Source organism: Saccharospirillum alexandrii (genome assembly GCF_004000275.1).
In the GTDB taxonomy this organism is placed as follows: Bacteria; Pseudomonadota; Gammaproteobacteria; order Pseudomonadales; family Natronospirillaceae; genus Saccharospirillum; species Saccharospirillum alexandrii.
The window spans coordinates 229,524-340,768 of record NZ_RCIP01000004.1 but is presented as its reverse complement, the minus strand read 5'-3'; the positions used below and the strand labels follow the sequence as shown (position 1 = coordinate 340,768).

General features: G+C 53.2%; 126 protein-coding genes, 1 other RNA gene and 1 pseudogene (1 of these 128 only partly in view). 50 read left to right on the top strand and 78 right to left on the bottom strand.

The annotated features are described in order from the left end of the window. The first annotated feature begins 81 nt into the window (after window positions 1-81). Window positions 82-2,508 carry a GH116 family glycosyl hydrolase gene (locus EP166_RS17480; protein ID WP_127559451.1) on the top strand — a complete coding sequence of 809 codons (2,427 nt, stop codon included), beginning with the start codon at window positions 82-84 and terminating at the stop codon, window positions 2,506-2,508. Window positions 2,509-2,520: 12 nt separating this feature from the next. Here EP166_RS17480 and EP166_RS17475 read toward each other — a convergent pair whose 3' ends face one another. The 5 genes from EP166_RS17475 to EP166_RS17455 form a co-directional block, all read right to left on the bottom strand. After that, window positions 2,521-3,465, bottom strand: coding sequence for a PA2778 family cysteine peptidase (locus tag EP166_RS17475; RefSeq protein WP_164744001.1), 945 nt, complete (start codon window positions 3,463-3,465; stop codon window positions 2,521-2,523). A 9-nt stretch (window positions 3,466-3,474) separates the two neighbouring features. Continuing rightward, the gene (locus tag EP166_RS17470; protein WP_127559446.1) at window positions 3,475-3,828 is read right to left on the bottom strand and encodes a PA2779 family protein; all 354 of its coding nucleotides are present in this window, start codon (window positions 3,826-3,828) and stop codon (window positions 3,475-3,477) included. A 136-nt stretch (window positions 3,829-3,964) separates the two neighbouring features. After that, window positions 3,965-4,378, bottom strand: a complete 414-nt coding sequence (locus tag EP166_RS17465) for a GFA family protein (RefSeq protein ID WP_127559444.1) — start codon at window positions 4,376-4,378, stop codon at window positions 3,965-3,967. A 348-nt stretch (window positions 4,379-4,726) separates the two neighbouring features. Continuing rightward, the gene (locus EP166_RS17460) at window positions 4,727-5,155 is read right to left on the bottom strand and encodes a hypothetical protein (RefSeq protein WP_127559442.1); all 429 of its coding nucleotides are present in this window, start codon (window positions 5,153-5,155) and stop codon (window positions 4,727-4,729) included. A 113-nt stretch (window positions 5,156-5,268) separates the two neighbouring features. Continuing rightward, window positions 5,269-5,682 (bottom strand): Rrf2 family transcriptional regulator, encoded by a 414-nt coding sequence (locus tag EP166_RS17455; RefSeq protein ID WP_127559441.1) that lies wholly within the window; start codon window positions 5,680-5,682, stop codon window positions 5,269-5,271. Window positions 5,683-5,799: 117 nt separating this feature from the next. Here EP166_RS17455 and EP166_RS17450 point away from each other — a divergent pair, with 117 nt between their 5' ends. Further along, complete coding sequence (locus EP166_RS17450; RefSeq protein ID WP_127559439.1) at window positions 5,800-6,699, top strand: NAD(P)/FAD-dependent oxidoreductase; 900 nt, start codon at window positions 5,800-5,802, stop codon at window positions 6,697-6,699. Between the two features lie 126 nt (window positions 6,700-6,825). Beyond that, window positions 6,826-7,419, top strand: coding sequence for a LysE family translocator (locus EP166_RS17445; protein ID WP_127559437.1), 594 nt, complete (start codon window positions 6,826-6,828; stop codon window positions 7,417-7,419). Here the strand turns inward: EP166_RS17445 and EP166_RS17440 are convergent. Both EP166_RS17440 and EP166_RS17435 read right to left on the bottom strand, forming a co-directional pair. Next, the gene (locus EP166_RS17440; protein ID WP_127559435.1) at window positions 7,381-8,238 is read right to left on the bottom strand and encodes an AraC family transcriptional regulator; all 858 of its coding nucleotides are present in this window, start codon (window positions 8,236-8,238) and stop codon (window positions 7,381-7,383) included. The genes EP166_RS17445 and EP166_RS17440 overlap by 39 nt on opposite strands. Window positions 8,239-8,341: 103 nt before the next feature. Continuing rightward, window positions 8,342-8,755 carry a DUF6958 family protein gene (locus EP166_RS17435; RefSeq protein WP_220432619.1) on the bottom strand — a complete coding sequence of 138 codons (414 nt, stop codon included), beginning with the start codon at window positions 8,753-8,755 and terminating at the stop codon, window positions 8,342-8,344. A gap of 90 nt (window positions 8,756-8,845) precedes the next feature. Between EP166_RS17435 and fos the strand changes: the two genes are divergently transcribed. Together fos and EP166_RS17425 are read left to right on the top strand one after the other, a co-directional pair. After that, entirely contained in the window at window positions 8,846-9,271 is a 426-nt protein-coding gene (gene fos / locus EP166_RS17430; RefSeq protein WP_127559433.1) for a fosfomycin resistance glutathione transferase, read from the top strand. Next, window positions 9,272-11,860 (top strand): PEP/pyruvate-binding domain-containing protein, encoded by a 2,589-nt coding sequence (locus EP166_RS17425; RefSeq protein WP_127559431.1) that lies wholly within the window; start codon window positions 9,272-9,274, stop codon window positions 11,858-11,860. A 4-nt stretch (window positions 11,861-11,864) separates the two neighbouring features. On the opposite strand, the gene gdhA is transcribed toward EP166_RS17425, so the two are convergent. Further along, on the bottom strand, window positions 11,865-13,214 hold the full coding sequence (gene gdhA / locus EP166_RS17420; protein ID WP_127559429.1) for an NADP-specific glutamate dehydrogenase: 1,350 nt from the start codon (window positions 13,212-13,214) through the stop codon (window positions 11,865-11,867). 313 nt (window positions 13,215-13,527) lie between these two features. Here gdhA and EP166_RS17415 point away from each other — a divergent pair, with 313 nt between their 5' ends. Beyond that, on the top strand, window positions 13,528-15,039 hold the full coding sequence (locus tag EP166_RS17415) for an ATP-binding cassette domain-containing protein (RefSeq protein ID WP_164744000.1): 1,512 nt from the start codon (window positions 13,528-13,530) through the stop codon (window positions 15,037-15,039). A gap of 86 nt (window positions 15,040-15,125) precedes the next feature. Here the strand turns inward: EP166_RS17415 and EP166_RS17410 are convergent, their stop codons facing one another. Further along, window positions 15,126-16,499 carry an MATE family efflux transporter gene (locus tag EP166_RS17410; protein ID WP_127559426.1) on the bottom strand — a complete coding sequence of 458 codons (1,374 nt, stop codon included), beginning with the start codon at window positions 16,497-16,499 and terminating at the stop codon, window positions 15,126-15,128. A gap of 285 nt (window positions 16,500-16,784) precedes the next feature. Here EP166_RS17410 and EP166_RS17405 point away from each other — a divergent pair, with 285 nt between their 5' ends. Further along, on the top strand, window positions 16,785-17,537 hold the full coding sequence (locus EP166_RS17405) for a YdcF family protein (protein ID WP_127559424.1): 753 nt from the start codon (window positions 16,785-16,787) through the stop codon (window positions 17,535-17,537). Between the two features lie 6 nt (window positions 17,538-17,543). Here the strand turns inward: EP166_RS17405 and EP166_RS17400 are convergent, their stop codons facing one another. Together EP166_RS17400 and EP166_RS17395 are read right to left on the bottom strand one after the other, a co-directional pair. Further along, entirely contained in the window at window positions 17,544-18,035 is a 492-nt protein-coding gene (locus EP166_RS17400) for a Crp/Fnr family transcriptional regulator (protein ID WP_127559422.1), read from the bottom strand. Window positions 18,036-18,117: 82 nt separating this feature from the next. After that, complete coding sequence (locus EP166_RS17395) at window positions 18,118-18,567, bottom strand: EVE domain-containing protein (RefSeq protein WP_127559420.1); 450 nt, start codon at window positions 18,565-18,567, stop codon at window positions 18,118-18,120. 213 nt (window positions 18,568-18,780) lie between these two features. Here EP166_RS17395 and EP166_RS21185 point away from each other — a divergent pair, with 213 nt between their 5' ends. Further along, window positions 18,781-18,942 carry a hypothetical protein gene (locus EP166_RS21185; protein WP_164743999.1) on the top strand — a complete coding sequence of 54 codons (162 nt, stop codon included), beginning with the start codon at window positions 18,781-18,783 and terminating at the stop codon, window positions 18,940-18,942. A 37-nt stretch (window positions 18,943-18,979) separates the two neighbouring features. Here the strand turns inward: EP166_RS21185 and EP166_RS17390 are convergent, their stop codons facing one another. The 4 genes from EP166_RS17390 to EP166_RS17375 all read right to left on the bottom strand — a co-directional run bounded on the left by EP166_RS17390 (window position 18,980) and on the right by EP166_RS17375 (window position 20,456). Further along, window positions 18,980-19,582 carry a 5-formyltetrahydrofolate cyclo-ligase gene (locus EP166_RS17390; protein WP_127559418.1) on the bottom strand — a complete coding sequence of 201 codons (603 nt, stop codon included), beginning with the start codon at window positions 19,580-19,582 and terminating at the stop codon, window positions 18,980-18,982. A gap of 22 nt (window positions 19,583-19,604) precedes the next feature. Beyond that, a non-coding RNA gene (gene ssrS / locus EP166_RS17385) (6S RNA) lies at window positions 19,605-19,783 on the bottom strand. A gap of 149 nt (window positions 19,784-19,932) precedes the next feature. Then, complete coding sequence (locus tag EP166_RS17380; RefSeq protein WP_127559416.1) at window positions 19,933-20,250, bottom strand: cell division protein ZapA; 318 nt, start codon at window positions 20,248-20,250, stop codon at window positions 19,933-19,935. Then, window positions 20,247-20,456: a TIGR02449 family protein gene (locus EP166_RS17375; protein ID WP_127559414.1), complete on the bottom strand. Its 210-nt coding sequence runs from the start codon at window positions 20,454-20,456 to the stop codon at window positions 20,247-20,249. The genes EP166_RS17380 and EP166_RS17375 overlap by 4 nt, the downstream gene beginning before the upstream one ends. A 194-nt stretch (window positions 20,457-20,650) precedes the next feature. Here EP166_RS17375 and EP166_RS17370 point away from each other — a divergent pair, with 194 nt between their 5' ends. After that, window positions 20,651-21,259: a UPF0149 family protein gene (locus tag EP166_RS17370; RefSeq protein WP_127559412.1), complete on the top strand. Its 609-nt coding sequence runs from the start codon at window positions 20,651-20,653 to the stop codon at window positions 21,257-21,259. 65 nt (window positions 21,260-21,324) lie between these two features. Continuing rightward, entirely contained in the window at window positions 21,325-22,659 is a 1,335-nt protein-coding gene (pepP, locus tag EP166_RS17365) for a Xaa-Pro aminopeptidase (protein WP_127559410.1), read from the top strand. Between the two features lie 81 nt (window positions 22,660-22,740). On the opposite strand, the gene EP166_RS17360 is transcribed toward pepP, so the two are convergent. The 3 genes from EP166_RS17360 to EP166_RS17350 all read right to left on the bottom strand — a co-directional run bounded on the left by EP166_RS17360 (window position 22,741) and on the right by EP166_RS17350 (window position 25,484). Further along, entirely contained in the window at window positions 22,741-23,622 is an 882-nt protein-coding gene (locus tag EP166_RS17360; protein WP_127559408.1) for a hypothetical protein, read from the bottom strand. A 322-nt stretch (window positions 23,623-23,944) separates the two neighbouring features. Beyond that, entirely contained in the window at window positions 23,945-24,709 is a 765-nt protein-coding gene (locus EP166_RS17355) for an AAA family ATPase (protein WP_127559406.1), read from the bottom strand. Window positions 24,710-24,842: 133 nt separating this feature from the next. After that, on the bottom strand, window positions 24,843-25,484 hold the full coding sequence (locus EP166_RS17350) for a DsbA family oxidoreductase (protein WP_127559404.1): 642 nt from the start codon (window positions 25,482-25,484) through the stop codon (window positions 24,843-24,845). A 278-nt stretch (window positions 25,485-25,762) separates the two neighbouring features. Between EP166_RS17350 and lpdA the strand changes: the two genes are divergently transcribed. Both lpdA and EP166_RS17340 read left to right on the top strand, forming a co-directional pair. Beyond that, the gene (lpdA, locus tag EP166_RS17345; protein ID WP_127559402.1) at window positions 25,763-27,190 is read left to right on the top strand and encodes a dihydrolipoyl dehydrogenase; all 1,428 of its coding nucleotides are present in this window, start codon (window positions 25,763-25,765) and stop codon (window positions 27,188-27,190) included. Window positions 27,191-27,233: 43 nt separating this feature from the next. Continuing rightward, window positions 27,234-27,842, top strand: a complete 609-nt coding sequence (locus EP166_RS17340) for a TetR/AcrR family transcriptional regulator (RefSeq protein ID WP_127559400.1) — start codon at window positions 27,234-27,236, stop codon at window positions 27,840-27,842. Between the two features lie 26 nt (window positions 27,843-27,868). On the opposite strand, the gene EP166_RS17335 is transcribed toward EP166_RS17340, so the two are convergent. Beyond that, window positions 27,869-29,293, bottom strand: coding sequence for an aminotransferase-like domain-containing protein (locus tag EP166_RS17335; protein ID WP_127559398.1), 1,425 nt, complete (start codon window positions 29,291-29,293; stop codon window positions 27,869-27,871). 301 nt (window positions 29,294-29,594) lie between these two features. Between EP166_RS17335 and EP166_RS21795 the strand changes: the two genes are divergently transcribed. Then, window positions 29,595-29,753, top strand: a complete 159-nt coding sequence (locus tag EP166_RS21795; protein WP_127559570.1) for a DUF1127 domain-containing protein — start codon at window positions 29,595-29,597, stop codon at window positions 29,751-29,753. Between the two features lie 109 nt (window positions 29,754-29,862). On the opposite strand, the gene srmL is transcribed toward EP166_RS21795, so the two are convergent. Further along, the gene (gene srmL / locus EP166_RS17325; RefSeq protein ID WP_127559396.1) at window positions 29,863-30,987 is read right to left on the bottom strand and encodes a PheS-related mystery ligase SrmL; all 1,125 of its coding nucleotides are present in this window, start codon (window positions 30,985-30,987) and stop codon (window positions 29,863-29,865) included. Window positions 30,988-31,462: 475 nt separating this feature from the next. Between srmL and EP166_RS17320 the strand changes: the two genes are divergently transcribed. Further along, window positions 31,463-33,478: a choice-of-anchor Q domain-containing protein gene (locus EP166_RS17320; protein ID WP_127559394.1), complete on the top strand. Its 2,016-nt coding sequence runs from the start codon at window positions 31,463-31,465 to the stop codon at window positions 33,476-33,478. A gap of 85 nt (window positions 33,479-33,563) precedes the next feature. Here the strand turns inward: EP166_RS17320 and EP166_RS17315 are convergent, their stop codons facing one another. Then, window positions 33,564-35,150 carry a bifunctional AfsR/SARP family transcriptional regulator/alpha/beta hydrolase gene (locus tag EP166_RS17315; protein WP_127559392.1) on the bottom strand — a complete coding sequence of 529 codons (1,587 nt, stop codon included), beginning with the start codon at window positions 35,148-35,150 and terminating at the stop codon, window positions 33,564-33,566. A gap of 553 nt (window positions 35,151-35,703) precedes the next feature. Here EP166_RS17315 and EP166_RS17310 point away from each other — a divergent pair. Beyond that, the gene (locus EP166_RS17310) at window positions 35,704-37,551 is read left to right on the top strand and encodes an integrin (protein ID WP_164743998.1); all 1,848 of its coding nucleotides are present in this window, start codon (window positions 35,704-35,706) and stop codon (window positions 37,549-37,551) included. Window positions 37,552-37,628: 77 nt separating this feature from the next. Here the strand turns inward: EP166_RS17310 and EP166_RS17305 are convergent, their stop codons facing one another. From EP166_RS17305 to EP166_RS17295, 3 genes are all read right to left on the bottom strand, one after another. Then, window positions 37,629-37,805 (bottom strand): acetyltransferase, encoded by a 177-nt coding sequence (locus EP166_RS17305; protein ID WP_127559389.1) that lies wholly within the window; start codon window positions 37,803-37,805, stop codon window positions 37,629-37,631. 180 nt (window positions 37,806-37,985) lie between these two features. Next, on the bottom strand, window positions 37,986-39,284 hold the full coding sequence (locus EP166_RS21665; RefSeq protein WP_127559387.1) for a methyl-accepting chemotaxis protein: 1,299 nt from the start codon (window positions 39,282-39,284) through the stop codon (window positions 37,986-37,988). Window positions 39,285-39,522: 238 nt separating this feature from the next. After that, a complete protein-coding gene (locus EP166_RS17295; protein WP_127559385.1) occupies window positions 39,523-39,804 on the bottom strand; it encodes a peptidylprolyl isomerase in 282 nt (93 codons plus the stop codon). 230 nt (window positions 39,805-40,034) lie between these two features. On the opposite strand from EP166_RS17295, the gene EP166_RS17290 reads away from it, so the two are divergent. The 3 genes from EP166_RS17290 (at window position 40,035) to EP166_RS17280 (ending at window position 41,641) form a co-directional block, all read left to right on the top strand. Then, window positions 40,035-40,286: a VF530 family protein gene (locus EP166_RS17290; RefSeq protein ID WP_127559383.1), complete on the top strand. Its 252-nt coding sequence runs from the start codon at window positions 40,035-40,037 to the stop codon at window positions 40,284-40,286. Between the two features lie 123 nt (window positions 40,287-40,409). After that, window positions 40,410-41,312 carry a hypothetical protein gene (locus tag EP166_RS17285; RefSeq protein WP_127559381.1) on the top strand — a complete coding sequence of 301 codons (903 nt, stop codon included), beginning with the start codon at window positions 40,410-40,412 and terminating at the stop codon, window positions 41,310-41,312. A 95-nt stretch (window positions 41,313-41,407) separates the two neighbouring features. Next, window positions 41,408-41,641: a hypothetical protein gene (locus EP166_RS17280; RefSeq protein ID WP_127559379.1), complete on the top strand. Its 234-nt coding sequence runs from the start codon at window positions 41,408-41,410 to the stop codon at window positions 41,639-41,641. An 8-nt stretch (window positions 41,642-41,649) separates the two neighbouring features. Here the strand turns inward: EP166_RS17280 and EP166_RS17275 are convergent, their stop codons facing one another. Further along, the gene (locus EP166_RS17275; RefSeq protein WP_127559377.1) at window positions 41,650-42,567 is read right to left on the bottom strand and encodes an NAD-dependent epimerase/dehydratase family protein; all 918 of its coding nucleotides are present in this window, start codon (window positions 42,565-42,567) and stop codon (window positions 41,650-41,652) included. 93 nt (window positions 42,568-42,660) lie between these two features. Between EP166_RS17275 and EP166_RS17270 the strand changes: the two genes are divergently transcribed. Next, window positions 42,661-43,566, top strand: a complete 906-nt coding sequence (locus EP166_RS17270; RefSeq protein ID WP_127559375.1) for a LysR family transcriptional regulator — start codon at window positions 42,661-42,663, stop codon at window positions 43,564-43,566. Here EP166_RS17270 and EP166_RS17265 read toward each other — a convergent pair. After that, window positions 43,561-44,265: a GntR family transcriptional regulator gene (locus EP166_RS17265; protein WP_127559373.1), complete on the bottom strand. Its 705-nt coding sequence runs from the start codon at window positions 44,263-44,265 to the stop codon at window positions 43,561-43,563. The two genes, EP166_RS17270 and EP166_RS17265, sit on opposite strands and share 6 nt — an antisense overlap. Before the next feature lie 253 nt (window positions 44,266-44,518). Here EP166_RS17265 and EP166_RS17260 point away from each other — a divergent pair, with 253 nt between their 5' ends. The 5 genes from EP166_RS17260 to EP166_RS17240 are packed head-to-tail and all read left to right on the top strand — an operon-like array spanning window position 44,519 to window position 49,381. After that, complete coding sequence (locus EP166_RS17260) at window positions 44,519-45,553, top strand: ABC transporter ATP-binding protein (RefSeq protein ID WP_127559371.1); 1,035 nt, start codon at window positions 44,519-44,521, stop codon at window positions 45,551-45,553. Window positions 45,554-45,563: 10 nt separating this feature from the next. Then, window positions 45,564-46,886 carry an ABC transporter substrate-binding protein gene (locus EP166_RS17255; RefSeq protein ID WP_246026337.1) on the top strand — a complete coding sequence of 441 codons (1,323 nt, stop codon included), beginning with the start codon at window positions 45,564-45,566 and terminating at the stop codon, window positions 46,884-46,886. Between the two features lie 55 nt (window positions 46,887-46,941). Continuing rightward, window positions 46,942-47,805, top strand: coding sequence for an ABC transporter permease (locus EP166_RS17250; RefSeq protein WP_246026336.1), 864 nt, complete (start codon window positions 46,942-46,944; stop codon window positions 47,803-47,805). Window positions 47,806-47,807: 2 nt separating this feature from the next. Next, complete coding sequence (locus EP166_RS17245) at window positions 47,808-48,629, top strand: ABC transporter permease (protein WP_127559367.1); 822 nt, start codon at window positions 47,808-47,810, stop codon at window positions 48,627-48,629. Then, window positions 48,626-49,381 (top strand): aspartate/glutamate racemase family protein, encoded by a 756-nt coding sequence (locus EP166_RS17240; protein ID WP_246026335.1) that lies wholly within the window; start codon window positions 48,626-48,628, stop codon window positions 49,379-49,381. The genes EP166_RS17245 and EP166_RS17240 overlap by 4 nt, the downstream gene beginning before the upstream one ends. Window positions 49,382-49,405: 24 nt before the next feature. Here the strand turns inward: EP166_RS17240 and EP166_RS17235 are convergent, their stop codons facing one another. Continuing rightward, window positions 49,406-50,167: an FkbM family methyltransferase gene (locus tag EP166_RS17235; protein ID WP_164743997.1), complete on the bottom strand. Its 762-nt coding sequence runs from the start codon at window positions 50,165-50,167 to the stop codon at window positions 49,406-49,408. A gap of 135 nt (window positions 50,168-50,302) precedes the next feature. Between EP166_RS17235 and EP166_RS17230 the strand changes: the two genes are divergently transcribed. After that, window positions 50,303-51,610, top strand: a complete 1,308-nt coding sequence (locus EP166_RS17230; protein ID WP_127559363.1) for a hypothetical protein — start codon at window positions 50,303-50,305, stop codon at window positions 51,608-51,610. On the opposite strand, the gene EP166_RS17225 is transcribed toward EP166_RS17230, so the two are convergent. Next, the gene (locus EP166_RS17225; RefSeq protein ID WP_127559361.1) at window positions 51,569-52,567 is read right to left on the bottom strand and encodes a helix-turn-helix transcriptional regulator; all 999 of its coding nucleotides are present in this window, start codon (window positions 52,565-52,567) and stop codon (window positions 51,569-51,571) included. The two genes, EP166_RS17230 and EP166_RS17225, sit on opposite strands and share 42 nt — an antisense overlap. Window positions 52,568-52,702: 135 nt before the next feature. Here EP166_RS17225 and EP166_RS17220 point away from each other — a divergent pair, with 135 nt between their 5' ends. Then, on the top strand, window positions 52,703-53,350 hold the full coding sequence (locus EP166_RS17220; RefSeq protein ID WP_127559359.1) for a glutathione S-transferase family protein: 648 nt from the start codon (window positions 52,703-52,705) through the stop codon (window positions 53,348-53,350). Between the two features lie 30 nt (window positions 53,351-53,380). Here the strand turns inward: EP166_RS17220 and EP166_RS17215 are convergent, their stop codons facing one another. Together EP166_RS17215 and EP166_RS17210 are read right to left on the bottom strand one after the other, a co-directional pair. Further along, window positions 53,381-53,788, bottom strand: coding sequence for a DUF1801 domain-containing protein (locus tag EP166_RS17215; protein ID WP_127559357.1), 408 nt, complete (start codon window positions 53,786-53,788; stop codon window positions 53,381-53,383). 14 nt (window positions 53,789-53,802) lie between these two features. Then, window positions 53,803-54,768 carry a zinc-binding metallopeptidase family protein gene (locus tag EP166_RS17210; RefSeq protein ID WP_127559355.1) on the bottom strand — a complete coding sequence of 322 codons (966 nt, stop codon included), beginning with the start codon at window positions 54,766-54,768 and terminating at the stop codon, window positions 53,803-53,805. Window positions 54,769-54,933: 165 nt separating this feature from the next. On the opposite strand from EP166_RS17210, the gene EP166_RS17205 reads away from it, so the two are divergent. The 8 genes from EP166_RS17205 to EP166_RS17170 all read left to right on the top strand — a co-directional run bounded on the left by EP166_RS17205 (window position 54,934) and on the right by EP166_RS17170 (window position 65,177). Continuing rightward, entirely contained in the window at window positions 54,934-55,476 is a 543-nt protein-coding gene (locus EP166_RS17205) for a 3D domain-containing protein (protein WP_127559353.1), read from the top strand. A 15-nt stretch (window positions 55,477-55,491) separates the two neighbouring features. Beyond that, window positions 55,492-58,125, top strand: a complete 2,634-nt coding sequence (locus EP166_RS17200; protein WP_127559351.1) for a polysaccharide deacetylase family protein — start codon at window positions 55,492-55,494, stop codon at window positions 58,123-58,125. Between the two features lie 375 nt (window positions 58,126-58,500). Continuing rightward, entirely contained in the window at window positions 58,501-59,583 is a 1,083-nt protein-coding gene (locus EP166_RS17195) for a coiled-coil domain-containing protein (protein WP_127559349.1), read from the top strand. Between the two features lie 21 nt (window positions 59,584-59,604). Beyond that, a complete protein-coding gene (locus tag EP166_RS17190) occupies window positions 59,605-60,714 on the top strand; it encodes a hypothetical protein (RefSeq protein ID WP_127559347.1) in 1,110 nt (369 codons plus the stop codon). 9 nt (window positions 60,715-60,723) lie between these two features. Beyond that, the gene (locus tag EP166_RS17185) at window positions 60,724-62,661 is read left to right on the top strand and encodes an AAA family ATPase (protein WP_127559345.1); all 1,938 of its coding nucleotides are present in this window, start codon (window positions 60,724-60,726) and stop codon (window positions 62,659-62,661) included. Continuing rightward, a complete protein-coding gene (locus tag EP166_RS17180) occupies window positions 62,662-63,939 on the top strand; it encodes a DUF6638 family protein (protein WP_127559342.1) in 1,278 nt (425 codons plus the stop codon). A 4-nt stretch (window positions 63,940-63,943) separates the two neighbouring features. After that, window positions 63,944-64,594, top strand: a complete 651-nt coding sequence (locus EP166_RS17175; protein ID WP_164743996.1) for a DUF1523 family protein — start codon at window positions 63,944-63,946, stop codon at window positions 64,592-64,594. Further along, complete coding sequence (locus tag EP166_RS17170) at window positions 64,587-65,177, top strand: GNAT family N-acetyltransferase (protein WP_127559338.1); 591 nt, start codon at window positions 64,587-64,589, stop codon at window positions 65,175-65,177. The genes EP166_RS17175 and EP166_RS17170 overlap by 8 nt, the downstream gene beginning before the upstream one ends. Before the next feature lie 42 nt (window positions 65,178-65,219). Here EP166_RS17170 and EP166_RS17165 read toward each other — a convergent pair whose 3' ends face one another. Further along, window positions 65,220-65,510, bottom strand: a complete 291-nt coding sequence (locus EP166_RS17165) for a YkgJ family cysteine cluster protein (RefSeq protein WP_127559336.1) — start codon at window positions 65,508-65,510, stop codon at window positions 65,220-65,222. A gap of 197 nt (window positions 65,511-65,707) precedes the next feature. Here EP166_RS17165 and EP166_RS17160 point away from each other — a divergent pair, with 197 nt between their 5' ends. Next, complete coding sequence (locus EP166_RS17160; protein ID WP_127559334.1) at window positions 65,708-66,541, top strand: substrate-binding periplasmic protein; 834 nt, start codon at window positions 65,708-65,710, stop codon at window positions 66,539-66,541. Window positions 66,542-66,588: 47 nt separating this feature from the next. Here EP166_RS17160 and EP166_RS17155 read toward each other — a convergent pair whose 3' ends face one another. Continuing rightward, a complete protein-coding gene (locus tag EP166_RS17155) occupies window positions 66,589-67,116 on the bottom strand; it encodes a type II secretion system protein (protein WP_127559332.1) in 528 nt (175 codons plus the stop codon). Window positions 67,117-67,654: 538 nt separating this feature from the next. On the opposite strand from EP166_RS17155, the gene EP166_RS21180 reads away from it, so the two are divergent. After that, a complete protein-coding gene (locus EP166_RS21180) occupies window positions 67,655-67,792 on the top strand; it encodes a hypothetical protein (RefSeq protein ID WP_164743995.1) in 138 nt (45 codons plus the stop codon). 77 nt (window positions 67,793-67,869) lie between these two features. Here EP166_RS21180 and EP166_RS17150 read toward each other — a convergent pair whose 3' ends face one another. The 3 genes from EP166_RS17150 to EP166_RS17140 form a co-directional block, all read right to left on the bottom strand. Further along, the gene (locus EP166_RS17150; protein ID WP_127559330.1) at window positions 67,870-68,619 is read right to left on the bottom strand and encodes a fructosamine kinase family protein; all 750 of its coding nucleotides are present in this window, start codon (window positions 68,617-68,619) and stop codon (window positions 67,870-67,872) included. Between the two features lie 94 nt (window positions 68,620-68,713). Then, a complete protein-coding gene (locus tag EP166_RS17145) occupies window positions 68,714-69,028 on the bottom strand; it encodes a hypothetical protein (protein WP_127559328.1) in 315 nt (104 codons plus the stop codon). Window positions 69,029-69,030: 2 nt separating this feature from the next. Then, a complete protein-coding gene (locus EP166_RS17140; protein ID WP_220432618.1) occupies window positions 69,031-69,405 on the bottom strand; it encodes a PH domain-containing protein in 375 nt (124 codons plus the stop codon). Between the two features lie 481 nt (window positions 69,406-69,886). Between EP166_RS17140 and EP166_RS17135 the strand changes: the two genes are divergently transcribed. The 6 genes from EP166_RS17135 (at window position 69,887) to EP166_RS17110 (ending at window position 75,145) form a co-directional block, all read left to right on the top strand. Continuing rightward, window positions 69,887-70,261: a hypothetical protein gene (locus EP166_RS17135; RefSeq protein ID WP_127559326.1), complete on the top strand. Its 375-nt coding sequence runs from the start codon at window positions 69,887-69,889 to the stop codon at window positions 70,259-70,261. An 11-nt stretch (window positions 70,262-70,272) separates the two neighbouring features. Continuing rightward, window positions 70,273-70,983 (top strand): DUF3592 domain-containing protein, encoded by a 711-nt coding sequence (locus EP166_RS17130; RefSeq protein WP_127559324.1) that lies wholly within the window; start codon window positions 70,273-70,275, stop codon window positions 70,981-70,983. Between the two features lie 52 nt (window positions 70,984-71,035). Further along, the gene (locus tag EP166_RS17125) at window positions 71,036-72,637 is read left to right on the top strand and encodes a WG repeat-containing protein (protein WP_127559322.1); all 1,602 of its coding nucleotides are present in this window, start codon (window positions 71,036-71,038) and stop codon (window positions 72,635-72,637) included. A gap of 296 nt (window positions 72,638-72,933) precedes the next feature. Next, window positions 72,934-73,365, top strand: coding sequence for a hypothetical protein (locus tag EP166_RS17120; RefSeq protein ID WP_127559320.1), 432 nt, complete (start codon window positions 72,934-72,936; stop codon window positions 73,363-73,365). 202 nt (window positions 73,366-73,567) lie between these two features. Then, window positions 73,568-74,143, top strand: a complete 576-nt coding sequence (locus EP166_RS17115) for a TetR/AcrR family transcriptional regulator (RefSeq protein WP_127559318.1) — start codon at window positions 73,568-73,570, stop codon at window positions 74,141-74,143. 21 nt (window positions 74,144-74,164) lie between these two features. After that, window positions 74,165-75,145: an NAD-dependent epimerase/dehydratase family protein gene (locus EP166_RS17110; protein ID WP_220432617.1), complete on the top strand. Its 981-nt coding sequence runs from the start codon at window positions 74,165-74,167 to the stop codon at window positions 75,143-75,145. Between the two features lie 252 nt (window positions 75,146-75,397). Here the strand turns inward: EP166_RS17110 and EP166_RS17105 are convergent, their stop codons facing one another. Further along, window positions 75,398-75,772, bottom strand: a complete 375-nt coding sequence (locus tag EP166_RS17105; protein WP_246026333.1) for a VOC family protein — start codon at window positions 75,770-75,772, stop codon at window positions 75,398-75,400. 269 nt (window positions 75,773-76,041) lie between these two features. On the opposite strand from EP166_RS17105, the gene EP166_RS17100 reads away from it, so the two are divergent. The 4 genes from EP166_RS17100 to EP166_RS21175 all read left to right on the top strand — a co-directional run bounded on the left by EP166_RS17100 (window position 76,042) and on the right by EP166_RS21175 (window position 78,376). Further along, the gene (locus EP166_RS17100) at window positions 76,042-76,905 is read left to right on the top strand and encodes a GIY-YIG nuclease family protein (protein ID WP_127559314.1); all 864 of its coding nucleotides are present in this window, start codon (window positions 76,042-76,044) and stop codon (window positions 76,903-76,905) included. Between the two features lie 338 nt (window positions 76,906-77,243). Then, on the top strand, window positions 77,244-77,543 hold the full coding sequence (locus EP166_RS17095; protein ID WP_127559312.1) for a hypothetical protein: 300 nt from the start codon (window positions 77,244-77,246) through the stop codon (window positions 77,541-77,543). Window positions 77,544-77,647: 104 nt separating this feature from the next. After that, a complete protein-coding gene (locus tag EP166_RS17090) occupies window positions 77,648-78,211 on the top strand; it encodes a CBS domain-containing protein (protein ID WP_127559310.1) in 564 nt (187 codons plus the stop codon). Between the two features lie 27 nt (window positions 78,212-78,238). Then, entirely contained in the window at window positions 78,239-78,376 is a 138-nt protein-coding gene (locus EP166_RS21175) for a hypothetical protein (protein WP_164743994.1), read from the top strand. Between the two features lie 65 nt (window positions 78,377-78,441). Here the strand turns inward: EP166_RS21175 and EP166_RS17085 are convergent, their stop codons facing one another. The 3 genes from EP166_RS17085 to EP166_RS17075 all read right to left on the bottom strand — a co-directional run bounded on the left by EP166_RS17085 (window position 78,442) and on the right by EP166_RS17075 (window position 80,828). After that, window positions 78,442-78,945, bottom strand: a complete 504-nt coding sequence (locus EP166_RS17085; RefSeq protein WP_127559308.1) for a hypothetical protein — start codon at window positions 78,943-78,945, stop codon at window positions 78,442-78,444. A 151-nt stretch (window positions 78,946-79,096) separates the two neighbouring features. Further along, a complete protein-coding gene (locus tag EP166_RS17080) occupies window positions 79,097-79,669 on the bottom strand; it encodes a class I SAM-dependent methyltransferase (protein WP_127559306.1) in 573 nt (190 codons plus the stop codon). 112 nt (window positions 79,670-79,781) lie between these two features. After that, complete coding sequence (locus tag EP166_RS17075) at window positions 79,782-80,828, bottom strand: mechanosensitive ion channel family protein (protein WP_127559304.1); 1,047 nt, start codon at window positions 80,826-80,828, stop codon at window positions 79,782-79,784. Between the two features lie 786 nt (window positions 80,829-81,614). Here EP166_RS17075 and ppk2 point away from each other — a divergent pair. Continuing rightward, the gene (gene ppk2 / locus EP166_RS17070; protein ID WP_127559302.1) at window positions 81,615-82,745 is read left to right on the top strand and encodes a polyphosphate kinase 2; all 1,131 of its coding nucleotides are present in this window, start codon (window positions 81,615-81,617) and stop codon (window positions 82,743-82,745) included. Window positions 82,746-83,679: 934 nt separating this feature from the next. Here ppk2 and EP166_RS17065 read toward each other — a convergent pair. The 34 genes from EP166_RS17065 to EP166_RS16900 all read right to left on the bottom strand — a co-directional run bounded on the left by EP166_RS17065 (window position 83,680) and on the right by EP166_RS16900 (window position 105,465). Continuing rightward, complete coding sequence (locus EP166_RS17065) at window positions 83,680-83,982, bottom strand: type II toxin-antitoxin system RelE/ParE family toxin (RefSeq protein ID WP_127559300.1); 303 nt, start codon at window positions 83,980-83,982, stop codon at window positions 83,680-83,682. Beyond that, window positions 83,970-84,227 (bottom strand): type II toxin-antitoxin system Phd/YefM family antitoxin, encoded by a 258-nt coding sequence (locus EP166_RS17060; protein WP_127559298.1) that lies wholly within the window; start codon window positions 84,225-84,227, stop codon window positions 83,970-83,972. The genes EP166_RS17065 and EP166_RS17060 overlap by 13 nt, the downstream gene beginning before the upstream one ends. A gap of 282 nt (window positions 84,228-84,509) precedes the next feature. Continuing rightward, window positions 84,510-84,875, bottom strand: a complete 366-nt coding sequence (locus EP166_RS21340) for a transposase (protein ID WP_220432616.1) — start codon at window positions 84,873-84,875, stop codon at window positions 84,510-84,512. A gap of 136 nt (window positions 84,876-85,011) precedes the next feature. Then, window positions 85,012-85,617 carry a hypothetical protein gene (locus EP166_RS17050; protein WP_127559296.1) on the bottom strand — a complete coding sequence of 202 codons (606 nt, stop codon included), beginning with the start codon at window positions 85,615-85,617 and terminating at the stop codon, window positions 85,012-85,014. A gap of 79 nt (window positions 85,618-85,696) precedes the next feature. Then, on the bottom strand, window positions 85,697-86,800 hold the full coding sequence (locus EP166_RS17045; RefSeq protein ID WP_127559295.1) for a serine hydrolase domain-containing protein: 1,104 nt from the start codon (window positions 86,798-86,800) through the stop codon (window positions 85,697-85,699). A gap of 185 nt (window positions 86,801-86,985) precedes the next feature. Continuing rightward, window positions 86,986-87,294 carry a hypothetical protein gene (locus EP166_RS17040; protein WP_127559293.1) on the bottom strand — a complete coding sequence of 103 codons (309 nt, stop codon included), beginning with the start codon at window positions 87,292-87,294 and terminating at the stop codon, window positions 86,986-86,988. Window positions 87,295-87,540: 246 nt separating this feature from the next. Then, window positions 87,541-87,984 carry a protein tyrosine phosphatase family protein gene (locus EP166_RS17035; RefSeq protein WP_127559291.1) on the bottom strand — a complete coding sequence of 148 codons (444 nt, stop codon included), beginning with the start codon at window positions 87,982-87,984 and terminating at the stop codon, window positions 87,541-87,543. A gap of 118 nt (window positions 87,985-88,102) precedes the next feature. Continuing rightward, on the bottom strand, window positions 88,103-88,396 hold the full coding sequence (locus EP166_RS21790) for a YciI family protein (protein WP_127559289.1): 294 nt from the start codon (window positions 88,394-88,396) through the stop codon (window positions 88,103-88,105). Window positions 88,397-88,488: 92 nt separating this feature from the next. Then, on the bottom strand, window positions 88,489-89,001 hold the full coding sequence (locus EP166_RS17025) for an ankyrin repeat domain-containing protein (protein WP_127559287.1): 513 nt from the start codon (window positions 88,999-89,001) through the stop codon (window positions 88,489-88,491). A 90-nt stretch (window positions 89,002-89,091) separates the two neighbouring features. Further along, a complete protein-coding gene (locus EP166_RS17020) occupies window positions 89,092-89,838 on the bottom strand; it encodes a hypothetical protein (protein WP_127559285.1) in 747 nt (248 codons plus the stop codon). 110 nt (window positions 89,839-89,948) lie between these two features. Continuing rightward, window positions 89,949-90,557 (bottom strand): rhomboid family intramembrane serine protease, encoded by a 609-nt coding sequence (locus EP166_RS17015; RefSeq protein ID WP_127559283.1) that lies wholly within the window; start codon window positions 90,555-90,557, stop codon window positions 89,949-89,951. Window positions 90,558-90,636: 79 nt separating this feature from the next. Next, window positions 90,637-91,158 carry a hypothetical protein gene (locus EP166_RS17010; RefSeq protein ID WP_127559281.1) on the bottom strand — a complete coding sequence of 174 codons (522 nt, stop codon included), beginning with the start codon at window positions 91,156-91,158 and terminating at the stop codon, window positions 90,637-90,639. Further along, on the bottom strand, window positions 91,158-92,192 hold the full coding sequence (locus EP166_RS17005) for a hypothetical protein (RefSeq protein ID WP_127559279.1): 1,035 nt from the start codon (window positions 92,190-92,192) through the stop codon (window positions 91,158-91,160). Before EP166_RS17005 ends, EP166_RS17010 begins: the two co-directional genes overlap by 1 nt. A gap of 120 nt (window positions 92,193-92,312) precedes the next feature. Next, on the bottom strand, window positions 92,313-92,552 hold the full coding sequence (locus tag EP166_RS17000) for a hypothetical protein (protein ID WP_127559277.1): 240 nt from the start codon (window positions 92,550-92,552) through the stop codon (window positions 92,313-92,315). 678 nt (window positions 92,553-93,230) lie between these two features. Next, window positions 93,231-93,650, bottom strand: coding sequence for a hypothetical protein (locus EP166_RS16995; RefSeq protein ID WP_127559275.1), 420 nt, complete (start codon window positions 93,648-93,650; stop codon window positions 93,231-93,233). 81 nt (window positions 93,651-93,731) lie between these two features. Further along, on the bottom strand, window positions 93,732-94,121 hold the full coding sequence (locus tag EP166_RS16990) for a YceK/YidQ family lipoprotein (RefSeq protein ID WP_127559273.1): 390 nt from the start codon (window positions 94,119-94,121) through the stop codon (window positions 93,732-93,734). A gap of 71 nt (window positions 94,122-94,192) precedes the next feature. Beyond that, window positions 94,193-94,900, bottom strand: a complete 708-nt coding sequence (locus EP166_RS16985) for a hypothetical protein (protein ID WP_127559271.1) — start codon at window positions 94,898-94,900, stop codon at window positions 94,193-94,195. A gap of 458 nt (window positions 94,901-95,358) precedes the next feature. After that, window positions 95,359-95,679, bottom strand: coding sequence for a hypothetical protein (locus EP166_RS16980; protein ID WP_127559269.1), 321 nt, complete (start codon window positions 95,677-95,679; stop codon window positions 95,359-95,361). Between the two features lie 115 nt (window positions 95,680-95,794). Further along, a complete protein-coding gene (locus EP166_RS16975) occupies window positions 95,795-96,580 on the bottom strand; it encodes a PhzF family phenazine biosynthesis protein (protein ID WP_127559267.1) in 786 nt (261 codons plus the stop codon). Window positions 96,581-97,031: 451 nt separating this feature from the next. After that, window positions 97,032-97,388, bottom strand: coding sequence for a hypothetical protein (locus tag EP166_RS16970; protein ID WP_127559265.1), 357 nt, complete (start codon window positions 97,386-97,388; stop codon window positions 97,032-97,034). Window positions 97,389-97,982: 594 nt separating this feature from the next. After that, a complete protein-coding gene (locus EP166_RS16965) occupies window positions 97,983-98,252 on the bottom strand; it encodes a hypothetical protein (protein WP_127559263.1) in 270 nt (89 codons plus the stop codon). A 100-nt stretch (window positions 98,253-98,352) separates the two neighbouring features. Further along, window positions 98,353-98,619, bottom strand: a complete 267-nt coding sequence (locus EP166_RS21335; protein ID WP_220432615.1) for a hypothetical protein — start codon at window positions 98,617-98,619, stop codon at window positions 98,353-98,355. Between the two features lie 95 nt (window positions 98,620-98,714). Further along, on the bottom strand, window positions 98,715-99,089 hold the full coding sequence (locus EP166_RS16960) for a trypco2 family protein (RefSeq protein WP_127559261.1): 375 nt from the start codon (window positions 99,087-99,089) through the stop codon (window positions 98,715-98,717). Between the two features lie 94 nt (window positions 99,090-99,183). After that, entirely contained in the window at window positions 99,184-99,615 is a 432-nt protein-coding gene (locus EP166_RS16950) for a GNAT family N-acetyltransferase (RefSeq protein ID WP_127559259.1), read from the bottom strand. A gap of 203 nt (window positions 99,616-99,818) precedes the next feature. After that, window positions 99,819-100,085 (bottom strand): GNAT family N-acetyltransferase, encoded by a 267-nt coding sequence (locus tag EP166_RS16945; RefSeq protein ID WP_220432614.1) that lies wholly within the window; start codon window positions 100,083-100,085, stop codon window positions 99,819-99,821. A gap of 76 nt (window positions 100,086-100,161) precedes the next feature. Continuing rightward, the gene (locus EP166_RS16940) at window positions 100,162-100,386 is read right to left on the bottom strand and encodes a hypothetical protein (RefSeq protein ID WP_127559257.1); all 225 of its coding nucleotides are present in this window, start codon (window positions 100,384-100,386) and stop codon (window positions 100,162-100,164) included. Window positions 100,387-100,511: 125 nt separating this feature from the next. Continuing rightward, entirely contained in the window at window positions 100,512-101,144 is a 633-nt protein-coding gene (locus EP166_RS16935) for a suppressor of fused domain protein (protein WP_127559255.1), read from the bottom strand. Between the two features lie 102 nt (window positions 101,145-101,246). Next, on the bottom strand, window positions 101,247-101,753 hold the full coding sequence (locus EP166_RS16930) for a hypothetical protein (RefSeq protein ID WP_127559253.1): 507 nt from the start codon (window positions 101,751-101,753) through the stop codon (window positions 101,247-101,249). 74 nt (window positions 101,754-101,827) lie between these two features. Continuing rightward, on the bottom strand, window positions 101,828-102,121 hold the full coding sequence (locus EP166_RS21785) for a YciI family protein (RefSeq protein WP_127559251.1): 294 nt from the start codon (window positions 102,119-102,121) through the stop codon (window positions 101,828-101,830). A 70-nt stretch (window positions 102,122-102,191) separates the two neighbouring features. Continuing rightward, entirely contained in the window at window positions 102,192-102,662 is a 471-nt protein-coding gene (locus EP166_RS16920) for a hypothetical protein (protein WP_127559249.1), read from the bottom strand. 88 nt (window positions 102,663-102,750) lie between these two features. After that, window positions 102,751-103,158: a hypothetical protein gene (locus tag EP166_RS16915; RefSeq protein ID WP_127559247.1), complete on the bottom strand. Its 408-nt coding sequence runs from the start codon at window positions 103,156-103,158 to the stop codon at window positions 102,751-102,753. Window positions 103,159-103,279: 121 nt separating this feature from the next. After that, window positions 103,280-103,681 (bottom strand): hypothetical protein, encoded by a 402-nt coding sequence (locus EP166_RS16910; protein WP_127559245.1) that lies wholly within the window; start codon window positions 103,679-103,681, stop codon window positions 103,280-103,282. Window positions 103,682-103,775: 94 nt separating this feature from the next. Beyond that, a complete protein-coding gene (locus tag EP166_RS16905) occupies window positions 103,776-104,171 on the bottom strand; it encodes a WapI family immunity protein (RefSeq protein WP_127559243.1) in 396 nt (131 codons plus the stop codon). A gap of 568 nt (window positions 104,172-104,739) precedes the next feature. Beyond that, the gene (locus EP166_RS16900; protein ID WP_127559241.1) at window positions 104,740-105,465 is read right to left on the bottom strand and encodes a hypothetical protein; all 726 of its coding nucleotides are present in this window, start codon (window positions 105,463-105,465) and stop codon (window positions 104,740-104,742) included. Window positions 105,466-105,735: 270 nt separating this feature from the next. Here EP166_RS16900 and EP166_RS21705 point away from each other — a divergent pair. Then, a pseudogene (locus EP166_RS21705) lies at window positions 105,736-106,083 on the top strand (site-specific integrase); the annotation flags it as partial. A gap of 110 nt (window positions 106,084-106,193) precedes the next feature. Further along, the gene (locus EP166_RS21655; protein WP_127559239.1) at window positions 106,194-106,298 is read left to right on the top strand and encodes a hypothetical protein; all 105 of its coding nucleotides are present in this window, start codon (window positions 106,194-106,196) and stop codon (window positions 106,296-106,298) included. A gap of 241 nt (window positions 106,299-106,539) precedes the next feature. Here EP166_RS21655 and EP166_RS16890 read toward each other — a convergent pair whose 3' ends face one another. Next, window positions 106,540-107,499 (bottom strand): carbohydrate kinase family protein, encoded by a 960-nt coding sequence (locus EP166_RS16890; RefSeq protein ID WP_127559238.1) that lies wholly within the window; start codon window positions 107,497-107,499, stop codon window positions 106,540-106,542. Window positions 107,500-107,796: 297 nt separating this feature from the next. Between EP166_RS16890 and trhA the strand changes: the two genes are divergently transcribed. Then, window positions 107,797-108,447 (top strand): PAQR family membrane homeostasis protein TrhA, encoded by a 651-nt coding sequence (trhA, locus tag EP166_RS16885; protein ID WP_246026331.1) that lies wholly within the window; start codon window positions 107,797-107,799, stop codon window positions 108,445-108,447. A gap of 43 nt (window positions 108,448-108,490) precedes the next feature. On the opposite strand, the gene EP166_RS16880 is transcribed toward trhA, so the two are convergent. The 4 genes from EP166_RS16880 to EP166_RS16865 form a co-directional block, all read right to left on the bottom strand. Next, a complete protein-coding gene (locus EP166_RS16880) occupies window positions 108,491-108,685 on the bottom strand; it encodes a (2Fe-2S)-binding protein (RefSeq protein ID WP_127559236.1) in 195 nt (64 codons plus the stop codon). A gap of 223 nt (window positions 108,686-108,908) precedes the next feature. Beyond that, entirely contained in the window at window positions 108,909-110,435 is a 1,527-nt protein-coding gene (locus tag EP166_RS16875; protein WP_127559234.1) for a tripartite tricarboxylate transporter permease, read from the bottom strand. Next, window positions 110,435-110,881: a tripartite tricarboxylate transporter TctB family protein gene (locus EP166_RS16870; RefSeq protein WP_127559232.1), complete on the bottom strand. Its 447-nt coding sequence runs from the start codon at window positions 110,879-110,881 to the stop codon at window positions 110,435-110,437. Before EP166_RS16870 ends, EP166_RS16875 begins: the two co-directional genes overlap by 1 nt. After that, a protein-coding gene (locus EP166_RS16865) for a Bug family tripartite tricarboxylate transporter substrate binding protein (protein ID WP_127559230.1) crosses the window boundary here: on the bottom strand, window positions 110,878-111,245 show its 3' portion. It continues 610 nt past the right edge of the window; 368 of the gene's 978 nt are visible here — the last part of the coding sequence; its start codon lies beyond the right edge, outside the window; it ends in the stop codon at window positions 110,878-110,880. The genes EP166_RS16870 and EP166_RS16865 overlap by 4 nt, the downstream gene beginning before the upstream one ends.

Genomic DNA, 111,245 nt, shown 5'->3' with positions numbered 1-111,245 from the left:
TTCTTTTAAGTCGTCACCCTTCATATTCATTCACTATTGATATACTTTAGGTGCTATCTACCGTTGATAACGAGCCTAACCGTGTCTAAACCCACCCAAAACGATAACCAGCTCGGTGAAACTCTAACCTCACTGGCCAGCAGAACCAGTGATTTCGGATTTTGTATCCAGCCAGGTCAGGTTTTTACTCAACCGGTAAAAGCCAAACCGAGGAGCCATGACGATGGCATTCTGAATGGTCCCCTGATGGGCGGGCTTGGCAACCCCATGTTCAGTCGCAGTCTCAACGGGCATTTTGACCGATGGCAACTGGAGCCAGGCGCTCATTTGCATGAGGCGCTGGATCCGGCGTTCCTGGCTGTGCGCTGGATTGAAAACGGGCGTTCGCATCTGCGCAAGCTGCGAGTTGGCCCGGGTGAGCAGGAACTGGACGAAACCCAGCGCCGGTATCAGGCGTTATTCCCAATGAGCTTTGAGCACTGGCACTCTGAGCACTTGCCCGCCGACATTCGGGTAACAGTGATGTCACCCCAGTTACCGGATGACAGCAGTGGCAGCGCCTTGCCCGTAACACTGATGCGCGTTGACCTGACACACTGGAAAACGGAAGTCGAGTCTATTTCGGTGGCGTTATTCTGGCCCAATCTGATGGGCTGGTCGGTCATGCCGTTAACCACTGCACAGCGCAGTGGCCAGCACTGGCCCAATCAGACCCATGCCGGACAAATCAACGAGCTGGTGCACCATGACCCGCAGCGCTGTCACGTTGTCCATCGACGCCAGGCCATCGACTCGACCATGGCCAGTGGCGAAGTGGGGTTGAGTGCGCAGTCCGATACCGGACGACTCAGCGTTCACCTGACGGTTAAAGCCAACCAGAACGAAACCGGAACGCCCTACGCCGAGCAGCCCTACACACTGGCATGGCTTGAACATCAGTGGTTGGAAGCGGGGTATTTTAATGACGACACCACTCAATGGACGGCCCACTGGCACGAACCCCTGCTCAGTGCCCTGTCCGCTGAGTTCACGGCACCCGGAAGTGTGACGTTCGCCCTATCCTTCGATTGGCCCGAAGTCCGGTTTGGCCAGGGCCGTCGCTGGTGGCGCGCCTACACGGATGCATTTGGACGTGACGGCCATCAGAGCGCAGCCATTGCCGAGGAGGCGTTTACGCACTTGCCTGCCTGGCTTCGCTCAATTGACGATTGGCAACGCGAGACGCTGGCTGACATTCAGTCAACCAAAAACGAATGGACCAACCGGACAGCCGGCGCCATCCTGAACGAAAACTGGTCGATTGCTGCCGGTGCAGCCGCCTGGGTTCATGAGCCGGTCAGGCCTCTCACGGCCGGGCAACAACCGTTTCGCAATCACAGCCATTTTGGTTGGCTGGAAGGCTTCGATTCAGGCTATTTTTATTACAACACGCTCGACCTCTATGTCTACGCCTTCCCTGCACTGAGTAAACTGTGGCCAGACCTTGCTCAATCCATCTTCGATGACTACCTGGACACCGCCACATTGCAACAGAACCAACATCGCCCAATCTACCGCACCGGCGCAATCGCACCCATGCTGGTTGCCGGCAAACTACCGCATGATCTGGGTTCGCCAGCTGAAGACCCCTGGGTTGCACTCAATGGCTATGTGATGCGCGATGACCCCAATGTCTGGAAAGACCACAACCCATCCTTTATCGTCAGTTACTATCTGCATCGCCAACTAGTGGGTAAAACCATTGAGCCTACCGACCTCCAAACGCTCGATGGACTCGCCGACTTCATCAAAAAACAGCTCGACCCTGATATCGCACTACCCGTGCATCAGGAATTTGGCGACAGCACCTGGGACAATCTCGATATGCGAGGCCTTTCGGCCTACACCAGTTCCTGGGTCATCGCCGCCTGGGCGACAATGGCCAGGCTCTGGGAAAGCCAGGGAGCGCCGGACAAAGCGGCCACCTATTCCGCCTTACTGGGCAAAGCCCAGGCCGGGTTCGAACAACTCTGGGCAGGCCGTTTCTATCGCACCAACAGTGAAGGAAAATACAGTAACGCAACCCAATGTGATGCGCTGATCGGTGTGTTCTATGCCCGACTCGCCGGGCTGGGTGACCTGTTACCGGTCGCCAATATCCGGCGACATCTGGAAACCGTTTGGGAAAACAACGTTGAGGCATTCCACCATGGCAGATTCGGCCCTCTGCTGGTCGCTGAGCCCGGACAACATCGCTATGGCGGGGATGGAGGCGAGGAACTGCAAGTCAATGAGGTGCTGGTCGGCTCTGCCTGGGTATTTGTTGCCATGCTGGCGGAGTATGGTCTCAAAGAAAAAGCCCGGTTTCTGGCCGACCAGATGGCGAATTTCCAATACGGTCAATCCGGTTTGCAATTCAGAACGCCGGCCGCCTGGGACGGTGACGGACAATTTCGTGCACCGCTGAACATGAGGCCGCTGTCGATTGCCTGGTTAGCCTGCGCTGGACGCAGACCTTACAGCGAATAACCTAACAAACGCTTACTTCTGGTTCTCCAGCCAGGCATGTAAGGCACTTCGGTAGCGGTCGCCCTGTTCATCGGCCAGACGGTTGGCGGTGCGGGCGGGCTCATAGGCCGCGTCAAAATCCTGCTGACGCATCAGCGCCCAGGCCAGATTGTGGTGCGCAGCCGCGCTATCGACATTAAGCGTGAGCGCTTGCTGGTAAGCGTGCTGAGCGTCTTCAAACTTCTGCTGACGATAACGAACATTGCCCAGGCCCATCCAGGCGATCAATTGATCTGGCCAACGCTCGCTAGCCGCCTGGTATGCCAGTGCGGCCGCCTCAAACTGCCCGGCCTGCTCCAGCCCGGCGGTGGCTTCCAGATAAGGGGTCGGTTCTGCATTGCGCGGAAACTTACCCGGCCGGTGCATGGTCATCGCCCAGTAGTCGCCACCACGCCATTCCAGTTCGAAGCGTTTGAAATCGCGCTCCAACCCAGCTGTAGTACCGGAATGCAAAACCATGGTTTCTTCGTTAAGGTCATAGCCAATGACAACGGCATAATGCCAGACCGGATAAAAACCAAATCCGAGGTTCTGAAACACGAGGACGGGGTGCCCTGCGTCCAGTTGCTCAAGCAACGTAGAAAAGCGGGTATCGTGCACATAGGGGAGTAACCCCTGACGACGGGTCGCCGCCTGCATTTCGGCCTTCAAACTGCCCTGACGGGATTCAATAAAAACCTGATCCACCAGCTCACTGGGCTGTACCGATTTACCCTGATGGCTCATCAACATCGCCAGGCTGGCCGGTCCGCATTGGTAAGCTTCCTGAGGGAAGAAGGGGATTTCGTGCAGAAGCACCTGATCGGTCAGGCCGGTAACAGCAGGCTCGGCTGATAACTGCTCATACTGCAGCGTGCCGGTGGCGCACCCGGTTAAAAAGCTGGCCGCTATTACCAGCGACCAGCCTGCTTGCCGCAATGACACGTCTTAGCGCAGTAGAATAATCAGTATGATAATCAGCAGGATCAGCGTGACAGACCCGCCAGCAGGTTCATCATCAATGTGTTGGGACAGTTGCAGCAATTCAGCCTCGGTCAGTGCGGCAACACGCTCCGAAGCCTGTTCGGGCGAAATGCCGTAGTCAATCAGCTTCTGCTGCACATCCCCACGGGCGATGAGGGACTGCAGTTCATCACGGGTAACGGTGCCGCTTTGTTCCTGCAACAGGGCTTCAGTACCCACAATGTCGGCCACGGCCAACTGTGACCCCAAACTGCCCACCACCAGCGTAGTGATCACAGAAACAACGGTAACCAGGCGAGATGCTCTTCTGAACGTCATGAAGACCCCTTAATATTGATGTGTATACGTGACTCTAGCAGGTTGTAACCTGGCCTTCCTGATTTTTTCACCGATTTGCGGCCCCGGTCACTCGTCGACTTGCTCCTGTTTCTCGGCGGAGTTGGTCAGAGGCTCCCTACGCATAACGCTCAAAAGCTTCATCCCGGGTCAGGTTTTCGGTCTGCTCAGCAAACGAGTAGCACTCGGGCTTCTGATCAATAAAAAGCTGTCGTTTGAAGGCCCAGTTGGCCTCAGCCGAAAACAACCCCAGCGGAATGGCGTAATCACCCTGTCCTTTCAGGCGGTAAAACAAATGCGTACCGCACTCACGACAGAACCCCCGCTCAGCCCACTGAGATGACGCATAAACGGCCACAGATTCCTCACCCTCAATGATCACGGAGCCGCCGCAATCCACCGATAAGAAGGGTCCGCCGCCCCAGTTCTGACATTGGGTACAGTGACAAGCCACCAGGTGCAGTTTATCGGGCGTTGCATTGATTCGAACCTTGCCGCAAAGGCAGGCACCCGCCTGTTTGTTGGCTGACATGATTGCTCTCCCACTTTCATCGTTACGGTTTGGCACTGTATTACGTCTCGGCTCATTTCCACACCGCGCTCCTCGGTTGAAAACACATTTCAACCGCAGCCCTTTTCCAGTCCCTTGGTGACTCACCTCAGCCTTAATTCGACTACAGGCACCTCCAATCTTTGACTTTACTATACTCCATTGGCTATTTCCGTAAATAAGCATGCGCTTGAATCGGATGGCAACAACTGCAGCAAGACTATGACGCGCACCTCGCAGAACAGGTCACTTGAAGCCACAGACTATGACAGGCGCGGCAAACAATAACTGCCATAGGAATCAGCCATTAACCGTATTAGCCACGACACGTTAGATTCGCCATAGCAGCAACGTGGTCACGATAAACCCGAACACTAAAATAAGTCGGTGAAACGTTTTCAGAACCGTTTTTGGCTTTACTTTCCCCTCTGCAACACCAGAATGCCCGCCACTCCATACAAAGATAAACTCTTCACCAAATTTTTTACGAAGCTCGGCGAGGCATTTCTGGCGTTCATTGATTGACTCGGAGAACCCGTTAATGAGCCAAATACCGATGACCATGACGACCAGAGTCAAGATGTTTAACAGCACAGTCTCCAAGACTGAAATGTTTTTAATCAGTGTTTTTGAGGACACAATAGTGGCATAGATCACCGCTCCATAATTTGTGATCGCCCATTGCTGTGATTTGAACTCTGCTATCCTCGTGCCCGTAAATTCGTAGAGCATGATCAGCTCCTGATTATCCTCATTCATAGCACCCCCTCATACTATCTCGATCTGCGATACACCAACACATTCCTATCAGGCCTACTCATGTACACTGCTGGTTGCTTATCACACGGAGCGATAATGGTATCCCGCCACCATTACTGCCTGAACTGCGCCCCCAGAATATCCAGGGTTATCTCGCCAAAACGCTGGAGCATCAGCATTTCAGCCTCATTCATAACATCCTTCAATGCGACATTTACCGCATGCTCTATTGGGCACTGAGTGTGTTCGTCGGTTAGGCCAATGGTGAATATCGAATTGTCGCCCAGCGCTCTGTGAATATCCAACAAGGTGAGTTCACTGAGGGGCTTCGCTAACGACCAGCCACCACTGTGCCCCTTAACGGACTGCACATAACCCTGGTCGCGCAACAACGCCATGGTGCGGCGTACCACCACCGGGTTAGTACTGAGCATCTCGGCCAGCACATCTGAAGTAACGGGGGAATCAAAGGCATCCAGATGCACCAGCACGTGCAATACCCGGGATAATCGGCTGTCTTTTCTCATAATACACCTATTCAACGAACCACTATCCTATCATGGAACTTTTTATGTTACATGTATTGCGCTTGCGCATTCCATGATGTAACAATATGAGTTACATGATGTAGATGAGGAATCGCTATGAACGTTGATGTGGTCATAATCGGGGGAAGTTTCGCGGGTTTGGCTGCCGCCATGCAACTGGTGCGCGCACGCAAAACGGTGCTTGTGATTGACGCCAACTCACCGCGCAACCGCTATGCGGACGCCTCCCACGGTATCTTTTGCCTCGATGGCAAAACACCCGCCGAGATTCGCGCTACGGCGATGGCCCAGTTACGCGCTTATCCAACCTTTGAATTAATGGAAGACAGCGCGAACGCAGTAGAAGCAACCGGCGATGGCTTCAAGGCAACGACTGAGGGTGGCCACAGCCTAGCGGCGAAGCGCGTAATTCTCGCCATGGGCATCACCGATAAACTGCCCGACATCCCCGGGGTTCAGGAACGCTGGGGCAAAACCGTGATTCATTGCCCCTACTGCCACGGCTACGAACTCAGCGATCGTGCCCTCGGCGTACTGGCCACCAGCGAGATGTCATTTCACCAGGCCGCCATGATTCCCGACTGGGGCGCAACCACGCTCTTTACTCAGGGTCAGTTCAAGCCAGAAGGCGAAACGCTTAAGCACCTGCTGACACGCGGCGTTACCCTCGAACACTCACCGGTTGTCGAGGTTCTGGGCGACGGTGTGGAAGTGGAAGGAGTGCGGTTGGCGAATGGCCGTACAGCCCTCATTCAAGGCTTGTATGTAGGCCCGAGAATTACTCTGACCTCGCCGTTGATCGAACGACTGAAACTGGAGATAGAGGAAACACCCCTGGGGCCTATCGTTAAAGTGGATGGGATGAAAGAAAGTTCAGTTAAAGGCATTTACGTAGCGGGCGATCTATCCAACCCCATGCAAAACGGCACCTTCGCCATCGCATCGGGCACCATGGCAGGCGTGGCGGTTCACCGGTCGCTGATATTTGACGCCTAACAGAATCAACATCAGTTCTTTACTGAGTCCGGGGATTACTGCCAATGAATACTCACCTCAATTTTGTGCAATACCCTGACCCACCGCCATAGCAGACTGCAGCCATTGCCAACCAGGAGAACAGCAATGAGCCTTTCCACGATTCTGCCAATGTCAGCGTTTGCGCTGGCCGCCTCAATTTCACCGGGGCCGGTAAATCTAGTGTGTCTCACCAGCGGCACCCGCTACCCGCTCAGACGGGGGCTGGTGTTCGTCACCGGTGCCAGTCTGGGGTTTATTGCCCTGTTTATCGCCGTCGGGCTGGGGCTCTATTCTATGCTGGCGGTCGTTCCGGGGTTGCAGGAAGCGCTGCGCTGGGCCGGTATCGCTTTTCTGCTCTATTTGAGTATTCGGCTGTTTCGGGACGATGGTCGGTTGCCGGAAGGGGGTAATAGTGAAGCGCCCGGCTTTATGACAGGCGCGCTGATGCAGTGGCTGAACCCCAAGGCCTGGCTGGCTTCGGCTTCGGGTATCGGGGCTTACACCAGCGGGGATAATCTGCAGCAGATCATTCTGTTCGCCCTGCTATATCTTCCGATCTGCTGGTTGTCGCTGGGGAGCTGGGTTTACGCTGGGGCGTTTCTGCGCCGTTACGTTCATCGCCCGGGAGTGCTGATCGCGATCAACCGAACTCTGGCGGTATTACTCGCTGCCAGCTGCGTCTACCTGCTGGTTGAGTGATGACTGGCGATACTGTTTCGGGGTGGCGGCTACAAGACGTTTGAAGGTGCGCTGGAAGTGCGGCTGATCGTTAAAACCGGCATTCAGCGCTGCCTCGGCGATGGGTGTTCCATCTTTCAGTTCGCGTTGGCCCAGTTGGATCCGACGATTGATCAGATACGCATGGGGCGTTAGCCCAAAATGCTGTTTGAAGGCACGAATGAGATGGCCAGGGCTGTAGCCTGATCGGTCACACAGGTCATCGAGCGAAATCTCTTCCACCGCGTGACCGTCCAGATAGGTGGCCAATTCCCGCAGGATGACAGGTGTTTTTGATAGGGGTCGGGCTGACTGGCCGGCAAGCTCGTGCATCAGTGCAGAGAGGTACTCGACCACTTCCGTCTGTTTATCCAGCAGGGTTCGCTCCGGGTCCAGCAAGCAATTGGCCATGCGGCAATAGCCTTCATACCAGACGGCGTCCACGATAACCGGGGTGCGAATGTCTTGCCAACATGGCATTTCGAGCAACCCTGCTGCGTATCGCAAATGTGTAAGCCAGTCGGCATCGACATACAGCATCAGGTAGGCCCAGGGCCGATCTTCGATGGGATTGCAGGCGTGCACCCACTCCGGGTTCATCAGCACCAGATTCCCGGCATGGATGTGGTAACGATCATCGCGGTAGTGAAACGTGCTCTCACCCGCGGTGATGGCACCCAGAGACCAGTGGGTATGACTGTGCGGCGCGTAACACACCTTGCGGCCATCATCGACTTTGCGCAATTCCACGTGGGGCATGCGCGAATCTCGCCAGAACAGAGGTTGGTTTGGATGTGTCATGGCCTGATTTACTCTGAGTTAATGGCCGAGAATGTAGTCGGCTTGCTTCACGACAATAGCAACTCTGTTCCAGAACGGGCAAGCAGACCCTCGGATAAACGACCTAAGACTCGTCATTTAAATGCAGCCTGAGCGGTTTCGTATGCTCCCGAACGATAATGGCCTTGGCTTCAAGGTCCAGCTGCACGCCCTTCAGCCACCAACCCGCTTTGTCGCCACCCGGGAACAGGTCTTCGGGTAGCAGCGGCAACAGTTGTTCCTTGAGCTCGGCAACGGTCAACCCAGGTTCAGTGTTTGGCATCACCGCCAGCAGCGCTGTCTTCATCGCCTCATATTTGCGTTTATCCACCCGCACAACGTGACCGGGGCTGTTGATGTTTTCCATTGCTACCTTTTCGGGACCGCTGACCATCTGATGCTCTCCGTCGTGTGAGTTACTAACAGGCACGCAGAACCATAGCTTACTTTTGTCGCTGCCCTGAATAGTCGAACAACCGCTCTTGAATTCGACACCCATGACAGATATTTATAAAGCAGCCTCTGAAACACCTTCGATTCATTTTTCAGTTACCCTGAGCCTTCTTCCTTTTAGCCACAGGAGCCCTGCATGATCACCGGCATTAACCACGTAACTCTGGCCGTCAGCGACCTTGAACGGTCATTCGATTTTTACGTAACGGTCGTGGGGTTAAAACCGGTCGCGAAGTGGACCAGAGGCGCTTACCTTGAAGCGGGTAACGACTGGATCTGCCTGTCGCTCGACACCCAAACCCAGCCCGGCCCACGCCCTGACTATACGCACCTGGCCTTCTCAGTTGACCCCAAGGCGTTTGAAACGCGTGCTGACGCCATTTGCCAGCACAAAGCCACGGTCTGGAAAGACAACAAAAGCGAAGGCGAGTCGCTCTATTTTCTGGACCCGGACGGGCACAAGCTGGAGATACACAGTGGCGATCTGGCCAGTCGCCTGGCGGCATTGAACGCGCATCCGTACGATGGGCTGGAGCTGTTTGCTCCGGAAGAAGGCGATTGAATGACGAACCACCCCAGGGTTTCCACCGGCCTACACCCGCTCGACCGTCTGCTCGATGACCTGCGCATTGGCGACAACGTCGTCTGGCGAGTCAGCGACCTCGATGACTACCGGCGCTTGACCACACTTTTTGCCAAAGCCGCGGTCACACAACACCGTGACCTCATCTACGTGCGTTTTGGGCAACAGGCGCCACTGCTTGAAGCCGGGCCTGGTGTCCGGGTGGTGTCGGTCGAGGCGAAAGGCGGCTTCGAGTCGTTCACCCAGCGTGTCTGGCAGTTGATTACCGATTACGGCCCCGGCGCCTTTTACGTGTTCGACAGTCTCTCGGAACTGCTCGATGCCTGGGCCACCGACACCATGGTCGGCCATTTTTTTCAAGTGGTGTGCCCCTACCTTTATGAACTGGACACCGTCGCCTATTTCGCCCTGAATTCCCGGCGCCACTCGCGTGCCACGGTGGCGCGCATTCGCCAGACAACCCAGGTACTGGTCGATATCCATCATCACGAGTCATCCCGCCAACTTCAGCCGGTAAAAGTCTGGAAACGTCACCGCCCGACCCTGTTTCTGCCACACCTCTGGCACCAAGACGATCGCTTCGAACCGGTGCGAGACAGCGCCACGGCCACCGCCTTGCAAGCAGCCATCGCTCAACAAAACACTGCCGACAGCCACCGCCTTACACTCGATTACTGGGACACACTCTTTGTTCAGGCCGAGCAACGCCTGGCCGAAGCGGGCGAAGACGACGCCCTCAAAGAGCGGATTCTGACCGTGCTGATCGCGCGCCAGCCACGCATGCTGTCGCTGGCGCGAGCCTACCTGTCTCTGGCCGATCTGGTCGGCCTTCGTCAGCGGTTGATCGGCAGCGGTTATATTGGCGGCAAGGCCGTGGGCATGGTGCTCGCCCGGGCGATTCTGGCTCGCGATGAGCCCGAGTTAACCGCAAACAGCCTCGACCCACACGATTCCTGGCACCTGGGCGCCGATGCGTTTTACTCGTTTCTGGTGCACAACGACTGCTGGCGGCACATCATGCAGAAGCGAACCGCCACGGGTGTCTACCGTGACGCACCGGCCTTGCGTAACGCCATACTAAAGGGCACTTTCCCGACGGAAATTCGCCAGGGGCTGGAACGCCTGCTCGACTACTATGGTCAATACCCGATCATGGTTCGCTCCAGCAGCGTGCTGGAAGACGGTTTTGGCAACGCCTTTGCTGGCAAATACGAGAGCGTGTTTCTGGTTAACCAGGGCAGCCCGGACGAACGGCTGGCGGCGCTCGAACAGGCAATTCTCACCGTCTATGCGTCAGCTTTCAATCATGACGCCCTGCACTACCGGGAACAACGGGGGCTGCTCGGCCAGGAAGAATCCATGGCCTTGTTGATTCAACGCGTCAATGGCTGCTACCACGCATCCTATTACCTGCCCGATGCTGCCGGAGTCGCGGTATCCCGTAACGCCTACGTCTGGGATGAAAGTATGGACCCGGGCGCCGGCATGGTTCGCCTGGTGATGGGGTTGGGCACCCGGGCGGTGGATCGCATCAGCGGTGATCACGCCGCCATGATCGCCCTGGATCAACCGAGCAAGCAGCCTTACCGGAACCAGGAAGAACGCTACCGGCATTCACAACATCAGGTGGATGTACTGGATATCACCGGCACTGGACTGACCACCGTGCCATTGCAACGCCTTGCGGCGGAGGCGACCGACCTGCCGTTTGATCACCTGGCTGAAGTCGACCGGGATGCCAGCCAACGCGCCCGGGAACTGAACCTGACCAGCCCGATCTGGCGACTGACGTTTCAGGCCTTGCTGAACCAGACAGCCTTCGTTACCCAACTGCAACGCTGTCTGCAGCGGCTGGAACAGGCTTATGGCCAACCGGTGGATACCGAATTCACGCTGAGGCTCGACGATCAGGGTACGCCCCATATCAACCTGGTGCAGTGCCGCCCACTCGGGACTCTGGGGGCAGAGCGCGCGGTAGAGTTCCCCCAGTCAGTTCCGGATGAACGGGTGCTATTTCAGACCCAAGGGCAGGTTATGGGCGGCACCATGGACTGGACCTTCAACCGCGTTCTCTGGGTAGACGCAGAAGCCTACGCACCGCTCTCTCAATCGCAAAAGCAGTCGGTTGCCCGACTGATCGGAGACTGGAACCGGCACCTTGAACCCGACGACCGGGTGCTGCTGATCGGCCCCGGCCGCTGGGGGGCCAGCAGCCCGGAACTGGGCGTGCCCGTGCGGTTCTCGGATATCCACCGGGTGACGGTTCTGGTCGAGGTGGCCGACCTTGGGCGTGGACTGGTGCCCGAGCTGTCTTATGGCTCGCACTTCTTTATGGATCTGGTGGAAAACCAGACGGGCTACGTCGCGCTTTTCCCGCACGGGTCAGACCAGCGGGTTCAACTGGATCTGCTAACAGAACTCCCCGGCCTGGCCCACCCGGAAGACAGCGAGGCGGGCCGGGATGAAGCCGTCGCGCGCTGCGTTAAGGTCATAGACGCAGGCGCATCGCCGCTGCGCCTGGTGTCGGATGTCGTCACTCAACGCTGCCTGTGCTGGTGGCCGACATGACGGGTTAAACCAGACCCATCGCATCCATGGCACGGGCGACTTTCAGGAAGCCGGCGATGTTGGCGCCGGCCACGTAGTTACCGGGCGAGCCAAACTCATCGGCGGTCTCATAGGCCGACTTGTGAATATCGACCATGATCTGGTGCAAGCGGGACTCCGTGTGCTCGAAGGTCCAGCAGTCGCGGCTCGCGTTCTGCTGCATTTCCAGCGCGCTGGTGGCAACCCCACCCGCATTGGCCGCCTTGCCGGGTCCAAAGGCAATGCCTGCCTCTGCAAAGATGCGCGCCGCTTCCGGTGTGGTAGGCATATTCGCGCCTTCGGCGACGACCACCACGCCGTTTTCGACCAGTGTCTTGGCATCTTTCCCGTTCAACTCATTCTGGGTCGCACAGGGCAAGGCAACGTCGCACGCAACGCTCCAGATATCCCCGTTCTCACTGTATTTGGCGCTGGTGCGGGTTTCGGTATAGGCACTCAGACGGCGACGCTCCACTTCCTTCAACTGCTTAACCAGATCGAGGTCAATGCCTTCTTCGTCGACGACAACGCCACTGGAATCGGAACAAGCAATCACTTTGGCACCCAGCTGCGTGGCTTTTTCGATGGCGTAAATGGCCACGTTGCCCGAACCGGAGACCACGACAGTCTTGCCATCCAGACTGTCTTTTTTGGCCTTCAGCATTTCATCGACGAAGTAAACCAGGCCATACCCGGTCGCTTCATTGCGCGCCAGAATGCCGCCCCAATCGAGCCCTTTTCCGGTCAGCACGCCGGATTCATAGCGGTTGGTAATGCGTTTGTACTGGCCGAACAGGTAGCCGATTTCGCGTTTGCCAACGCCGATATCACCGGCGGGCACATCGGTATTTTCACCCAGATGGCGGTACAACTCGGTCATCAGACTCTGGCAAAAGCGCATGACTTCATCGTCCGACTTGCCTTTAGGGTCAAAATCGCTGCCGCCTTTACCACCGCCGATGGGCATATTGGACAGTGCATTCTTAAAGATCTGCTCGAACCCCAGAAACTTGATGATGCCGAGGTACACCGAGGGGTGAAACCGCATGCCGCCCTTGTAAGGCCCCAGCGCCGAGTTGAACTCCACCCGAAACGCCCGGTTAATGTGAAATTCGCCGTTATCGTCCTGCCAGGGCACTCGAAAAATGATCTGCCGTTCCGGCTCACAGATGCGCTGAATGACCTTACGGTCGACAAACTCCGGGTACTTGCTCATCACCGGCCCCAGCGTTTCCAGAACCTCCTGAACCGCTTGATGAAACTCTTCTTCGCCCGGGTTGCGGTGCAGTACATCCCGGTAGATCAAATCCAGTTTTTCGTCCAAACGAGCAGACATCAAGACTCTCCAGCTAGGTGTTGGTTTCTGTTCGGCACCCTGAGTGCCGTTGAGAATAGGGTGAATCGACAGGGCATTGCACCACAGGGGTGATTCAAAGCGCAATTGACCCGGGCGGCAAAGCAGCCCGAACGCAGTATCCCGCACAATGCTTTCTCTCCACCTCCATCACGTACGTCGCTTGAGCGTGAACGGAGCACCCGTACGTCGCCATTGAATCACAATCTGCAACACCCTCTTGGCAAAGATGACCTTGATCACAGCACTGGCTGCGCCTAGCGTAATCCCCCTTCACAATAATGCGGGTATCGGCATGCAGTTTGAACACCTCACCGTCACGGCGGCCAAAGGGCCTGCCTTGCACCTGACCGACTGGAGGCTGGAACCCGGCGAGCGCTGGGTAGTGCTGGGTGGCAATGGCAGCGGCAAGAGTACGCTGGCGCGATTGCTGTGTGATGACCTGCAGCCAGCGGCAGGAACGTTAATAGATCGGCCGAAGCGAGTGCATTGGCTATCGCTGGAAAACCAGCAGGCGTTGTACGAACGAGAGCTTTACCGGGATGAGAACGACCTGACCGATCACATTGATCCCGGTACCCCGGTGCGTGCTCTGATGGAGGAAATCGCCCCCTGGTCGGCCCGACACGATGAACTGGTGAACAGCCTGGGCATGAGCGGTTTGCTGGATCGCGGTTACCGCTTGCTCAGTTCCGGTGAAGGTCGCAAAGTCATGCTGGCCCGGGCTGTGCTGGAGCAGCCGGATTTACTGCTGCTCGATGAACCCTATGAAGGGCTCGACCCGAAGGCGAGACACGATCTTGAACGGGCACTCGGACTGCTCGCCGAACAGGGCCAGTGGTTGATGCTGCTGATCAACCAGCGCCAGGACATTCCCGCTTGGGCCAGCCATCTGGCCTTGCTGGATCGCGGTAGGCTGGTGCTGAACGGTGTTGCCGATGAGGTTCAGGCCCACCCGGACTGGCAGGCCGCCCTCGCCTTCACCCGCGCCGATGTGCTTACCCTGCCACCGCGTCAGTCAGACTTTCAACTGCCCGACTGGCCCGCCGATCAGCCGCTGGTCGATTTACAGAACGGCAAGGTGGAATACGCCACCGGCGTTCAGTTCGAGGGCCTGAACTGGCAACTGATGCCGGGCGAGCACACCCAGATCATCGGTCCCAATGGCTGTGGCAAGTCGACGCTGCTGAGCCTGGTCAGTGGCGACCACCCGCAGTGTTACGCCAACCACCTGACCGTTTTCGGCTATCGCCGTGGCCGCGGTGAAACCATCTGGGACATCAAAAAACACCTGGGGCTGGTATCCGGCGCCTTGCACCGGGATTACCGCGTTGCGGGCAATGTGATTACGGCCGTGGTCTCCGGCCTGACCGATTCGATCGGGGTCTACACCAACACCGGTGCCGAAGAAGCCCACCTGGCCCACCAGTGGCTTGAACTGCTGGGGCTGGATCACCGCGCTGGCGATGCCTTTCGCAGCCTCTCGACCGGCGAGCAACGCCTCGTGCTGATCGCCCGGGCATTGATCAAACAGCCACCTTTACTGATTCTCGACGAGCCGACCCAGGGCCTGGACGACGTTAATCGCTTTCGGGTGCTGGCCGCCATGGAGCGCATCCTGGATACTGGCCCGACCACATTGCTGTTTGTCAGCCACCGCGAGGATGAACACCCGGCGCTGATCAAAACCCGGCTCATTTTCGAGCCCAATGAGCCCCTCACGCCGAGCGTGAGCGATGCGCCCAAAGACCCATCAGCAAGAACGAACTCCGGCTGGACAATCAACAGAGTAACAACATTAGGGTAATGACCAGACCCGTAGGATCTTTCTCAAAAAATCGCGCCCGCACAGAATCAAGCGCTGCGGGCGCAAACATCCGCGCTCATAAAAGGTTAAGTGGCACGGGTGATATCTGATTGGCCAGTGCGCTCAAACAACGTCGTATTCGGAAAGTACCGCCATAAGAAGAATAACGCCAAACCGAAGGTCAGCCATTCGGCCAAGGGGATGGCAACGATAAACGGCTGTTCTGGCAGCAGCACGAAGAAGCTGACCAATAGCACTGCTGGCAAAATCAGGCCTCTGCTCATGGCAATCAGTGCTGACGCCACCGGCAAATGCAGTGCGGTGAGATAAGAGGTGACGATCATCGTCAAACCGTTCACCAGAAACACCGGCCAAATCCAGCTCACTAATTCGACAGCCAGTGCGATGACGCTGGATTCATCTTCCTGCAAAAACACCGTCACCAGTTGTTCGGTAAAACCGACCAGCAAACCGACAAAAATCAAGGCAATCAGCATGGCATTCGCCGCACTTACTAACAGAAAGCGTCGAATTCGCTCCAGTGAGCGGGCTCCGAAGTTCTGGCTTACGAATACGCCACCGGCATCGCCAATGGAAAACACCATCATCATGCCGATCACCAGCAGATAGTTCAGGACGGTGAACGCCGCGACGCCTTCGATACCGTAGCGCAATACGAACAGCCAGTTGAGCACCAGCGCAATGATGGAGCCCGATACTTCGTTCACAAACTCCGACAAACCGTTGAAAGCAGACTGAAACAGCTCTTGCCAGCCTTTTTGTTGCCATTTGAAGTACAGGTGTCGTTTGCGAAACAGGAAATAACTGCACAACACCAATAAGGGTATGGTTTGCGAAATACCGGTAGCCCAGGCCGCGCCAGCAATACCCTGGTTCAAGTAGGCAATGAACAGATAGTCCAAACCGATGTTGATGGCAGAGCCGATGGCGAGCGCAACGGCAGCCAGAGCCGGGTAGCCGTCGAGGCGGACAAAAAAGTAAAGGGTGACGGTTAACAGTTGCGCCCAAACAAAGCCCATGGTGATGCGAAAATAGGTTTGCATCAGTGGCAGAACTTCGTCGGTGGCGCCCAAGCCACGCAGCAACGTCGTTTCAAACACCAGCGCTAACGCGGTCACTGTCGCTGCCAGAGCGACGACGGCCATCAGCGTTTTGGAAAAAATACCGCTGGCCGCGGCATAGTCGCCTTCGCCGATGTACTTGCCGGCACGCACAGCGCCGCCCATGGCGAGCATGAAGACGAGGCCGAACAGAATGCCGAAGAAGGGTATGATGAGATTAACCGCGGCCAATGCGGTGGCGCCAACGTAGTTGCCGATAAAAAGACCGTCAACAATATTGGCAGTCGATAGCGCCAACAGGCCCAACATGGAAGGTATCCACAGCCGGTAGAAGGTGGGTAAGACAGCGCTGGTCAGGGCATGGTTGGTGCGGGTCATGGGAAAGCGTGCTCATCGAACAGATAAAGGCCAGCGATGTTATCACGCAAGACTCCCGCTGAATCGTGACAAAGGTAACCGAGTGCAGACATTACATTGGTATTGACTGGCACCGGGCCACTACCGACTGCCAACGGATATGCTGTGTGGGGACAAAGTCTCCTCCAGACCGAAGCTTCTGTTATCGCAGCAATGTCGCTAAAGTGGCAACGCGACGCCATGCCGTCCAGCAGGCGCAGTCGTTGTTAGCCTCGCAATCACACAGTTTTCTATCAGGGACGACGAATGATTCTGCGCTATTTTCTAAAAACCCTGGCTCTGCCACCGATGATCTCGATACTGGTGGCTCTGCTGGCCATTCTGCTCTGGCGCAGGCGCCCTGTGCTGGCCCGCACCCTGGCGGTAATCTCCCTGGCCAGCCTGTGGCTATTGTCGTCACCCACGGTCAGCACAACACTGATGCGCTCGCTGGAAGCGCACCACCCCGTGTTGAGCCAAGCGCAGCGTGAATCCACAGAGGCTGAGGCCATCGTCATTCTGGCCGGTGGTATTGATGATTCCGCGCGCGAATTTGGCTTTCCGGTCAGTCAGGATCACACCTTGCTACGTCTGCGTTACGGTGCTTTTTTGCATCGGGAAACGGGGCTTCCCATTCTGGTATCCGGCGGGTCGGTATTCGGGGACGATGCAACGACCTTAGCCGCCGCCATGGCCAACGAGCTGGACTTCAGCTTTCAGGTCGACGCCCGCTGGCGGGAGGAACAAAGCCGCACCACGCGGGAAAATGCGGACTTCAGTGCTGCGTTGCTGGAAGAGGCGGGCATTGACCATATTCTGCTGGTCACCGAGGGCTTTCACATGCCCCGCTCGGTTCAGGTGTTTGAACAAAGCGGCCTGACCGTAACGGCCGCCCCCACGGCCATGACCCAGTACTTCAGCGCCCCGGGTATGGGCTGGCTACCGTCCAGCCTGGCGCTGCACCAGAGCAGCCTGGCGCTGCATGAATATCTGGGGATGCTCGCGTATCGTTGGTTGTAGATACAACTAAACTTTGCTGCCGGGAGCATCCACCAGCTTGAAACTGGTGTGACGCAGTCGCTGGCTCAGCAGGTGAGAGACTTTCCACAGCACCCGAAACGCCAGGTCTGGCTCTTCTTTGGCCATGGTGAACAGCTGGTGGCGCTTGGTGATCACAAAGGTGGTGGGTTCCATGGCCTCGGCCAGGCCGGAGCGCGGTTCGCCGTCGATCAGCGATTGCTCGCCGAAGGTCTGGGATTCCGAGAGCACCACCAGCGGAATCACGGAATGATCAGCGCCGGTTTTACTGATGCGCACCCGGCCTTTTACGATCAACCCCATATAATCGGCCCGGGCACCCTCGTAGAAAATAACGGTGCCTTTATCGACTTCGTAAGCGGTGAAGTAGGCACCGAGGATTTTGATTTCTTCCCAGGTAAAATCATTCGCCCAGGTCGTCTGGTCGATCAGTTCGGCGACCGCGAGGCTGGAGTAGTTGACGGGCTTTAACTTATCCATACCTGCTTAGTTTGCCCCGCTGTGTGTTGCCACAGTAAACCATACCCCGCGGCTGCATTCGGTGCGCCTGGTCACACCGGGGTTATCGCTGTTCAAGATGCTGCCATTCTGCATCCGTTACCGGGCTTACCGACAACCGGGCCTGGCGCAGCAGGGCCATATTTTCAAGCTCCGGCATGGCTTTCAGGGATTTCAGGCTGAGCACCCCGGGCCAGTGCCTGACATAGCGAACCTGCACCACCGACCAGCGGTTGTTGTCGGCCGAGCTTTTCGGGTCGTAATAGGGTGACTCCGGGTTCAGGGCATCCGGATCGGGGGCGGGTGCACTGATCACCTCGCCCTCGCCGACAATGCCGGGCTCGGCACAGGATGAATGGTAGATCAGTACCCGGTCACCCGGTGTCATGTCCCGCAAAAAGTTCCGGGCCTGGTAATTGCGAATGCCGTTCCAGGGTTCACCCTGCTTGCCAGCAGCGGCCAGATCGTCGATGGAAAAGACATCCGGTTCGGTCTTTAGCAGCCAATTTGCCATCTTTTTGTCCGTTTGTGCATTTTAAGAATAAAATACTTTGATTTTTATCACAGATTTGTCACATTAGTTGACAGATACTTCGCCACGATTCTGACAGCGCGTCAGAATTCGCGCTGTATCACAGTAGAACGCAGTACCACCGGTGTCGAGGCCGGTGAAAACAGACCGGTAAAAACCGGCTAACCAACATCAACGAAAAAAAAGAAAGCCACTATGAAACGCAGTAAACCGGATATTCTGGTCATGCTGGCGCTGATCCTCGGGTTAGGACTGACCCTGAGCGGCATGTCGAAGGGAGACAATCGCGAACGCATCAATGATGTGAATGCCAAGGCGTCCGGTATCCTGTTAGGAACCGAGCTCAACCGCCAATAATCGCTCTGGCTTCAGGCCAGATGCTACACGGCCCAGGCTACCTGTAGATCCCTTGGTCGGTGATCACCGCCGCCAGGGGCAGGTCCCACCCTTCCTGGGGAATCGCCTCTACACACTGGCACTCATGCGCTACGCCCAGGCGTTGCGGTTGCTGTGGCCAGCGTCCTTCCTGTGCGAAGGTTCTGTCGTAAAAGCCACCGCCCATGCCCAGCCGGCCCCCGGCGGCATCAAACCCCACCAACGGCATCAGCACCCAATCGAGCGTCCAGGTGGGAATGCGTTCCGGTTTGGCCGGTTCCGGAATACCGAACCGGTTGGGACGCATCGGCTCGCCCGGGTGCCAATGGCAAAACCAGAGGTGCGGACGTACCGGGTCGAGAGGATTAAGCACCGGTAGAAACAGAGACTTTCCATCGGCCTTCAACTGCAGGGTGAGCGGGTCGAGATTGATTTCACCATCGTTCGCCCAGTACAGGGCAATGCGGCGAGCGCGGGGGTAATCGGGGTGGTGGCGAACCTGACGGACCAGGCCTACAGCAGCCAGGTGCTGTTCGATTGGTGACAGGGCGCGCCGGCGAGTGCGCAGTTCTTTGCGCAAAGCACGCTTCTGATGAGCTATTTCAGGGTCGGGCTGAGTCATCCGAAACAGACTCCAAAAAACGGGTATCCCCAGACTACCGCTGCCATGAGAGACCTTGAACCGTAGAGTTCAAGGCGGCGTCCCTCGTGATAAATTAGGCTTTCCGACAAGCGGACATGCTCACATTACCAGCTAAGAAACACCTGGGTAAAAATTATCGGCTCGAGGACTTTGCATAGCTGGCGCATAGCCCAGGGATGACTCGGATTATAATGAAAATGCGGCGAATGACAGTCTTGACAGATACGATTTATTCACTTCCCGATCACTTTGAAACGCCCGGCTCGCCTGGGACGCGCTCCCGGGCCCCACAACGCTGATCGAAAATTTTTCGCATGATGAAGTTACCCTCAATCATCCTCATCCAGATCCATCGCAATGCTGATCTGCTCGGGCAATACCTGGCTGATTTTCTGCTCAAGCCGTGCCAGGGTGTCCTGATCGTGAGCGGCCACCGGGGTGGTATCGAGCAACTCCCGGGTCAGGTTCAATGCCGCCATCACCGCGATGCGCTCAATGCCGAACACTTTGCCGGTCACGCGAATTTCTTTCATTTTGCGGTCCAGCGCCCGCGCGGCTTCTTCCAGCTTGGGCTCCTGGCCTTCCGGGCAGGCGACGCGGTATTCGCGGTCTAGAATGGTGACGGTCAGGGTCTGTACATTGCTCATTCCGATTGCTCCATGGCCCGCAAGCGCACTATCATCGCTTCGACCCGGTCTCGGGCCAGCTCGTTCTGTTTGATCAGTTTGGCGCGCTCGGCTTGCCAGGCCGACCGTTCGGCTTTTAGCAGCTGATTTTCCTGCTCCAGGCGCTGAAACTGGTCGAGCAAGGCGTCCAGTTTGTGTTCCAGACTCTTCAGGGTTGGTTCAGACATAGGCAGGCCAGCATTGTTTACGGGGGCCTACTATATAAACGCGGCTTGGTAACGGTCAACGACTGCGGTCACAGCCTGGGCTGTGATAGCATGTTTTTTAGGTAAAATGTACCAGGTAAAAAGTATGTCCGGACTGGACCCGGACCCGCGCATTCTCTGGGCCACCCCCTCCTGGCCCTCCGATTGGAGACTTCATGTCCGACTCGTCAGCAAAACACCCCGAAGCCCGCCCTGAAGCCCCTGAAATGGCCTACGAAGACCTCGCCGAGCTGTTTCGACGCCTGGGTACCGGCCAAACCCCAACCTCGCTGCATGCCTCTCTGGCGGGCATTCTGGCCGCCGGCCACCGCATGAGCAGCGAAGATTGGGTGCACTGGGCGCTGGAGCTACTGGCCCCGACGGAAACCGTCACCGAAGGCCACCACATTATTTTGAAAGGCCTCTATGTGTGGACTCTGCAGTCACTCGAAGACACGGGCCTTGGCTTTACCCTGCTACTGCCTACCGACGAAGCTCCGCTCGATGAACGCCTCGATGCGCTCAGCGACTGGAGCGGTAGCTTCCTGGGTGCCTTTGGCTCGGTGGGCGTTGTGGCGGAAGGCCAAGCCCTGCCCGAAGCCGTAGAAGAGGTATTGGAAGACTTGTCGGCGATTGCCCAGGTCGATACCGAATATGACGAAGGCGACCAAGCCGAGGCCGACTTCCTGGCAATCAGCGAACACGTTCGTCTGGGCGTACTCACCCTGTTTCTGGAATACAACGCCAACGCCGCCAGCGACGACGAACCCCCGGTCGTTCACTGACCCGGGCACGCTTGCCGAAAAAATACGCTAACTCTATTGGAAAGACAGACCCTGAGGACGACCGCATGAAACACATCAGCCCGGCGGAATTTGCCGAACGGCGCAAGCGTTTGATGGAACAGATGGCCGACAACAGCATTGCCATTTTGCCGTCCGCTACGGAAACCATTCGCAACAATGACGTCCACCACCGCTTTCGCCAGAACAGCGACTTCATGTACCTCACTGGCTTTCGTGAACCAGACGCCGTACTGGTGCTGATGCCCGGTCGCGAACAGGGCGAATACGTGCTGTTTGTGCGCGATAAAGACCCGGCCCGGGAGATCTGGGACGGCTACCGCGCCGGCCCCGATGGTGCAGTGGAACAATTCCAGGCCGACGATGCCTTTCCCATCGACGACATCGACGACATTCTGCCAGGCCTGATGGAAGGCCGCAGCCGCGTCTATTCGCAAATGGGAGTCGATGGCGACTTCGACCACCAGCTGATGACCTGGGTCAACCAGATTCGCGCCAAGGTTCGTACCGGTGCCCAACCGCCGGAAGACTTCTCAGACATGTCGCACTTGCTGCACGACCTGCGCCTGTTCAAATCGAAACAGGAAATCGCCATCATGCGCGAAGCGGCTAAAATCAGCGCCCGGGCTCACACCCGCGCCATGAAAGCCTGCAAACCCGGCATGATGGAATACCAGCTCCAAGCCGAAATCGAGCACGAATGCATGATGGCCGGCAGCCCCTGGCCTGCCTACCCGGCCATTGTTGGCAGCGGCGACAACGCCTGCATCCTGCACTACATTGAAAACACCGCCAAAATTCAGGACGGCGACCTGGTGCTGATCGACGCTGGCTGCGAGCTGGAATATTACGCCTCCGACATCACCCGCACCTTCCCTGCCAACGGCCACTTCAGCACCGAACAGCGGGCCATTTACGACCTGGTGCTGAAAGCCCAGTACGCCAGCATCGAAGCCGTGCGCCCCGGCCAACCCTGGATCGCCCCACACGAAGCCACGGTGCGTGTTCTGGTTGAGGGTCTGGTCGAATTGGGCTTGCTCGACGGCAATGTCGACGACCTGATCAGCAGCAACGCCTATGCCCCCTTCTTCATGCACAAGACCGGCCACTGGCTGGGCATGGATGTGCACGATGTGGGCGACTACAAAGTCGGTGGCGAATGGCGCGTCATGGAACCCGGCATGGTGATGACCATCGAACCCGGGCTATACATCTCACCGCACAACACCAACGTTGAAGAACGCTGGCGCGGCATTGGTGTGCGCATTGAAGACGACGTGGTAGTGACTAAAGACGGCTGTGAAGTGCTGACCCAGGATGTGGTCAAAGACCCGGCGGATATTGAAGCGCTGATGAAGGGTGGGCAGAGCAGTTTGTTTTGAGTGTGCCTGTTTAACACAAAAAAAGCCCGCGTAGCGCGGGCTTTTTTTAATAGTTATGAACACATCATATAGCCGCTGCCGCTATTGATTCACGTTAAACGTTGTCCCATTGTAGGTTACTACCACCGGGGCATCACAGCCGGAATAGGTTAACGTTAGTACATCGGTAGATGACGAGTCGGTCACAACGATGCTACCGCTTGAAAAGCCGCCGTTGTCACACAACACCAAGTCAGTCGCTACGATCTCAACGTATCCGTAGTCTTCGTGGTATATCTTCGCTGTAAAATCAAAATCACTGCCTGAGCTGCTGAATGACACATCGGTTACCCGATAGGAAACACCATCATCACTGAAGTTCTCAGACACAGTACAGCTGCCCAACCCCAGGTCACCGGAACATTCGTATGAGGACGTTAACGTATAACTTCCCATGTAATTCGTAGAGACGGTAAGGTCATATTCCCACAGCCAGTAATTACCATTGTTATCATACTCGTAGTACATGCTGCCATCGTAGGTTATGGAATACTCTCCATACGTATAGGTACAGTTATTATAGTTATAGGTAAACTCACCCGACTCACCATTCTGCGAAGTCGTTAGGGTATAGGATGCCGAACCACCCCCATTACAAAATTGAGAATAATCGCCACTCGTCGTGTTTCGGGCAAGCAGCGATTGCGAATCACTAAGGCTTTGCTCAATCAGTATGTCGCGGGGAGAGTCAGGCACAAACAACGAGCGCAAAGCACCACCGCCCTCTTCAGTACTGACGGCCTGTTTGGAGGCGACATGCACCCCCTTGGCGACAGCGGTATTGTTCGAGTCATCAACCGTTGCCGCTGACGTCTTTCCAGAATACCCGGAACTGCTACTATCACCATCACCATCGCCACCCCCTCCGCAAGCGACGAGCAGTATGCCCATAGATATCACTATCAATGATTTCATCGTATTCATTCCATGTCTTCCTTAGTATCGACTGTACAGAATGAGTCACGGACAGCACACTCGGACCCCAGGCTGATTATTAGTCGATAACCGAATGAATTCCGTTAACTAATGTTTCAAAATATATCAATAGGTAACTCGTGAATGTCACCGAGACCAACGAATTTTTTCAGTCAATGAAGTGTCGGATTTCTGTACAAACTGGAAAATCTAATACTCTAATATGAAGCATTGGTGGATTACGTGAGTACACAAATTTCATGATGGGCAAGAATGACAAAAGTGGAAAGAACTCTCGGTTATTATCCTTTCGGTTATGTAACTGAATCTCTCATTCCTGAAAAATCTCTTCCAACAATCTTTCCGGGTTATTCAAAAACGCTCTGGTAACCGCGTAGTGCTCGGTATCCTCATAATTCACGCGGCTGATACCGGTATTGTCAATCTGGTATATCCAGGCACCCGGGTAGGCGAGCAGTATGGGCGAGTGGGTTGCAATGATGAACTGAGAGGAATCCCCGACCAATTGGTGCATACGGCTTAATACTGCCAGCTGTCGGGTCGGTGACAGGGCCGCTTCCGGTTCATCGAGCAGGTAGAGCCCCTTACCGCCGAAGCGGTGCAGCATTAGGGCGAGAAAGGATTCACCGTGTGACTGCTCGTGGAGCGATACGCCGCCATAATAGTCGATCACAGGCGGCGGCGGTGGCCAAAGACTGTCGGGGTCGTTCTGGTCCAGTTCTTCGATGTTGGTGGCGAGGTTGAAATAGCTTTCTGCCCTTAGGAAGAAGCCATCTCTGGGCCGCTGATAGGATTTGACGGTTCTCAGGTACTGGTGCAGCGAGGAATGCGATGCGCGGGTGTCGAAGTTGAAGTTTTTCGTGCCGCCTTCGGCATTAAAGCCTAGCGCAACGGCAATGGCTTCCATCAGTGTAGACTTGCCACTGCCGTTCTCGCCAACAAAGAACGTTACGTCAGGGGCAAACTCGAGAGCGTCCAGCTCTCTCACAGCGGGGATCGAAAAGGGGTATCTGCCGAAATCGTCTATCTGATCTCGTTTCAGCACAATTTCTCGCAAGTACGGAAGCGCTTCCATGGTTTGTCACCCGGTGGTCAGTCCTGTGGTCACCGGACACAATACCCTGACGTCACCCTCTTTGAATACCGCATAGGCTGCGCAACACCAACGCTCGTTGACAGGTCCGGTCCTGAGCAGCCCTGAACTTGCCTTACCCCTGAGCGGCCAGCTCGGTTCTCAGCAAGTTTTCCAGCATTGCCACGGGCTGCACACCTTGCAGCGCCTGTGTCTGATTGATGATCATTGTCGGCACCGCTCTAACGCCCTTTTGCATCCAGTTATCTTCAGCATCCCGCACGGCCTGGGTAAACAACTCTTGCTCAAGAACCTCACGCGCCCGCGCCTCGTCCAACCCCGCCTTGGCGACGCATTCCAGCAACACATCCTCAGCGCCGGGGTTCCGGCCTTCTCCGTGATACGCCTGCAACAGTGCCAGCTTCAATCGGCGCTGGGCCCCGGCGGGCCCTTCCACGTCTGCCCAGTAAAGCAGCCGATGGGCATCAAAGGTGTTCCATATCATTGAACGTTCACCAAAGCTGAACCCTACGGCATTTCCACGCTCTCGCAGAGTGACGTGGGACGCTTCAACCTGATCTGGCGACATGCCGACCCGGCTGATGAGGTAGTCGGTAAGCCCGACCCCCTCAGGAGGCATATCAGGGTTCAGTTCAAACGGCTGGAAGTGGACCTCAATATCGGCGGAGTCGCCCAGCTGTTCCAGCGCACGCTCCAGCGCATTCACGCCAATGGCGCACCAGGGGCAGGCTATGTCAGACACTACATCTATTCGCATAAGCTTATGGAGACCTCATTTAACCTCCCACACTAATGGGAAGCCATATGGCAAGAATACTCCGGCACTGGGCCTGAATGGTTTGGTGTCAGTTTATTAGGGCTCACCCACTTTTCGCAAGTACGTACAAATTAGTAAGTGTAAGAACTGACCGGTCAACGAGCGGTGAACTGTAAAACGAAAGCTCGTCACCCTAGGTCGATCAATTTACACCCACTGCATGACAGGCTATGCTCTAACCTATCTACTGATAGGTATATTTGATGCGGAGGCATAACATGGCAGTAACACTGAAAACTCAGGTTCTGGTTCTAGGCTCAGGCCCCGGTGGTTATTCGGCCGCTTTCCGTCTGGCTGATTTGGGTAAGGAGGTGACCCTGGTTGAGCGTTACCCGACGCTTGGGGGTGTTTGCTTGAACGTTGGCTGCATACCATCGAAGGCGCTGTTGCATGTCGCTGACGTGTTAACGGAAGCCCGGGAGGCCGAACACATCGGTGTTCAGTTTGGCGAACCCAGGGTCGATATCGATGCGATTCGCGCCTTCAAACAAAGGTCGGTCGATAAACTGGTCGGTGGCGTTGGCGGCATGGCTAAAGGCCGCCAGGTCAAGGTGGTCCAAGGCGCTGGCAGCTTCAAAGACGCCCACCGGTTGGAGGTGACCGGTAACGGGGCAGACAGTCTGATCGAGTTCGAACAGTGCGTCATCGCCGCTGGCTCGGAACCCGTGCGACTCCCCTTTGTACCCGACGACGATGACCGCATTTGGGACAGTACCAAAGCCCTGGAGCTACCCTTTATCCCCAAGCGTTTTCTGGTGATTGGCGGCGGTATCATCGGACTGGAAATGGCCACGGTTTATCAGGCACTGGGCAGTGACGTCACCGTTGTAGAATATGCCGGGCAGCTGATACCCGCTGCCGACAGTGACCTGGTCAAAGTCTACCAGCGGTTCAACAAAGACCGGTTCAATATCCACCTGAACACCCGGGTTACAACGATAGTTGCTAAGCAAGATGACCTCCACGTCACCTTTGAGGATGCACAGGGTGACACTCGCCAGGAAGCCTACGATGCCATTCTGGTAGCTGTCGGGCGACGCCCGAACGGGAACCGAATTGGCGCTGAGCATGCGGGCATTCGTGTGGATGAACGCGGCTTTATCGACGTAGACAACCAGTTGCGAACCTCGGTTCCGCACATTTTTGCCATCGGCGACATCATTGGCAACCCGATGCTCGCACACAAAGCCTCGCATGAAGGCCATGTAGCGGCCGAAGTCATCGCCGGTCACAAGGCAGTGTTCGAGCCACGCGCCATTCCGTCCATCGCCTACACCAACCCCGAGATCGCCTGGACCGGCCTGACCGAGAAAGAAGCCAAAGCCCGGGGCCTGAATGTTGAGACCGCAACCTACCCCTGGACAGCCAGCGGGCGCGCCATCGGTGCCGATCGAAGCGAAGGCAGAACTAAACTGATCTTCCACAAAGACAAAGGCACCTTGTTAGGGGCCGGCCTGGTAGGCATCAATGCCGGAGAGTTGCTGGGAGAACTCAGCCTGGCCCTCGAATTCGGAGCCGACATCGAAGACATCGCCCTGACCATTCACGCCCACCCGACCTTGCACGAGACCGTAGGGCTTGCCGCGGAACTCGGTGCCGGTACAATCACCGACCTACCCAACCCAAAGATCAAGAAAAGAGCCTGAGGGCAGCAGTCGTTACCCGGAACCCACAAGTAAGGCCATAACCATGAGTAACACCCGCGAACAATTACAAGACCGCGCGGAACACTACATTCGTCAGGGTGGGTTCGGGTCGTTCAGTTTCCGCGACCTGGCGAAAGACCTGAACATCAAGAGCGCCAGCGTGCACTACCACTTTCCGAGCAAGTCGGATCTTGGAACTGCTGTGGCGGAGCGGTACAACCGGCGTTTTGAACATGCCCTACCCGGCCCGGCCAAGTCAAAACTCACCACGGCGGAACTGCTGCGGCAGTACATACTGATGTTTTACACCGAAATGATGCACTCCAAACAGGTGTGTTTGTGCGCCATGCTGAGTGTTGAAAGAGCAACCCTGACGGCGGACATCAACGCCACTGTCGACGCCTTTTACGCACTCAACTTGAGCTGGCTGACGGAGGTTTTCACACGCGATGGCCTGCCCAAACCCCAGGCCTATAAGCGCTCGTGCCAGGTTCTAGCCACGCTGCAAGGGGGGCTGATCGGAGCCTGGTCACAACAAAATGTCGATTATTTTGTTCAAGCCGTAAGTGGCCTCTACAAAGACCTGTTCGCCAAAAACCTGCGCCTGCCAAAAAACGACCCCGATGCCATAGCAGCTACCCGGGAAGCTTGAGTCATCAGTTCATCAGCAGAGGCCTCTCACGCCTCATCCATCGCCTCTTTTACCCAACTCCCCAGCTTGCGCAGTGCCTCCTCTTTTTCGGGCGACCAGGCAACCGCATAATTCAAGCGCATGCAATTACGGTACTTTCCCGTCACTGAAAACAGCTCGCCCGGTGCAATGCGAATGTGTTCGGCAAGCCCGCGATGGTACAGCTTCGTCGTATCCACCTGCGGTGGAAATTGCAGCCAGACCACCAATCCCCCTTCGGGGCGAGACACCCGTGTCTCAGGTGGGAAGTACTCGGTAATTCGCTCAACAATGAACTGGTAGCGTTGCCGGTAGGTCACACGGGCCAGGCGCAGGTGTCGCTCGTAGGCCCCTTGCGCCAGTATTTCCGCCGCCACCATTTGTGGCAACGATGCCATGGCGTGCGAGGTGACGAACTTGCTGTGTACGACTTCCTCGAAGTAACGCCCCGGAATGATCCAGCCGATTCCGAATTGCGGGTCGATGGTTTTTGACAGAGAAGAACACAACAAGACCCGGCCGTTCTTGTCGAACGCCTTTACCGCCTTTGGTCGCTGTTCGGCATAGTGCAAATCACCGTAGATGTCGTCTTCGATCAACGGGATGTCATAACGGTCGAGCAGGTCGACCAGTGCCCGTTTGTTCTCGTCTGGCATATTGCAGCCCAGCGGGTTAGAGAAGGTTGGCACTGTCATGATGGCCTTGATCGGCCATTTATCCAAAGCCAGTTGTAACGCTTCCAGGCTCAGGCCGGTTTCAGGGTGGGCTGGAATTTCCACGGTTTGCAGACCCTGAGCTTCTATCATCTGCAACTGGCCGTAGTAGCAGGGAGACTCCACCGCTACTATGTCTCCTGGCTGGGTGACCACCCGCAAGCAATGCGCCATCGCATTCTGACAGCCGGTCGTAACGATGATGCTTTCCGGCGGTGCGAACACACCGGCGTCCACAGCGCGCCGGGCAATTTGCTGCCTCAGCGCCAGCAGGCCTTCCGGGGTATCGTAACCAATACCGAGAAAGGGCTGGGTTCGTGACAATCGCGTATAGGTGCGCTGTACCTGACGGATGATTGGGAAGTCTGACGAGGGGATCGCCCGGGAAAAATTAGCGCCCTCGGTAATGGAGCCGCGCTGTACCTCCATAACCAGCTGGGACAGCGTGGTCGGCAATGGCCGGGGTCGGGTACGTGCCTGTTTCGGCGCCGACAGAGTTTCTTCACGTCTGCTTTGCACAAAATAGCCTGAGCGTTCACGAGCCTCGACCCACCCTCTGCGTTCCAGCAGTTCGTATGCCGCCGAGACGGTGGAAATACTCACCGATTCACGCCGCGCCAGCAACCGCACAGAAGGCATTTTTTCCGACGGTCGAAACACACCCTGGCGGATCTGCTCAACCAGAGAGTCGGCAAGTTGAGCATAGAGATTGGTTTCCATCAGCACCCTCTGCCGAGCATCGACCAGAACATTACCGTTGTTGGAGGCTCTGGAGACCAGTACAGATCGCTCACAACGAACCAGAACAGTAGCTTATCGCCACCATCTGTTATGGTCAATGTTACTGCTTCCTGTATCTGTACCGGTTCAGGTGGTGCGCTTAACATGGTGTTAATCGGAACTACCCGTTTTCGATAGTCACTTAAGGAGAGCTCTTGTGAGTACCCGTGTCGATACGTTCAATCAAAGTCGCCAGCCTCTGTTTAGCATCCTTTGCACTTTGCTGGCTCGTAGCACGCGCATGACAATGACCTACATTGGTAACACCACGAGGCACTGGTACCGCAACTACAAGACCCGAGCACAATTAGCTCGCTTGCCAGATTACATTCTGAAAGATGTAGGTTTGAAAAGGGCTGATGTCATTCGGGAAACCAGCAAACCGTTCTGGAGACAGTAGTGTGTTGCTTGATTCAAAAGGAGCGTGAGCAACCCGCCAATCCTTTTGCAGGGGTTAACGTCGGCACCGGTGGTTCACATACTGGCCGCATCGTTAACCCATATGCCCACTATTGAGCCAGAACCGTCACACTTCCCTGGTGCAAGACCTGGTACACACGGTTACGCAAAGTATTGGCTTCATCACGGCCAATGCTCCTCGTTGGGTGGCGCATGGTCAGCCGCAATAGCACATTTTTTTGTCCGGGTTTCAGACCCAGCCGGTCAACGGCCACTGCAGGCAAGTCATCACCAGCGGTTTCACTGACTATTTCGATGGCCTCCAACCAGTCAAGCTTTTCCGGTATGGCTTCACGAACACGGTCGCCCAACACCTCGCTGTCCATATCCGATTCAGCAGCTATGGACAGGTCGCGCACCACCGCAGGTTGGTAGGAAACCGGCCGCCATCGTTCAAGGTCTTGCATCTGCGCCACTATTCGGTGATCCGAATTATGCAGTAAGCGGATGTCTGGCAGGTGCTTGCGCAACATCAGTAGCCGTTCCAGGCCCAGGCCCATTGCAACGCCCGTGACTTTTTCCGGGTCCCAGCCATGACGGGCCAGCAGCGCCGGGTCTATGCGACCACACTCCCCAACTTCTACCAATTGGTTGCGCTCTGAAAGCGCCTCCACTTGCAGACCGTCCCTGGTATAAGGATGCGATGATGCCTCCAGGTGCAGTGGGTGATCTGGCAAGACGGTGGTCATCACCGCATCGATGGCCTCCCGTAACATCGTTTTCGGATGGGTAACGTCGCTGACAGGCAGCAGTACCCAAACATCCACCTGGTGCGGTTCACCCACGTGAAGCCGATCAATACTGTCGCGACGATACACCCGACCGGAACACAGCAACCCCAATTTCCGGGGTGTTTTATCACGCCAACTGCTCAGCCATTCTGGAACCAGACAGGACGTTTGAGTTCGAAGCATCCAGCGCTTGGACAGGTAACGACTGTACCGGCTTTCCCGTGCCGGGCCGTCTTCAGGGTAACCAAGGGCGTCGTAATTGTCCTGCACACGAACCAGAGGGTGGCCCGACAAGCGTTGCAGCTCACAGTCGTAAAGGGATTCGATGGCATGCTGAATGTCATCCAGCAGCAGTTGCATGGCATGAGCACCCTGGTTCGGGTTGCTGAGATCGCGCAACGTAAGCGCGTCGACCAATTGGTCGGCGGTGAGGTGTTTAGACATGATGGTTCTCCAAAAAGCCAGCAGTCACGGCATTGACATGACTGCGATATTCCAAGGGGGATTGTGGAATCTTCCTCCGAGCCCAGGGCCCGGAGTTGGCTTTTCAGACAGGAAAAGTCAGACCGCCGTGCCCTGTTTCAGGACTCGGAGGTCAGTAAATCGATGTGCGTGCATCCAATTAGTCATGCTTTAAATACTACCCAAGGCCAGATTCCTGTCAATAGCTCCTCTACTCAGCAAGTTCAAACGCTTCTTCAAACGGTAGACCCATAAAATGCCGCACCATTGCATCCAAACGGTCGTTGACCGTCGTCTATGAACCAATGCTTCCGGCTAGCGCCTCAAAAGGAGCAAAACAGCGGGAGCTCGTCAGACTGAATTGTCTTAACGAGCCAAGTATTGCTGACGCGCTATACCCGGCGCGAGGCCCAGGTTATATCCGTTTACATACATTCGCTTAAAGGAATAGGACAACATGAAATTACTGCCTTACACCCTGCTGATCGCCTCGGCAGCGGTCTCGGCTCAGGCCGCTACGCTGACCGTTTCGACCACGAACAACACAACGGCCAACGACGGCTTCTGCTCCCTGCAGGAAGCCATCATCGCGGCAAACACCAACGCCCCCTCCGGTGACAGCACCGGCGAATGTCCGGCCGGTGAGGTTAGCGCTACCGACATTGTGACGCTGCCCGCAGGCATCTTTGCTCTGAACGATACACTCGCCATTACCCAAAACCTGATCCTACAAGGGGTCAACAAGACCGATACCATTATCGATGGTGGTAACTCAGTCCAAGTGCTTTCCGTCGGTACGGAGGTTGATGCCGTTGATTTTGAACTGCAAAACGTACGTATCGCCAATGGCGGCAGCCCGCTCGCTGGCGCTGGTATGGCCATCATGCCGGATTCCAGTGTAACCATCCGCGACAGTCAATTCAGCGGCCACGCCAGCGATTTGAAAGGAGGAGCCATCAACGCACTAGAAGCCTTCCTAACCATCTACGACAGTACCTTCAGCAATAACTCGGGTACCGATGGTGGAGCGATAGCCGGAATAGATAGCTCGGTTCGCGTTTACCGAAGCACCTTTTCCGGAAACATAGCAACAGGCGATGGTGGCGCGGTATACAGCGATGAGGGCTACCTGGTCGTCAACGAGTCAACCCTAACCAACAATGCTGCAACAACAGATGGTGGCGCGATAGCTTCAGACAGCGAGGGCACTGTCGAACTGAGTGGTACCCTCCTGTCCAACAACGAAGCGGGCAGTGATGGTGGTGCGATCAGCATGAATGACTACGAATTGTTGATTATTGAAGACAGCGACTTGTTTGAAAACTTCGCCGGTGACGATGGTGGCGCCATCTATACCGACTATTCCACTCAGGTAACGTTGGTCAATACTCGTTTAACGTCGAACGAAGCCGTAGACGACGGCGGTGGTTTATACCTCGACAGTTCATCGCTCGGCCTGTTTGGATCCACCGTGTCTGACAACTCGTCCTCGTCAGACGGTGGCGGTCTCTATATCTATGAAGGCGTGTTGAACGCGGTTGACAGTCAAATCGACAACAACACCAGTACGTTTGTTGGTGGGGGGTTCTACCTTGAGTACTCCGGCAGTGCAACGCTTACCAACACATCGGTCCTTGGAAATACGTCTACCTCGAGCGATGGCGGTGGCGCGTATCTTTACGAGGCCGCGTTGACGCTGATGAACGCAAACATTGCTGATAACTCTGCCCCAGCGGGTTCTGGCGGCGGACTGTTTCTGGACGGTGCGCAGCTTCGGGCGAAACACTCGATTATCCGCGACAACAGCGCACTGTTTAGTGGTGGCGGCCTCTTCGCTGAGAACAATGCCATGGTACTGCTCAACACCACCCTAAGTGGCAACCGGGTCGAAGGTGGCGATGGCGGTGCACTGTATCTGGACAGTGGAGCCATCGCCAATCTGAACCACGTCACGATGGCCGACAATTTTGCCTCTAATTTAGGCGGTGGTGTTTTTCAGGGCGCTACAGACAGTCTGTTTGCGTATGGCAACAGCATCATTGCCGGTAATACGGCCATTGAAGGGCCGGATTGCGAATTGAACCCGGGGGCTCGCTCACTTGGCTACAACGTCATCGGCAATGGCACGGGTTGCGCAACCCACGGTACTGACCAGCTGATCAATGCGCCCCTCGTGTTAACCGACTTGTTGGCTCCCCTGGCCGGCAACGGCGGACCAACCCTGACGCACGCACTCGTTGCCGGAAGCCAGGGTGACAATACGGGTAACCCGGATACCTGTTTGCCGACAGACCAGCGCGGTGTTGAACGCCAGCAAAACGGCAAAGGTTGCGACATCGGTGCCTTTGAACGGGTCAATGCCTCAGCCTCTTCCGGCTCAACCGGCGGCGGCAGCAGCGGCGGCAGCCTGGGGCTCTGGTTTGGTTTGCTCACTCTGATGCTGGGCAGTGTTCGGTTGTTGCGCCACAACTAGTAAACCAGACTCAATTGAAGAGATTCAGAGCGGGGCGTTGCCCCGCTTTTTGCGTTTGGCTGTTGACCAATCCATGAAGGGCGCTTCAGTGCCTTTGAATGAAGCCTCTAACCGCACTCACAAACGCCTTGGACGCCGCCTCTCTTCCCAGTAATAGGTGGCCATCACTTTCCAAACCCACAAATTCGGCATTGGGGATAGCGGCCGCGATATCACGCCCGACTGAGACGGGTATCCGGCGATCGCCCAATGAGTGAATCACCAGGGTGGGAACGGTCACCCTGGCCAGTTGGTCGCGCACATCGATATCACCAAAAACAGACAGGAAGCGCACGGCATTCTCAGGCGATGTCGTCAGCCGCTGAAATTCATTGAACCAGGTCAGTTCCTTTGCACTGGCACTGGGCATAAAGGTCGAGGAGAATATCTGCCGATAAGCCGGGTTATCTCTGCCCCAGCCGGTTTTCGTCAGTGTCATCACAGCTTCCCGTTCCTGCACCTCACTTTCGGTGGCATTGATTCGCCAGCCAGCCGGGTAGCCACCAAACAGAATCAGGTGGGTAACGCGGTCCGGGTGTTTCACCGCGTAATCGATTGAAACGGCCGCTCCCTGGGAAATACCCAGCAGTGCAAATTTGTCGACGCTATTGGCTTCGACGACTGATTCCAGGTCAGAAACAAATGCCTCGAACGACAGATTATCGACTTCCCAGTCTGACAAGCCGTTGCCGCGTTCATCGTAGCGAATGAATTGGTGATGCATGGCCAGTTCGCGAAAAAGCGGGCTCCAAATTGGTGCATCCCAGTCGTACTCAAGGTGGCTTAGCCAATTTGCCGCTTTAATGATGGGGGTTCCTTTACCCACAGAAGCATGGGCTATCCGAACGCCATCAACCGCCCTGCAAAAGGCAACATTTTGACGGGACAGCATCTCACGACGAGTCAGTTCCAGACTGATCGATTCCGTTTCCAATCGCCTCGATTGGGCTGCTTCGGCGGTCCATTGAATGCCTGCATTGCGAAACCGGGTCTTGAGTGTGTCCGTCAGACGGGCGACTTCCATCGGGCGCCCCAACAAGCCAAACAGGGTTAGCACCCGGTTGGCCGCTGTCGGACTATACGGCTCTAGCTCCCCCCATGCCCGGGCATGAGTCAGCTGGATTTCGTGTGGAATACTGGGGTGTGAGGCCAGCTGCGCCAATACCTTGCCCTGCAGGCGCTGAATATCCTGGCGTTCTGACGTCAACCAGTTCTGAAACAAGGGTTGGCCGGGCAAATCGATGCCATTCAGAAAAGGCTCGGCTAGCTGCCGATGCATGGATTCCAGCTCGTCGGATGCTACGTCGGGTGCTTCGATAGCGCTGGCAAGACGATGAATATCCAGCTCAACATCGGACATGGCCAGTGACACACGCTCTCTGTCTGCATGCAAACGTTCGGTTGCGCCCCGATTAATCAGGGGCCGGAGTTTGCTCAATGACCAGCGAAGCGTTGCCCTTGGGTCATCTGGCAAATCCCAGAATACTTCACATAGACGGTCACGCCGGTGCGGCCGATTGGTAATGGCGAGATACGCCAACAAGGCACGCGTACGTTTTGAGGCGGGTAACTTGAGCGCCCGGCCTTCGCTCCACAGAGTTAGCTCGCCAAGGGTAGTGATCGTCAACGTCATGCAGGCTGCTCCTCGGGGTGTTCTGGCAATCGAACGTCGAACTGGCTATGCCATTTTCTGTAAAATTCGACAAAACCATGCGTTCTCAAACGCTGGCTCAAACGAGTCCACCATAAGCTGGCCATATTGACTCGGCCTAAACGAGGCCTTCGGCCTGTGTGTTGCACTCAGTATGTAGAGTGCAGCAAAGCACGTTTTTACATGAATAAGTAGAGAAATATTATCGCGGAGTCCGTGCCCTTAAGGTGTGTTGGTTTTTGCCAAGGCACTCAGCGAGTCATGCACTAGACCGTAAATTTGGACCGGCTCCGGCAGTTGCTCGTGAGACCCCCGACAACTGTAGGGTACACACCATCGGCAATAGCCTTTAGTGTCAAACGTTATGCATTGATTTGGTGCGACCGAAACCAGCGACCCGTTCTCAAGTGCATTTTTCAGTCGCCCAATAAAAAAATTGTCTGGATGCATCCAAAACAGTGCCGCCTATCGTCACAGACTCACTGGCTCATTGGCGGGCCGTAATATGAATGAAAAAGGAAACCCCACAATGTTTATGCCCATGCGATCAATCGCACCCATATTGAGTTTCGCCTTACTGGCGCTGCTTGGCGGCTGTAACTCCAGCAGTTCCGAAAACAACGCCCAGAACGGCAACGCCGACCCCAATCCGGGCACGGACCCAAACACTGATCCGAGCACGGATCCGACCGCTCCCGCTGCAGCCGAGGTCAGCCTGAGCTTTGACGCCATAAAAACCCTGCGCATCGACTGGACCGATGTTGAAGGCGCCACACACTACATACTGCTGGAAAACCCCGACGGCCAATCCGGGTTCAGCCCCCTGGGTGACCCCATTGCTCAGGGTACTGAAACCCTGGCACTGGAAATACCCACCTTCTCACGGTTTGACGCCGAGTACATTCTACAAAGCTGCAATGAGGTGGGCTGCGTTGACGCCAGCACCCTGACCATCGATGACGGTCTGAACGATCTGATCGGCTATATGAAACCAAGCGATGTACACCAAGGCTCCAATTTTGGCGACGCCGTGAGCCTGAGTGCCGATGGCAGTACTATGGCAGTGGGGGCAGCCAATGCAAGGGCATTCATCGATGGCAGCGGGGATAAAGTGGGCACCGTTTACGTCTTCACGAAAACCGGCCCCGGCCAATGGACAGAGCAACAGCGGTTACAGGCCAGCAATCCTGGTAACAATGACACCTTCGGAGCAGCATTAAGCTTGAGCGCAGACGGCAATACGCTCGCTGTCGGCGCTAAAAATGAAGACAGTGATGCCGATGGAATAGGCGGCGACGAAACCAACAATGACGCAGCGAATGCTGGCGCTGCCTATGTGTTCACTCGTGCCGATGGCGTCTGGTCTAATCCAACCTACATCAAAGCCAACAACTCGGACTCCAATGACAAGTTTGGCGAATCCGTCGAACTGAACGATGCCGGGACGGTATTGGCCATAGGGGCGCCCGGTGAACAGAGCAACGACGGGATTATCAACGGTGAGCAAAACAACGAGGTCAATAACGCTGGTGCCGTTTACGTATTCAACCGCGATGGCGACACCTGGCAGCAGCAAGATTACATCAAAGCCAGCGACGCCACTGGAGATGAATTTTTCGGGAGGGCCATCAGCCTCGATAGCGAAGGCACTACCCTGGCCGTGGCTGCACAACTTGAAGACAGCGGCGAGACCGGTGTAAACGGTGATCCGCTCGTTGGCGGTGCAAACAAATCCGGTGCCGCCTATGTGTTTGTGCATGACGGCGCCAACTGGACGCAGCAGGCCTTTATTAAAGCCAGCAATACAGAAGAGCAGGATCTCTTTGGCGATTCCATCAGCATCAGCGGTGACGGGGACACACTGGCGGTGGGTACCATACGGGAAGACAGTGCAGTCACCGGCATTGATGGCGACCAGTCGAACAATGAAGCACCCAGTGCTGGCGCCGTCTATGTGTTTACCCGTACCGACGCTGACTGGGCACAGCAGGCTTACCTCAAAGCCAGCAACACCGATGCAGGCGACAGCTTCGGAAGCGCCGTGAGTTTAAGCCATACTGGCGATGTGCTAGTGGTTGGTGCAGTGAATGAAGCCAGTACTGCAGTTGGCATCAAAGGCAATGAATTCGATAACACCAACCCGGCTGGCGCCGCCTATGTGTTTCGTCGCACAGGCCAGGCCTGGACTCAGCACGCTTACCTGAAAGCCACGAACACAGACAGTGGCGACAGTTTTGGCAATGCCGTCACCCTAAGCGGCGATGGAGAGACGCTGGCCATTGCTGCAAGAACCGAAGGCGGCAATGCCACGGGCACTCAAGCCAGCGCCGAAGAACAAGCCGATAATTCCAGGAACAACCGGGGCGTGGTTTACCTGTACTAACTTGCCTGGTTCATGACACCAGCGGGCGTCTATTGAACATCAATCAATAGGCGCCCATGCAGGGTTACCAGGCCGGACTATGGCTCGGCTTTTACCTCGTTCACGTCAACCATCTCAATGGCACTCAGTGCCGCTTCGATCGCCCCCTCATGACACAAGCCCACCATCGAGGCCTCCTCAAATGCCTTCTGCGCTGCCTCCTTGCAGGCAGCACGTGTGGCTTCGGCCCAGTGCCGGGCTTCCTGTTCTGTCATGGCGTTTTCTCCACTAAGTTCAGTGTTTCCCAGCGGGTGCGCACCTGGCCGAACGACTGCTGCGCCCAATGCGTCGGTTGCTGCCCAATCGTCGACGTTGGTGCAGATCAGGCGGACTTATCGGATTCGATTAACACGCCTGCCCTTAACTGAGTAAACGGTCAAACCCCTTCGCTGGCGTTAGGTAGAACCTACCAGACGCGCAACTGTGTGGCATACATTTTCTGCACCCGCCCGAATTTCTTCTATCACCGCCGACGCCTGTACGATCAGCTCTCTACTCGACTGAGCCTGAGTTTGCACACTTTGCATGCTCGAGCTCGCTTCGTTCGTCAACTTTTGGTTGGCCGCTACAATGTCTCGAATCACCAGCGTTGACTCACTGGTTCGTGACGCAAGCTGGCGCACTTCATCAGCGACAACAGCGAAACCACGACCGTTTTCACCCGCGCGTGCTGCTTCGATTGCGGCGTTGAGCGCCAGCAAATTGGTCTGGTCTGCAATGGTGGAAATCGTGGTGACGATGGAGGCGATTTCAGTGGATTTTTCATTAAGCTGCTGAATAAGATCCGTCGAATGACCGATGTCGCCCACAATAGACTCAGATATCTCAACGTTTTTCTTCAACATATCGGCTCCATTCCCTGCAATATTCAGGGTCTCTTCCGATGTTGAGCTTGCTACTTCCGACGCTTCCTGAATAGCCATGTCATGGAAGACACGCTCAGTGATATCAGCGGCAAACTTGACTACTTTGAGGACTTTTCCTTCGCTTGAGAAAATCGGGTTGTAACTGGCTTCTAGCCAGCAAGCATCGCCGTTTCGCTTAACGCGCTCAAACTTGCCCATGTTGAGCTTTCCCGTCGCCAAATCATGCCAGAAATTCGGGTTGTCCCGATAAAAATCGTCCTTGCAGAAAATCCGGTGGTGCTTTCCAACGATGTCTTTGAGTGTATAGCCAACGGCTTCCAGAAAATTGGTGTTCGCATCAAGAATTGTGCCGTCCGGTGAAAACTCAATCACTGCCATTGAGCGGTCCAAAGAGTCCAGCACCGCCTGCTGCTTGTTACGCTGATTGATCATCTCCGTCATGTCATGAGCCAGTTTTACAATTCGGTAGACACCACCATCACGCAGAACAGGAATGTAATGCGCTTGCACCCATACCGGCGTGCCTTCTTTATTCAGCAGTTGAACAGTGCCGTTATGCGCCTGCCCGGACGCAAGGTTTCGCCAAAGCGACTGGAAACCGGGCTTGGACGTTTCCTCCGGCAAGCAGAGTATTCGGTGGTGGTGCCCCACCAGATCCTGATGCCTATACCCCACTAACGCCAGGAATGGCTCATTGGCACCGACAATCGTGCCATCGGGTTCGAATTCGATGACAGCCCCCACCTGTCTTAAGGACTCAATAAAGGCATCGGATTCGCTGTACTGCCCGACTTTATCGTCTTTTTTGCTACCTGGCCAAAATCGCATTGTGTAACCCCATCTCAGTGAATGTGGACATGGTCACAGAATAATCGAATCCAGGAAGCTGGTAAAGACAAATAAGACATTTAGGACATAAGTATCATACACCAATCGATTCGCGCCCTGTCTCAACATCGAGAAAACGCCCTTTTCGAACGCTCCGCCCCGCTTCAATGGCATTCCCCCAGTCAATCGGGCACAAAAAAGCCGCCTCCAAGGGCGGCTTTTCTGACAAAGTCGGCGATCAGTCAGTACGCTGAGTGACTTCCAGTAAGTGGTAGCCGAACTGTGTTTTAACCGGGCCCTGGACTTCGTTGACCGGGGCACTGAACACGACGCGGTCAAACTCGGGGACCATCTGACCGGGGCCAAAGGTACCGAGATCGCCGCCATTACGGCCGGAGGGGCAACTGGAATGTTGCTGTGCCAGGGCGGCGAAATCTTCACCGGCGGCAATTTTTGATTTCAGGTCGTTACAGGTTGCTTCATCGGCAACCAGAATATGACGTGCTGCGGCTTGGGCCATGGTTGTGCTCTCACTGTATTGCGGGTTTAAAGGAACGAGAATATTACCATACGTATTCGGTGTACGGGTTCGTCAGTCGCTCTGCCGCTGCACCGAATACCCCGCGTCGCGGCCAGAAGGGGCGATAACCCGAACACAGAACCCGGCACAATGCCTCTATTGCCGCAGCCTAACAGGCAGGCTAACCTGCATTGATCGCAGTCGAGACTGCCCGACAACAAGGCCCACGCATGCCCGAGAAACAAGCCAATAACCCGCTTCACGGCATCACGCTGGAAACCGTTGTGGTTCGACTCCAGGAGCATTACGGATGGGAAGGGCTGAGCCAACGGGTCAATATCAATTGCTTCAAAAGCGACCCTTCGGTGAAATCCAGCCTGAAATTCTTGCGACGCACGCAGTGGGCCCGGGATCAGGTAGAAGCACTGTATGTGGCGACTTTCGCCGCCTGGCCTTATGCACAGGAAACGCCTCAACGGTAAATCGGACTTGAACAGGCCGACGTTTTCAGGGCACCAGTGGTGGTGACGTAAAGAATGGTACCAGCGGCTCCGATAGCGCTATATTAGGACTGTCCTGCTTAGGCTCTGGAGAAGGAAATCCTGATGTACCTATCGAAGTCATTCCTGGGTCTTGCTTCAATGGCTGCGCTGGCAGGCTGTGACACAGACGGCGACCCAAACAGCAAAACCGTATACATCAACGTTCCGGCCATGACCATCAGCGGCGCCTTCTCTCTGAACGGCGGCTCATTCCCGGCGTCACAATATGAACACGGAATAATCTCTCTGGCCGATAGCAACGGCAACGAAGCGCAACTGGGCAAAACGTACAGTGTTAGCTATCAGACCGAGGTGGTCGCAGGTAACTACCGAACACAGTACAGCCATGTTTATGGAGGAGCACAGGTTCCTGTTAACCGGGGCAACGAGATCGAGGCTGGGTTCTCTTTGCTGGAAGACCAGGCGCTGGATATCAACGCCACGGCGTTCCAGGCGCAATTTACCTTTACCCTCAATGGCGCGCCGTTTCCAGTTAGTGAATACGACGACGCTCTGTTCTACCTGCAGCCACAGGGTGGCGGTGAACGAATACTGCTGGGCAACAGCAACGACGGCAGTGGCACGGTCCGCGTGATTCCAGACACCTACACTGTGGTTTACGAACACGTAACCGGTAATCAGGTTCCAGGCAACAAACACGCTACCATCCTCAGTGGCGTGGTGGTAAGCGATACCACAGCATTGACCGTAAACCTGGAAGCCACTCAAATTAACCCTTCGTTTACCCTGAACGGCTTTCCTTTTCCGGCAACCCTGAATGAACATGCGCTATTCGTGATGCAAACAACAGGCATGGGCAATGAGGTTTTCCTCGGGAGAAGCTTCCTCTCGCCAACAACTCTGTTCGCTTTAAACGGCAGTTACGACGTATTTTACGAGTACATCAATGGTGCCACTATTCCCGTGAATGATCGCGCCAGAATACGTAACCTCACCCTTCCTTAACGTTTCTTTAAAGGGCGATCCCGGTCCTTTAAGTGAAAAATCCGGCTGAATGCACTACCTTGTGTTCGCCAGACATGTATTCGGAGGTCGATCCGATGGCCCACTACACCATCATAGATGTTATCAGTAAGCCAAAAACAGAAGCAGGCTTGCAAAAATACGATGTCACCATTGAAGACGTGAGCGGCAACGCCATCACTAAGACGATAGTCACACCGCCCGGAAAATTCCGGGATATTATGAGTGAACACTATCCTGACGCCAAAATAACCTACTCATTCGATACATCTGTTTTGGATGAATTCCTGGATCCGGAACAGGATCAATAGAATAGACATCACGGTTTAAACAGCGTGTCTCGAACAATTACCGGCAATGGGGTTGCCTGCCGCCTGTCGCCCAGTTGCTGAATCATTTTTTCACCATTCATGATCACCGGTTGCCGCCACAGATAACGCATTTTCATCACTTCTTTCATCAATGGGCTGACTAATGCGGCCAATCTCAGCCCCCACCAGGGAAAGGCTGATATCCTGGCGCTGACCCCCATCGTCTGAAAAGCGTTCTGCCAATCGGCTTTGCTCAATGCCAAACCGGGGTCGTGAAACACCTCCCAGTCGAGCAACGGCTCGTTCAGCAGTTGCGCCGTATTCGCACACAGATCAGGCAGGTAACTGTAGTAATGCACATGCTGGTCGTCGTGTGGCAGTTTCAGCCTGACCCGGTTTCCTTTAACCGAAGCCATCAGGTCCAGCCAGGTCATGGTTGTGTTCGGGCCGATGAAATCACCTGCGCGCACGATCAATACCCGAGCGCCCTGCTCGCTGGCCCGGTGCAGCCGCTGCTCCATCTGCTGGCGAATGAGACCTTTGTCGGTCGGTGGGTTCATGCAAACCTGTTCATCAACCGGTTCAGCCTGCGGCGCATACCCATACACATTACCCGGGAATACGAGCTGAAGCTTCAGCTGCTCGGCCGCTCTCACAGTCGGTTCCAGCATGGCCAGCGCTTGCTGATGCCAGCGGTGGTACTGCGGATTGGCAGCATAGACCAGCAAGTCGGCCCCTCGTGCGGCTTGTAATACGGCCGACGCATCCTGAGCGCTACCGCTGATAACACAGTCCGGTTGTAGCCAGTCGGGTGCCTTGGCCGGGTCGCGCATCAACGCCCGGATACCCCAGCCCTGTTCACGCAGAGCGAGCGCCATCTGTGCGCCGAAATTGCCGGTAATGCCAATGATCAGTGCGGTTTTCATAGTAATTCTCCTTGCCTGTTAGTGTCGATACCGCCATTCTATTATTCATATAGATATATAGAATCGACAATAATTGACCATGGCAATGCACATATGAATAACCTCGACTGGCAACACTGGCAGTACTTTCTCCATATTGCTCAGGCAGGCAGCCTGAACCGGGCCGCTGACACACTGGGTGTTTCTCAGCCCACCCTGTCGCGGCACCTGCACACGCTGGAAAAACAGCTCGGCCAGACTCTGTTCGACCGCAGCACCCAGGGGCTGTCTCCAACCCGCTTCGGCCAAAGCCTGATTGAGGAGGCCGAACAGATGCGCACCTCGGCCCAACGGCTCGAACGCCTGGCCGCCGGGCAGGACCAGGCCGTGACCGGGCGGGTTCGTTTGTCGGCCAACGAACCGATCGCTCTTCACTACCTGCCCAGAATTCTTCCGGATTTCATGGATGCCAACCCGGCACTCTCGGTCGAAGTGGAAGTCACCAACAAAGCCACTAGCCTAGACAAGCGCGATGCCGACGTCGCCATCCGCATGTTTCCACCGCAACAACCCGACCTGATCGCCCGCCACCTGTTTGATATTCCACTGGGCTTCTATGCCAGCGCCCGTTATTTCGCCAAACATGGGAATCCAACCACCGCCGAAGCATTGTTCCAACACCGGTTACTGGGGTATGACCGCGATAAACAATTTGAGAACGGCGCTGCTGAGCTGGGTTGGCCGGTCCGCAATGAAGACTTCTACTTCCGCACCGACAACATGGCGCTGCACCTGGAAATGGCGCGCCACGGCGGTGGTATTGTCGGCACGCATCAGCAACTGGCTGCATCGTTGGGGCTGGTGTCAGTCGAGGTAGAAATAACGCTTCCAAAGCTGCCGCTCTATTTGTGCTGTCACCGGGACGTAAAGCACAACCGGCGAATACGATTGCTGATGGATTTTCTGGCAGAACATCTGGATTGTTTTCCAGATCGCGCCGGAACCCTCTCGAGCTTATAACAACCGGGATTCAGCTTCCTCTGAGAATACCGAACCAAAGTCTACGGTTCGGGTTTCCCAGAACGCCAGGTTCAGGTGCATCTCGATGTCATGCAGGTGGTGACTCATGCACTGCACGGCCTTAACCGGATCCTGCGCTTCAATGGCCTGAATGATGTTGCCGTGCTCGTCACAGCCACATTGAGGGTTGTTGTGTTGCTGGTACAGCGAAATGATCAGTGAGCTGCGGGTTATCAGGTCATTCAGCATTTCTTCCAGAACGGCGTTACCGGCCAGCCTCGCAAGCAACAAATGGAACTGGCCAGACTCACGAATAATAACCTCTCGCGGCCCATTGCGAATCGCAGCCTGTTCTTTGTCGCGCTGTTTTTTTAGCAGTGAGATATCAAGCTTGCGTACGCCACTGACCAGTATTTCTATAACACCACGTTCAATGACCGATCGCGCGGTAAAGACGGCCCGGGCTTCTTCGACAGAGGGTTGCGCAATGCTCGCACCCCGGTTGGGCTGAATGCTGACGATACGGCGCAATGCCAAACGCTGCAGAGCCGATCGCACATGATTGCGGTTGGCCTTCAGGCTGTCTACCAATTGCGCTTCTACCAGTCTGGTACCCGGCGGCAGCCGCTGTTCGGCCACGGCCCGGGCAATGGTGTCGGCGATGCGTTCTATCTCAGACGCTTTACTCGCGGGTTTCATAGTGGCTCCAACATTGTTAACAATTTAATCTACTTTTTGGCACTGAATCTGTGCAATCACCCCAGACCCGACCCCAAAATAAAGCACTGTAAGAATAGGCTTCTCATCGGCGCTTTCACTCAAAACCTGCCTGAATAATCAGCTTTATAATAAAAATTAAAGGAAGTCAGACGCTTAGCAGGCGGTGAGCTTATCTGGCATTCACCTTGCAACTTGCCTGCCATTAATTGCTAACAATTTATGGGAATGCAGTATGGCAGGTTCGGTTGAACTGATACAAACCACCAAGCTCTATGACGGTCACCGGGCAGTCGATGGCATTAACCTGAAGGTACCCGGCGGCAGTTACTGCTGCCTGCTGGGCCCGAGCGGGTGCGGCAAAAGCACAACCTTGCGCATGATTGCCGGGCACGAAGCGGTGTCTGACGGCGACATCCTGCTGGACAACCGCAACGTCACCTTGCTGTCGCCGCGCCAGCGCGGCACCGCCATGATGTTTCAGAACTACGCGTTGTTCCCGCACCTGTCGTGCCGTGACAACGTTGCCTATGGCCTGAAGATCGCGGGTCAGGGAAAGGCCGAACGCTACCGCGCGGCTGATGACATGCTGGACCTGGTCACGATGAGTGGCTTTGCCGACAAATTGCCCGGCCAACTCTCGGGCGGGCAACAACAGCGCATAGCCCTGGCCCGGGCACTGATTTGCCGGCCGGAGGTTGTCTTGCTGGATGAGCCGCTGTCGGCACTCGACCCGTTCCTGCGCGTGCGCATGCGCAAGGAATTAAAAAGTTTGCAGCGACAACTCGGCCTGACGTTTATCCATGTCACGCACTCCCAGGAGGAAGCGTTCGCTCTGGCCGACCTCGCCATCGTGATGTCGGATGGGCGCATTGAACAAAGTGGCCACCCGCGCGACATCTTTGAAGCCCCGCGCACCGAGTTCGTGGCTAACTTCATCGGCGGGCACAATGTCTTGCAGCCCAACAGCACTCTACTGCCAACCGATTTGCATCCGTCTTTTTCGATTCGCGCCGACCAGCTGACGATCGAACCACTGGATGTTACGCCGCCCAATACGATCACCCGCCTTGAAGCGACCATTGTCGATGTGGAATTCCAGGCACAGTTTTTCTACGTGGAAACCCGACTGGACGATGGCCAGACGGTGATGTGTTACCTCCCAGAAAACCGAATGGATGACGCTCTGGTGTGTCACGGTCAGCGCGTTGCGCTGCACTGGGAAAAGAGTGCCATCAATCTGTTCGACACCCGCGCAACAACCCGCTGAGGAAATGACAATGAATGACAACGATACACCCGACAATACAGAAGACACCACGGTCAAAAGTAAAGGCCTGAACCGCCGCAAACTGCTCAAGGGCGCTGCCGGCGTTGGTGTGGCCGCCGTCAGTAGTGGTGCCATTACCGGCTTCCCGATGATCTGGGCGCAGAACATCAAGAACGTCACACTGCGCCAGTTCGGCACCGGGGTGTCCAACCTCAATGCCATTGCCGACAAGTGCAAGGAAGACCTGGGTTTTAACCTGCAGTTAACCTCGCTGGATTCCGACAGCGTGACCCAGCGTGCCGTCACCCAGCCCAATTCCTACGACATTGCCGATATTGAATACTGGATCTGCAAGAAAGTATTTCCGTCGGGTGCCATGCAGCCGCTGGATGTGCGCCGCCTCAGAAATTACGACAAGATCTCGTCGCTGTTCATCAACGGCAAACTGACTGAGGATGCCGACATAGCTCAGGGCACGGCCCCGCACACCGTCGGGTTTGTTCCGGACCGCAACGCCACTACCTTCGCCGACCAGCCAACCGACTGGATGACGCTGATCCCGACGATTTACAACGCCGACACTCTCGGCATTCGCCCGGATCTCGTGGGCCGCCCCATCACCAGCTGGGCCGACATCATGGACCCCGCCTTCAGAGGCCAGACCTCGATCATCAACATTCCTTCGATCGGCATTATGGATGCGGCAATGATCTGCGAGGCCATGGGAGAGATCACCTATGCCGACAAGGGCAACATGACCCGCGGTGAAATCGATCAGACCATTGAGATCTTAAAGGCCGCCAAACGCGATGGTCAGTTCCGTGCGTTCTGGAAGACCTTCGATGAGTCGGTGAATCTGATGGCCTCGGGTGAAGTCATGATCCAGAGCATGTGGTCGCCGGCGGTTGCCGCCGTACGCAGCCAGGGCGTCCCCTGTGTCTATCAGCCGTTGCAGGAAGGTTACCGGGCCTGGGGCGGTGGCTTGGGTCTGGCATCGCATTTGTCCGGCCTGGAACTGGATGCCGCTTACGAGTACATCGACTGGTACCTCTCCGGCTGGGTCGGTGCTTACCTGAACCGCCAGGGGTACTACAGCGCCGCACCGGAAACCTCGCGCGCCTACATGAGCGAGGACGAATGGGGTTACTGGATGCAGGGCCGTGAAGCCCAGGGCGACATTCTGAGCCCGAGTGGCGATGTGATGGAACGGGCAGGTGCCGTGCGCGACGGTGGTTCCTTCGAAGAACGCATGGGCAGTGTTGCGTGTTGGAATTCAGTGATGGATGAAAACCAGTACATGGTCCGCAAGTGGAACGAATTCATCGTTTCCTGACCTTCACCTGTGCCGGTTCCTGTGACAACGGGCACCGGCCGTTCAAGGAGTTTCCATGGCGCGCATGTCTATGGCACACAACCTACACAGCTACTGGCAAGCGCTGCCGTTAACGCTGGTGTTGCTGGCTTTTCTGGTGTTTCCCATCGCCGTGATCGGGATTGTCAGTTTCTGGGATTACAATTCCTACTCACTGATACCGGATTTCATGCTCGACAATTACCAGTACCTGCTGAGTTCGCCGGTTACCTTGCAGGCGTACCTGAACACCTTCAAATACGCCGCCCTGACCTGGTTTTTCACCCTGTCGATCGGCTTTACCGTCGCCTATTTTCTGGCCTTTCACCTGCGTTCAACCCGAACACAGACACTGTGCTTTGTCATCTGCACCGTGCCGTTTTTTACCTCGAACATCATCCGCATGATTTCCTGGATACCGCTGCTGGGTCGTAACGGTCTGGTTAACTCCACGCTTCAGGCAAGCGGACTGACCGAGCAGCCGTTGAGCTTTCTGCTCTACAGTGATTTCGCCGTCGTGCTGGCGTATGTGCACCTCTACACGCTGTTTATGGTCGTTCCTATCTTCAACAGCATGATGCGCATTGATCGCAACCTGGTTGAAGCCGCCGTGGATGCCGGTGCCTCCGGTTTTCAGATCATCCGGGACATCATTGTGCCGTTGTCCCGCTCCGGCATTATTGTCGGCAGCATTTTCGTGTTCACCCTGGTCATGGGTGATTTTGTCACGGTCAAGATCATGGGCGGTGGCATCAAGGCCAACGTCGGCATGATGATCTACAACGAAATCTCCCTGTTGCAATACCCCGCCGCTGCCGCGAGTGCCATTGTCTTGCTCGCCACCGTGATGATCATGCTGGTGATCCTGTTCCGGCTGGTCGACATTCGCAAGGAGCTGTAACCATGAATAAACGTCCTGGCAGCTTTTACCCCCTGGCCGCCTTTTTTGCCCTGTTCGTACTGTTTTTATATGGCCCGACAATCACCATCGCTCTGCTCTCGTTTCAGGGCCCTGGCGGCGGCCTCACCTTTCCGATGCGTGGCGCTTCTTTTCACTGGTTCGGGCAACTGTTCGAAGCTCAGGCCGTGGGTAATTTCGGGACGTCGTTGCGCCGCTCATTACTGCTTGGCCTGGCTGTCATGATCTGCACTGTGGTGTTTTCACTGCTCGCGGGCCTCGCCTTTCGGAAACGCTTCAAAGGCCAGTCGGTCATATTCTATCTCACGCTGACCAGTCTGATTATCCCCTCCATCCTGATCAGCCTCGGCATCGGGTTGATGTTCGACCGACTGAACCTGGAGTCGACCTGGTACAGTTCCGGCTTCGGCTCCCACCTGACCTGGACCCTGCCCTTCGGCTTGCTGATCATGTTCGCGGTGTTCAATCGCTTCAATCCGAGTTATGAAATGGCCTCGGTCGACCTGGGTGCTTCTCACTGGCAAACCTTTCGCTACATACTGCTGCCTTTGCTGGCACCCAGCCTGATGGGCATCGGCCTGTTCGGGTTCACGCTCAGCTATGACGAATTCGCACGCACGCTGATGACCTCGGGCAGTTTCAATACTCTGCCACTGGAATTGTTCGCGATGACGACAAACGTCACCAGTCCGGTTCTGTATGCACTGGGTACGCTTACGACGGCGATTTCCCTGTCGGTCATCGCGTTGACGTTACTTGCCCTGCGGGTGTTCCGTCGCAAATCGGTTAGGGAGAGTGAGGCGTGATCGCCATCATCAACCCCAATGCCTCGGTACCCATGACCGGGCAACTGGAACGCGAGTGCAATGCGCTGACTGGGTTGCACCATCCATTGACGTTTCATCGCTGCGAAGAAGCGCCACTCAGTATCGAAGGGTACAGCGACGGGGTGGCTGCTGCGTACTGGGTGTCAAATAAGGTGCGTCAGCTGGAAGCGCTGCCGACACCACCGGCCGCCTATGTGATCGCCTGCTTCGACGATACCGGCCTTGATGGCGCGCGCGAGCTTACTTCGGCTCCCGTGCTCGGCATTGGCGAAATGGCCATGCATTCCGCCACGTTACTGTGCCAGTCATTCTGCGTCATGACCACGCTCGAGCGATCCGTACCGATCCTGACACGAAACCTCAACCACTATGGGGTTGCTTCCCGCTGTGCCGGTATTTTTGCGTCCAACATACCAGTGCTCGCGTTGGAGCATGATCCCGACAGCTACCAACGCGTGCTCAACGCCGCTCGTACCGTGCTCGACAAGATGCGTGGCGAGGCTCTGGTACTCGGGTGTGCCGGCATGGGTCAATGGGTTAAACGACTGGAATCGGATTTGGGCGTTCCGGTTCTCGACGGCGTGCGCATCGCCGTAAGTTTCGCCGATGCGATGGTGAATCTGGGCTTAAAAACCAGCAAAGTATTGAGTTACCGGTACCCGGAAGTAAAAACGGATTACCACCTGCCGCTCACCCAGCGATCCAACGGTGACCGGACGGACAACACCTGACCCGATGCTGGACGGCGAGTGATGCTAGCGAGTGGCCAACACATCGTGACACCGCCGCGACGACGTGCGAGTGAAGCCGGTAAACCCATGCGCCTGCAGCAGAGTTTTCAGCGCCGATTCCTGGCTCCACTCCGGATTCACTTCGTAAAACACAGCGGCCGCATGCGCCAGAATGCCTGCCTGACTCAAGGCCTTGAACACCGTGTGTTCATGCCCCTCCACATCCACTTTAATGATCAGGTCAACATGAGTGGGCAGCAATTCCCGCAGCGCCTCAGGCCCCAGTGTGGCGATGGTTTCGGTCAGTCGAAACCAGCCCGGTAATGTACGCAATGACGCGGCACCACTGTGGCCGGGTTTCTTTGCAATGGTAGCCTTACCGGTCGACAACGACACAGCCGCTTTCACGGGCTTAACGACATCATCAACGCCGTTGATGGCAATGTTCGCCGTCAGCAGCGAGAAGGTGCTTGAGACCGGTTCGAAGGCCAGCACCTGCTGGCAGTTCGGATTCAAGCCAGCCAGGATCGAATACAACCCCTGGTTCGCGCCAATATCCAGCAATGCAAATGGCCGCTGCTGTTGCCGTAAAAAGTCGGCCAGGAAATGATCGTAAGCCCCTGTCGAGCAAAAATGAAACGTCGCATCCAGCCAGTTCTTGCGCAACAGAATGCCGTATTCCGATCTCACATAACCGGCCGGTCGTTTCAACGATGAGCGGCGAACGCTGGGGGGACGGGGGTGATGATGACGGGAATGTGCGTTTTCGCTCAATAGGTCAGTCATGACGGTCTCCGCAGGCGTTTGCATCACCCTATGGCGTTGTTGTTACCGTTTAGTGACCCTCGCCCGGTGTTGTTAACAGGCAGCATCGAAAAGCCCGGCTATACTGCCCTCAGTCGCTTACAGGGAGGGCGTATCGTGCAGATGACTACTTGGTGTTTGGTGCGGGGTATTGGCTGGGCCATCACGGCCGCAACGCTGTCAGTAACCGTGCTTGCAGAGGAAACCCGGGAGCTCAGTAGTCAGGCTTTGACCCTCAGTGCCCCAGCCGTCTCCACCCAGCTTCAGCAATTACTTGAACGACGCGATTTCGGCGGCCGCCAGGTAGAGATTACCGACTTCCAGGGACGCACGATTAGTCGCGACACCCAGTCTCCCGAGCGATACGCGCAGCCGACATTGCCCACTCTGACTACTACCCGCTCCGTATCCCAGTTGATTGTGCGGCCAGCGGGTACGGTCACGGTTCGCCTTTCCAGCGAACCCATAGACTTGCCCGGTGGCGTGGCCGTTACCCGTTTCAACGACGCCGATTCAGCCGAATCTGAAGGCTGGTTTCAGCCCACGCTGGAAGCCAGCCCGGTACCCGCGGTATGGGACAACACCCTGGGTCGATACCGGATGCGCCTGTCGCTGGGATTACGCGGCGACAATCTGCCTGCGGGCGCCACCCTGCAACAACCGGTTACCGTGCAATTCGGCTTTCGCGGCCTGAATGCCGATCCCTTTGAAGCCGTCACTCTGGAGCAGACCGGCATCGCCAACGAAAAGCATCTTGAGTTTCTGTTCCTGCCTACCACTGAGCAACCGGTGCTGGAGCTGCGCTCGGCGATTACCGACATCGACTACCCGATAGAAGCCATGCCGAGAATCGCCCTGCGTCCGGTGAATGATTCCATGGTGGGGTTGGGCCTGGGTGAAACCCTGGTACGAGTCGTCCGCTTGCAGCCCGATGGCACCGAAGCCAATGTCCTGAACAACCTGAGAGCAACGGTTGAAGTGACCGCCGGTGGCGCGATTCCCGAGCCTTCGGAGCTCACTTTTCGGGACGGCGATACCGGGTTCATGCTCCGCTCAAGCGGGCTTGAAGACGTGACGGTTCGGGTAACCGCAGGCGCCCATTCAGACAGCATTACCATACCGCAACGGTTTCCCACCACGCCGGTGCTGGCCGCATTGATCGGTGGCGCCGTGGGCGGGTTTTCCAGACGGTTTAGCCGAAACGCCTCAGGCGGCACCGGGCTCGCTCGCATCGCCGAAGGGTTGGCGGTCGCAATCATCGCCTACGTGGCGGGCGTGCTGGGTGTGGGCTACCTAGGCTTACCGGTCGCGGTCGTCAGTACCGAAGCGGGTGCTTTTCTGACCGGCGCTCTCACCGGCTTTGCCGGCGTGACGGTCATTGAATTACTCAGCAAGCGGCTCGCCCCCGGCAGCAAACCCGGATGAACGGTAGCGTTGGGCCAGGTGCGAGACCAGCTCTTCCATCGCCAGGCGCAGTTGCGGCGGGCCAATGACCTCCAGCTCAGCACCAAACCGCAACAACTCGCCACAGCCATGAGACGGGTTGCCCACGGGCATGGTAGCTCGATGCCAGCCTGTCGCACCGGCCGGTTCGACCGTCGTATGGTCGATCACATAGCTGGTGCAGAGAAAGTCCATGATTTTCACCCCGGTGGCCGACAACCGAATGTCAGCCATCACGGGAAACTGCAGGGCCTCCATTCGTCGCAGGCTGGCTTGCCAGAATTCAGTCAAATTGAAGTTGGCCGGTCGTTCAAACACCGCGTCCGTCAGCTCCAGTGATTCGATTCGGGAGACACGATAGGTACGGATGTCCGCCCCCACCTGTGCCACCAGATACCACTGCCCACCCTTTAACACGACGCCCAGCGGCTGAGCCTCACGCTGACGCACGCCCTTCCAGCTCTGGTACGACATGCTTACCAGCCGCTGCTCAAGCACTGCGGTCATCAGCTGCGGCAAGTGCTCGGCTTTTTCATCATCAGAAAACCAGTTGGGTGCATCCAGCAAAAAGCGGCTTTGCAGTCGGCTTGCTTCCCGTCTCATGCCCTCGGGCAGCGCCGTCATCAGTTTCAGTTGGGCATCAGCCAGGGTCGACTGCAGGCCCATCTTCTGGGCCGGGCCTGTCAAGCCGGCCAGAAAAAGCGTTTCCGCCTCTTCGGTCGAGAGGCCATTCAGGCGTGTGCGGTAGCCGTTCAGTAACCGGTAACCACCCTGAACCCCCTGCTCGCTGTACACCGGCACCCCCATTTCACTAAGCGCATCGATATCCCGGTAAACGGTACGCACCGAAGTCTCACAGACCTGCGCCAGCTCCGTTGCGGTCACTTTGTCGTGGGTTTGCAATGTCATCAGCAGCTTCAATAGCCGGCCAGCTCTCATGGCGTAAGTTCTCTCGGGCAGTGTCGGAAACTTTTTTCAGTATAGCGTTTATACCTGACACAAGGTGTCAGGTTTAGTCACTACCATGACTCGGGCAGTACCACTGACACCCAAGACCACCCAAGGAGACCGACCATGAGCAAAGACACTATCCTTCTATACCATGCGCCCCAAACACGCGGCACCGGCATCTGGTACCTGCTGGAAGAGCTGGGCGTTCCCTACGAGATGAAAATTCTGAACCTAAAGAAAGGCGAGAACCACGAGCCGGAGTTTCTGGCCATCAACCCGCTGGGCAAGTTCCCGACGCTGGTTCATAACGGCATGGTGATTACCGAGCAGGTTGCCTGCTACCTCTACCTGGCTGACCTGTTTCCTGAAAAGGGTCTGGCCCCCGGCCTGAATGACCCGAAACGCGGTGCCTATCTGCGCTGGATGGCGTATCAGGGCAGCAGTTTTGAACCCGCCGTTGTCGACCGTGCCCTAAAACGCGAACCGGGTGATCCGTCCATCATGCCGTATCGAAGCTTCGATCAGATGCAAAGCACCCTGTTCGATCAGATTGCCAAAGCCCCTTACTTGCTGGGTGATAAACCCTACGCTGTCGACTTTTTCTGGGGGATGACGCTGAAATGGTGCCGTCAGTTCGGCATGGTAGACACCAATCCGGTGGTTGATGCCTATATAGACAGCATTATATCGCGCCCGGCCTATATCAAGATCGAACAGCAGGACCAGAAACTGGCGGACGAACAGGCTGCCGCGCAAACAGAAACAGCCTGACGCGGGCGTTCAATTTACAGAGTGACTGGCTCAGCAAACGCCGAGCAATGGCAGATGCTTGAGGCTGTGATACTTCAAAGCAACCTCGATGCAATGCGCTAACGGCAGTTGTCTGATATCTGCACCGACGGGTATCACAACTGCCCGTTTACCTTCAAAGCGGAACTCCCCCCGATACCGCTCTCTGAGCGTTTCGATCATGCGGGTCTGGCAGTGAAAGAACAGTTTGATCACGTCTGGGTCTTCAGGCTTCCAGTCCATTCGAATCGGGGTGCCGCCCTTTACCTGAAAGCTTGCTTCACCCCACTTTAGGGATTCTGCAACCTCACCCAGCTCGTGCTCGGCTGCCTGTGCCAGAATGAGATCACGCACACGTTCAAGCTGCTGCCTGGCCGGGCTTGGGTAGCTGTCAAATTTGGCTTTGATGTCTGGATTCACGGTCTCTTTCCCCCTCAGAGCCCCAGCGCTCCCCGCCGCAGCCAATCGTGCACAAACGCCAGTTTATAACGCGCGTGCTCCGAGAGCACGAAGGGATACAGATCCGACAGCCCCATGGACCGGTTAATATGGTTCACGCCCACGGTAAGCGACGCTGCGACGCGAATCAGCCGCTCTGCGTCGGGTTCCGAATAAGGGTCCCAGCCCGAATCCGGTATCTGTGGCGACGACAGGCCGGTCGCCACAAAGCTGTCGGCGATGTCGGTCAGGTGCAACAGATGTGACGCGGTTTCCGCGAAATCTTCATGCGGGTGGGATGACGCATAGCTGGTCAGGTAATGTTGCCGCCACTCGGCCGGCGGGCCATTTTCATAGTGGTATTGCAACGCTGCCTGGTAGTCGATGCGTTCATCGCCGAACATGGCGCGAAACGCATCCAGAAAATCTTCCCGCAGGCTCAGGCGCCACCAGAGCATATGAGCGATCTCGTGGCGCATGTGGCCGATCATGGTTCGATACGGCTCCTGCAAGGCTTCACGGCGGGAGGTGACCAGTATGGGGTCGACCTCAGCGACACTGATGGTTACCACGCCTTCCGCATGGCCCATCGGCACCGGCGTTGGCCCTTCCGCGAGTAAGTGAAACACCGGCGGCGCACCCGGATCTTCCGGGCGGAACCAGTGCCAGCGGCCCAGGTTATCCAACGCCCAGCGCTTGGCCGCCTCGGTTTGCGCCCAGTTGGGAATGGCATTGGGGAGCGTCGGATCGGGTGCCAGCGCGGTCATGGCGCAGGATCGACAAAACGCTCCCTGTTTCGGGGCTATCCAGTTACAGCCGATTTTCTCCCGGTTCGCACAAAACGGCGGGGTCGGCAAAAAAGCACGTGCTTGTGGGTCATAGGCAACGGGGGTGCCTTCGGCGGTGGTCAGGTTGTCGAACCAGAGTGTTCCGGCACCGACCGGGTTCGCGAAGACTCGCATAATGGACCCTTACAATAGAGCATGTATCATCATATTGGGGGTAAGAGCCACTCCACTACAACCGCCATGACACTAAAAACCGACAATTGCATCCAAAGTTGGCTTTATTTAATACGTATTCATGGCCTTGGGAAATTTGAACGACGTTACGGGTAAATACATATTGTGAATGCCTCTGTATTAAAAATAATGGTTGCTTTAGCTCTGTTACTGAGCACTCAGGCATGCGCCCATCTACCACAACGGTGTCAGCCAAATTGGTATGTGACGGGTTATTACACCCCAGTTGAAACAGATTACGCCGGTGCAGCCGACACAACCATTTCTATTAATGATCAGGGCGACCAAGTCTTCAGCGAAGCGTTTCTCGCAGCCGTCAAAGTGGAAGGCTGGGGTAAAACTCGCTTTGGCTGGTACCTCGGGTACTACGGCAATCAGTGGCATCGCAGCGCTCAACCGCTGGATGCGCTGGGCCAGACGCTCAACATCGGCACGGTAGCGACGGATCCGATGGTAGTCACCACCGGGTCAAGAGTGGTCATCGAGAACATGGAATCTTCGTTGCCAGAACATCAATTTGTTGCCCGCGATGTCGGCGCTCTGGTGAAACGGAATCACATCGACGTGTATACTGGCGAGGGCGAGGCCGCCAAACACCTGACCTGGCAAATTACCGGACAAAGGACGGTATGCGTTTATCCAACCTGACTTAAAGGATTATTCATGACCCACTCGTATAGCCATCGGCTGACGTTTCGACGGGCGCTTACTTCACTGTTATCTGGCTTGTTGATGACCTTAATTGGCATGGGTGCCACGGCCCAGGCCGACGGGGTTGAGGACCTCTCCCAACTCGTTGAGCTGAACCGGAAGATCCTCTTTCTTATCTCCGGCGAATCCGACAATGCCGTCTCCCGGCAGCGAGATACCTTTATTGCCCGCAATTTCTATTACGAGAAACAGCATGCGCTAGAGGAGATCGAAGCGAACCTGAGTGAGATGCCAGCCACGCAGCGCGCCCAACACATCAGAGACTTGTTCGATTACCTGTACAGCGATGCCGTGCGTGCGGCCGATGCCCTCACCTTCATCGATCTCGTCGATAACCTGCTTAGCCAACACACCGAGCAGCCTTACCTGAACCAGACTGAGCTGAGCCAATTGCGGCAACTGGAACAACAGATGCTGGTCATACAGGACACCTACGAGGAAGACATACGTGAACTCTACAATGCCCTCGGCACACGTGGCCTAGAGCTCGAGCCCTGGCAGGACTACCTCGATTTTCTGAACAACCGCTACGACCGCAACGAGATCTACCGAGAGTTTAACCAAACCCAACCCGCCCTTAACGAACCGGCGGTCCGTGGAGCCGAGAACACCCAGGGGTCCAGTTTGGTATGGGGGTATGACATCCCTGAGAAGACCGTGGTACTGACCTTCGACGACGGCCCACACCACCGCAATACCGGCGCCATTCTGGACGTACTGAAAGAACATGACGTTAAAGGATACTTTTTCGCCGTTGGTCAGAATATTGGAGCCATTAACGGGGAGTCCGTCACCTTGACTGGCAAATCCGATCAGTTACAGCGCGCCCTCAGTGAAGGGCATGTGCTGGCCAATCACAGCTTCTCACATTCGGTTCTGACCAACCTCAGCGAAGACGAACAAGCCATCGAGCTGGGCAATACCAATCGCCTGCTCAATGCGGTTTCCGGTCGGGATGCTCAGTATTTCCGACCGCCCTACGGCGCCAAAAATGAACAGCTGGTGCAACTCTCACAAGAAGCCGGTATGCAGACCATCATGTGGAATCTGGATTCAAAAGACTGGGCCGACCCTATTCCACAGTCGATCGTCGACCGGGTGATGGCGGATCTCGAAGAGCAACAGGGTGGCATCCTGCTGTTTCATGACATCCATCGCCAGACCGTCCAGGCTTTGCCGCTGCTACTGGAAGAGCTGAACAACGCTGGGTATAGCGTGGTAACACTCGATGGCGGCTCGTTTGATGACGAACCCGTAGCAACCGCCAGCGAACAGACAGAGTCCACCTCGGTGGAAAGCCAATTGTACCGGGAAAGCTGGGCACTGGTGATCGGTGTAAACGACTACCAGTACTGGCCCAGGCTCAACTATGCCGTGAACGATGCCCAGAGCATTGAACACACCCTCGTCAACACATTCGGATTCAAGGAAGACAATGTCTTCACCCTGTACGACGAAGAGGCCAATCGCGAGAACATCACAGAGCATCTGGCCAACATTCTCTCCGACCCGAACCGCGTGAAACCCAATGACCGCGTTTTCGTGTTTTACGCTGGCCATGGCATGACCAGAGTACTGCCATCCGGGCGCAATCTGGGCTATATCATTCCTCACGACGCCGAACTGGACCGCTACCACAGCCGGTCTATCTCGATGACGCACCTGCAAGACTTCTCGGACATGATTCCGGCCAAGCATGTCTATTTCATCATGGATTCCTGTTACAGCGGCATCGCGCTAACCCGCAGCGGCGGCCGACAGGTGCGTTCGAACTACCTGGATGAGATCGCCTCGCGCCAGGCCCGGCAGATCCTCACCGCTGGCGGCGCGGATCAGGAAGTCGCGGATGGTGGCCCGGAAGGCCACTCCATCTTCACCTGGACGTTATTACGTGGTTTGGATGGAGAAGCCGACCTCGATAACAACAACATCATCACAGCTTCCGAACTGGGTGCTTACGTCTCACCCGCTGTCGCAGAAAATTCCAACCAGACACCGGCTTTTGGCAACCTGGTAGGCAACGAAGGCGGTGAATTTTTGTTCGAACTGGCCCCGGTTAATCTTTCCGATGCGTCGCTCTCCGAAGAGGAGCGTTTACGGGCTCAATTGCTGGAACTGCAAAAAGAAAACACCACGCTAAAACAGCGACTGGCGGACCTGACCAGTACCGAGCCCAGCGGAGCCGAGCAAGTGCTCGATGACGCGGTCAGTCAACTTTCACTGACCGAGCGCAAACTGAAGGCCAATGAATTCCACGCCAGAGGCCTCGCCCTGTATCGGGACAAAGACTACGAGAACGCCCTTGCCGCATTAAAGTCCGCCCTGGCCTATAACCCCACCAACCCGGGTTTGGTCAACGACTACGGGTTCATTCTTTATCGCGCCGAACAATATGACGAAGCCCTGTACTGGCTGGAGAAAACCATCGAACTGGATGCCGACCGGATTCCGGTGTATCTGAACATCGCCGACACCCTGGCGCAGTTGGACAGAGACTCAGAGGCTGCTCCCTACTATGAGTACTATCTCGAGTTGTATCCGGACAGCCCCGTCAAAGATCGGGTCATAGAAGCGCTGAATTCTTGACAGAAACGGACGCCTGGGGTCGTGATGACCCCTCGTGTCTGATCTTACCTGGCGGTCAGAAAGCACTAAAGGAGAAGTCCGTCACAAAACATGGCATTGGCATCGGTTCCCTGTTCCCATGAAGTGAGTTTTTCCCTTATCTTCTGCCCCTATCCCGACATGATGGTCGGGCTTTCACACGCTTGCGTTCATGGATTGGACAATCTGCCGGAACTCTGTCTGGGAACAGTCGACCACGTTCCCAGCGAATAAGGATATCAGCTGTATCGACACACCTCGTTTACACCACACCCTAATTGCGCTTTTAGAAGGCTGGCCAACGCCTCGCTTTCCCTTGCCTAACCCCTGCGAAACGGACTCAAAAAGGAGAACGCTATGAGTAATATCGATAGTGCCATGGAGACGGTCAAGTCTCAGATCGAACAAAACCGCCAACGGCAGAAAAAAGTCACCTCTGTGCTGCAATCGGGTGAGAGTAAAGTCGGTGAACTGGGGGTAGGCCTTGATATCGAAAATGCGGAGCTGGAAGATGTTCAGCTGCAACAGGAAGCCATGAACGGCAATATCGCCGAGCTTATTGTCGAACTGGATGAAGTCACCGCCGGCTTTGGTAAACAGTTCGATACCATGCGTTCAAAAACCATGGGCGAAAAGCTGATTGGCTTTCTGTCTTCCCACAAGTCTGAATCCATGCGTGCCAGTCGTATTCGCAATACCAACATCGACAGCAAGCTGGCAGACCTGATTGGCAAATCCAACGTCATTATCGGTTTGCTGCAGGAACAATTGAAAGAGCTGGAAACCCAGCAGGTGAAAGTCTCCGACAACCTGAGCGTGGTTCTGGCGCAACGGGGCGATGTGGTTTCCGAGCTGGAACAGATCAGGAACCAGCTGCAACAGATGGACCCGGAAATCATCCGTCTGGAAAACAAGATTTCCATGGAAGCCGATGCCGCCAAGCGAACGGAGCTGGAAAGCGAGTTACAGAACATCAACGAGACCCACAACGAACTGGTGCAACAAGAACAGGTGAAACTGGCGCTGAGCCAAACCCTGGAAAAGTACATCAAGATGGGCCAGACCTTTGTCGATTCCCTGCAGAACCAGGTGGCCACACAAATGGTACTGGTCGACAAGCTGCAAACGGATACCGAGCAGCGCGTATTGCTCTACGATGCGCTGAACAAATCCCTTAAAACAGCCCAGCAACAGGATGTGGCCCACCGCATCAACGATATCGGCTCGGCCGTCGATAACGAGGCACAAACCACCATGGCTCATATTGGAGCTGCCACCAACCAGCGCATTGCTGAAATGCTCGAAGCCCACGAAGGCAACATGGCCTTTAGTCAGATGGTGCAGGAACAGAAAGCAAAAGCGGACGAGCGCTTTGCGCGTCGGTTTGCAGCGGTTATGGAACGGCACGATCGTGCCAACTACACGGCCAGCGCAGACTGATCCATTGCAAGGGATTGATTCATGCAAGCGAGTGCACAGGGGTTTGAACCCCGCCTGGCCCGGCACTATTTCGCCACGGTGGGTGCTGTTACCCAGGCCCTGATCGAACTGATGGCCACTGAGGCTCCCGGTGCACCGGGGGCTCACAATGCCACTGGCATCGTACAGTCGTATCTGCGTCAGTTGGCCCATAGTCTGGAATGCTTCAGGTTGCGCAATGCGATGACAGGGCGCGTACCCGAGCATTACTGGCCCTCGGAATTCAGTGTGTACAATGGCTTGCCCGTCAGCCAGCAATGGCTGGAATTGGCGGGCGACTTTGACGTAGCCCAGGCAAGCCTGGCAAACAGCGATACCGTTGCGGAACTGGAAGAAAAGATTCTGGATCATTGCCTGAATCAGCGTTCACTACCGCGCGAGCTGCAGTTCCGGCTGTCTCAGCGGTTGTACCGCGAGGCGCTCACACTGAAGCCCTGCTTTCTGCCACGCAATACGCCGCAATTAACCCTGGTGTCGAAAACCCAAACGGTTCCCAGACGATATCTGCTGCACTGGGCGGTATTCGACTCCGAGCGAAACCTGCCCAACCTCTATTTCAGCCTGATCGAGGAAAGCGGCGCTGTCCCGCTCCACGAAGATGAGAAGCGCTGGCACGCCTACCGGGAGGCATTGCTGAACCAGTCTTTGTCGTCCCTGACCTTGCTGACCATTGCGCACGGTCTGGACGAAGACTTTCCCGATATCCACCCCCTCACGCTTCGGCGTATTCATGCAGGCCCCCTGTACCTGCACGAATTCACCAGCCATTCCGATGCCATCCACCAGGTTCTGGCCGAGCAAGCGGGCCGCCCGGGTCAGGACTGGGTATTTGAATGGACGGTGGAAACTCTGGTTTCAAAAGACAGCCGCCAGGTATCGCGCGGACTGTTTCGCAGCGGTCGGCGAGAAACCTACCACATCGATGCCTACCGGCCCGACCTGGTCTCCGCCGGTGCCTCTGCAATCGATCGCTACATGATCATGCCCATAGGGCCATACCAAAGCATGCGTTCAATGAACGACGAACGCCTGAATGCCATGACCAAATACGTGGTGGGACCGGAAGGCTCACTGCTGCACCGAATTCAATAGGGAAGAACGATGACGCAACCCCAACAAGCCATGCAATTGAAGGAAGAAGATATTCGTGGTCACTATGAAGCGGCGTTTCATACGCTGAGCGCCCTCAGCCATCGGCCGCAGTTTGCGTCGGCAGACGACGAACCCCAGACCAGCCGTGGTGGCTTCTCTCGGCGGCGCTTTCGCAACACCATTCCGGGCATGTCACCCGTTACGCAATCGGCGGCGTCTTCTCAGGCCGGATTGGCCAACACCATTGCCAGCGTCACTCCGGACGACCCCTTACCCACTGAAGTGCAAAGCCATATTATTCGGGTGCTGCGTCGCGGCCTGGCGGTTGCCAATACCCTGATCGATACCTTCGGGGACCAGACCCCGCTGAACAGCCTTAAACGGGAAAACACTCAGGGCCACCTGGGCGATCTGCAACGAAAGGAGTTTGGCGAACTGCTTAACGCTTCCGGCTTGGTCGGGCTGTTCACCTTTGCCAGCTACCTGCAGTACGTACTCAGCGACTACCTGACCGAGGCCGATAACCTGTCGATCACGCTTCCCGACCCGGAAGAGATCGTACTGGACAACCCCATCGATGCCCTGAATGGCGCCTTATGGGAACTCGACCGCTTTATTGATGACCATGCAGACAGCGATGAAGCCCTGGTAAAGGTGGTACGCGACTACGCAACCCGCCTGATCGATGCGCTGCACATTCGTCGTCACGGCATGCCAGGACTGGAGCCCTTTCTATCCGCAACCTACCGGGTTGAGGCCGATACCTTCACCGTCGATGGTTTCGAAGTCTCCCAGCGCGGCCGCGCCACCCAGTTGGTCATGAGTTTCAAGAAACCGGAAGAGGTTATCGGCAACCACATTGCCAAGTACCAGGCACTGAAGCTGGCTAAGATGCTGATGGCCTACGATTTCACCCAAAAGAAGAACCCCTTTGTTGATTTAGGCGGCTTCATCTTTACTTTTATGGGCGACGGCAAGCCTGGCACGGGCAAAACGACGCTGATTCAGATGCTCGCCGGTCTGTTGAACGACTATTGCGAGGTTGCGGGCTACACCTTTCGCTATGAAAACTTATCGACCGACAATGTGGACAGCTTTCAGGGTAAATCCGGCCAGAACGCGAAACAGTTTATCCGCAACGTCACCGACCCCAACATCATTGGCTTCGGCACCATCGACGATATTGATCAGGTGGCCGGTAAGCGGGGTGACCGCCAGTCGTCGGCCGGGCAGCAGGAAATCACCGCCGTACTGATGGAAAGCTTCGCCGGTGCCAGCACCGTGGTTCGCGGTAACTGCACCTTTGGCATGTTCTCCAACTACCCGGAACAGGTCGATGATGCGCTGCGCCAGCGGGCCGGTGCCCGCTTCCTGATCGACGGGCCCCAATCGCGCGAAGATTACATCGACATTCTGAATCTGCTGCTGGGCAAGAACCATGATATTCCGCTGGGTGATCATGAGCTGTACGCGAATCAGGCGATACAAGGCGCCGTACAGCGCTCGTTCGAAGCGCACAACCGCCCGACCGCACCCGCGCTGGCCGATGTCTTCGATCGAATGCTTACTGGCCCGGCCAGCCACGTGACTATCGCGTCTCTGGGTGGCTACCTAAAAGCGATTCAGGAAGTCGACGAACGGTTTACCGGGCGGGCCATCAAGAATATTACCGATGCGGTAAAATTGAGAGCCATGGATTTCGAACTGCCGGACGACTGGATGGAACACCCGGATCAGTTCTTACATCGCGACTACGACACTAAATTATCCATGCTCAGCGAACTGATGACGCCGATAACCCCCGAGATGGTGATTCAGGAAATCAACCGCTATGCCGACAGCGAGTTCCGCTATGCCGGTGCGTCCGATGAAGCCGAGATCACCGAGCGTGTGCGCCAGATCAAATGGCAGTTGGAAGCGGAACGCCGGTTGCGGCAGGGCGAGTAAATGCAGCCGATGGACACCCAAAAGCCACTCCCGTCCGAGCCTGTGTTCAACTGGACATTCTGCAAGAACGAATGGTTTCTGGTCAGCAGCGACACCCTAAAGGAACGGTACAACCGGGCGATGGAGCAACTGTGCGGGTGCAGAACCGAGCTGAGGCGCTTTCACATCGACATGACCGGGTTCTCCCCTGAAATCGCAGACGAACTTCAGGACCCTTACTACCTGAACCCTCATGGCATTAACCGGCGTTTTATTCTGCTGATACCCGAACAACAGAATTTAACGCTGCACGACCCCATGTTTTCCTGGACGGCGGATGTCCTGAAAAGCTTTATGGAGGTGAACCGCAGCCAACTGTTCACCCTTATGGCAAGAGACTCCGTTTATGGAGAAATTCAGAACTCCATTTATCGGCTGGAATCGGTAGACGAACTGCTCGACATGAGAACGGTGTCCATCTCATTAAAGACACCCGATGGCTTGCTTGACGCTGCGGGTCGCCTACATGAGACCATCGACGGACTGATGCAACAGCCTGAACATTGGCTCGATGACGCACGCCTGAACAACCTTATACAGTTGGCTGAAAAAACAGGTGATATCCGCCGCCACCCGGTGGCACCCATCGATGAGACCTATCAGATCCGCCACTATTTTACGCGTCATCTCGGTGGCTTGTACCGGTTCGACCATGGCCGGCGAATTGTGATTCTGTCGGTCGACCCCCAGGTGGAGCCCCTTGGCAGAGGTAACCCTCAGATTCAGCATCACCGCATTCAGGACAGCGAGCAGGTCTACCGGTACCTGACCGATCGCCGGCTGGTACAAACAATATCGAACCTCGAATCACTGCAGGAAATACTGCGCGGCTTCCTGCTCGACCAGTACGCCAGCGACCACCAGGATGGAGACTTTTCCGCCCTGACCGCTAGCGACCAGACTCAGTTGATTCATCGGTACTGGGATACCTTGCCAGACATCGCCAAAACCCTGCTGTCAGCAATTCGGCATTTCGAACAGGGCAGCAGCGATCTGGATTCACTGGCAACGGGTGACGCGTTCTTCTATCTGGTCGAACCCAAAGGGGGTGACATGGCCCCTCTGATTCACCACTTGCTGGCCAACTACCGCGCCGAACACTTTCGCTACCTGTACCGGTGGAACCGCGCTGTATTCTGGCAACAATTTGAGCACTGGCCACCGGCCAAGCAGAGCTACGCAGGCCGATACATCACCCGATATGGTGATCAACGACCCGACAGCGGCCCCTGGAGATGATTCAATGAAGGTCTTTCTGACAAGCATCAAATGGATTTTTTGCACGCTGGTGGTTATCGGCCTGGCGGCTTTTCTCGATTACTACCTGCCCAGTGAAGCCGTCGTGCAGCTCACCGGCACCGACGTCAAACGGATGGACACCCGCAAGGGGCGCTACCTGGATCATGAAGGAGCCAACGTAGAACGAGTGGCCCCCACCTACACCCGGGATATTCGCTTTATCAACGCCATTACGGCGGAAGACAAGGTTCGGGTATACCGCAATGAAGATACGGGCTGGCACTGGCCTCCCTATTTCAAGTTCGACAGCGCCGATATGACGGCCAGAACGCAAAGCATATTGTCTTCCGGTGACAAGCCCTTTGTACAGGTGACTTACTACGGCTGGCGCATCCAGTTGCTGTCGCTGTTTCCCAATCTGGTCGACATGAAAATGGTGGAACCAGGGTACCGGCCCATCAACTGGGTTCGCATTGTTTTCTTTACTGGCCTGACGATAGTAGGTTTCTTTTTCTGGCGCTGGTACCGGGGCTTTCGGCGCCGGGTAGAAGCCCGGTTAGCTGAGCAGGCCCATGAAGCCGCCGGCCCATTTCGGCGACTGTTTGGCGCCATTCGTAAGGAGTGGCGAAGCTGGGTAGGGCCTTCACATGACTAAACTGCGCACTCAAACCCTCTATGGTGCTGAACTGGAACCCTGGCTCGGCGACGTCGCCCGACTGCGCATCGAGGTGTTTCGGGATTTTCCCTACCTGTACGAGGGCTCGCTCGACTACGAACGCCACTACCTGCAAACCTACGTCGAAAGCGACAGCGCCATTTGCGTGCTGGCACTCGACGGCGAGCAGGTCGTCGGAGCTGCCACGGGCTTGGCGATGCGCGATGAAGAACCCGCGTTCAAACAGCCCTTGCAGGCAGCCGGTTTCGAAGTGAATCAAATGTTCTACTGCGCTGAATCGGTGCTGTTAGCAGACTACCGCGGCCAGGGCCTTTACCGGTTTTTCTTTACCGAACGCGAAGCCCAGGCACGTCGCCTGGGTTTGAACCTGAGTGTCTTCTGCGCTGTCGACCGGCCTGATAACCACCCACTGAAGCCCAGAGGTTATCGCTCGCTTGAAAGCACCTGGCAACGCTATGGCTACCGGCCATTACCCGGCGTTAAGGCGCGGTTTCCATGGCGGGATGTTGACCAGACCGAGGAAACGGAGAAAGTGCTGAGTTATTACCACAAGCCGTTATAACCCGCGCCCTGCAGTAACAACCACGGTGCCAGCAACACCAGCTCACAAGCCCGCGGCCCGCTCCACCCGGCATTCGTAAGACCCCATTTCGAACTCCCGGCAGATCAACGGGCGGTTCTCGTAAATGGTGCACATGAAGGTTTCACGGTTCAGCGCTGAACACCAGCCATCATCCAAACGCAACATGGTTTCTCCACCCCACTCGTCAACGGCGATGTGCCGGGCCGGAACACCGGTATCGGTAATAATCATCACTTCCAGGCGGCAACAGCAGGCCTGGCAGGTTGAGCAAGTGACGGTTGGATCGGTGATGTCTTCAACGGGTATGGTCATTTGGGCATTATCACTCAACAGCAGTGTGCTGCTTCGGGGTTATCCACAGTATCCAGGCACATGGCCTGAATCGACCGGAAGGATAGCACAGCCTGCCCGGTCACCTTTGCCGCCACCTTTAAAAAAGAGCGACTAGACTCATAAGGCCAACGCAGCCCGATGACACGTTGAACGCTATTACGAACAAGGATACCCGAATGATAAAACACCTGCTGATGACGCTGAGTAGCACGGCATCCCACTGCGGCCGGTGTCTGGTCGGCTGTGTCATTCTAAGCAGTGCGCTGGCGTCGCCCGCGCTGGCTGAAGACTGTGTGAAAACCTTCCGCTGGACCGAAGACCCTCCCTACACCTACGCCTCCGCTGACGCACCGGGCGGTGTCAGCGGCATATCCGCCGATATCGTACGTACCGTGCTGAGCGACCTGGGCTGCGACGTCCGGTTTGTTGATATGCCCTGGGCGCGTGCCTTGTCGGCGCTACAAACAGGACGGGTCGATATCGTCAGTGGTGCCTTTGATACCCCGGAACGCCGTGCCTACGCCCACTATGCCAACCAGGGAGACACCTCACCGAACGTCATCTTTGTGCGTGCAGACAGCCCCGGTGCGGTTGCCTGGCAGCAGTTTTCCGACCTGCTCGATAGCGATATCACACTCGGTGGACAAATTGGCGTGAATTATGGCCCCGAGTACCAGCAAGCACTGGCAAACGGTAGCCTGGAAGGCAGGCTGACGCTGGTGCCAAACCGCCCTCTGCTGTGGCAAATGCTCGATCGCGATCGCATTGACGCCGTTGCGGCCAGCTACCTGACCGGTTTAATGGAAATCAGCCAGTTGGGGTTTCGGGACAGAATTGTCAGCACCGGCATCGAATTGTCGTCCGACCCTGCGTATATCATTTTTTCCAAAGCCTCGGTCGATGAAACCTTTGTAGACCGCTTCAATGAGGTCCACACCACCCTCCTTCAAAGCGAAAAGTACCAGGCCATTGTGGATGCCCATACCCGGGAAGTTCAGGTGTCGGAGTAGCGCCTGCTCTCACATCGGGCGGCAGTGCCGGCCTGATCAGCCGACGCTCAACAGCCGGCAGTAACGGTGGTGACAGTACAGTCGGGGAAGCCAAACGAATCGTATTCAACGTAACAGCCCGGCCCGGGATCTGACGGGAGGGTAAACCCTACCCGGGTAAACCGGTTATCAACAAACGTCCTGAGACTGCCGCTGCTGCTGGCTTGCAGAGAAATGTAATCCAGCATGGTGAGCGCGTCGGCCACCTCGGCCTGGCTTTCGGGGCAAAGGTTACGCCAGTCTACCTCCGACCGCCCAACTTCGGTCTCTATCACGTAATCCAGCTGATTACTGCCGCCTGGGTTGCTGGCAGCAGGCGAGAGACCGCTGACATAAGCTTTGCTTCTGACAATACCAACGGTGCTCTTCATCGCGCCTGCGACCGCATTGATGGTCGCAACACGGGCTTCCGATGAAAGCGCCACAAAGCGAGGGAGAGCAACGGCTGCCAGCACGCCTAGAATGACTATTACCAAAACCAGCTCAACCAGCGTGAAGCCACCAGAAAGGCGTGTGTGGCCAACCTTCGAATCCATGAGACAACCTATCCAATAACGCACTACAGAGCGACGATTATCCAAGAAAGCCGTGGTTCAGGCAATTGACCAACCGGCCCTTGCGGTCAGGCCACCGCAGCAGACTGACTCACCGGGCGTGACCGGAACCGGCGATATGGCAAGGCAACAGATGCCGATGCAGGTCACCTGAACGCCTTGCCCAATAACACCCCTCGCACGCGGGGTATCAATATGGCCAGGGGTGAGGTCGTCCAAAAGCAGGGGTGACCCGTATCAACATCCACAATAACGAACAGAGCATAAGCCCATGTCACAACCCCACGCGACACCACCCGCTACTCCGAACCGGCTCCCCTGCCGCGGTTGCCTGCCAAGTTGCAGCAGCTACCCAACCTGCAATGGCACCCCCTGGCGGCAGGACAAGGCCCCACCGCCGAAAGCACCGTAAGCTGAAATGTGGCAGGTGAGCGGAAACGCCGCCTGCGGACTCTTATGGAACCGCAGCTTACCAATTAACGCTATCGGGGCGGTGATCGCCACCAACCCAGGTCTGGGCTTGGTCCTACTGGGCGATCTGGGTTCAACGCCCGATAACGTCCTGATGCGCGCCAGGGCACCGGGGCCACACCGGCTGATTGACGACGCCATTCAAGCCGGCCTGAACTATTCAGGCATTGGGCTCACCAGGCAATAACCCGAAGCATAACCAGGCCGGAAGCGGCGCACGTAAGCGATAGTCGGGCGCCGCTGTTCTAGTGCCCAGGCGTAGGGCTAGAGGTTATTGATGCTATTGAACACCTTCTGACAGGATGCCAAATACGCTCCACCAAACAGATTGTAATGATTCAGAAAGTGATAAAGGTTGTAGATCTCTCGCTTGCGACCATAGAGGCCGCTGAGAGGCCGCACCGCCTCATAGGCTTGATAGAAGGGCTTTCCAAAGCCACCGAACATTTCGGTCATGGCCAGGTCCGCTTCCGAGTCACCGTAATAGACAGCCGGGTCAATCAGCCAGCTCGACACCCGATCAAATATCACATTGCCGGACCATAGGTCGCCATGAAGCAACGCGGGTGCACCCGCATGCTCATTCAACCACGCGGCCAGAATGTCGCCCTTTAGGTGAAGTACCTCACTGAATTGCTCCCTTAGCCGAGCATCACTGATCATCCCTACCTGATAGCCAAGCCTGTATTCCAGAAAGAACTCACCCCAGTTGTCACTTTCGCAATTCTTCTGGGGGTTCAAACCAATATAATTATCACGGTGAAAACCGACGTGGCTTTGTGGCAGTCGATGAATAAGGGCAAGCCCTTTCCCCAGTGCCCGAAAAAGAGTGTCAGAGGGAGATGATGCATCAACTTCAGTCATCTGAAGCTGACCGTCACTTACCGAAAATACCTCGGGTACCTTTAACTCTGTGACCCCGGCCAATGTGACTGCTTCCCGCAGCAGCTCCAGGCCTTCGGCCTCACAATACAAGGCATTTGCGTATCTGGTGTCGTTTCTCTTGGTATGCATAGTCGCAAGGGTAGCCGCCAACGTCTGCACGCGTCAAAGCCGTCAAAAACCATGGGCTGATGCCTCCCAGTCTGGGCGTATCACGAGCCCTGCGTCAGAACACCCAAGAGATCAGCAACCAGAGGACAACGAAAAAGGCAAAAAACCCAATAAGTAAGAATTGGATTTCACCGAGTAGTCCATCACCGGCAGCAACCGCAAAAACGATGAGAACCAAGACAGTCAGGGTAAACGCAATGACCGCCGCATCTTTTATACCCACACCCGGTACCAGGTAAACCTGATTGAACTCAGCCAGCATGGGTAATGCAAAGAAACCGCCAATAAAGAGCAGAGCCACGAGAACAATGAGTGCTATCGCGATCGTTCTGGCCTCCCGCTCGTCTTTCTTTCCAGTGTCGCCGGCCATGGTTATTCAGCCAGGTGAGCTTTGATCATATCTCTCAGATCATGAGGTCGTGGTACCCCGGCTGCTTCAATTTCCGCATCGTCGCCCGCAGTAAACACGGAAATCTTCCCAACCCCGAATATTCGGTTGAGAAATGTCTGATAGACCTTCACAGTCCGAATACTTCTAACATTCAATTCAGTGCGATCTTTACTTAACAATCCCTTCTCAAGAATAAGGTCGTTACCCGTGAACTCGAGGGTGGTGGACTTACACTTCAAATACCAAATAAGAAGAATCAGAATGCCTATTGCGAGTGGAATCAACAAGACCGCAAGAATGAACCCGAGCGGATTATTCTTGAACATGGCTGGATGTTCAGAGTATTTCGTTTCCAATTGTGGTTCCTTTTGCGCTGATACCCCTGCGGGTAGAATGTCACGTCTGTTGTGATGCTGTATCGTTCATTCGCGTTGAACCAGGCACCGACCCAAGAGTACGTCAAAAACGCAGACGGAACCAATGCAAATTAGAGCACAAGACCAGCAACGCTATACTTTAAGGCAGGTACATAAGGAGCGGTGCTGGCGTGATCTCACGCCCGCAGCACCAGCGCCCACCACCGCTTTCGCGCAGATAGCAGTGTACGCGACCGGGCTGTGTGCACCAGGTGTCTCTGCTGCCTGTAGCCGCACAGTGAAAAATAGAAGGGGAGTCCTGGTTGCGAGAACACTCTCGGCCCCGGGTTCATCAAACCTGACATTACACCAGCCATAAGCCACTTTTAGTTGCCAATAGCAGCTACTTTTGCGTCACCCCCTGCATATTGATTGTAACTTTCTGTATATTCCCACGGTTTCAATACGCTTAAGGACAGCTATGAAAACCTACGGTTATATCGTACTAGGGATGTCGGTGCTTTCAATCGTCATGGCCATTGTTGATTCACCTGCCTGGTTAATCGGTGGCCTGTTCAGCATTCACCTGGCCTGGCAACTGCTAGCAAAGGAATACCGAAAAGCCCATTGCAACGCGGTCACCAAAGGCAAAGTACTGTCGATCAGAGCGAATGGCACCTTCCTCGGTGGCGAACACCAGCCGCTACACAATGCCAGCATCGCCTACCTGGATACCGTTAAAGAATTCAAAAACCTCCCGCCGAACTTCATCCACGATGTGGCCCCCGGAGAGATCATTGAAATCAAGTACAACGCAAGAAAGCCGGATGTCGCTTTCGTCAATTTCATTGAGTAAGGGAGCGCAGAATGTTGATTGTAGCCGGTTTTATGATGTCACTGGTCCTGGCGCTGGCGTTGTTATATTTCATGTTTATTCAAACCTCACCAAGCGCCATACTGGACCTTGGTTTCATCAGCTACCTTTCAAGCAATGCCGGTACCGCCTTGGGTGGTCTGATTGGCATGATGGCACTTACCTTCGTTGTCATCTTACCCATGCTCGCTAAAATCCCCGGCAACGTCCGGGAAACGCTCAGCCAGCGACGGTTTCGCCGCCCGCCAGAAAGAACGACCGGCAAGGTTGTGAACTCAACACACGGAGTCGATTACACGTCGGTAGAGCTAACTTACTCGGGCCACCGCCAGGTATTTCGAATTGACAACCGGGTACTGACAGCCCCGCTTGAGCCGGGAACCGAACTGATCGTGTTTTACGACCCTGCCAACAAGAGCAACGCTTACATCGACGTATTGGGCTCTCTTGATCAACAGCACACTCACATAACCCAGTCGGACACCCTGTTCAAACTGTTGGAGATAACGCCCCGGTTTGACGTATCGCCTCAATCATTCGAGTTAGTGGGTGAACTGTACGGTGGCTCGTTCAACGCTCAAAAGGCCAGTTTGGTGTGCCAGTTCAACCGGGAAGAGCTCGGCCATTTTACACCAGGCACACTGCTCCCCTGTATTGTGAGCGGTTCCAAGGACAACTACACCATTTCAATGGTCACGAGCTGATCACGACCCGGCGTAACGCCATTCACTCAAATACAGACCCGATATAGAGCTTATGAAAAAAATACTGGTATTCACGCTACTCTTTCTGACTTTGGGTGCCATCTCCCACTTCGCGAGAGACATCGACCCGCAATCGGTTAACGACCTTTTGAAACGCTACAAGATCATTGCCAGCAAACCTGATGTCTACTACAGCTACGACCAAATAAGCCGTACTTACCCCTGGGGCCTGGTCGCCAAAGCAGATGATGCCTATTTCTTAACCGACCTGGATGGCAACAAACTGAATGAACGGGGGTTCAGGCGTATTCACAGCTTTGATGAGTACGGGTTGGCAAAAGTAGAAAACAGCGACCGCATGGTGGGCCTCATCAATACCCGTGGCGAATTGGTCGCCGATACGCTGTACAACGACATTGAAGAGTTTGGCGCAGATCAGTTAGCCATCGTCGAACGGCAGGTTCCTTACACCCGCACCCCGTCCGGGAGCGAAAGCCAGCAGATTTACTACAAACACCGGGAGGGCCTCATCGACACGACCGGCAAGCTGGTGATAGAGCCGGAATATTTCAACCTGACATACCTTGATGAGCAAGCGCTATACCTCATCGATTACTACTACTATGGAGAAAAACTGGGGTCGAGAAGAAGCCTGTATTCAGCGACCAAAGGGTGGCTGGAGAATGCAACCTATGACTCTATAGGCCCGTTCAAAGAGGGCGTTGCTATTGTGACGAAAGACGGTAGAGACGGTCTTATCAATACCAATGCGGATATTGTGATACCACCGATATACGACACCATTTTCGAAGCTTCCGAAGGCTTAATGAGAGTCGACAATGCCGAAGGGCAATCGGCTTTCTTTAACCGGGATGGCGTCTCCGTCATTCCCTTCAGAGACTACCGAATTCCAACACACTTCAAGCACGGCGTATCGGTTGTGCTGTCGCCTGAAAGCAACCAAATGCGTCGTCAGTCTGCGCTGATGGACCGCGAAGGGACCCTTCTAACCGACTATGTCTTCGGGACTGTTGAACCGTTCACCTACTACGAGGACGTCGACAACGTACTTGCTGTTGCAGGCCCGCACAACAGCCGCTTTAAAGGCCTGATCAATACCTCTGGAGACTACATCGTCGATCCAAAATACAGTGACATCGAGTACGACAGACGTGGGTATTTCAGAACTAAGACGTACGTCTTCTCAGAAGATCGGTCGACGCAAACGAAATCTTTTTACTATTTTACCGACCTGGAAGGCCGGGAATTTGTTGAGCTTGGCCACCAAAACCCAACGGGTCCGAAACCGGATGGCCTGGGTAAGTTGGGCATACTGGACAACGAACGCAACATTATTGCTGACCCCATCTACGATGACGTAAGACCCGATTTCGACAACACCATAAAGGTACAACAAGGTCAGCGTTGGGGGGTGATTAACCGGCGCAACGAGACGCTCTTACCCATTGACTATCAGGCCGTTGAGATCATTACGCCCTCCATTGTCTTTGTGAGCCAAGGCGGGCGTTGGGGCGTTTATGACTTGAACGCCAGCCGTCTGATTCTGCCGATGGAGTATGACGAACTGGAATACGTTTCGTTAACGCAGATTAAAGGCAGGAAAAACGATCAGTGGCGTGACCTCGATATTTAGAGACATTCAGGCATCACCTGTTCGACAACAACACGTCATTTCCATCAGACGACTTGGGCTGGTATTCAACCGCCGGCATCACAGGCTGCGCCGTAACGTAAGGCATTAGGTGTTGCTCCAGCCTACAGGCGCGGCGGTGGCTTTCACGTCGCACAGACCACACTAGGTCGTCTTGCTGGCGGGACGGTCAGTTTCAAAAGGCGCAGTTCCCGTGATAGTTCCGGGTTGATCTGAGTCAACACGCCCCGCCTTGAGGGAATCAATACTGTCGGCACCCTTACTTGGAGGCTGCCGACATGCCCGCAACAACTCAGCACTTGACCACAAAACCCACCTGGCTCGACCGCCTCATCGGTCGCTTCTACCGTGCCAACATGAGCCGGACCGTTACTCAGATGAGAATTGAGGCTAACACTCACTATCAGGCACTTATCAACGATCTCGATACCCCCCTGGATGAGACTTTCGAGTCGCTGGTGGCGGAATCGTTCAAACGACCCGAGTGGGTTGGCTTTCGCCCGTCTCATGTGCTGTTCCCCCGAATGAAAGAGAAACTGGGAGGCCACAAAGCCGCCTTTTCAGACAATGAACTTAGGGTGATGGGAAAGCAGTGCGACCAGTGTCACAACACCAGCCAATGCTGGCTTGCGTTAAGGGCCAATGCCAATACGGCTGACTGCGAGCGTATTTGCCCTAATTCAGAGGCGTTGATAGCAAAAGCGTCATAAACACCGATACTTCCGCTTAGTGTGCCCTGTCCAATGCGTGTATTGGACAGTCATACCCATTGCTGAGCGTCTCGACAGTACCGCATCAACCAGCGACCGAAGACTCCCACCCGAAACCGACGTATCAGCAATCATCCTCTTTACAGAGATACCTCGCTCCTATTAATATCCATCCAGTTGGTTATTAATAGGAGCGTACTTGATGGCACGGACACGGAGTATCGACCAGGAGACCATTCTGGATGCCGCCGAAGCGGTAGTCGCCCGGGATGGCGCCACCCGTCTCACCCTAGACGCAGTAGCTTCGCAGGCTGGTGTCAGTAAAGCCTCGGTGATCTACGACTACAAAACCAAGCAGGCATTGATTGCCGCCGTCGTGCGTCGTGCGACCCTGCGTGATAATGCGTTCAATCAAAGCCGCATTGACGCATTGGGAGCCGCAGATAGCCCAACCATTCGTGGGCGGATTGACGCCGCCAGCCAGCCCTTTCCTGAGGAGTTCAGCGCCGTCGCGTTGCAACTGTGCGCCGCTTTGGCCCAAGATCAGACCTTGCGCGGCATCATTCAAGCCAACCAACAACAGACGCTGACCTCCGTTCTCGACACCGCCAGTAACCCGCGCGGCGCTCGCCTGGCGTATTTGGCACTGGAAGGCCTAAAGCTGCTGGAGTCGCTCGATTACCTGCACTGGCCGGAAGACGACCGGCGCGCCATTCTCGACGACATTGCCTGGCTTGTTGACACCCAGCCAGGCAAGCCGCCGATAAATCGCTCATAACCATTGCTCGAGGATCGATCATTGACGACAACACATTTTTTCTTAACGGGTGGCAGTGGTTACATCGGCCGCAATCTGATTCGTTTTCTTACCGAACAAGGTCACAGCGTCGTTGCGCTGGCTCGTAGCAACGACGCGGCAGCGTGTGTCGAGGCACTGGGTGCCCGAGCCTTTCGGGCGGATCTGCTCGACACGAATCTGGCCGATGGTATGGTCGGCTGTCAGGTGGTTATCCATGCCGCCGCTGATACCGATCACGACAATCGGTCGGTTTCGCAGTATCGAACCAATGCAGAGGGCACGTTCAATGTTTTGAACAGTGCGCGCCAGGCGGGCATAAAAAAAGCGCTCTACCTCAGCACTGAATCCGTGCTGTTAAATGGCAGTCCGTTACAGCAAGTGGCTGAAGACCACCCGATCCCACAACGCGCCATCGGCGAGTACAGCCGCAGCAAGGCGGCCGCAGAACAGGTTGCCCGCAACTGTGCTGACGATGATTTCCACGTCGTCATTGTGCGGCCCAGGTTTGTATGGGGGCGCGATGACACGACCGCGCTACCGCACCTGGTCCACGCCGCAAAATCAGGGCAGCTGGCCTGGATCAATGGTGGCACCTACTTAACCTCGACCACGCATATTCTCAACCTTTGTACCGGCATCAGCCTGGCGCTCGAGCACGGCAAAAACGGTGACATCTACTTCATTGCCGACGATGAACCCATTGAGTTTCGACAGTTTGCCACGTCACTGCTCGCCACCCAGGGCGTTTCAGCACCGGATAAGTCCGTGCCCTTGTGGCTGCTGAAAACACTGGCCTGGGGCGGCGATGTGGCTAACCGGATCAGTGGTGGCGCTCTGCGTGGCCCGGTAACGCGTCAATCCCTGGCCACCTCTGCCGTCGAAGTCACTCTCGATATCACCAAGGCAAAAGAACAGCTGGGCTATCAACCCATTATCAGCCGGGCCGCTGGCTTAGCCGAACTGGAGCGCAATAGCTGGTGACGGTGCGTGTTGAGATGACCGGACGGCATCAATTGGTTGCCCGCCAAGCCCTATCCCGTGCCTGATTCACGGGCACGTCAAACCCATCACCCGGACGGGCGGCAACAAACCGGGCGGGGTCTATCGTCGCGTCAGCCAGGGCAGCGGCCCTCTCACCAACCACCATACATTAAAGGTACCAGGGTGCATTCGGGCATTGATCAGTCTGCTCCCTTCATACCGACTGGTTAAGCACGCCCTCGCATCCTCTGATCACACATGTTGGTCAATCAGTATCGGATTCCCATCCGGGTCTTCCAGTGTTATGTGCGCTGGTCCCGTTGTGGACTCATCCGCTTCTTCCATCAACACGATACCCTTCGCTTTCAACGCACGTTGAATATCACGCACATCCGGCGCACCTTCGACGGCCTCGGCGTTACTGTCCCATTTTGGGTTGAACGTCAGAATGTTTTTGTCAAACATCCCCTGGAACAAACCCACCAGACACTCACCGCTTTTCATGATCAGATAGTTGTGCTCGATATCTCCGCCAAACTGCGTAAAACCCAGCTTTTCGTAGAAATCACGCGAGGCGTTAATGTCTTTTACCGTCAGGCTAATTGAGAAAGCACCCATATTCATCATCAAAACTCCTTGTTCAGTTGGTCCGTTGACCGGTTTCTGTCGACTCCGTGAGCACCAGCGGCCGGGTGAACCACCGGGACAACTACCTCACTCTCACTGCGCTTATCACCCATTCAGATGATATGAACAACACCATCCAGGCTGGCACGCCTTGATCCACTGCACCTGTAACGGGCGATGGCATATCCCGCTCGCTGACCGGTGATTGTGACCAAATTGCCAGTATAGTGCGTACCCTCATTAATTCACTCTGAACACGGACACCCGCTTTGCTGAATCTGTCTGACCTGAACTTGCCCTCTAGCTCAGGCGTTTATCGCTTTTACAACAGGCAGGGCGCTCTGCTCTATGTGGGCAAGAGCATCCACATCGCTCAGCGGGTGCAAAGCCACTATCGGGCTCGCCATACCGATGCCAAGGAGGCCCGGCTCGTTAATCAAACAGCGCATATTGACTGGACACTGACGGCCGGAGAAATCGGCGCGTTGCTGCTGGAAAACCAGCAGATCAAGACACTGCTGCCGCTCTACAACCGGCGCCAGCGAAAAACTCGCCAGCTCTGGACGCTTAGCCCAATCATCGAACCGGGCAGCGAGCGAGTTCAGCTCGTCGTTCAGGCAGTGAGTACCGAACAGGGCGAGCCCAAGCTCTATGGCCTGTTCAGCAGCAAAGCGTCCGCGAGCAAACACCTGAGAACGATGATTCAGCAGTTCACCCTGTGTGAGCGCGTTTTGGGTATAGAACGAGGCAGTGGCCGGTGTTTTGGCCACCAACTAGGACGCTGCCGGGGGGCTTGCTGTGGAGAAGAGCCACTGGCACACCACAACCACCGCCTCTACCGAGCGTTAGCGAGCCGTCAACTAAAGGCCTGGCGGTGGCCTGGCCCCATCGTCCTCGAGGAACCCGATCTAAAGCAGCCAACCCGCTCCGACTGGCACCTGGTTTCGAATTGGGCGTACCTGGGGACCGCGCCCGACATTCCTGAGCTGACGCACCTTGAACATCAGAGCCGCCCAGACTCGTTCGACCTGGATGCGTACTTCATTCTGCAGAAAGCTCTGAACACACCAGGCCTGACAACCTACCTGTGGCGAAACCAACAGCTCGCCCCATTGTCGGCAACCGCTTTGTAGAGTGGGAGCTCGCAGTCCATCACACCCCCGAAAGCGACCGGGCCACAGCCCTTTATGGATAATAAAAGACACATTAACGTATGCACTCGCGCCCTGAATCCGGGTTAGATCGCCGGCCAGCTGAACGTCGTACCGCCGAACCCTGGCCAGTTACCGGGCAAGCTCTCAAACAGCTTTCGCTTGTCCTGGAACCAAGTCTGCCGCTGCTCTGGCTCTTTCATTAATTCTTGCATCGCGCTTGTCTCTAGCGGCAGCGACTGCGCTTGCGGGAAGATCACCCACTGGCATTGTATTACGCGAAATCAAACCTATATTAGTACGCATTCCGGGTTAAGGTTATGCGTGTGAAACGATTCCTGCCACTTACAGTCTTTGCCATTGCACTGCTTCTTGGTGGTCTGGGGAATGTGCTTGCCAACACCGAGTTGGGCACCCTGGCACAACTGTGCAATGCGTCCGACACTGTCCAGGAGCTTGTTGCCGCCGATTCGGATGCACCGGACGACGGCTTTCGCTCTGCATACCTGATTGAGGAAATTGATCCACCTTTGCTTGCGGTGGCCTCCTCTAACGTCCCCTTCCGTGGCTTCCGCCACAGTGGCCCTTCCCGTATTCGAGCACCTCCCTTCCGATCGTAACGACCTGTTCAGGGCCCGCGCACATTGCCCAGGCCAACGCTAAGGCGCAGCTCACACACCGTTGAGCCGCACAAGGTATTACTATCGAATTGAAGGAATGGTCAATGAGATCCCTTGCATTGTATAACACCGAGTCCATCGACAGATTGGTGTGGCCGGAAGAGCAGCGCTCTATCACCGGAAGAACGCCCGCACTCAATATCCTGACAGATTTCCGTCAGCATCAGCCACACGTGATTGATGCCGGTGTCAAAGCGCTGGAGCTGGAGAACTTAATGAAACGTTCTCACGTAAAAATGAAGCTGGTGCTCGACAAAGACCAGAGGTTCATCGGCATCGTGAGCCTTTACGACCTGTCGGAAGAGAATATTCTCAAGAAAGTCAGCAAGCACACGTCTCGTGACGAGCTGTTAGTAACGGATTTCATGCACCGAAGAGCGTCCCTAAAGTATTTTGACTATCATGAACTCGCTCGGGCAACTGTTGAAGATGTGCTGGAAACCCAGAAACACAATCATCAGCAACACTGCCTGGTAATAGACAGGCTGACCCATGAGATTCGAGGGTTGATATCGGCTAGAGACGTTGCCAGGCTCATCAATCGATCGGTTGATATCGAAAGGCATATCTCGTTCGAAACCCTGTTCGAAGAGCTCGCCGCCAGGTAAAGCAGTGCTCCACTGGGTTGGCCATCCATGATTTTCAGCTCCGCTGGCGAAGACGATCAGGTGGTCAACCCGAATTCACGTCGGCTCCCTTTGCAATACCAGACGTCGGCAGGTGAGCTGATTGTCACCAAAGCCGACTTTGCCTCACTTTCCCGACCCGCCTAACTGCGATAGGCCAATTTTTGGGCTAAGCCTGCGCACTTGGCGCGTTCGGCAATCTCCGGTGCGACTTAAAACCCTTTCTTTACGATGTTCCGAATCCGTGCCTTTACGGACGGCGCTTCATCACGCATCGCCATGTCGAAATATTGCCGGGTTTCGTGCAGATATTCCGAATGCTGTCTGCTGAGTTCATAAAACCCGTTGTAAGACCAAGCTCTCACAAATTTATTGTGATCAGTAAGCGTGAGTCTCAAAAAATCATATACAGAAGCCTTCTGTGCATCATTGATAGACAAAAAGGGAAGGCATTGCAGCACATGTAACTTGGCCTCCCAGTGGCTCAATTGATGGAGTGACGCATATACCGTTGATATCTGATCTGGATTCAACGCATGCCCGGCTTCAAGCCAGGCCTTCAACAACCATGTGGCTCCCTTCTCACACGCGTCGGTAAACGCCAGAACAATGAGAGTGTCAGCAAAGTGAATGTCTGCGCTGTGTGCGTCATAGATCGCCCTGATGTCGGCAGCTGACTTGCCATCCCAGGATTCGACCTTGTGTTCGATGCCCATAAGCCCCCCAGTAAAGGTGCTAACGTCAAACAAGTATGAACTTACTCTGAGTGAGTTACCGGCCAACCAACTCAACAGATATCTGTCTGCGTTTTACGGGTCGATCATCGGGCTGTTTAACCAAGATACGCGAGCCAGATGCGTTCATTTTCTATGTTTTTGCCCTTAACGTCGCAATCACGAATAAGGAGTCATCTTTTTCAAACTCCTGGTAACTCAACGTTGTTACTACTTCAAAATTTTCCGAAATAATGCCCAAAAGGACTTCTTTACGGTAATAGGTAAATAGCAAGCCCCCCATAACCTGATCTTCTTCGCCCATCCAGAACGAATGTGCAATTATTCCATCAGACGATAATAGACTTGCTTGTGCTGATAGTGATGATGAAAGTTCATCCTTGGTTAAATGATGCAGTACCTTGTTTGAATAAATACAGTCAAATTTTTCATTGATACCAATGTTTCTTGCATCTATTTTTATAAAATTAATATCAGGGTATTTTTCTTTGCAGCGCCCTAAAAACTCGTCAGAGAAATCTGAGCCCGTAACTTGATAGTGCTTTTTTAAGAATGGAATATCGAAACCCGGACCAGTACCGAGTTCAAGAACGGACTGTCCTTCCTTGAGGGTCTTTATTAACAGTTCGTAGATGTTACTACCATCGTAGTCTTTACACATCTCGATGTACTTATCTACAGTCTCTTTGTCTTCATAGAAACTCATAAAAGTCCTCCTCTGCGCACAGCCTAACGCTAGCCATCACGGTCATCTAATACTGGGCCAAACGGAGGTTTTGGCACCGCTGCCCGGCCTGGTTATTCAGCCCGGGCCAACTCTACTCGACGAGGCGCGCACGCAGGCGAGGCAATTGGTCGGGATGGTGCTCCTGAATAAAGGTTACCAGGCCTTCGCGAATCGCACACCTCAGATCCCAGTTCCGACTGGAATCCGAGGCACTCATCAAGAAGCGAACTTGCATGGCCTGATCGTTGGAATCGGTTACTTGTACCGTCGCAACCTGGCCATCCCAGCGATCTGACTGTGCAAGCAACCGGGTAAACTCCTGGCGAAGAGGTTCAACGGGCATGGTGTAATCTACCCAAATAAAGACCGTACCCAACAAGTCTGCGTTGTTGCGAGACCAGTTCTGAAACGAGTTTTCAATGAACCATTGAAGCGGAATCACCAAGCGCCGTAAGTCCCAGACACGAAGCACCACATAGGTTGCCGTGACTTCTTCAACCCAACACCATTCACCCTGGACATACAGAACGTCATCGATTCGAAATGGCTGAGTCAGAGCAATCTGCATACCCGCCAACAAATTACTCAACACCGGCCGCGCGGCAAAACCCAGCACCAATCCCCCAACACCTGCAGATGCCAGCAGACTCGCGCCCATGTGTTGTACCGACTCAAACGTCATCAGTGCCGCGCCCGCGCCAATGATCACGATCAGTATATTCAAACCCCGGACCAAAAAGCGGGTTTGCGTCTCTACCTTCCGTGCCCGCCTCCATTGCCCTTCCAGCACTGGATTCAGCGCAACAATAACCTCGCCAATTGCCGACGTTAGTCTGACGGCGGCCCACGTCAGAGCGAGAATCAATGATAACGTAGTCAGTTGCTGTAATGAGGATAGCAACGGTAAGTCCGATGGCAAGGTATTCAGAGAGATAGAGAGGGCCAACAGACACACCACGGCACCGATAGCCCGAGTCGATGGGTCGAGAAACAACCGCAGCACTGAGCCCGCTTCCGACAGCTGACGGACCAGCCCCAGCGCTATGCGGTACGCACCGTAGGTCAGCAGGACCACCAGTACCGTCGAGCCGCCGGGCCATAGCCAAGCACTCACCCCCGCGTCTATTACCTCCAGCATGGTCCCTCCGAATTATCGCTCAATGCCCGACACGCCGTTAGCGAAGTCGGCCCTGTGTCGATCGCTCACGGTCATCGCAGGGTATTGCCCGCATCACTTCGCTCATGGTACCAGGCGGTATAGGCCGCTGGGTAAACTAAACGTTCGCCACTTCGCGTGAGTGAACAGCATCACCTAGATGGCCTCACTCCACACCATGCATGCCGCTGTTTCGTCGGTAAACTCCGGGTTGCTTCTAAAACCCCGGGGGCGCCATAGAACCCCATCGACCGGTTGATATCAGCAACCCGGCAATTCACAAGAATCATCTTGGGCATTGGGGGCAACCTCAGAATGAAGAACGTTGGCTTCAGCGCATATCCGTGAAGCCAATTGCAGTGCCAACCGCCTCAGAATAGCGCCTTAACCCCTGATGCGCGAATCGTTAAACGGGGAAATTCGTTAACAGTATTGCCTACACGCAAGGCCGAAAAACGCCAAGTTCCTTAACGCGCGTTACCAGGAAAGCGCCCCCACACCATTAACCACACTAATCGGCATCTATTTTTTAATAGCTTACTATTATGGTTGTTGCTATTGCCCCGAAATCAAAGTGGTTTCAAATCCCACCGAGCTGCGTATTCACATAAACCCAATGACGACCAGACCAGCCCTGCCATCATTCACCTGCGCTTCGCCCCAACAGCCATTCCGTGTGGCTGAATCCATAGTAAAGGCTAAACTTAAAGGCCTGGACCGGATCACCGCTGCTGTATCCTCATTGAAACGTTGCTCAAGGACTCCTCGATGTTAAAACGATCACCGATAACCAACGAACACCAGAACAGAAAGAGCCTTGAAAATCGCAGATCGATTGAAACAGGTGATACGGCGAAAGACCTGGCTCCCGCTGCTATAGCGGAATATAAGGCCAGAGAGAGCACCCAAGGGGCTCAAGCGGCTCTGGAAGTCGTACTGAAGGAGATATCCGCCAAAGGGAATCATCAGGTTGACCAAGGTGAGATCGAGGCCGTTTCTAACCAACTCGGCGCAATACTCGCCGGTGCTTCGCCCGATGATGTTGCCCTGTTGAGGCGCACTCTGCTGCGCGAGGAATTCGAGCGAACAGATCACCTGGGTACCGAATCCGACAACGAACTACTGCCCGACTGGCAGGAAAGCTCATACCCATATCGCAACCGACTGCGCCGAAAATCGTACGAAAAACAGAAATACAACCTGCAAGTCGAGCTACTTAAGCTGCAGCACTGGGTTAAGGAAACCGGGTCTCGCGTAGTTATTCTGTTTGAAGGGCGCGACGCCGCTGGCAAGGGCGGCACCATCAAACGCTTTATGGAACACCTGAATCCACGGGGGGCTCGGGTGATCGCCCTGGAAAAACCAACCATTGCCGAACAAGGCCAGTGGTACTTCCAACGTTATGTGAACCACCTCCCCACCTCGGGTGAAATCGTCCTGTTCGACCGCTCTTGGTATAACCGCGCTGGTGTGGAGCGCGTTATGGGATTTTGTGGCGAGGAGGATTACCACGAATTCATGCATCAGACACCAGTATTCGAGAGAAACCTGGTTCGCTCTGGCATTCACCTGATCAAGTTCTGGTTCTCGGTAACCCAAGAGGAACAGCGCCGCCGTTTTATTGAACGCGAGTCACACCCACTCAAACAGTGGAAGCTCAGCCCGATAGACCGAGCCTCGCTCGACATGTGGGATGAGTACACAAATGCCAAAGTAGCCATGTTCACTCAAACAGACACTGCTGAAGCCCCCTGGATTGTGATCAAATCAGACTGTAAAAAGCGGGCACGATTGAACGCCATGCGCTATGTGTTGAAACAGTTCGACTATCCGAATAAAGACACTCACAGACTGGGCTCCATCGACCCACTTATCGTCAATCGAGCCGCCAACCGGTGAGTGATAGCCTAAGACGGCGCGACTAAGAAGCCTTAGGTCTATACACCGCTTCCGTGACACCCGCCTTACCATCATTAATGAAATGGATTAATAACCGACTATTGATAGCTGCCTAATGTAGGTGTCACAATAGGCGGCCCGCGACGCGTATACAATGCAACAATGCCTTGCTATCAATTTTTTGGCTCTTGTTTAGACTGATATAAACTCAAAGTAGCAGCAACAACTATGGACAATACTCCTGCACATACCGGCACTACCTCATAAGAATAAGGCCTTTTAAATACAGGGTAAGCAGACAAGTACAACAAGCCTGTGATTGGCCAAATTAGAATTACCAACGGCGATTATTTAGATAGAAAAGCTGCTGACATTGAAGTAACTTCATATTTCGACAGCCGAAGCAGATAGATACAATGCTGCAAAAAACAGTGTAACTTTCATCACTACACGTTCACAAACCGCCTCATAACGCTTAAAGGCACCAGCGACCTTGTTATGGAGGCGCAGCCGCAATATAAACGGCGTCCAACGGCTACAGGCCGCGAATTGATACGCCTTATTAAGTGTTCATGTATCACAGCCAACGTAAATTTGGCTTCCATGTATTTCAGCGAACCAGAAAGGTTCGTGGTCCACAGGTCCCAAAAATTGAATCAGGATGAAGTTCGGATCTTGGAAAACAACATCCTTTGCCTGAAGGCCATCGTACGCAACACGTATCGTTGTTCCTCTGTGTGCACCAACCCAGCACTCCGACTCGGCAGCCCAGTCCAAAGAGCCAGCACCCTCAATGGTGACTGTGCATTCAGGCTCTTCCTTTTTCGCGAACAGCTTTTTTAGAAACGGCACTATTCTTTCTCATGCACTTAACGAGAAGCGCACCGGTGACTTTAGCGTAGCGAAGACAAAGGTATCCGTATGGCGCGCCTGGTTAGCTGCCACCAAGCATGTACGCACGAAGCTGCCGCTCTTCTCGCATGACGTAGAGGACAAGAACCCGCTTTTCATCCTCACGATAAAAAATGCGACACGGTGGAACCACCACCTCCCTGTATACAGAGTTAAGGAGCTCTGGAGGAATCCGTCCGGATTGGGGAAAATCTTCCAAGCGCTTGATCTTATCGAAAACATCCTGAATCAGGTGACTTGCGGCGCCAGGTTTATCCAGAGCGATGTACTGGGCGATGTCATCCAGCTCTTGAAGGGCGGGCTCCGTCCAGATTACTCCAGCCATTTACTCATTTTCTCCCTGGCCTCACTCTGGCTATAGGTTCTTCCCTCAAGTACAGCACGCTCTCCCCGTGAGAGCCCCTCAAGCAGCTCGAGTCGACGCTGCATAAACTCGTAGTCCTGCACATCAACAAGGTATGCGGATGGCTGACCATGCTCTGTGATCAGTACCGGCTCTTTGGACAAATGCAGGTCTGCCAGAATCTTTGTGGCCTGGCGTTTGAGGTTCGTAACAAGCTCAACTTTCATGGGTTTACCCGGAATTGGACTGAAAGTGCCACTATAGTATCACTTTTCAGGAATGGCAACCCCAGCTAACGCCAGCCACAAGCGGACCCTGACAAGGGCGTCCGGTGGAGGGCTAAAGGCCCGGAACAAGCTTAATGGCCTTGTTATAAGTTTTGGGTATCAACTCGAACCCTACAGTGGATGCACCTAATTAAACCACTAAACCATTTTGCGACTACCAACGCCCAGTCACCGCTTGATGCTGGGTGAGGCCGCTTGAAAGTTTGGATTGTGAGACATCGGTTACAGTGCGGACAGCGCAAAAAAAACGCCAGAACGAGTCATATCAAAAGTGTTGCGTTGACAGATTGAATCTACAGTCGCCTTTTTTAGGAACTCGTTCTCCTCTTTCAAATCAGCCACTTGCCGTTTTAGCTTTCGGACTTCTTCGCTCTCTTGCATAGAGTAATCCACCCCTTGGACGCTATTGAATTGCTTGTCTGACAGCCGCTTATACTGTCTGCGCCAGTTGTATATCTGACCGGGGTGAATACCGAGTTCTTTCGCTACCTCGGCGGCACTGGTATTGGGATCGTCGGAGCGCCGTACAGCCTCTCGCCGGAAATCCTCAGTGTAGTGATTGTACTTGTTCTTTGTTTTCTTGGTCATAATGACACCCTCCGTTAAGTGGGAATTAGGTGTCTACTTTTCTTGGGGAACTTGGACAGTTAACGCCTAAAGCACACGCCAAATGCGAGCGCGCGAGTATTTGGTCGTGTGACTTTACTTGTTAAAAGCAGACTAGTTACAGACACTTTAACCTGCTCGTTAGCTGTTCTTTGTGATTTGATATGAAGTACTCGACTTCTACCTCCCAATTATACTCAAGTGCAACATCACCAGGCATAATCTTTGAGAGAGATTCGATACAGCTTTCTAGCACAACTGGGCCAGCACCACCCTCTAACAAGGTAGTGATTAACGCCGCCTCAGACTCAGGTGTTTTGTACTCCTCTAAATCCATTGCTGCGTCATCACGCTCAGAAATACTTGCTGTGTGATCTAGAAGTACTGAAATTAAACCTTGAGGTTGATTAATAATGGCATTTGGCAACGGTCGCCGTGCGTGCTTGAAGAAATAGTACGGGAGACCCACCCAAGTGAAAATCACGATACCAATAAACCAACCGGGTTTGCCCGATATGTCTCGCCGCTTGAGATCACGAAGAAGCAGGACTACACAGGCGAACGTCGTGCCCACCGTAAACCAACCCAAGTATGCTATCGCAGCCTCGCCGACATAGGGCTCACTGCCACTGAACTGCGGGATGAAGAAAAACTGATAAACCACCAGATAGGCCAACATGATGGCCATGCCCAGCCAGATAATTCTTTGTTCGACGATACTCATGACATATAACGTCTCGCTTCAGCGACGCGGAGTGAGGAACGAGCGGAGCGTCCGACTGAAAGCGCTTTGTTATGCATCTTTATAGCCAAAACTTCCACCACCAGTTAAAGTGATTTTTGACAATCTGCATGGTCAGCCAATCCACCGCTTTCATTGTGCCACTACCTGAACCAGCGTTCATCATAATTGTAATGCCTATATCTGATTCTGGAACAATGATTGAGCGGCAGAAGAATGTACCTGCGGAACCATCAAATGCGGAAAACCCTTTACCGCCTAACGAACCATTTGCCACACCAAGAGAAAATCCTTTATGGGCAAAATGAATATATTTATATCCTTCACTGGAGATGTAGTTATTTTCTCCACTTAATCCTTTCAAATGAAGCTGTGTATATTTGGCATAACCCCGTGGCGTCAAACTTAAATCTCCAGCAGGTGTAAGCAGATAAGGTAGTTTGTACTCGTGTTCAGGTGGGAATACGTCAACCTTTTTCTTGGTGATAAGGTGCCCCCAAGGTTGATGTCGATTGAAGCGATTTGGCCAGCCAATATGAACTGAAATGCCCAGATCATCATTAAGTGTTATTTTTACAAGATTCTCGTAGTTGTACCCAGCCACCCTTTCAAGCATTGCTGAAGCCATTGTATAACTGGCATTTGAATAGAGATGCTGAAACTTATCCTTTTTTTGCTTGGAAGCGGGCGGTTGCTGAATAAGGTATTTTATAAATTCCAATCGTTGATTAGATAAGGATGCCTCTATTTCAGGAAACTCTTCCTCCCCTGATGTATATGCTTGTATTCCCGCCTCACATAAAAATAAATGCTCAAGCGTAATATTCAGATACTCGTTTCTTGTTTTGATTTTTAACTCTGGATAGACATCAAAGAATTTTGTTTGCCACGTTATCTTTCTTTCTTCTATAATTTTTTCTGCGATTACTGCAAGCACAGATTTTGAGCATGAACCTATGTGAAAATAGTCATCAAGTGTGGTTGGCTCGTCTATATCTACTACTCTTTCACCTTGAATCTCTTGAAGCAATATCTTGTCTGAGTTCATTACGGTTAGTGCAATAGCCGGAACCTGATAATTGTTCCTAGCCTCATTTATGAGTTGAGACAAACTCTCTTGCGTTACACGGGTATCCTGAGCGAACGCTAAATTATGATGGCTCATAAGTATTCCTACGCTCCTACGATTAGAATGCTCCTTAGAAAAACCCTCATATTCTCTCTCAGTATGGAAATGTTAAAGGGTTCGTTCTTCATGCATTACGCCGCCATAAACGGATGCCGAAGCTACGCGTAGGCAATCCGGTGGAGGCCACGCTTTTTGTGGCCGGAACGCATTTGATGGCTTTGTTATACCTTATTAAAACTAAGAGCATACATAAGCCATTTTGCTTGCCCTATTCTATTTTTAGAGAAAAATAACCAAGCAGTAAAAACTGAAAATATATAAAACAAAGGCGCCATTATAATAGTTAGTTGCTCTGACGGATTAGCTGAAGCACCTGCGCCCATTACAAAAATTGTAAATAACAACACAGCAACCACCATAGCTGAATAACGTATTACAATAGCTCGACACAAATCCCCCCAAACACCTATTTCTTTTATTTCATTGCTATTATCAACTAAATGCGTACGAAAGAAATCAACTAACCACACGGATAATAAAACCCAAAAAATAACGATTATTATTGAGATTATGTTATTTTCTAAGCTGAAATATGATTAAGACTTCCATGATAAGAACGTATGCCCAATATCTATAAAAAGAAAAATTAAAATAGCTTTTATCATCTTTGAATTCATATCAAGAAACACTCCATGAGGTATAACGCCGCTCAGCACGCGCGGCTACGAAATAGAGGCGAAGCCGCAATGTAGTAGCCGTTGCCGTGCCTGGCATTGTTATAACTGAGCCGGCGCATAATCGAGAAACGCCTTCCAAGTATCATTCATTTTGGGCAGCCAAGCCCTGAGGACTGGCGTGGCGGCATCTGCTGGAAGCATGCCACGACTTGCTTGAAGATAACAAAATAGAAACGCAGAGACCCTCGCATTCACAATGCAGTGAACCCAGACTTTTTTGCCGCGTACAGCGTCCATAAACGCTGAAAACTCCTCTAGGTGCTCTTTCGTGGGAGCCTCAAAGGGTACGGGCAAATGAACGTATGTCATGCCGAGGGAACTGACGATACTTCCTTCTCTATCTATCGATTGTTCATGATCCGGCATGGCTAGGTTGAACACGCACTCATACCCTTGAGATGCGATTTGCTTCATCTGATTTTCTGTGGGCTGTCCCGATGTGCAAATGTCAGAGGTGATTTGGTATTCGTTGGTAATATCCATGGGGCTCAGACCTCCTTGTTATAACGATCACAGCACGTGCGAGTGAAACGAGTCGCAGTGCCTGTGCTTGTTAAGAGCTATACAANAAACGAGTCGCAGTGCCTGTGCTTGTTAAGAGCTATACAATGACCAAATGCGGAAATGCTTTTGACCAGTACAATAGCTCATAATTATTTCTGAGTCCTTTTCTAAAGAAAGGGTCTCTCTCTACTAACTGCATAGCGCGACTTTCCGACTCTGCTTCAATAATCCAGAGTGCGCCAGTTGGGCTATTGGAAGGAGATTCTCGAAGCGATCCAGCCACCAGGATCTCCTGATCATTCTCGGCTAAATAATCGAGATGCGCTTGCATATACTCTTCTCGAATTGCTATCCGAGCTGGGTTATCGAATGTACGGACTACGAATCTCATAGGCTCTTAACGTTTTTATTTTGCGGCGAGGTCACGAGTCCGAAGCCCGCCGCGTAAGCAGTTTTTGAGCGGGCTTGCACAACAATTTCTTGTTATGAGTTCACTAGCCGACCAATGTATTTTCTGATTTCAGGTGTTTCACCAAAGATGTCTGCATAAAAGCAACCATCTAGCAGTTTTCCGTCTTCTTCAACTATAGCTTTTACATCAGCGCCATTTTTCACTAGCAACTCAATTACTTTTTTGGAGTTGCGGCTACATGCCTTCAGAAAAGCCGTTTTTTCCATAAACCCTCTAACTTCCAAATTCGCTCCAGCATCAATGAGTTTTTGTAAGATAGCTAAAGCAATTTCTTCTCTGTCTTCTGCAATATTTATAACCTCTTGAACTGGAGTTTCTCCACATCCATTTAGGTAGTTAGTATCACCGCCACGACTTAGAGCGTAATCAATCAACTGGACGTTATACTCTTTGCACGCCCAAAGTAATAGCGTATCACCCTGATCATCGACCGAATTTATATCTTCAATTTCATCAAAGATCTCAATGATATCCTCATTGCTCAAATCCCTGAAATCAAAGTTGAAGCAGATATCAAAGTTCATAGCTACTCATAACGCCTGGGCTCAGCGGCCGATTTGGAGGCGCAACGCGCCAGAAAAATGGTCCGCTGCAGCCCCTGGTTATGTTTGCAGCTACAATGCACCCTGTATCCCACCATCCCTGACCTCTTCCATATAGGCAGAATCAGGAAAAAGATCAGCGTACTCCTCAATGACCGCATTGATTCTGTTTCTTAGTCTCTTTGCATCAGATGTTTTGAAAAGCATAAACTGCTTGCCCGAAATGTACCTTTCGAGTCTTGGTAGAAGCATATCTCTGACGAAAACCATGAGGCGCGCAGCTTCGTGATCCAAGCTCGACAAAATGTCCCAGTAGGTATTCAATATGTCGGCTTGGGCGCCCTCATCCTTGGCCAAGAACCCATCTCTGCTTTTTAGATTCTCTTTTACGAAATCGATTAGATGCGATCTGTTGGTGTCTTCCTCATGCAAGTAGATCAGCATGTCAAAAGCCTGGATAATCTCGATATCGTCGTAACCTAAGAGCAACTTATAGTCGGAGGGTAAGTTATTAAATTGCATCGACTTTGCCTTGAGTATATCGAATTCATCGGCTAATAGCGTCGTTTGCAGTAGCTCCGAATCACCACCCATTATTCGTTTAGTTGCTTGAATGTGAGGGATGATGGTGTGCTTCTTTACGATGATGGTTGAATAAAGAATTCTGTAGGCGACATCTAGCATGTAATTCGCAGTAAACAACCTCTGCTTCTGTTCTTTTTCAAACCTCACTAACGCCTGTATGGCGATCACTGATAGGGAAGCACCCAATGTCGCCAAGAAAGGGACCATGAGCTTTTCTTGCAGTAAAAATTCCATGATTAACTAGACAATCCCTTCAAACATAACGCCCATATTTTGTGGCGAGTTTACGAGTCCAAAGCCCACCGCGACAGCGGTTTTAAGTGGGCTTGAACAACAATTGTTTGTTAGTAGCTAGCTGTGACACTGCCTCTGCGCAACAAAACAAACCCTAAAATTAAACCAAGTACAAAGCTTGCTATATGCCCTAGTTTAGGCAAATGATTACTTGCATAAATTAGATCAAGTAAAAATGCTGGCACTATAGTTAGTATCAAGACCATTGCTAAAATGTGCCTCTTATAATTTTCAAGCTTGTGCAGTATTAAGCCTGATGCTGCTAAAGCGAGGATTGCTTGTGAACCACCTGTTCCCAAGTTCCACGGAGCTGGAACGGTAAATGTACTTACAAAGGTTCCAACACTGCCAGCTAAAAACCAAATTAGAAAAAAGTTAATGCTGCCCAATTTACGCTCAAGAAGGAAGCCCAATGCGAATAAGGACAGTACATTATAAAACATATGAATCTGCTTAGTATGAATGAGCTGTGACACAAGGAGTCGCCACAATTCAAAATTCATAATGTGCTCAATTGTAAAGCCACCATATGGTTCCAGATCAATTACTCTTATCTTCCCTATTAACGTTCCCGAAATTGAATAATTTACAGCCAATGAAGTCGTTATTGTCGCTAACGCTAGTACCATCGTAATAATTGGAAGTTGTTTCAAATTCATAGCTTTCCTTTGCTACTAACGCCGCGCTCTGTGGCAAATTTGGAGCGCAGCGGAAAATTTGTCCGACAGCAGCGCCTTGTTAGCACTTTTTATCGAACATTGTGACAACCGAATATTTTTCATCATAGCGCTTTTCAATGGTTTCAATGGCTGATACCAAATCTTTGTTTGGAATAGATTCGTCCTTCTCAGAAACAATTCTTTGCTCGATAGCCACATCCTTGGTTAGTAACCTGAATCTAGCGTTATCGATCTCTACAACATTGCCAGTGAGTACGATAATAACTCCGAAAACATGGCTTCCAATTGGAGTAGTAACTAGGAATAAACAGGCTGTTTCTTTATTAGGATCATAACCTTCACCATCTACTCCAAACTCCACTTTGAACAAATTTGCAGATGAATTTAGAACTCCTTCCATCTGGCTTATCTGGGCTCCATATCTTGAGACTTCCTCAAATGAAATATCAACAAAGTCCATAAAGTCAAAATCTGCAATAATTTTTACTGCGCTATCCAGTGATTTTAGCTCTTTGGAGAACTCAAACTCTTGCTCATTACAACCGACAGTGAATTCTAATTTTGGAAAACCTTCGACCATCAGCTCAGCAATGACCTTTTTCCAGATGTACTTAGTAAGTTTAGCAACTTAATAGCGTCCCTAAATTTCTTAACTTCAAGACGTACTCCTTCACCAAAGGAGAATGAGTAGTTTGCTTCTCCAGTAAAGGGGGTGAACTTTAGATCAAAAAACTCTCCTTCAACCCTCATTTTTTTTAGTTCATCTGGAACCATAATATTGAATGGTGAATTGTAGAATTTACATTCAAATACAAGTCCCGAAGATAGTCGGTCTTCCTTAAACCTAATTTTACCTTCAGAAGTAGGGGCTAAATTAGGCATTGCTAACTTCCCACCATCAGAACTTAATGATGGATTATTGCTCAATATACCAAATCGCGTATCAACGCCTTTAAACTTTGCTATTTCGACTTCTTCTTCAATACCAAGGGATACGTCTATTAAAGATTTTAAGTTGTCTTCACCCTCGGTAGTAAATGTTATCTGAGCAAATCCATCCTCGTAACCCGTGGATTCCAAATGAGACTTCTTATTTGCAATATACTCAGAAACATCGTCGCCTATATGATTTAATACACACTCCTTCAAGCTACTGCCATTCGGCTCGTTTAATAGATTGCTATCATCATAGTTGATAGTCATTTTACGCTTATTGAAGTTATTATCATTTTCACTCTGCTCTATCTCATGAAGCCTCTTCAAAACCTTTGATATAAGCTCATTATCTACATGAAGCACAAAAGCTCTTTGAGCAGTATCTTTTCCATCAAATTCAATAAAAACGAAGAATGCTGGCATTTGAGCTGTAATTAATCGTCTTAGGTTTGAGAGCGTAATTGGAAGCTTCCGATCTTTCTTATCCGTTGCTTTGACTTGAACCTTGCATTCAAATGCTGACTTATGAATTTCATGTGGAGAAAGTCCTGTATCAAAAGGAAATTCCACAAAGAAGTCCCATCCTGTTTTATCAACCTGAGAACCGTTTGGGATTAAACCTACATCAGCACACCACAAGCTAAATGTACTTTCTCCCATTAGGCCTAAATCTCTCATACGAAACTTCCTGTGGTGCTAACGCCAGCGCACAACGGCGCCCTTGGAATGGAGGCGCAGCCGCAATGGAATGGGCGTCCGGCGGCCACCGGCCGCGAATTGATGCGCCTTGTTAAATGGTCAGCAACCACCATCACCGCCACCGGAGTCTCCGCCCCCAAAAAATCCGTCTGACGATCCATCCCCCCCTGTTGAAGAGGAACGCCCATTGGTTTTTGTTGAGAGCCAAATTACGAAGGCCAGTAGAACGAAACCAAAAAGAAATGGAGCGAGAAAACCGGAGAATATGGAGTCTGACTTGAGGTCGATCACCTGCCAAAGCCCCCAGAGAACAGCTGCATAAATCAATAACCATTTCATGAACCTACCCCTCTCTGGGCCTAATTAGCAGACATTTAACGCGAAAATAAGCGTCGGCCCGACAGGGGCGTCCGGTGGAGGCCGCAGGCCGGAACGAACTTAATTGACTGGTTAACTGGCGCTGTCACCAAAATAAGACCTTAGCACCCGATGGCGGTGCTTGAAGATGAACCGGTAAACAGGCGCCAGAACATATGCCAGCACTGGCAACCTACACTGGAACTCGACTGTATCGGTGATCTGGCATGATGCCCCGTTTCTATTGATGTCCCGCCGATGTTGCCACAGCTTATTAGTTAAAGAGCTCGACGACTCCGCAAAACCCCGTTGGCGATCAATGGATTGAAAAAAGAACGTGTGTCGATCAGTGGGAAGGATACCAAAAAGGAGTATCCAACTTGAGAAGAGCACCTTGCCCGTAGGCCATTCAAAGATCGGCTTACTTGACCATTCTGAGGGTGCCGTCATGCGGATGAGAGGACTCAATTCCCTATTCACACCCTTCATGGTAAGAAGCCCATCGACATCTTCGGGACTGATTTTAAGACTGCTCGATACTTCAAATTTCACTGATGTCCTCCGTGGCAGTTAACGTTAAGCGCTGGGGCGAGGTCACGAGTCCCAAGCCCGCCGCGTAGCGGTTTTTGGCGGGCTTATTCCAGCCGCGCCTTGTTAATTTTAACCGCCACCTAATGTGCCGATTACTGAAATAACTAAAAAGACAAACAAAATTGCCATTACATACATTGCTATAAACTGAAAGGCTATCGCACTTACACCAAGAGCTACAGCACCTCCAGCAACCCGAGTTGGCTCCTTTTTAATGTAAGAGATCACTGCAAGAATTACAGCTAAGCCACCGAGCAGAGGAATAATTACATCGATGACTTTATCTACAGTCCATTGGGTAGTGTATGTTTCTGAAATAACCTCTTTACCTGCTAACGCATCTAAAGCAGCAGTTCTAATAGATGCAGCTTTTTCTGCAACTAGAGTCTCAAGAGTTGGTTGGGGAGAAAATGGACCTGCCCAAAAGTTGACTAATGCGAGTAATAAAGCAAAAGACCCTAGTGCAATTCCAACATATCCAAGTTTCAAGCAACTACTCCTTGTAGAAAATTAACGCCGTGCTTAGGGGCCGTAGTGAAGCGCAGCGGAACGGAGGTCCCAGCGCAGCGACTACAGCGCCTTGTTATGTTTTAGTGGTAAATTAAACCCTTTTTGGCATTGACCCCCATAGAAAACCCAGAGACGCATGCCCTTTAATGTCTCTTCGTTAGCGTAAAAATGAGCTTCCATTTTACCTTTGTTTTCGTATGTACGAAGGTGCGCATTAAACACATTGCCATCTTTGCCTTTAGAAATGCTTACCAAACTAAAAGGCATTTCCTCAATGACTAGGGGTGCTCTGATAAGAATGGCCCAAGTATCTACATCTCTAATGTACTCAATATCTACTTCAGATGCGTGGCGTTTAAAGCTCTCATCTATTGGCCCGCAATGAATACTAAGTGCAGAGCAAGAGAAAGATACCAGTAAGCCTATTATCGTGATCAGGATTCTATTCATGTGAAACATAACGCCCGCAGCACCGGACAATTTGTAGCGCAGCGGAAAATTGTTCCGCGTGCCTGCGATTGTTATGTTTTTTCTTCAAGATCATTGAATACCATAGAAACATAAGACAGAAGCGATATGCATTTATAGCCATTGATTTTTGTTCCATAATCAAGATGCTTCCTAGAGCCGTGCAATATTCCGTTACGATTTGGACCGTTCTTCTTTTTATTGTCGCTTGCGGATGAGATGCCGGCGGAAAACTGTGTTTTTGATTCAAAAGGAGTATAAAGATACGGCATATACTCGCCTGCTTTATCTTTAAACCTCTCTTGAAGCTTCTGCTTTCTTAAATCATGCTCACTGAATAGAAGGGAACCAACATTCTCAGAAAAAATGCCTTCAGTTTGCGATAAGAATAAAGGTATACATGAGATCCAATTTTGTTGCTCATACAAGTCAAATGCTACAGACAAAATGTGCTTTCTGTTTTCATGCTTTTGAAGAAGCGACTCTTTGATTTTGCTGTAATTATGGTCAATCTCCGCAATCATATAGCTATCTAGTTTCTCTTGGCCCTCATCAAAAGCCTTCTTCATATTTGCCATGTACGACTCAGATGTAATAAACCAACCTATGGCAGCAGACTTTTCTGAAAAGTCTCGAATGTTTTGGGGAACAGATGCCATACCAACTATAAAATTGCCCAGATCCTTTACGAATTCGGGATCATCCTTGATTTTTTGAAGGAGATAGCTCTTCATCCCGTTGATTAGTTCACTGCTCACCATGGTGCTCCTGAAACATAACGAATGAGATATACGTCTCCGTTAAGAAAGTTGGCGGAGTGCTTGCGCAGCGAGCACTATGACAACTTTTAGGTGACGTATCATCGGGTTGTTATATGTGGTTTGTGGCACGTAGCTGAGGCCTCTGCAATATCCATTTAGAACGTGAATTATCGCTACGAAGGCAATAGGTAGGTCTTAAGATTTTCGCTTTACTTCGAAGTCTCAGGCGCCGTCCGCATCAACGCATGTTATGCGAGCGTCGCAGGAGCGCTTCGAAGCGTAGCAGGGAATAAAATCGCCGTCCAATCGCTTTTTCGCTCAAATCCACATTATTCGTGTTTTTTCAAATCCCTCATACCAAAGTCTGAGCAAAGTACATATAACGCCGTGGTAAACGGCTTACGAAACGCAGTGTAGTAAGTCCGGTGGAGCGCAGCGGAACGTATTTGACCACCTTGTTATATTTTTGGGCAATACACTTGAAACACATTATCTTTAGAGCCTTTTAATAGAAGCTGAACTTGTTCTGGCCGCTGCCACTCTATGGCATGAAATTGCTCTAATAACTCTTCTTTATTTAGATAATCTATGGCTGCCATAAATATATCACAAGACATTCGTTTTCTTCCGCCTCCGTGTCCATCGACTTTCGCGAGCGAGCTGCCTTGATAGTTTTTACGAAGATACTCATGCACGACATCAACATTACCATGATCGCTCTTCATCCATGCTCCGTCATCAATAGAAGTAAGGATAATAATGTTTGTAATATCTGTCATTGTTGAAAATTAATCCGAGTTGAAAATATAACGCCGCCAACACAGGCAGCCGAAGCGCAGCGTAGGCTGTCCAGTGCAATGCGTGTTCTGCATTGCACGATTGTGCTTGGCCTTGTTATGTTTTGATTTCAATGCTCCCTTCCATATAAGTAACGGCGCTGCCTGATATTAATACCCTAGTACCTTTAATCTCACAAGTAAGCTTCCCGCCACGCTCTGATACTTGCTTTGCATGCAGTTTTGACTTGTTCAATTTTTCAGACCAGTACGGCATAAGCTGTGTATATGCAGAACCTGTTACTGAATCTTCAGGGATGCCAAATTTTGGCGCAAAAAAGCGAACAATGAAATCAAACTTTGACGATGGAGCGGTTGCAATGACACCACGAAGATCAAGCTGCTTTAGGTCCTCATGATTCGGTGTAATACTCAAAACATCTTTTTCTCTTTCGAACACAGCAACATAATCATCATGCTTTAAGCATTCCGAAGGTGTGAGCCCTAGCCCTGCTATAAGTGAAGTTGGTGTGTTGCATACAGTGGGGGACTGAGCCGGAAAATCTAGGGTTAGTAAATTGTCAGCTTTGGAAACAAGTAATTTCCCAGACAACGACTCAAACGACAGCACCTCATCTTTGCAGGCCAGAATATTGAATAAGACGTAAGCACTCGCCAGCGTAGCGTGGCCGCATAATTTTACTTCCTTGTTTGGAGTAAACCAGCGAATATGATAGCCACCCTTCGATGGAACAAAAAAGGCCGTTTCAGGAAGATTGTTTTCTTCCGCTATTGCCTGCATTACAGGGTCGGGCAGCCATTCTTCTAATGGGACAACCGCTGCTGGGTTCCCTTCGAACTGCTTTTCCGCAAACGCATCAATTTGGTAAATAGCTAATTTCATTACACTCTCTTAAAAACATAACGCCGTGCTTAGGGGCCGAAGTGCAGCGCAGCGAAACGGAGGTCCCAGCGCAGCGACTACAGCACCTTGTTATAGAGGCGACAATTCAAACTCTTTGCCACCACGTTGCGCAGCGCCAGCGGAGCCATTGCTGCTTAGTAATTGGCCAAGCATATCAGCTAGACCGTAATTCATACCATCTTATTGGCACACCATAATAGAGCGGTGAGCATGCCGATTACTGTAATTTCTGCAGTGGCACCAAGAACGGAACTGCGAATTTGAATACAGCACATTCCTTGATGCTGGACTGCCCGCTAGTGGCAGAGCGTTGCTGATTAAAGCCGCAATTCACTTTAAAACTGGTAGCGCCCTATAACGCCGCCAGCACAGGCCGGAGCACGCAGTGCGAAGGTCCAGCCCACGAAGTGGGCGATTGTGCCTGGCCTTGTTAAAAGTTTTGCTGCTCATAGGTGCGATTTATCTCTGTCCTAGAATACCCATACTGCTCTAAGAGATCTTCGAAGAAACCTATATCTTTGAGCTCATCCATAGTCACTTTATCTTTGTAGGCGAGACATAAAACCATGCGTGCTACGGCCATTTCTTTGTCACTGGTTATTCTTGGGCCACCATTACCATCTACCCATGCCCACAACTTCTCTTTCATTTCATCTTCGTTGAAGTCTACTCCAGACTCAGACCAATAAGCCTTCAGAGCTTCATAGGAGTCAGAAATAGGGGATTGAAATTGTGCCTCAATCTTTTCTATCCATGAAATCATGTATTGTGCGTATTCGTTCTTCATACTTTTAACGTCTTTGTGCTGGCGCGAGCGAAAGCGAGTCGAAGGCCCGCCCGCGACAGCGGACTATTTTAAGCGGGCCTGTACCAGCCACAGCTTGTTAAGATTCAGGGTGCGCGGGAAAATCGACGACAACGGTTTTTAACCCACAAGCACTGCAATTTTTATGAATACTAAACTTGAACTCAAACAGATATGAGAAATACTTCGAAAACTTAGCTCCGCCCCAAAACATGAGATAAAGAAATAGTCCAACACTAAGCACTGCATCAAGAGCTTCGCCAACAAAACTGTACCAGTTGCTAGCCCCTATTTCAGCCGCATTAAATGCAGGCACAAGTGAAACCCTAGTATTTTCAATAACAAAGCTTACGATCAAGAAGAATATCAAAAAGATAATCCCAAATACTATGGACCCACCAACAGCATCTGCTGGGTTAATCCAAAACCTAACCTTTCGTTTAAGCTTGTGATTACAATTAGTACATTTCATAGAATCTTAACGATTGGGTTCAGCCGACCGCAAAAGCGGCCCCATTGATGCTCGAAAGAAACACGGAACCCTCGCCGCTCTTGCGGGTCGGCTGCAACCCATGGTTAGATTTCTGGGCATATCTTGTTGAACAACTTGACGTAGTTCGTTCCGAGATTCTTGGCGTGTTTGCTCTGATAGTACTTCAAGCGGCCACGCGTGTCCTTTGGGTTCCAGCTACCCCAGCCATAGATTTCGACAGGCAAGTTGTGAAAGGCATACGCAAGATCGTGGGCTTGCTCGCCATCCAGGTATCGCAGCTCGACAAAAGCGTGGTGCATAAGTTCGCACAATGCTTTTCTCTGATTTTCATTGGGCAAGGTGTGTTTTTTCATGGAGAAATCTAACGCCGCTCAGCACGCGCGGCTTTGTAGTGGAGGCGAAGCCGCAACGAAAAAGCCGTCGCTGTGCCTGGCCTTGTTAGGTGATTGTGGTTCATAGATAATTCGGAATTATGTGATACAGGCTCCAAGAGCTGCTCCCAACCATAGCAAGAGCGATAATTATACCAAGTGGCAGGAAGTATTTCTTAGCTAGCTCTGTTGTTTTTTCGAGGCCGTACTTGCCTACCCAAAGTTTACCTTTTGGGCTTGTTGCCAAATAGCTCTCTAGCTCAGCACTGTCTCGTAAAAATTTGATATTCCTGGTTAAGAAATAGAGCCCTGCAATCAGCAAAATACTAGGGATTAATAATGGATGCATAAATTTTCCATAAGATACAAGTTCAATATTTCACCTAACGTTTCCGTTTGTGGTTAGTTGGCGCGGAGCAGAAACTAATCCACAACACGGATTTGTTAAGTGTTGCTTTCCACACCAGGAAAAACTACAGGTATGGTAAATTTAATGCGAGATTCTGATCGGTCCGTTGTTTCAGTTCCAGCACCCCCTCCGAAACCAATCGAAGCTACCGACAATTTTAGTCTTGCATTAGCGGCTTCGCCCTTCTCAGCTAATACAGCGACATCAAACTCCACTTTCTCTACAACTCTACTGTCAGTATGGATGTTTCTAGGCTGCCCCGTTCTTCCATAGGACTGGGAACCATCAGTGTGCGTTGTTATATGTAGAGGGTTAATAAGAGCACCACAATCAGCAAGCTCTTCATTTGCCTCAGAAATCCCGTTTGAAATCTGAACCAACGATTCTTTAACAAAATCCTTTAAATCCATGAAGCCTCCGTAAGACCCTTAACGCCGCCAACACGCGCAGCTTTGTAGTGGAGGCGAAGCCGCAACGGAAAAGCTGTCGCAGTGCTTGGCCTTGTTATCTGTCATTCGCGATTCGCTTGAAATAGAACAGCTCCGGGTCTCCCTCATCCAGGTTGTAGACTGTTCCACTTGGCGAATACCCAACAGAATCTAAAAGTTTTTGCATTGGCTCGTTGGAATTATTGGTGGAGGTGAACAACTTGTCAGTGCGGCACGCGTTTTCCAAGTACGTCAGCAGCTGCCTTGCGACACCTTGGCGGCGATGTGCCTCAGCGACCTGCAACATCGTGATAAATCCCTGGCCAAAGAATGTGTATTCAATAACTGCGTAACCCACTACGACTCCATCGACTTCGGCTACCACCGCATTCCCAGCGGCCACCCACGACTGGATATGTTCCTGTCGTTCACCATCGTCGGACACAATCGTGTCCAGCCGGATCATTGCTTCGACGTCGGAGCTTGTCGCGTCACGGGTTGAAATCATGTACTCACAGATAACGTTTGTGGCACGGGCGAGGAACGAGTCCAGTGCCCGCACTTGTTCTATTTATAAGATGCGCATGGACATGCCTGAAGATTTTGGCATTTCAGCTTTCTGAAATCCAAATTTGGCATAAAACTCAGGAGTGCCATGATCTGCCATCAAACTTACATAAGCAGTTTTAGGGGCATTTTCTTTCAGCCATGCTACGAGATGCTCATAATGATTCTTCCAACACCTTTACTTTGGTGCTCTGGCAGTACAGCCATATCGGTAACTTCGAAGAAACAGCCGCCATCCCCAATGATACGAGCGATCCCAACTTTTTCATTTCCGTGATAGACAGTCACACCATATATTGAATTTGGTAAAGCAATTTCTGCTGCTTCTTCAGATTTTCTAGAAAGCCCAGCTGCGAGTCTAATTTCAATATAATCCTTAACGGATGGAATTTCACCTTTGAGTTGATACATACATTCCCTTTAAATAGAACGCTTACAGCACGCGCGAGTGCAACGAGTCGCAGTGCCTGTGATTATTATAAAGCATCTACGATTCATCTCTGAGTCGGTCTCGTGCCCTTTCAACTATCTCATTCCAATCAACAGAAAATGGTTCCGCCAATGTTTTCTCAAATACGCAAGTAAGATTCCATAATGCTCTTGCTTCCGCCTGATCTTGAATGCTCAATTTATCCTCATTTGAGAATCTGGATAAGAATTCGAATAGCACCAAGGCTTCGTCTTTTGTAAGCCTAATTTCTACTTCATCCATACATGTCTCTAGCTTTATAACGCCCGCTTCAGCTGCGCCGAAGCCGTAGTGTTTTTGTGTTAATGTTTGAGCGCAGCGAGTAACACAAAAACGCGGAGGTTTTGGCGTCAGGCTGGAAGCGCTTGTTATGCATTTATTGTGCTGCGCCTATTTGGATTGGTAATTGGATATATAGCGCGTTCTATTAGGAGCTCACAGATAGCAGGTGATCCTTTTTCTTGAGCGAAGATAAACTCTTCCTTCGTAATACCGATAATTTGAAGCAGATCAACTTTACCCGAAACAAGCTCTATACTCTCGGGAAAATGTTTGGGAATGCCTAAGACCAAATTGCTAATGTTCGGCTCAATTGGCTGGGGAATACGTGCCCAGTGCTCAAGTAATGGTTTTTCCCCAAAATGGCCCACGGAAACCAATATGTTGAATGCAACAAGTGACTGAACAAGCGGTATTCCCCAGGAAACGTCTGTTTCGGTTTCAAGAATAAGCTCAGTTCCTAAACCAGAGTACTCTTCTTTATCTTCAGCGTACCAGGGATTAGACATACCCGATGATATGTACACCCATGTATTTCTTTCGTTCGATGGCGGACATTTGAAAACGCCGTAATGGAGCCAAGTTGGGTCTACTGACTCACGTCCAAATTGATTTTTAAAGAGATCGAAAGAGAGCGTATATATTCCTTCTCCCATATTTCCTATAAGGGATTTATATATTTTTTGCTCTCTCTGTTCCCAGGCTTCTTCGAGAATGCTCACGGTTTACCTTTATGCATAACGCCCCTATTTAATTGCGAGAGGCTTTTCCCGAGTCAATTACAATGGTTTGTTAAATCTGACCTGGTAACCAACAAACAACTTTTACATGTAAAATTCATTTTTACTGATAGTTTTAAACTCAATTCTATCTGTTTTTGCATCTAAAATTATGTCAGTTGTAACTGGCGTGTCAAAGTCATGACAATCTGATTCAAGTTCACGTCTAGGAACCAAAACAGTGCTTCCTTGTCGGATTTCTGCCCATGCAGTCATTACCGCACCACATCTACCTTGTATATTCATGTTTCCTGGAATAGGGCCTATAAGTATTTTATAGCGTTTTCCTAAAAGAGCACAAGATGCTTCAATTGTCTTTAACGTGCCGATCCTATCTTCATTCTCCATCGTTTCTATAAGTGACCAAGGAGTCCACTGCGTAGAAGTCTTGCTTTCAATCAATAAATCACCTGCCTCATTGTAAGCTCCACGATAGGTTACCGATAATTCATTGGACGTTTGATCACATTCGTAGCCGACCAATACTCTAAAGTAGTCTGCATCTGAAAAGCAGGGAATTATCCCACACAAAATTATTAATAAACGGCTCATTGCTTCCCTCTTTTGATTTAACGATCACAGCACGTGCGAGTGAAACGAGTCGCAGTGCCTTTGCTTGTTAAGAGCTACACAGTGACCAAATGCGGAAATGCTTTTGACCAGTACAATAGCTCATAATTATTTCTGAGTCCTTTTCTAAAGAAGGGGTCTCTCTCTACTAACTGCGTAGCGCGACCTTCCGACTCTGCTTCAATAATCCAGAGTGCGCCAATTGGGCTATTGGAAGGAGATTCTCGAAGTGATCCAGCCACCAGGATCTCCTGATCATTCTCGGCTAAATAATCGAGATGCGCTTGCATATACTCTTCTCGAATTGCTATCCGAGCTGGGTTATCAAATGTACGGACTACGAATCTCATAGACTCTTAACGCCCGCAGCACGGGCAAATTTGGAGCGCAGCGGAAATTTTGTCCCAGTGCCTGCGATTGTTATGCATTATCTGCCTCGTGCTTGGCCTGCCAGAAAGATACCTGATAGTCCATCAGGTCATCTTCATCGTCTGGTACGTAGAACTCCACTATGCACGGCTTTTCAGGAAAGAGCGCTCTGAGTTTCAGCTCATAGATTTCCTTGAGAGTCTTGCCGATGACGAGCAGCTTGTCCTTCGCAATGTCGCTGCAGCCGTAGTGCTGTATATCTGCTATATGCAGATGGTTGATCACCCACTCTACGGACTTTGGCGTGCTACCTTTCTGCGACTCGAATCCTCGGACAGAGTCTTTGGAGAACCCCTCCGTGAATATGTAGCCCTCGAACTCGACAAAGTTTGGCCAAAATATGGATGCGTAACCTACAGCGAGCTTAAAGTTGCCTTCACAGCCTACCCATGACTCAAGGTCAATTCCTTTCCCACTATTCCATGCCGCCAATTCGTCTTTCATACTTTCTGGTATTTCCATGATCCCTCATGCATAACGCCGCAAACAAGCGCGGCTTTGTAGTGTAGGCGTTGCCGAAACGTAAAAGCCGTCGCCTTGATTTGCATTGTTAGGTGACCTTCGATACACGCTCACAAGCCCCAATATAAAACATGCCTCCCAACAAAGTTGGAAAAATACCAAGTATTGCCAAAAATAGTACAATAATTAATCCAAACTCAAGATGCTCAAAATTGGGCGCGGACATCCCAAAAATATAAGCCAATAATGCAGTAAACATACATATAAAAGCCATAAAGAATGACCAGCCCTTGTGGCTAACCACCTTAGGCCCAATAAAAGGAGCCAATAGAAAACCGGTTAGAAAAAATACGACTAAAAATGGTATAAAATATTGAACTACTTCTGACACTTTAAGAGGCCAAGCTAAAAACATGAGCACAACATTTGGAAAAACATAAAACAAAGTTACCGGGAACCAATATGCGTTAAACATTGCCTTTTGATATTTGTTCATAGCAGACTAATTCCTGGACATCTAACGTCTCAAACACCGGATTGGTGAAGTTGGCGGCTTTTTTGGAACAAAAAAGGTGACAGCTTTGCCAAGTCCGCGTGCTTTGACTTGTTAAGCATTGCTACCACCACTTTGCAAAACCTTCTAAATGCTCAATGTGCTGGTTAACCATATCAAGATCAAAATCCCGCTTGAACTCCATATAACCCGAGCCAATTTCGCTGTGTATTCGATGAACTGACAACTCAACTTCATCTTTAGTAAATGAAAGCACTATTTCTCGATCCATATCGTAGAACTGAGCTTTACTGATTTGGCCGGCTTTCAATCCTTTTAATTGCACCAAAAACTCATCAAAAACCGCGCACTCAAACCAGATTTCCTTAGCGGTGTAAGAAAATACCCCTCTGGGAATTTCAAGTTTCAGTTCTACCTCGCAGCCAATTGAAGGCAAACGATCTTCGCTTTCATTGATTTTAAATCCAAACCAAAACGGGTTCGGTAATTCGATATCGTAGCTCATACTTTCTGATGCTTAACGCCCCGCTAAACGGCGAGCGTTAGCGAGTCCGGTGGAGGCCACGCTTTTTGTGGCCGGAACGAATTTGAGCGGCTTGTTAACAGCCGACACTCGCAACCCCTTTTAACTGGTTAGCCCATTTTATTAAATATGACTGATCCGCATTAAACTCGCCAGACAGAGTTGGACCAATAGAAATAACATTGGCACTAAACTTATATACACCTTCGACATTTCCCTGCCTATCGAGTTTTAGGCTAAGAAAAATATTGTCTTCTAAATTCTGCCATTCAATAGATGCTTCTTTGCCCAACTGGCTTTCCAGTTGTAGTAACTGCTGCCGGAGGTATTCAATTTCTTCAGATTGAAGCTCACACGCAAAACTTCCATTGAAATTCGGAACCGCGATTTTCACTTTTGCACGTTGCCAACCCTCTCTATCTGGAGCTGCGAATTCAATCTGACAATTTAGGCCGTGAGTTTCGATCTTCATAGTGCAGTTAACGCCCAAAATAACCGGTGAAATTACTCGCCAGCGTGATTGAGTCCAGTGCGTAGCGGTGTTTACGCACGAAGTTCATTTTTTGTTAACTTTCATGGCCGGTGCGGAACTTGGACTTATCTATTACTTCATCATACCAAGAACTCAAGTCACCATGACTAAAGTACTTTCGAATGACCCCTGGTTCTGGGTATTCAACAGCACTTGTAAGGAGTTGAATGCTCTCGGGAGAGCCTTTTCGTTTATTTAGATAACACCTCAGTATCTCGGAGTCTCCCAATGAAGAATACTTGACAATTAACGTTTTTAAGAATTCAAATGCGCCATCCACACTTAACCTGTTGCTAGGAATGTGCTTGTGAAAATGAGTATGAAATACCCCAGACTTGTATTCACGTAAGAGTATGCACTTTTCAGACGATTTTAGAGTCTTGCAGATTTCAAAGCCGGTATACACTTCGACTCCATTTTCTATAAAGAAAGTTAACGCTTGCAGCATGCGCGCCCATGGAATGGAGCCGAAGGCGCAATGTAATGGGCGTCGCCGTGCCTGCACTTGTTAGGCTTTAGGGCCATTCTGTTGCAGCCATCTTTGCGATTCCTCAACAACTTCCAGAAAGCGAAACCCCAGATCTCCTTTATACAATCGGAGGGGGTTTTCGTCTGACTCACTGTCAGCCAGATGTATCTTATCCTCCGGCACCTCTGGCTGTTCCCCGTAGCTCTCGGCAAAGAGCCTTATCTTATCGATGATGACCAACCACTGAAGCGCACGCTCTGGGGATAGGTTGACAGCCAAAACCAATGCATTTCTAAAGTCATCCAAGCGTGTGTGTGCAGTCTGCATGGCCAACTTTAGCGGAAGAAATTTTGCGTTCCGATCCTTTATGTCGACAATCGTCTGCTCCAGCCAATCATCCTCTAGAACATGCCTCTGAACATGAGGTAGCGCTGTTTCGTGCCCGAAAACACGACATCGATCATAAGAATCAAGCACTGCTGCAAGCAACGAATTCAGAACAAAAATCGACTTTGCTTCCTTGGCTGACCGAGGAAAATAGTCAATCAGAAGATAGAATATATACGCCGCCACAAGGCTGACCAGAACCCCGGCACTTATACTTCGAGCAGCGTCGCTTACGAGAATTGGTTCAAGAATCGTTCCCGATAAATACTCTGGCAGAGGAAGTCTTGCCTCGATTAAACACAACAGAAGAAAAGCCCCTGCGGCAACCAATAGCAGCCTGCGCTCTCTTCTGTCGACCAATAACCTCGCGGTACTCAATGTTTCTCCATGCTTATTAAGCCTAACAGTTTATTCATCGTCGTTTCCGACGCTGATTTCGGTAAATTAAGTTTGAAACCTACCACACCATACCGCTAAGACCCAGCAACAACGGGCTAGGCGTGATAATTCAACTCGTTTCAAAGCGCATATCAAATCTGACAAAACCGTCGCTTCAGACGACTATTTCCGATATCAGCGTCTCACGCGACGCATATCCCCGGCATATCCAGATATCAGCGTCGCGACTTAGGCTTGTTATGTGATCAAATGCTCAAACATCGATGGCTGGTAACTGTATGTTTATACAGCTATCTAGTGACAAGGAAACTAGCCATGGATGTCCCCAAACCTGTTTGTTCAACATCAACTCGCTTCATGGACAGGGTGACTGTGTTCATACGCTCTCGCGGTTTGGCCTACAGAACGGAGAAAACCTATTGCCTGTGGATAAAACGGTTCATCAAATTTCACGGGTATACCAGCCCCATTGAAATGCAACCCAGTGATATAGAGCCTTTCTTAAGCCATCTGGCGATAGAGCGCTTTACCGCGATCAATACACAACGCACGGCCTTGAACGCCCTGGTTTTTCTCTTCAGGGAATTTTTAAAACAGGAAATCGGCGAGCTGGACTTTCAGCAGGCCAATAAGCCCAGAAAACTTCCTACGGTTTTATCACAAGACGAAGTAAAAAGGGTCATTGCCAGGGCACCGATTTACGGAATATGCAGGAAATTCTGGGGCACTCGTCTCTGGAGACGACTCAGATCTATACCCACGTTGTGGGCTTGCATGAGAGAGGTATGGTGAGCCCAGTGGACGTCGATTAAATTCGCTACCGCCCGGCCGGTTACAGGGCACACCAAGGCAAAAATAAGTTGTTTGTTTACCATGGCACTCTGGTGCGAACTTGGCAAGTATTTATGTTTCCAGAGGTGTCGTTTGCGCCCCCTCTCCCCGGAGGCTCCTTAATGGGCTTTGGGAGGGGAACGGAGGAATGATCTCAGCTCTGTTTTGCTTCCTGTCGCCCAGGGGACTGGCCTCTTACTGGGAGAGTTGGGAGGTGAGCGTTTATATCGGGACTTCACCAAATGGCCAGGCTTCTTTTACATCGGTCCACTCTGGTAATGCCGGTAATGCCCCGGGCCGGCTTACGGCTACTGCGCCACACGCGGCTGCAAAGCTTGTCGCCGCTTCCCAGTCACTCTCTTTAAACGCTTCCAGGTCACGTCCATTCAGCGCCAGCAGTAAGCCACCGGTAAAGGCATCGCCACCCGCAGTCGTATCCACCGCTTTCACCTTAGGCGGGCTCACCCGGTATTGGCCTTTGGGGGTTTGAATCTCAATGGCTTCGGCGCCGTCGGTAATGAATACGGCTTGGGCTGTGGTCAGCCAGTCGCTTACGGCAAAGCCATTGGCTTCAATCCAGTCGGCCTCTTCGCGGGATACTTTGATGATGTCGGCCATGCGCAGGAAGCGCTGGATCATGGCGGGGTCTACCTGGCGGTTGGGCCAGAGGTTGTGGCGCAGGTTTACGTCGAAGCTGATCACGGCGTTTTGGGCGCGGGCTTTGGTAATGGCGGCCTGGGTGGTTTCGGCGATGTATTCGTCGGTTAGGGTGTTGGAGCAGAAGTGAAAGGTGCCTGCGCCATCGAATGCCGCATTGGGCAGGTCGGATGGGGTCATCACTACGTCGGCGGAGTTGTGACGCAGGAATTCGAAGCTGCGCTCGCCGCTGTCATCCAGGAATACATAAGCCAGGGGGGTGTGAGCGGTTGGGTGTACGCCCAGGTAGCTCATGTCTACGTTCAGTTGTTTCATGGCGTTCGTCAGGAACTGGCCAAAGCGGTCGTCGCCTACCTGGCCCACAAAGCGGGCGGCGGCACCCAATCGACCTACGGCGGCGGCTACGTTGGCCGGAGCGCCGCCGGGGTATTGGCGAAACTCTGGCAGGGCGAAGCCGCCTTCGTGTGCGGTGTTGAAGTTCAGAAAGTCGATCAGTAATTCGCCAAAACAGAGAATGGGCTTCATAGTGCTGCGATCTCGGGGGTTGGGCTCCCGGGTTTTGGGGAAAACGGGCCGGGAGGGATTATGTTGTTTTATTACATTTTGGCTATTGTTGCAGCCCGGGGCCAGTTTATAAACCCTTTTCCCACCTTTCGGCACCGGCCCGGTTTATGATGGGCCGACACAGGTGCTCGCCCCAGAGCGGTATTGTTGCCCCGCCCGCCTTAATGCTGGCTTTGTCATTGCAGAGTCACGGTTCGGCCGCATCATCTTTGCCATAACACCTATACTCATTGCATTGCTTTTCTCAGGAAACCAAACGTGTCCAGTTCGATGGAACTACCCCGCTATACCAAACTTGAAGAATGGGCCAACAGCCTCACCCACGGCCTCGGTGCCATGCTCTCTATCGCCGGCCTGGTGGTCATGGTGGTGTTGTCGGCCCTGCACGGTGATGCCTGGCACATCGTCAGCACGGCCATATTCGGCGCCACGCTGATCATGCTGTACAGCGCCTCTACGCTGTACCACGCCATTCAGAGCCCGCGCATTCGCAGCATCATGCAGCGGCTCGATCACATCGCCATTCTGTACCTCATTGCCGGCACCTATACGCCGTTCACCCTGGTTACCCTGCGCGGGCCCTGGGGCTGGACGTTGTTTGGCATTGTTTGGGGGTTAACACTGTTTGGCACGGTGGTGCATCTGACTCAGCTGCGCCGTTTTCACGGGCTGATGGTGGCGTTGTACCTGGTAATGGGCTGGTCGGTGGTGCTGGCGATGAAGCCGCTGCTGGACGCCTTGCCGACCACCGGGTTATGGCTACTGGTAGCGGGCGGTTTGTCTTACACCCTGGGTGTGGTGTTTTACATGCGTAAGAGTTGGCCGTTCAACCACGCTATCTGGCATCTGTTCGTGCTGGCCGGCAGCGTACTGCACTTCTTCTCAGTGGTATTTTTCGTAATTTTGTAACGCGAGGGAAGGGTTTTAACAGAAAGGCGGTAACGCAGCCTGCCTAGGCTGCGCTGAACTCTACGTTGGCGACGGCGTCTGCTTCGAATTGACGCAACAGGGATTTGCACAGCTGGCCGCAGGCACCGCAGTCGGTCGCTACACCCAACTCACGACGCACGTCGCTGTAGTCAGCGCCCTGAATCGCTTGTTCTTCGATGTCTCTGTCGGTCACGCCTTTGCATAAGCATACGTACATATCGGTTTGCTCTGTGCCTGTTGTGTATCGTTAACAGAATACTAATGCGAAGGATTATCATTGACAAGGGAAATATTCTGTCAGGTGGTAATATTTTGTATCGGGCCTCCGTCCGGGTTTTTGACGCTGTTTTTCAGGCTCTACTGTCGTCTAAAAACAAAAAAAGGGCCGCGGATTGCTCCAACGGCCCAAAAGGTTTGCTACCAGCACGTCTGAATCGTGTTTAGTCGCTTACGGCGTCTTCTTTAATGGCGTTGCGCATGCGGTGGCGCAGGATGGGGCCAATCAGGTAAGGCAATATCAGCCCCAGCCCAGCTACCAGCCACAAGCCTACCGCCAGCGGTGTACCCCAGAGAATGCCCCAGTCGCCATCGGAGATGATCATGGCGTGGCCGAGGTTTTTCTCCATTTCGGGGCCGAGCAACATACCCAGAATAATCGGCACCAGCGGCATCTCGAGCTTGCGCAATATGTACCCCGCTACCCCGAAGGCGACCATAAAATACAGGTCGAAGGTGCTGTGACTGATCGAGTAGATGCCTACAAAGGCAATCATCGTCACCATGGGTAGCAGGTACATCGGCGGTACCGAAAGTACCTTCACGAACACTCCAATCATCGGAATGTTCAGCACCAGCAGCAGCAGGTTGCCAATCAGCAGGGCGGCAATCACGCCCCACACGATGTCGGCGTTCTGGGTGAACATCAGCGGGCCGGGGGTGATGTTGAGGGAAATCAGCATCGCCAGCAGTACGGCCGTGGTGCCGCTGCCCGGTACGCCCAGGGTCAGCATGGGCACCAGCGCACCGGAGGAAGCGCCGTTGTTGCCGGCTTCCGGTGCGGCTACGCCGCGCATGTCGCCTTCGCCAAAGCGGCCCTTCTTGCCGAGCACTTTCTTTTCGAGGGTGTAGCTGATGAAGCTGCCCAGGGAGGCACCGGCACCGGGCAACACGCCCGCCACAAAGCCCAGAATACCACCGCGAAAGGTTGTCGGCAGAATGCTGTAGATGTCTTTCATACTCAGTTTCAGCTTGCCCACCTGAATCAGCGCCCGGCCTTTGCCGGCACGTTCTTCAATGAACAGCAGTAACTCGGAGATGGCAAACAGGCCCACAATGGCCAGAATGAAGTCGATGCCCTCGTACAGTTCCAGCACGCCAAAGGTGTAGCGCTGGGTGCCGGTGGAAATGTCGATGCCCACGGTCGAGATCATGATGCCGAGCGTGGCGGCCACCACGGTTTTCATCGGATTCTTACCGGTAATGCCGCCCAGGGTGGCAAAGGCCAGCACGAACAGGGCGAAGTATTCCGCTGGGCCGAAGGTCAGGGCAAATCGGGCCAGTACCGGGGCCAGCAGGATCAGACCCAAGGTACCAATTAAACCACCAATAAAGGAGGCAATGGCGGAAACGGCCAGTGCTTCAGCGGCCTTGCCGTTTTTGGCCATGGGGTAGCCGTCGAGGCAGGTCATCATCGCCGGTTCGTCGCCGGGGATGTTGAGCAGAATCGATGAAATACGGCCGCCGTACATGGCGCCAGCGTATACCGAGGTGAGCAGAATCATGGCGGACTCTGGTGGTAACCCCAGGGTGAATGCCAGCGGAATAAGAATGGCAACGCCATTGGCTGGGCCCAGGCCCGGCAGCGCGCCGATCAGGGTGCCCAGGAATGCGCCACACAAGGCCAACATCAGGTTGGTGGGTGTCAGCGCAACGGCGAAGCCTTCCATCAAGAATTGCAGGGTTTCCATCAGTCAAACTCCAGCAAGCCACCAGGCAGGCTCAATTCGAGTAGGTTGTTGAACAACAGGAACACCGATACCGCGCTGATCACACCAACCAGGAACGCCGCTCTCGGCTTCGCGCCCATGCGCCAGCACAGGGTGCCCACGGCCAGGGTTGTGGCAATCACAAAACCCAGTGTTTCGAGCACGAAGGCGTACAACACCAGTATGACCATGGCGCCCACCAGTTCGGCGGCGGTGCGGCCCATGGGCCAGTGTGCATCGGGGTCGGGCTTGAACATCAGGTACAGGCTCGAACCGGCCAGTATGAAGGCCAGAATAGTCGGGAAGGTCTCGGGGCCGACGGCCTCGTGGCCGCCAAACGGCGGCGGCCACTGCTGTGCGACCCAGCCGTACGAGACGGCCAGGACGAACAGGGCGAGACCCAGAAAGCGGTCTCCAAACGAGGTCATCTCAGCAGCCCTATTTCACGAGACAGGGTTTCAATGTCGGCCACTTGCTGGGTAACAAAGGCTTCGAACTCATCTGCAGGCGGGTGGAACGGGATCAGGCCATTGCGGGTCATGACCGCTTTCCACTCATCGCTGGCATAAAGCTCGTCGATGGCGTTTACCCAGTATTCCTTGGCTTCGTCGTCGGCATCAGCCGGCATGTAGAAACCGCGCCAGTTCGGGCCCAGTGCATCAATGCCCTGCTCACGCGCTGTAGGGATCTCGCTGAACTTGCCCGGCAGGCGGTCTTCTGCCAACACGGCCAGTACGCGCAGGTCACCCGAGTCGATAAAGCCCGTGGCTTCAGAGATGTCGCCGGTAAAGG

What these genes read in the sequence shown, in the direction of transcription:
- EP166_RS17470 (WP_127559446.1), bottom strand. Translation starts at nt 3,828, where the DNA reads ATGACGTTCAGAAGAGCATCTCGCCTGGTTACCGTTGTTTCTGTGATC.
- EP166_RS17465 (WP_127559444.1), bottom strand. Translation starts at nt 4,378, where the DNA reads ATGTCAGCCAACAAACAGGCGGGTGCCTGCCTTTGCGGCAAGGTTCGA.
- EP166_RS17460 (WP_127559442.1), bottom strand. Translation starts at nt 5,155, where the DNA reads ATGAATGAGGATAATCAGGAGCTGATCATGCTCTACGAATTTACGGGC.
- EP166_RS17455 (WP_127559441.1), bottom strand. Translation starts at nt 5,682, where the DNA reads ATGAGAAAAGACAGCCGATTATCCCGGGTATTGCACGTGCTGGTGCAT.
- EP166_RS17450 (WP_127559439.1), top strand. Translation starts at nt 5,800, where the DNA reads ATGAACGTTGATGTGGTCATAATCGGGGGAAGTTTCGCGGGTTTGGCT.
- EP166_RS17445 (WP_127559437.1), top strand. Translation starts at nt 6,826, where the DNA reads ATGAGCCTTTCCACGATTCTGCCAATGTCAGCGTTTGCGCTGGCCGCC.
- EP166_RS17440 (WP_127559435.1), bottom strand. Translation starts at nt 8,238, where the DNA reads ATGACACATCCAAACCAACCTCTGTTCTGGCGAGATTCGCGCATGCCC.
- EP166_RS17435 (WP_220432619.1), bottom strand. Translation starts at nt 8,755, where the DNA reads ATGGGTGTCGAATTCAAGAGCGGTTGTTCGACTATTCAGGGCAGCGAC.
- fos (WP_127559433.1), top strand. Translation starts at nt 8,846, where the DNA reads ATGATCACCGGCATTAACCACGTAACTCTGGCCGTCAGCGACCTTGAA.
- EP166_RS17425 (WP_127559431.1), top strand. Translation starts at nt 9,272, where the DNA reads ATGACGAACCACCCCAGGGTTTCCACCGGCCTACACCCGCTCGACCGT.
- gdhA (WP_127559429.1), bottom strand. Translation starts at nt 13,214, where the DNA reads ATGTCTGCTCGTTTGGACGAAAAACTGGATTTGATCTACCGGGATGTA.
- EP166_RS17415 (WP_164744000.1), top strand. Translation starts at nt 13,528, where the DNA reads ATGCAGTTTGAACACCTCACCGTCACGGCGGCCAAAGGGCCTGCCTTG.
- EP166_RS17410 (WP_127559426.1), bottom strand. Translation starts at nt 16,499, where the DNA reads ATGACCCGCACCAACCATGCCCTGACCAGCGCTGTCTTACCCACCTTC.
- EP166_RS17405 (WP_127559424.1), top strand. Translation starts at nt 16,785, where the DNA reads ATGATTCTGCGCTATTTTCTAAAAACCCTGGCTCTGCCACCGATGATC.
- EP166_RS17400 (WP_127559422.1), bottom strand. Translation starts at nt 18,035, where the DNA reads ATGGATAAGTTAAAGCCCGTCAACTACTCCAGCCTCGCGGTCGCCGAA.
- EP166_RS17395 (WP_127559420.1), bottom strand. Translation starts at nt 18,567, where the DNA reads ATGGCAAATTGGCTGCTAAAGACCGAACCGGATGTCTTTTCCATCGAC.
- EP166_RS21185 (WP_164743999.1), top strand. Translation starts at nt 18,781, where the DNA reads ATGAAACGCAGTAAACCGGATATTCTGGTCATGCTGGCGCTGATCCTC.
- EP166_RS17390 (WP_127559418.1), bottom strand. Translation starts at nt 19,582, where the DNA reads ATGACTCAGCCCGACCCTGAAATAGCTCATCAGAAGCGTGCTTTGCGC.
- EP166_RS17380 (WP_127559416.1), bottom strand. Translation starts at nt 20,250, where the DNA reads ATGAGCAATGTACAGACCCTGACCGTCACCATTCTAGACCGCGAATAC.
- EP166_RS17375 (WP_127559414.1), bottom strand. Translation starts at nt 20,456, where the DNA reads ATGTCTGAACCAACCCTGAAGAGTCTGGAACACAAACTGGACGCCTTG.
- EP166_RS17370 (WP_127559412.1), top strand. Translation starts at nt 20,651, where the DNA reads ATGTCCGACTCGTCAGCAAAACACCCCGAAGCCCGCCCTGAAGCCCCT.
- pepP (WP_127559410.1), top strand. Translation starts at nt 21,325, where the DNA reads ATGAAACACATCAGCCCGGCGGAATTTGCCGAACGGCGCAAGCGTTTG.
- EP166_RS17360 (WP_127559408.1), bottom strand. Translation starts at nt 23,622, where the DNA reads ATGAATACGATGAAATCATTGATAGTGATATCTATGGGCATACTGCTC.
- EP166_RS17355 (WP_127559406.1), bottom strand. Translation starts at nt 24,709, where the DNA reads ATGGAAGCGCTTCCGTACTTGCGAGAAATTGTGCTGAAACGAGATCAG.
- EP166_RS17350 (WP_127559404.1), bottom strand. Translation starts at nt 25,484, where the DNA reads ATGCGAATAGATGTAGTGTCTGACATAGCCTGCCCCTGGTGCGCCATT.
- lpdA (WP_127559402.1), top strand. Translation starts at nt 25,763, where the DNA reads ATGGCAGTAACACTGAAAACTCAGGTTCTGGTTCTAGGCTCAGGCCCC.
- EP166_RS17340 (WP_127559400.1), top strand. Translation starts at nt 27,234, where the DNA reads ATGAGTAACACCCGCGAACAATTACAAGACCGCGCGGAACACTACATT.
- EP166_RS17335 (WP_127559398.1), bottom strand. Translation starts at nt 29,293, where the DNA reads ATGGAAACCAATCTCTATGCTCAACTTGCCGACTCTCTGGTTGAGCAG.
- EP166_RS21795 (WP_127559570.1), top strand. Translation starts at nt 29,595, where the DNA reads ATGACAATGACCTACATTGGTAACACCACGAGGCACTGGTACCGCAAC.
- srmL (WP_127559396.1), bottom strand. Translation starts at nt 30,987, where the DNA reads ATGTCTAAACACCTCACCGCCGACCAATTGGTCGACGCGCTTACGTTG.
- EP166_RS17320 (WP_127559394.1), top strand. Translation starts at nt 31,463, where the DNA reads ATGAAATTACTGCCTTACACCCTGCTGATCGCCTCGGCAGCGGTCTCG.
- EP166_RS17315 (WP_127559392.1), bottom strand. Translation starts at nt 35,150, where the DNA reads ATGACGTTGACGATCACTACCCTTGGCGAGCTAACTCTGTGGAGCGAA.
- EP166_RS17310 (WP_164743998.1), top strand. Translation starts at nt 35,704, where the DNA reads ATGCCCATGCGATCAATCGCACCCATATTGAGTTTCGCCTTACTGGCG.
- EP166_RS17305 (WP_127559389.1), bottom strand. Translation starts at nt 37,805, where the DNA reads ATGACAGAACAGGAAGCCCGGCACTGGGCCGAAGCCACACGTGCTGCC.
- EP166_RS21665 (WP_127559387.1), bottom strand. Translation starts at nt 39,284, where the DNA reads ATGCGATTTTGGCCAGGTAGCAAAAAAGACGATAAAGTCGGGCAGTAC.
- EP166_RS17295 (WP_127559385.1), bottom strand. Translation starts at nt 39,804, where the DNA reads ATGGCCCAAGCCGCAGCACGTCATATTCTGGTTGCCGATGAAGCAACC.
- EP166_RS17290 (WP_127559383.1), top strand. Translation starts at nt 40,035, where the DNA reads ATGCCCGAGAAACAAGCCAATAACCCGCTTCACGGCATCACGCTGGAA.
- EP166_RS17285 (WP_127559381.1), top strand. Translation starts at nt 40,410, where the DNA reads ATGTACCTATCGAAGTCATTCCTGGGTCTTGCTTCAATGGCTGCGCTG.
- EP166_RS17280 (WP_127559379.1), top strand. Translation starts at nt 41,408, where the DNA reads ATGGCCCACTACACCATCATAGATGTTATCAGTAAGCCAAAAACAGAA.
- EP166_RS17275 (WP_127559377.1), bottom strand. Translation starts at nt 42,567, where the DNA reads ATGAAAACCGCACTGATCATTGGCATTACCGGCAATTTCGGCGCACAG.
- EP166_RS17270 (WP_127559375.1), top strand. Translation starts at nt 42,661, where the DNA reads ATGAATAACCTCGACTGGCAACACTGGCAGTACTTTCTCCATATTGCT.
- EP166_RS17265 (WP_127559373.1), bottom strand. Translation starts at nt 44,265, where the DNA reads ATGAAACCCGCGAGTAAAGCGTCTGAGATAGAACGCATCGCCGACACC.
- EP166_RS17260 (WP_127559371.1), top strand. Translation starts at nt 44,519, where the DNA reads ATGGCAGGTTCGGTTGAACTGATACAAACCACCAAGCTCTATGACGGT.
- EP166_RS17255 (WP_246026337.1), top strand. Translation starts at nt 45,564, where the DNA reads ATGAATGACAACGATACACCCGACAATACAGAAGACACCACGGTCAAA.
- EP166_RS17250 (WP_246026336.1), top strand. Translation starts at nt 46,942, where the DNA reads ATGGCGCGCATGTCTATGGCACACAACCTACACAGCTACTGGCAAGCG.
- EP166_RS17245 (WP_127559367.1), top strand. Translation starts at nt 47,808, where the DNA reads ATGAATAAACGTCCTGGCAGCTTTTACCCCCTGGCCGCCTTTTTTGCC.
- EP166_RS17235 (WP_164743997.1), bottom strand. Translation starts at nt 50,167, where the DNA reads ATGACTGACCTATTGAGCGAAAACGCACATTCCCGTCATCATCACCCC.
- EP166_RS17225 (WP_127559361.1), bottom strand. Translation starts at nt 52,567, where the DNA reads ATGAGAGCTGGCCGGCTATTGAAGCTGCTGATGACATTGCAAACCCAC.
- EP166_RS17220 (WP_127559359.1), top strand. Translation starts at nt 52,703, where the DNA reads ATGAGCAAAGACACTATCCTTCTATACCATGCGCCCCAAACACGCGGC.
- EP166_RS17210 (WP_127559355.1), bottom strand. Translation starts at nt 54,768, where the DNA reads ATGCGAGTCTTCGCGAACCCGGTCGGTGCCGGAACACTCTGGTTCGAC.
- EP166_RS17200 (WP_127559351.1), top strand. Translation starts at nt 55,492, where the DNA reads ATGACCCACTCGTATAGCCATCGGCTGACGTTTCGACGGGCGCTTACT.
- EP166_RS17195 (WP_127559349.1), top strand. Translation starts at nt 58,501, where the DNA reads ATGAGTAATATCGATAGTGCCATGGAGACGGTCAAGTCTCAGATCGAA.
- EP166_RS17190 (WP_127559347.1), top strand. Translation starts at nt 59,605, where the DNA reads ATGCAAGCGAGTGCACAGGGGTTTGAACCCCGCCTGGCCCGGCACTAT.
- EP166_RS17185 (WP_127559345.1), top strand. Translation starts at nt 60,724, where the DNA reads ATGACGCAACCCCAACAAGCCATGCAATTGAAGGAAGAAGATATTCGT.
- EP166_RS17180 (WP_127559342.1), top strand. Translation starts at nt 62,662, where the DNA reads ATGCAGCCGATGGACACCCAAAAGCCACTCCCGTCCGAGCCTGTGTTC.
- EP166_RS17175 (WP_164743996.1), top strand. Translation starts at nt 63,944, where the DNA reads ATGAAGGTCTTTCTGACAAGCATCAAATGGATTTTTTGCACGCTGGTG.
- EP166_RS17170 (WP_127559338.1), top strand. Translation starts at nt 64,587, where the DNA reads ATGACTAAACTGCGCACTCAAACCCTCTATGGTGCTGAACTGGAACCC.
- EP166_RS17165 (WP_127559336.1), bottom strand. Translation starts at nt 65,510, where the DNA reads ATGACCATACCCGTTGAAGACATCACCGATCCAACCGTCACTTGCTCA.
- EP166_RS17160 (WP_127559334.1), top strand. Translation starts at nt 65,708, where the DNA reads ATGATAAAACACCTGCTGATGACGCTGAGTAGCACGGCATCCCACTGC.
- EP166_RS17155 (WP_127559332.1), bottom strand. Translation starts at nt 67,116, where the DNA reads ATGGATTCGAAGGTTGGCCACACACGCCTTTCTGGTGGCTTCACGCTG.
- EP166_RS17150 (WP_127559330.1), bottom strand. Translation starts at nt 68,619, where the DNA reads ATGCATACCAAGAGAAACGACACCAGATACGCAAATGCCTTGTATTGT.
- EP166_RS17145 (WP_127559328.1), bottom strand. Translation starts at nt 69,028, where the DNA reads ATGGCCGGCGACACTGGAAAGAAAGACGAGCGGGAGGCCAGAACGATC.
- EP166_RS17135 (WP_127559326.1), top strand. Translation starts at nt 69,887, where the DNA reads ATGAAAACCTACGGTTATATCGTACTAGGGATGTCGGTGCTTTCAATC.
- EP166_RS17130 (WP_127559324.1), top strand. Translation starts at nt 70,273, where the DNA reads ATGTTGATTGTAGCCGGTTTTATGATGTCACTGGTCCTGGCGCTGGCG.
- EP166_RS17125 (WP_127559322.1), top strand. Translation starts at nt 71,036, where the DNA reads ATGAAAAAAATACTGGTATTCACGCTACTCTTTCTGACTTTGGGTGCC.
- EP166_RS17120 (WP_127559320.1), top strand. Translation starts at nt 72,934, where the DNA reads ATGCCCGCAACAACTCAGCACTTGACCACAAAACCCACCTGGCTCGAC.
- EP166_RS17115 (WP_127559318.1), top strand. Translation starts at nt 73,568, where the DNA reads ATGGCACGGACACGGAGTATCGACCAGGAGACCATTCTGGATGCCGCC.
- EP166_RS17105 (WP_246026333.1), bottom strand. Translation starts at nt 75,772, where the DNA reads ATGATGAATATGGGTGCTTTCTCAATTAGCCTGACGGTAAAAGACATT.
- EP166_RS17095 (WP_127559312.1), top strand. Translation starts at nt 77,244, where the DNA reads ATGCGTGTGAAACGATTCCTGCCACTTACAGTCTTTGCCATTGCACTG.
- EP166_RS17090 (WP_127559310.1), top strand. Translation starts at nt 77,648, where the DNA reads ATGAGATCCCTTGCATTGTATAACACCGAGTCCATCGACAGATTGGTG.
- EP166_RS21175 (WP_164743994.1), top strand. Translation starts at nt 78,239, where the DNA reads ATGATTTTCAGCTCCGCTGGCGAAGACGATCAGGTGGTCAACCCGAAT.
- EP166_RS17085 (WP_127559308.1), bottom strand. Translation starts at nt 78,945, where the DNA reads ATGGGCATCGAACACAAGGTCGAATCCTGGGATGGCAAGTCAGCTGCC.
- EP166_RS17080 (WP_127559306.1), bottom strand. Translation starts at nt 79,669, where the DNA reads ATGAGTTTCTATGAAGACAAAGAGACTGTAGATAAGTACATCGAGATG.
- EP166_RS17075 (WP_127559304.1), bottom strand. Translation starts at nt 80,828, where the DNA reads ATGCTGGAGGTAATAGACGCGGGGGTGAGTGCTTGGCTATGGCCCGGC.
- ppk2 (WP_127559302.1), top strand. Translation starts at nt 81,615, where the DNA reads ATGTTAAAACGATCACCGATAACCAACGAACACCAGAACAGAAAGAGC.
- EP166_RS17065 (WP_127559300.1), bottom strand. Translation starts at nt 83,982, where the DNA reads ATGGCTGGAGTAATCTGGACGGAGCCCGCCCTTCAAGAGCTGGATGAC.
- EP166_RS17060 (WP_127559298.1), bottom strand. Translation starts at nt 84,227, where the DNA reads ATGAAAGTTGAGCTTGTTACGAACCTCAAACGCCAGGCCACAAAGATT.
- EP166_RS21340 (WP_220432616.1), bottom strand. Translation starts at nt 84,875, where the DNA reads ATGACCAAGAAAACAAAGAACAAGTACAATCACTACACTGAGGATTTC.
- EP166_RS17050 (WP_127559296.1), bottom strand. Translation starts at nt 85,617, where the DNA reads ATGAGTATCGTCGAACAAAGAATTATCTGGCTGGGCATGGCCATCATG.
- EP166_RS17045 (WP_127559295.1), bottom strand. Translation starts at nt 86,800, where the DNA reads ATGAGCCATCATAATTTAGCGTTCGCTCAGGATACCCGTGTAACGCAA.
- EP166_RS17035 (WP_127559291.1), bottom strand. Translation starts at nt 87,984, where the DNA reads ATGGATATTACCAACGAATACCAAATCACCTCTGACATTTGCACATCG.
- EP166_RS21790 (WP_127559289.1), bottom strand. Translation starts at nt 88,396, where the DNA reads ATGAGATTCGTAGTCCGTACATTCGATAACCCAGCTCGGATAGCAATT.
- EP166_RS17025 (WP_127559287.1), bottom strand. Translation starts at nt 89,001, where the DNA reads ATGAACTTTGATATCTGCTTCAACTTTGATTTCAGGGATTTGAGCAAT.
- EP166_RS17020 (WP_127559285.1), bottom strand. Translation starts at nt 89,838, where the DNA reads ATGGAATTTTTACTGCAAGAAAAGCTCATGGTCCCTTTCTTGGCGACA.
- EP166_RS17015 (WP_127559283.1), bottom strand. Translation starts at nt 90,557, where the DNA reads ATGAATTTGAAACAACTTCCAATTATTACGATGGTACTAGCGTTAGCG.
- EP166_RS17010 (WP_127559281.1), bottom strand. Translation starts at nt 91,158, where the DNA reads ATGGTCGAAGGTTTTCCAAAATTAGAATTCACTGTCGGTTGTAATGAG.
- EP166_RS17005 (WP_127559279.1), bottom strand. Translation starts at nt 92,192, where the DNA reads ATGAGAGATTTAGGCCTAATGGGAGAAAGTACATTTAGCTTGTGGTGT.
- EP166_RS17000 (WP_127559277.1), bottom strand. Translation starts at nt 92,552, where the DNA reads ATGAAATGGTTATTGATTTATGCAGCTGTTCTCTGGGGGCTTTGGCAG.
- EP166_RS16990 (WP_127559273.1), bottom strand. Translation starts at nt 94,121, where the DNA reads ATGAATAGAATCCTGATCACGATAATAGGCTTACTGGTATCTTTCTCT.
- EP166_RS16985 (WP_127559271.1), bottom strand. Translation starts at nt 94,900, where the DNA reads ATGGTGAGCAGTGAACTAATCAACGGGATGAAGAGCTATCTCCTTCAA.
- EP166_RS16980 (WP_127559269.1), bottom strand. Translation starts at nt 95,679, where the DNA reads ATGACAGATATTACAAACATTATTATCCTTACTTCTATTGATGACGGA.
- EP166_RS16975 (WP_127559267.1), bottom strand. Translation starts at nt 96,580, where the DNA reads ATGAAATTAGCTATTTACCAAATTGATGCGTTTGCGGAAAAGCAGTTC.
- EP166_RS16970 (WP_127559265.1), bottom strand. Translation starts at nt 97,388, where the DNA reads ATGAAGAACGAATACGCACAATACATGATTTCATGGATAGAAAAGATT.
- EP166_RS16965 (WP_127559263.1), bottom strand. Translation starts at nt 98,252, where the DNA reads ATGAAAAAACACACCTTGCCCAATGAAAATCAGAGAAAAGCATTGTGC.
- EP166_RS21335 (WP_220432615.1), bottom strand. Translation starts at nt 98,619, where the DNA reads ATGCATCCATTATTAATCCCTAGTATTTTGCTGATTGCAGGGCTCTAT.
- EP166_RS16960 (WP_127559261.1), bottom strand. Translation starts at nt 99,089, where the DNA reads ATGGATTTAAAGGATTTTGTTAAAGAATCGTTGGTTCAGATTTCAAAC.
- EP166_RS16950 (WP_127559259.1), bottom strand. Translation starts at nt 99,615, where the DNA reads ATGATTTCAACCCGTGACGCGACAAGCTCCGACGTCGAAGCAATGATC.
- EP166_RS16945 (WP_220432614.1), bottom strand. Translation starts at nt 100,085, where the DNA reads ATGTATCAACTCAAAGGTGAAATTCCATCCGTTAAGGATTATATTGAA.
- EP166_RS16940 (WP_127559257.1), bottom strand. Translation starts at nt 100,386, where the DNA reads ATGGATGAAGTAGAAATTAGGCTTACAAAAGACGAAGCCTTGGTGCTA.
- EP166_RS16930 (WP_127559253.1), bottom strand. Translation starts at nt 101,753, where the DNA reads ATGAGCCGTTTATTAATAATTTTGTGTGGGATAATTCCCTGCTTTTCA.
- EP166_RS21785 (WP_127559251.1), bottom strand. Translation starts at nt 102,121, where the DNA reads ATGAGATTCGTAGTCCGTACATTTGATAACCCAGCTCGGATAGCAATT.
- EP166_RS16920 (WP_127559249.1), bottom strand. Translation starts at nt 102,662, where the DNA reads ATGGAAATACCAGAAAGTATGAAAGACGAATTGGCGGCATGGAATAGT.
- EP166_RS16915 (WP_127559247.1), bottom strand. Translation starts at nt 103,158, where the DNA reads ATGAACAAATATCAAAAGGCAATGTTTAACGCATATTGGTTCCCGGTA.
- EP166_RS16910 (WP_127559245.1), bottom strand. Translation starts at nt 103,681, where the DNA reads ATGAGCTACGATATCGAATTACCGAACCCGTTTTGGTTTGGATTTAAA.
- EP166_RS16905 (WP_127559243.1), bottom strand. Translation starts at nt 104,171, where the DNA reads ATGAAGATCGAAACTCACGGCCTAAATTGTCAGATTGAATTCGCAGCT.
- EP166_RS21655 (WP_127559239.1), top strand. Translation starts at nt 106,194, where the DNA reads ATGCAGGAAATTCTGGGGCACTCGTCTCTGGAGACGACTCAGATCTAT.
- EP166_RS16890 (WP_127559238.1), bottom strand. Translation starts at nt 107,499, where the DNA reads ATGAAGCCCATTCTCTGTTTTGGCGAATTACTGATCGACTTTCTGAAC.
- EP166_RS16880 (WP_127559236.1), bottom strand. Translation starts at nt 108,685, where the DNA reads ATGTACGTATGCTTATGCAAAGGCGTGACCGACAGAGACATCGAAGAA.
- EP166_RS16875 (WP_127559234.1), bottom strand. Translation starts at nt 110,435, where the DNA reads ATGGAAACCCTGCAATTCTTGATGGAAGGCTTCGCCGTTGCGCTGACA.
- EP166_RS16870 (WP_127559232.1), bottom strand. Translation starts at nt 110,881, where the DNA reads ATGACCTCGTTTGGAGACCGCTTTCTGGGTCTCGCCCTGTTCGTCCTG.